Raw genomic sequence first — 103,608 nt, 5'->3', positions numbered from 1 at the left:
GCTCCCTCGCCACAGCCGGTGTTTACAGATTTAGCTGAGTAGCACGCGCGTCGTAAGCCTCAGCCATCGCCCGAATCTGCGGATCATTCGCTGCCGCCAGCGCCTTCTGTGCCGTACGCAAAAACTTCAAATTCCCCCCCGTCAACGCCTTGCGCAACCACTCCAGCGCCGCATCGACCTGGCCGCTGTCCGCCAACACCGCCGCATAGCTGAACTGCCCGCGAAAATCCCCGGCTTCGGCGGAGCGTCGATACCACGCTACGGCGGCGTCCAAATCTCTCGGGCAGCATTGGCCGTCTTCCAGATAACGCCCCAGCAGGTTCATCGACTTGGCATGGCCTTGTTCCGCTGCCTGGCGGTATAGGCTCAGCGCCTGTTGCTGGTCTTCGGCCACACCGCGCCCGGTCGCCAACAGGTTGGCGTAGTTGTATTGCGCCCAATCCAAACCGGCTTCGGCGGCCAAACGGTACTCTCGCGCCGCTGCCGTTTCATCCGCCGCACCACCCCAGCCATGTTCCAAACAGCGCCCGGCCATATTGCGCGCCATTAAGTGCCCGCCCTTTGCCGCAATCTGGAACCAGCGCAACGCCAGCGCTTCATCGCGGGCAATGCCACGCCCTTCCAGCAGGATCTGCCCGAGCAGCGCCTGGGCATCGACCACGCCCTCCTTTGCCGCTATCAGGATCGCCTGGGCTGCGCGCACGGGGGAATCGTCGAGCATGCTTTGCAACTGCTCGACGTTGAGCACTTCTTCACGGCGCAACAAGAAGCCCATGTCAGACCTCGACCCAGCGGCGCAACAGGTTGTGGTAGGTGCCGGTGAGCTGGATCAGTGCCGGGTGGTCTGGCACATCGGCGCTCAGTTGCTGGATCGCACCGTCCATTTCGAACAGCAGGGTACGCTGGCTGTCTTCGCGCACCAGGCTTTGGGTCCAGAAGAACGAGGCGTAGCGCGCGCCACGGGTCACGGCGTTGACTTTGTGCAGGCTGGAACCGGGGTACAGCACCATGTCGCCGGCGGGCAACTTCACACGCTGCAGGCCAAAGGTGTCCTGGATCTCCAGCTCGCCACCGTCGTACTCCTCGGGGTCGCTGAAAAACAAGGTGGATGACAAATCGGTGCGCACGCGTTCGTGGCTGCCTTTGGGCTGGCGCACGGCGTTGTCGATGTGAAAATCGAAACTGCCGCCGGCGGTGTAGCAGTTGAGCAACGGCGGGAAGACCTTGTGCGGTAACGCCGCCGACATAAACAGCGGGTTCTGCCACAAACGTTCCAACATCGCCGCGCCGATTTCCTTGGCCAATGGGTGGCCTTCGGGTAATTGCAGGTTGTGCTTGGCCTTGGCGGACTGGTGCCCGGCAGTGATTTTACCGTCGGCCCAATCGGCGGCTTCCAGGGCTTTGCGGATGCGCTGCACTTCCTCACGAGAGAACAGGCCGGGGATGTGCAGCAGCATGGGCAATACCTGAATTCAGAGAGACGCCAATGGTATTGATTCTTATCCGCCCTGTAAAACGCCGCGACGGATGAGTTCGTAGAAACCGTAAGCAAAAAGTGTAAAGAATGTAAATTCAGTGCAATTAGCAATGTATCGCAATTGATAGAAATACTTGTTAACACTATATTCCGCGGCCTCACATCCTTGGGGAAAGGACACGTCATGTCGCGCACCACTACAAAAATACCTGCCAGTTCACCACGCATGCTGGCTTCGGCCATCGGCGTTGCCCTCAGCGCCAGCTCAGTCGCCCACCTGGCGCAGGCTGCCGAAGACACTGAACAAAAAGGCCAGCGCAACAGCATCTCCCTCGGCGCCACCAGCATTACTGGCGAAGAACAGGACAACACCTCCTACCAGGTCGAAAAAGCCTCGTCGCAGAAATACACCGCACCGCTGGTGGATACGCCGCGTTCCGTCACCGTGGTGCCGCAACAAGTGCTCAAGGACACCGCCGCCACCTCGTTGCAGGACGCCTTGCGCACCGTACCGGGCATCACGTTCGGCGCAGGTGAAGGCGGCAACCCCCAGGGCGACCGCCCGTTCATCCGTGGTTTTGACGCTCAGGGCGACACCTACCTGGATGGCGTGCGCGACACCGGCGGCCAGAGCCGTGAGATCTTCGACATCGAGTCGATCGAAGTCAGCAAGGGCCCGAATTCGTCGTTCGGCGGCCGGGGCTCGGCCGGTGGCAGCCTCAACCTGGTGAGCAAGACCCCACAAGCGCGGGACTTCACCAACGGCGGCTTCACCTACGGTTCCGACCAGACCCGCCGCTATGTGCTCGACGTGAACCGTCAGTTCCTCGACGACAGCGCCGCGTTCCGCCTGAACCTGATGAGCCACGAACAGAACGTCGCCGGTCGCGACGCGATCAATTACGACCGCTGGGGCGTCGCTCCGTCGCTGACGTTTGGCCTGGGCACCCCGACCCGCGTCAACCTCAGCTACTACCACCTGGAAAGCAACGACCTGCCGGATTCGGGGATTCCCTACGGCTACGGCTCGTCGACCGCGACGGCCCACGTGCATGACAAACCCAATGACGGCGGCGACAGCGATAACTTCTACGGTCTCAAGGATCGCGACTTCCGCAAGACCCGCGCCGACATCAGCACGTTCTCCATTGAGCACGACCTGAACGACAACATGACGTTGAAGAATACCCTGCGCCACGGCAGCACCGGGCAGGACTACATCCTGACGCAACCGGACGACAGCAAGCTCAACGTCAACAAATTCGGCACCGTATGGCGTCGCGCCAACAGCCGGGTCTCGACCACAACCACCACCACCAACCAGACCGACCTGTTCGGCAGCTTCCAGGCCCTGGGCTTCAAGCACAGCTACTCCACCGGCCTGGAATTCACCGGCGAAGAAACCCGCGTCAGCAGCTACACCATCAGCCCCAATGCCAACCCGATCTGCACCGTGGCCAAAGGCAGCCTGGGCGGCCAGTGCACCTCCCTGAGCAACCCGAACCCGGATGACGCCTGGACCGGCAGCATCGCGCGCAACTATTACGGCACCAGCACCAAGGCCACCAGCCGTGGCGCCTACGTGTTCGACACCATTGAGCTGGACCCGAAATGGTTGCTGAACGTCGGCCTGCGCTACGACACCTTCGACACCGTTGCCAACACCGACTCCGCAACCGGCCGCAGCAAAATCAAAGAAGACAGCCAATTCTTCAACTGGCAGGCCGGGCTGGTCTGGAAGCCGGTGGAAAACGCCAGCATCTATGCCTCCTACGCCACGTCGGCAACACCTGCCGGTGGCCTGGTGGGTGAAGGGTCGGACGGCAACCCATTGTCTGCCGGTGCCGCCAGCAGCGACTTGCAGCCGGAAGAAACCGTCAACTACGAGTTGGGCACCAAGTGGGACCTGTTCCACGATCGCCTGTCGCTGACCGCTGCGGTGTTCCGTACCGAGAAGAAAAACACGCGCATCCTGGTCGACGCCCTGACCTATCAGAACGCCGGTGAGTCCCAGGTCGACGGCCTGGAACTGTCCGCCAGCGGCAAAATCACCGATCAATGGCAGGTGTTCGCCGGCTACAGCTACCTCGACAGCGAACTGGTCAAGTCCGGCTTGAACGGTCGCAACGGTGTGGTCAGCTCGGGGTCGAGCAAAGGCAACCAAATGCCCAACACGCCGAAGAACACCTTCAGCCTGTGGACCACCTACGACGTCACGTCCAAGCTCACCATCGGTGGCGGCGCGTTCTACGTCGACCAGGTTTATGGCGATGCGGGCAACACCGTTTATGTACCGTCCTACACCCGCTACGACGCCATGGCCAGCTACAAGCTGACCAAGAACGTGGACCTGCAATTGAACGTGCAAAACCTGACGGACAAGCTGTATTACGACAAAGCCTTCTCGACGCACTTCGCCAACCAGGCGGCCGGTCGCACGGCGTTGTTGACCACCAGCTTCCACTTCTAAACAGCCGCACCACGCAGCAAAAAGCCCCACGCATCGGATGCGCGGGGCTTTTGCGTGTAAAACAGAATGTTTCTCGACAAGCCACGGCATAATGCGCGCCGTGCCCTACATATCCGGATAGACGAGGCGGTCAGACGTGTTGAAGAAAACCCTGTTCCAGTTGCACTGGTTCTTCGGCATTACCGCCGGGCTGGTGCTGGCCTTGATGGGGATCACCGGGGCTGCGGTCTCGTTTCAGGATGAAATCCTACGGGCGCTCAACCCGAGCGTACTGACCGTGGAAAAACGCGAAGCCGGTGTATTGCCGCCCGCCGAGCTGGTGCGCAAGCTGGAAGCCACCGAAGGCCAGACCGTGGCCATGCTGTTCGTGGAAAGCGAAAGCGGCAACGCCGCCCGTGTGTTCTTCACCCCGCCGCCCGGTGAACGCCGTGGACAGTTGCGCTATTTCGATCCCTACACCGGTGACTACATGGGCGACGTGGTGGGTCAGGAGGTCTTTGGCTTCCTGCTGCAGTTCCACCGCTTCCTGGTGATGGGTGATACCGGACGCAACATCACCGGCGCCTGTACGCTGATCCTGGTGTTCTTCTGCCTCTCCGGGTTGTACCTGCGCTGGCCGCGCCAAGTGGCAAGCTGGCGTGCCTGGCTGACCTTGGACTGGCGTAAAAAAGGCCGTGCCTTCAACTGGGACCTGCACTCGGTGTTCGGCACCTGGTGCCTGTTGGCCTATCTGCTGTCGGCACTGACCGGGCTGTATTGGTCCTACGACTGGTACAGCCAGGGCCTGACCAAGCTGTTGTCCGACGCCCCACAGAATGAACGGGTGCGCAAACGCGGCCCAGCCCCTGAAGGTCCGGCGCCCGTAGCCAATTACGATGCGATCTGGAGCAGCATCTACAGCAACGCCGGCCCCGGCTTGAGTGCCTACAACATCCGCATGCCAGCTGTCGCCGGGCAACCGGCCACCGTGTACTACCTGCTAAACAATTCGCCCCATGACCGCGCGCTGAACCAGATCAACCTGGACCCGGCGACCGGCGAGGTGAAATCCCACGACCGCTACGCCAGCAAGACCCTCGGTTCACAACTGCTGACCAGCGTCTACGCGCTGCACACCGGCAGTTACTTCGGCCTGGCAGGAAGGATCACTCTCACAGTCAGCTCGGTGCTGATGCCGCTGTTCTTCATCACCGGCTGGCTGTTGTACCTGGACCGTCGTCGCAAAAAACGCCAGGTGCGTGACGCGCGTAAAGGCCTCACGACCAACGCCAGCGATGCCCCGGCCTGGCTGATCGGCTTTGCCAGCCAGAGCGGTTTTGCCGAGCAGCTTGCGTGGCAAACGGCTGGCCAATTGCAGGCGGCTGGTTTGCCGGTGAAGGTGCAGTCCCTGGGCAGCGTCAGCCAGGATGACCTGCGCCAGTCGGAAAATGCGCTGTTCGTGGTCAGCACCTTCGGCGACGGCGAAGCGCCCGACAGTGCTCGCGGTTTCGATCGCAGCGTGCTCGGCCAAGACCTGCCCCTAAAGGGCTTGAACTACTCGGTACTGGCCCTGGGCGACCGTCAATACGAACACTTCTGCGGCTTCGCGCGGCGCCTGCATTTCTGGCTGACCCACCAGGGCGGCAACGCGCTGTTCGCCCCGGTGGAAGTCGACAGCGGTGACACCGCCGCCCTGCTGCACTGGCAACAACAACTCGGCCAGCTCACCGGCCACGCCCCGGCGGCCGCTTGGCCGACCGCCCAATACGAAAACTGGACGCTGAGCCAACGCACCCTGCTCAACCGCGACAGCGCAGGCGCCGATGTCTACTTGCTGGGCCTCACCTCCTCGTCACCACAACGCTGGCAAGCCGGCGACCTGGTGGAAGTGCTGCCGCGCAACTGCCCTTGGGCCATCGAGCACTTCCTGGGGGGCCTGGGCCTGGCCAACAGCGACGGTGTGTTGATCGACGGCATGGCGCATACCCTCGACCAGGCCCTGGCCACTCGCCAACTGCCGACGCATCGCGCTCACCTGGTCGGCCTGCACGCCCAGGCGCTGGTGGACGCGCTGGTGCCGCTGGGCATGCGCGAATACTCCATCGCCTCGATTGCCAGCGATGGCGTACTCGAATTGATCGTACGCCAGGAACGCCACCCCGACGGCAGCCTGGGCCTGGGATCAGGCTGGCTCACCGAACATGCGGCCCTCGGCTCCAGCATCAGCCTGCGCCTGCGCCGCAACAGTGGTTTTCATCTCCCGGACATCCCCGTGCCACTGATTTTGCTGGGCAACGGCACCGGCCTGGCCGGCCTGCGCAGTTTGCTCAAGGCACGCATTGCCGACGGCCAGCAGCGTAACTGGTTGCTGTTCGGTGAACGCAATATCAAGCATGACTTCCTCTGCCAGGACGAGCTGCAAGGCTGGCTGGCCAGTGGCGATCTGGCGCTGCTGGACCTGGCGTTTTCCCGCGACCAAGAGGAAAAAATCTACGTACAGGATCGTCTACGGGAGTCAGCCGAGGTACTGCGTAAGTGGCTGAGCGACGGCGCGGCGATTTATGTGTGCGGGAGCCTGCAGGGGATGGCGACTGGGGTGGATCAGGCGTTGGTGGACATCCTTGGCAGTGAAGCCGTGGAGCGGTTGATCGAACAAGGTCGCTATCGCCGCGACGTCTACTGAGATCTTACAGACGTTAAGGAACCCATGTGGGAGCGGGCTTGCTCGCGAATGCGGTGGATCAGTCAGCTAATGTGCGACTGGCACACCGTATTCGCGAGCAAGCCCGCTCCCACAGTTGATTGCGTTCCAAGTCAGGCGGGTTGGAGTTTTTGTTCGAAGACCGACACGCCATCCAGATCCCGCAAAATCACGGTCAACTCCGCCGTCTGCCCATCAATGTTCACCTCGCCAAAAAACTGAAAACCGGCGAATGGCGAGGTGTTCTGTGCCGGCGGCGCCTTCTCGAACACCACCTCTGGCCCAAAGGTCTTATCCAACGGATTAGGCCCGAAACTCCCCGCATTCAACGGCCCGGCGACAAACTCCCAAAACGGCTCGAAATCCTGGAACGCCGCACGATCCGGGTGATAGTGGTGTGCCGCGCAGTAATGCACATCCGCCGTCAGCCACACGTGGTTGCGTACCTTCTGCGCCCTTAAAAAGCCCAGCAGCTCGGCAATTTCCAGCTCACGCCCTTGCGGTGCGCCTGGGTCGTTATTGGCAATCGCTTCCCAGCGCGGCACGCCGGGGCTCACTTCGCCATCAGGCACACCCAGGCCAATCGGCATGTCAGCGGCGACGACTTTCCACTGCGCCTGCGAGCCCTTGAGTTCGCGCTTAAGCCAATCCAACTGCTCGCGGCCGAGGAAGGGTTTTTCAGCGCCCAGGTTGTCATCGTTCGGCCCGCGATAGCTGCGCATGTCCAGCACGAACACATCCAGCAACGGCCCATAGCTGAGCTTGCGATAAATGCGCCCGCCGCCATCGGCGCTCTGCCGACGCATCGGTGAATATTCCAGCCAGGCCTGGCGCGCACGGCCGACCAAGGTGTTGATGTCCTTGACCTGATAACGCTCATCCAACTGCTTGCTTGGCGACCAGTTGTTCACCACTTCATGGTCGTCCCACTGCCAGATCTGCGGCACTTCGGCGTTGAAGCGACGGACGTTTTCATCCATCAGGTTGTAGCGGTAATTGCCGCGATACTCATCCAGGGTTTCGGCCACCTTGCTCTTGGCGTCGGTGGTGAGGTTGCGCCAGATGCGCCCGTCTTCGACCTTGAGCTGCGCCGGCACTGGGCCGTCGGCGTAGATGGTGTCGCCGCTATGGATAAAAAAGTCCGGCAGGCGCAGGCGCATCGCTTCATAGATGCGCATGCCGCCGATATCCGGGTTGATGCCGAAGCCTTGGCCGACGGTGTCGCCACTCCACACAAAACGGATGTCGCGGCGCTGTTGCGGCACGCTGCGCAGGTGCCCGAACCAAGGCTCGCTGGCGACGCCGGTCTGGGCATCTTCGAAGTGCACGCGGTAGAAAATCGCTTGGTCGGCGGGCAGCCCGGTGAGTTCGACGCGGGCGGTAAAGTCGGTGCGGTTGTCGGCCAGGGGCGAAACAAATCGACGGGGGTTGCTGAAGACGCTGCGGGTGTCCCACTCCACCACCATGCGGGCCGGGCGGTCGCTGCGGCTCCAGATCATGGCGCGATCACCGAGCAGGTCGCCGGACTGCACGCCGTCGGTGAGTTGCGGCCGGTCCTTGACCGAGGCGATCACCGCCGGGGCCAGGCCCGGCAGTAACAGGCCGGCGCCGACAGCTTGCATCACGCGGCGGCGGCCGAGATCGAAATGGCTCATGCAGGTGCCCTCTTGGTTATCAAAAGGGCCACTTAAGCATGGGGTTATGACACCGGTGCGACAGTCAGCTCGACCGCTTCCGGACGCTTGATCAGCGCATACACCAGGCCGGTCAGCACGCTACCGGCGACAATCGCCAGCAGGTACAGCAGCGCGTGGTTCATCGCATTCGGGATGACCAGCACCGCGAGGCCGCCGTGGGGCGCCGCGAGCTTGCAACCAAAATACATCGACAGCGCACCCGCCAACGCGCCACCGGCGATGCTGGCCGGGATTACGCGCAGCGGGTCTTTGGCTGCAAAGGGAATCGCGCCTTCGGAGATAAACACCATGCCGAGAATGATCGCTGCCTTGCCGGCCTCACGCTCCGTCTGGGCAAACTTGCGGCGTGCCAGGAAGGTGGCGATGCCCATGCCGATGGGCGGCACCATGCCCGCCGCCATCACTGCGGCTATCGGCGCGCCACTGTGCTCGGCAAGCATGCCGACGGAAAACGCATAAGCTGCCTTGTTGATCGGCCCACCGAGGTCGACGCACATCATGCCGCCCAACAGCACACCCAGCAGCACGGCGTTGGTAGTGCCCATAGTGTTGAGGAATCCCGTCAGGCTCACCAGCATGCGCGCCACCGGCGGCCCGACCAGGTAGATCATCGCCAGGCCGGTGAACAGGCTCGCCAGCAACGGAATGATCAGGATCGGTTTCAGCGCATCCAGGCTTTGCGGCAGCTTGACCGCGCGGGTGATCAGCTTGACGCAGTAACCGGCCAGGAAACCGGCGAATATCCCGCCGATGAAGCCTGCACCCAATGTCGTCGCCAGCAACCCGCCGATCATGCCGGGGGCCAGGGCCGGACGATCAGCAATGGAGTAGGCGATGTAGCCTGCCAGCAGCGGCACCATCAACATGAAGGCCTGGCTTCCCACCGACTTCAACGCGGCAGCCAGGGTGCCTTGCTCTTCAAACGCCGTGATGCCGAACATATAGGACAAGGCAATCAACAACCCACCCGCCACCACCATCGGCAACATGAACGACACACCGGTCAACAGGTGTTTATACACGCCGGTCTTTTCTTGCTTGGCCACCGCACCGCTGGCCGCGCTTTCCACCGCACCTTCGGCCAGCGCCTTGTTGAGGGTGGCCTCGGATTGCTTGAGGGCAATGCCGGTGCCGCAACGGTAGATCTTCTTGCCGGCGAAACGCTCGGTGGCGACTTCGATATCCGCCGCCAGCAACACCACATCGGCGTCGGCGATGGCCTGCGGGCTCAAGGGCGTGCGCGCGCCGACCGAGCCTTGGGTCTCGACCTGCAAGTCGTAGCCCAGCCGCTTGGCCGTCTGTTGCAAGGCCTCTGCAGCCATGAAGGTATGGGCAACCCCGGTTGGGCAGGCCGTAATGGCGACGATACGCGGTGCATTTTTGGCCGCCTGTTGCGTAGCCACATACACCTGCGCCTCTTCAGCACCACGGCGCAACACCGCGTCGACATCCGCCAGCGCCTGGGCCGGCGTGCTCTGGAATACGCGCTTGCCGACAAACCGTTGCATATCCACCGGGGTGCTGGTGACCAACAACACCCATTCGGCGTCGTTGATCGTGGCCTGGGACAACTGGCGCTCCGGGCGCTGCACATCCACCACTTCAACGCTGGTGCTCCAGCCCTGGCGTTGCGCGGCGGCGTCCAACAAGCGGGCGCACAGCACACTGGTGACCATGCCGTTCGGGCAGGCGGTAACAATGGCTAACTTCATCACAAACCCTCTTATTGTTCTGTCAGCGCGCGCACATGGACGCCGCTCTCGAGGCGCGCCAACTGCGCGTGATCACTGATGCCGAAACCGATCTGCGTCACCGCCATCGCGGCAATCGCCGTGGCGCGGCGCAGGGTTTGCTCCGGCGTATCACCCGTGAGCAGACCGTGGAGCATGCCGGCCAGCAATGAGTCGCCAGCGCCGACGGTGCTGGCGACCGCGACCTTGGGCGGCGTGGCGTGCAGCGACACGCCTGGGCTGTGCCAGCTCACGCCCGCAGCGCCGTCGGAAACCACCACGTGTTCCACACCCTGTTGATGCAATTGGCTGATGGCATCCGGGGCATTACCCAGTGCGTCGGCCAGTTCTTCGGTATTGGGTTTGACCAGCCACGGGCCAGCCTGCAAGCCGGCGCGCAACGCTTCGCCGCTGGTGTCCAGGGCGACTTTCAAGCCAAGGTTTTTCAGTTGTTCGAGCATTTTTTGAAACCACTGCGGGCTGACGCCGCGCGGCAAGCTACCTGCCACGACCACCGCATCGAATTCCGGGCCGACGATGGCGATGAGCTTGAGCAGTTCTGCTTGCGCCTCGTCACTGACCAGCGGCCCAGGCGCATTGATATCGGTGACCCGGCCATCCTGCTCGGCAATCTTGATGTTGCTGCGTGTCTCGCCCGGTACACGAATGAACGCATTGCCAAATCGACGGCGGGCGATCAGCGCGTCGAACGCCTGGGGGTTTTCTTCACCGAGAAACCCACCCACGCTCACCTGATGGCCCAGGTCGGCCAGCACCTGCGCCACGTTCACGCCCTTGCCGGCAGCATGGGTCAGCAGGGTTTCGCTACGGTTGACTTCACCCGGTTCCAGGCGCGCCAAGCGTACCGTCAGGTCCAACGCCGGGTTCAGCGTCAGGGTCAGAATCCTTGCCATCTACACGGCCTCCACTAGGGCTCGCACTTCGGCGGGCGAGCCCACCGCCAGTGCTTGTTGCGCCAGGCCCTGGGCCTCGCTCAGACTGAATTCGCGCACGCGCGCCTTCACTTCGGGGATGCTGCGGGCCGACACACTCAGCTCATCGACACCCAGGCCGATCAACACCGGCACGGCCAACGGATCAGCCGCCAGCTCGCCGCACACGCCGACCCACTTGCCATGGGCATGGGCGGCGCGCACGGTGATGTCGATCAGTTGCAACACCGCCGGGTGCAGGCCATCGGCCTGGGCCGACAGGGTCGGGTGGCCACGGTCAATGGCCAGGGTGTACTGGGTCAGGTCATTGGTGCCGACGCTGAAGAAGTCCACTTCCTTGGCCAAGACCGGCGCGAGCAACGCGGCCGACGGCACTTCGATCATGATGCCCAGTTGCAGGTCTGCCACCGGTATTTCCAGGCGCAGGCGCTCGGTCATGTCGCGCGCCGCGCGCCATTCGTCAACACTGCCGACCATGGGGAACATGATGCGCAGCGGGCGGTTGTCCGCCGAACGCAGCAGCGCCCGCAGTTGCGCTTCCATGATCTGTGGGCGCTGCAAGGTCAGACGAATGCCGCGCACGCCGAGGAAGGGGTTTTCCTCTTGGGCGATCGGCCAGTAAGGCAGCGGTTTGTCGCCCCCCACATCCAAAGTGCGCACCACCAGCGGGCGACCAGCGAGGCCATCGAGGACGCGACGGTATTCGGCTTCCTGGGTGGCTTCGTCCGGTGCTTGCGGGTGGGCCATGAAAATCAATTCGGTGCGCAGCAAGCCAATGCCTTCGGCGCCCTGCTCCACCGCGCTGGCAACGCCGGCGCTTTCGCCGATGTTGGCAAACACTTCCACGGCATGACCGTCGCGGGTCAGGGCCGGTTCATGGCGCTGCGCCGAGGCGGCTTGCAGGCGTTGTTCGCGGGTATCGCGCTCGACCGTAGCGCGTTGCAGGGTCGCGGCGTCGGCGTCCACATGCAGGCGGCCGCGCTGGCCATCCAACAATAAGGGTGTGCCCGAGGCCAGCAGTAACACCGACGCGCCGGCACCGACCAACGCCGGAATCCCCAGCGCGCGGGCGACGATGGCGCTGTGGGCCGTCGCGCCGCCACGGGCGGTGAGGATCCCGGCGACGCGCGCCGGGTCCAGACGCGCCACATCGGACGGACCGACTTCGTCCATCACCAGAATGTAAGGTTCGCTCGGCTCCTGGGCGCTTTCGACGCCACACAATTGCGCCAGCACACGACGGCCGACGTCACGCAGGTCGGCGGCGCGCTCGGCGAGCAGCGCGTCCTGCAACGACTCCTGCTGCTTGGCGGCCGCTTCGATCACACTCATCCACGCCGCTTCAGCGCTTTCGCCTTGCTTGAGGCGGGTGTCGACTTCGTCGGTGAGTTCCGGGTCGTCGAGCATTTCCTGGTGGGTGATGAAAATCTCGCGGATCGCCTTGGATTGACTGCGCTCTATCAGCCCTTGGATATCACGGCGCACATCGGCCAAGGCGCCGTGCAGGCGCTGGCGCTCGATGGCGGAAGATTCGCCACGCAAGGGGTAGTCGAAGACCTGCTGCACCTGGATATGCGCAGGGCCGATGGCAATGCCCGGCGCGGCGGCGATGGCCTGGATCTGGCTGCCGGCCAAGGGTGCGCTGAGCACTGGCTCGATATCGACGACTTCAGGCGGGGCGCTTTGGGTTGGCAGCGGCTCGACCTCTTCACCCAGGCCCTCTTGCACCGCCGCCAACAGCGCGGGCAGCGCGTCGCCGGCAATGGCTGGCTCGGCGACAAACTCCAGCACCTGGCCGCGACGCGCGCCGAGGCTCAGCAGTTTGCTCAGGCTTTTTACCGACACGGCGCCCACGGGGCCATCGACGATGCGCACACGCAGGTCGCCTTCAAAACTTTTCGCCAACTGCGCCAGGATCTTCGCCGGGCGCGCATGCAGGCCGTGGGCGTTGGCCAGGGTGATGCGCGCAGTGGGCCAGTCGGGCGGCAATTCACCGCCCAGCACTTCAAGCACGGCGCGGCTGCTGGTGGCGCGGCCGAGTTCCTGGCCGCGCCCTTCGATGAGCAAGGCGCACAAGCGTTCGAGCAACGTCTGGTGGGCTTCGCCCAGGCTGGCCAGGCAGAACAGGCCGTTGAGCGGCTGACCGAGGTAGCGCATGGGTTTGTCCGGGGTGACAAACGCCAGCCCTGGGCGCTTGACGGTCTGCTCGCTGTGCAACCACCACAGGCCATCGCCCAGGGGCAACGCATCCACTTGCTGCAACACGGCGGCGAAACCATTGCTTACACAATCTGCCTGACGCAACAGCCGCGCACCGCGCCAAACCAGTTCTTCGAAGTCGTCGGCGGACACGCCCAGGCTGATCATCTGCGCATCCAGCGCCAGTTCCTGCGGCGCACCTTGCAACAGTTTCAACAGCGCTTCGGCACTGCCGGCACGGCGCAGGGCCTGGCCCAGGTCGGTTTCACCGAGGGCGCGGGTGAGCAGTTGCAACAGGCGCAGGTGTTCGTCGGATTTGGCGGCAATGCCGATGGCCAGGTACACGATCTGGCCGTCGCCCCAGTCCACCCCTTCGGGGAACTGCAGCAGGCGCACACCGGTGGAGAACACCTGGTCACGGGTTTCGGGGGTGCCGTGGGGGATGGCGATACCTTGGCCGAGGAAGGTCGAGCCTTGGGCTTCACGGGCTTGCAAACCGCTGAGGTAACCCTCGGCGACCAGGCCGTCGGCCACCAGTTTTTCAGCGAGCAGGTGCAAGGCAGCAGATTTGTCCACGGCCACCTGGCCCATGGAAATCTGCTCTACAGTGAGCTCAAGCATGCCGTTCTCCTAGTTAGTGCAGTGGCGCACTAGGTATTGTTTTAAACAAACAGTGTAAAGGGTGTTCAGGTTTTACTGACTGAGCAGTCAATTGGCAGTAGCCACTCAGTCGCGAACGTCGTAAAAATACGCTGGCTGAAACGTTTAATCTATAGTTTATGGAAGACTACGCGTTAATTGCGCATCCTTGAAGAACCACTCGGCGCTTGAGCCAGGACATTGGTCGTGTACAGGAATCGGTTACGATTGGAGAAAATGTCGGGGCAAGCTCCAGAAAACAAGGAAATCCCGGTTTGAAACTCAGTGATATCGCCCGTCTCGCCGGTGTGTCCGTGACCACCGCCAGCTACGTCATCAATGGCAAGGCTGAACAGCAACGCATCAGCAGCGCCACCGTCGAACGGGTGCGTGCCGTGGTCCAAGCCCATGGCTTTACCCCCAACCCCCAGGCCGCCGGGCTGCGCAGTCGGCACACGCGCACCTTGGGCTTTATCCTGCCCGACCTGGAAAACCCCAGTTATGCACGCATCGCCAAGCTCCTGGAGCAAGGGGCGCGGGCGCGCGGCTATCAACTGCTGATCGCCAGTTCCGACGATGACGCCGACAGCGAGCGCCAACTGCTGCAACTGTTCCGCGCCCGACGCTGTGATGCGCTATTTGTCGCCAGCTGCCTGCCGGCCAGTGATGACAGTTACCGTGAGTTGCAGGCCAAGGGGTTGCCGGTGATTGCCATCGACCGGGTGATGGGCGCGGATCAATTCTGCTCGGTGGTCAGCGACGACCGCCAGGCGTGCCAGCAACTGACCAGCAGCCTGTTGCAGCCATTGCCCAAGCAGATCGTATTGATCGGCGCACGGCCCGAGCTGAGTATCAGCCAGGAACGTGCCGCCGGTTTCCGTGAGGCCCTCGACGGGTTCACCGGTGAAGTGATCGTCGAACACGGTGAAGCCTTCAGCCGCGACTGTGGCCGACAGCTGATGGAGCAACTTCTGCAGCAACTGGGGCATTTGCCTGACGCGCTGGTGACCACGTCCTACGTACTGCTGCAAGGCGTGTTCGACGCGCTGCATGACTTTCCGCTCAAATCACGGCCGCTGCGCCTGGGCACCTTTGGTGATACCCAGTTGCTGGACTTCCTGCCGCTGCCGGTCAACGCCATGGCCCAGCAACATCAACTGATCGCCGAGACCGCCCTACGCCTGGCCCTGGCCGCAATTGAAGAAGAACAGTACCAACCGGGCGTACATGCCATCGGCCGGACGTTCAAGCAGCGTATTCACGAGGCGTGAGCGTGGAGCTGATCGACACCCACACCCATTTGGACTTCCCCGATTTCGACAGCGATCGCCGGGAAGTCCTCGTTCACAGCCGAGCACTGGGCGTGCGGCGTATGGTGGTATTGGGGGTGTATCAGCAGAATTGGCAGCGGTTGTGGGACCTGGTGCAAGCGGACGAAGGCTTGTTCGCTGCCTTTGGCCTGCACCCGGTGTACCTCGATGACCATCGCCCCGCCGACCTGACGGAGTTGGGCGACTGGCTGACTCGCCTGCACGGCCACCGGCAGCTGTGCGCCGTGGGCGAAATCGGCTTGGACTACTTTCTCGAACAACTGGACCGCGAACGCCAGCAAAGCCTGTTTGAAGCGCAGCTAAAATTGGCGGTGGACTTCCAACTGCCGGCGCTGCTGCACGTGCGTCGCAGCCACGCCGCCGTGATTGCAACCCTCAAGCGCATTCGCCTGCCCCGTGGCGGCATCATCCACGCCTTTGCCGGTAGCCGCGAAGAAGCCCGCGAATACATCAAGCTCGGCTTCAAACTGGGCTTGGGCGGCGCGGCGACCTGGCCTCAAGCCCTGCGCATGCACAAGGTGCTGGCCCACCTGCCGCTGGACGCGGTGGTACTGGAAACCGACTCACCGGATATGGCGCCCGCGATGCACCCCGGCCAACGCAACAGCCCCGAACACCTGCCGGACATCTGCACCGCGCTCGCCGAGCGCATGAATACCAGCCCTCTATTGCTGGCCGAGGCGAGCACACGCAATGCGTGCGAGCTGTTCAATTGGTAGAGAAGGCGAGACCACTTGCAGCTCCAGCGTTATCCGCTGACGGTAGCGGGCATATCGCAGCACCAGGAAATGCACCAGCAGCACGATCAGCGAAATGTTGAATTGGCCGATCACACTGATCAACCCTACCCACTCTGTCACCAGTGCCACGATCAGTGCCGTGCAGGTCAACACCACCATGCTCGGTCGCACCAGTGCCCATTGGTCCAGGGACCTGAACTGACGCAACTGCCGAGGGCAGTTCAACTGCAAGATCCACTGGCAGTACGGGCAATCGAACGGTTCTTCGATGGCGATGGCATTCAGTTGCCAAGGCTTGAGATTAAAGGTGATGTCGCAATGGGCGCAGTGCCCCTTGATGCCGATTACAGCGTTCATCGCTGTGCCTCCCCAGGACTTGAAATCGAGTGAAACAATTTTCACCCATTCAAGGCCCCGGAAAAGAGACGCCGAGAAATCAGGACAAGCACCACGCCAGCAAACGACAAATCCTACATTCGAGTCTCACACCCGGAACGCGCCGATCAATTGCTTCAACTCGATCACCTGCACGGACAGTAGCCGGCTCGCCGCTTCGGTCTGGTGCGCGCCCTGCGCGGCATGTTCGCCAGCCCGATTGATTTCAACGATGTTCTGGTCGATATCGTGGGCGACGGCGGTTTGCTGCTCCACGGCGGCGGCAATCTGCTGGTTCTGATCGACGATCATTCCTACAGCACCGAGGATGTTTTCCAAGGCTTGCTGGACCTTTTCCGACTGGCCCACGGTGCCACTGGCCATTTCATGGCTGCTGCCCATGGCCTTCACGGCCGCCGCCACGCCGCTGTGCAGGCGACTGATCATCTGCTCGATTTCCTCGGTGGAGTGCTGGGTGCGCCGAGCCAGAGTACGCACCTCGTCCGCCACCACCGCAAACCCACGCCCTTGCTCGCCGGCCCGTGCGGCTTCGATGGCGGCGTTCAGGGCCAGCAGGTTGGTTTGTTCGGCGATGCTCTTGATCACTTCCAACACGCTGCTGATGGACTGGCTGTCAGTGGCCAACTGGTTAATGACCTTCACCGACTGATCGATTTCCGTGGCGAGCCGCGCAATGCTGCCCTGCTGCGACTGCACCAGGCCACGGCCGCTGACCGTTTCGTCGTTGACGCTTTGGGCACTGCTGACCGCCGCCGCGGCACTACGCGCGACTTCCTGCGCGGTGGACGACATCTGATTCATGGCCGTCGCCACCTGCTCGATCTGCGTGCGTTGCCCGGAAACGGCCTGATTGCTCTGGGCCGAGACCGTCTCCACCTGCCCGGCCTGTAACTCGACCTGGCCGACGGTGTGTCCGACGCGCTCGATCAAGTCGTGGATCTTCGCCACGGTGCCGTTGAATACCTGGCCCAGGTCACCCAGCTCATCGCGGCTATGGGCAACAAAGGTGACGGTCATATCACCGGCCGCCACCTTATCCATCATCGCGCCCAGGCGCCGCAGCGTGGTACGTGTGGACGCGTAGAAGCCCGCATACAAGTAGAAAATCAACAGGAACACCGCGCTCAGGGCCGAGACCAGCAGCACCATGTGCGTGCGGTTCTGTGCCAGGCGCTGTTCCAACTGTTGCCCGAGAAAGGTCAGCGTGGCGTCATCCAATTGGTAGGTCTGGGCCATCAACCGGCTGACATTGTCGTAGAAGTCCTGCCAGGGCGCGTCGAGGGTTTCGGCCATCACGACCTGTTCTTCAAACAACTCGCTGGCTTGCTTGAGGCTGGCGTTGCTGGCCTTGGCCAGGCTGTCGAGGGCCGCGTGCGCGGCTTTGCTGGAGCCCAGGGCATCCTGCAACTTCAAGCCATACTCGGCCTGGAGTTTTTCCAATTGCTGCAACAGCTCGTCAAAACGTGTGCTGGACGACGAGTTGAGAAAACCCTGGCCCAGGGAATACGCGCCCATTGCCCGGCCTTCGCCCAGGGTCTGGGTGACTTGCGGGGTCACACTGGTGATCAGTTCACTGAGTTGGCGCAGATCGCTTTGAGAATCGCGGCTCAAGCCGGATTGGCTGGCGATGATCTGGCTGAGCATCTGGGCCTTGTTGAGCAATTTGCCGATCAGGGCACTTTTACTCAGCAGCGAGGTTTCCTGCTGTTGGGCCTTGAAGGCAGCGATCAACTCGTCGCGCTTGGCGTCAAAAGCGGCGATTTGCTCGGGCTCGGTCGTCATGGCGTTGAGGCTTTGCAGGCGGTTCAGCACGCTTTGTTCCAAAGCGCTGATCTTGCCCTCAAGGTCGCCCGCCTTACCGGACTGGCCCAACGTGGCGTTGATCTGCACCTGGTTGTTGAGGGTTTCCAGGTCGCGGCGCAGGGCCAGGCTGCTGCCGAGCAGGTCGAGGCTTTGCAGCTCGACGCGTGTGCCCTGGAATTCACGCCACGAATCACGCACCAGATAATAGTTGGTCGCCAGCATCGGCAGCAGGAACTACACGCTGATCAGGCTGAACTTCATGCCGAAGCTCAGGCGATTCATCAGCGCGACGGCGGGATAGAGCAAGCTCTTCACAGGTGAACTCCCTTTCTTTTATTTTTATTGAGGCGCAGGGCGGCAGTTAGCCAGCATCTGTATAGCTCAATTTGAAAGGGAGTTTTGTAACTTAAGGTTAATGAGATCAGCCGTCAGGGCAGCACCGTCCAGATGGCAAACCCGGCATACCACAGCACCGCCGCGCGCAGCAGCAGTTCCCACAGTCGGTCCAGGCTGTTGATGCCATCGGGGCCGACCGCTGGAGGCGGGATTTCAGCGGCGACCAGGCCAACTTTTTCCACCAGTTGGGCAGCGCTGATGTCCCAGCTCAGCAGTTCGTGGAGCATCACACGGCCGACCGCGACGAAGTTACCCACCAGGGCAAAACTGGCCGCCAGCAGGCGCACCGGCAGCCAGTCAAATGCGTGGCGCAGTTGCCCGGCCCGCTCGGCCACCAGAGGGTTCTTGCTGTGTTCACTGGCCAGTGCGAGCAGGCGATAAGCCAACGCAGCCACCGGGCCCAACAGGAAGTACCAGAAAATCACCGCAAAAAAGCTCTGGTAGGCCTGCCACAACAGATGGCCCTGGACGCGCTCGAGCAATTGTTCGCCACTGTCGGCGCTCAGGTTCAAGTCACGCTCAGCCACGTGCTCGGCGGCTTGCAGGTCGCCACGTCGCCAGGCATCGCGAAAAGGGCCAAGCCCGGCGAGCAGGTCACCACGGCCCAGGCTGTAGATCACCACCAACAGGTGCACCGGCAGTGCCAAGAGCCCGTAAGCCACCGGCTCCAACACCAGCAGCAACAACGCCAGCAACGCGACCGGCAACAACACCAGCAATGCCAGGATCAGCCAGGGCTGCTTGCCCATGCGCGGGCTCGATTCCAGCTTGGCCAATTCACGCAGCCAACCGCCATCACGCTGCAACCGCAGGCGCAAGGCCGAGAATTTCTCGATCCAGACCGCCAGCACCAACACCAGGAAACTCATCGTGCGTGTCCTCCATCCTGCAGGGCGCTGCGAAAGCGCGTCCAATCAAAAGCCGGGCCGGGATCGGTCTTGCGACCCGGAGCGATATCGCTGTGACCACAAATGCGCTGGGGCGTGATGCCGGGGTAAGCCGCCAGCAACTGGCGGGTCAGGTCGATCAATGACGCATATTGAGCGTCAGTGAACGGCTGGTCATCCGTGCCTTCGAGTTCCACCCCCAGGGAAAAGTCATTGCAGGTGTCCCGCCCCTCGAACTGCGAGATCCCGGCATGCCAGGCCCGGTCGAGACAGGACACAAACTGCGTCACCGCACCGTCACGCTCAATCAGAAAATGCGCAGACACCCGTAGGTCGGCAATCCCTTCAAAGTAGGGATGTTCCGTGACATCCAGGCGGTTCTGGAAAAACTCCTGCACTTTACCGGTGGCGAACTGCGCCGGTGGCAGGCTGATGTTATGCACCACCAACAGTGAGATCTCGCCGGCGGGGCGCTCGTTGAAGTTGGGCGAAGGGCAATGACGGATGCCCTGGCACCAACCGCTGGTGGGGTCCAACTGCATACAGGTTCCTTGAACGAGACAAAGTGTGTCCAGTATGCCGCGTTCGACCCTCAGGTTGCGATCACTTGCCGTGATTGAGTTGACGCAGCTTGCCCACGACGGCGGTCAAGGCACGCTCGAACAAGGGGCCGTCGTCCAAGGTGTGCAGCGCGCCGCTTTTGAACGCCAATGCCAACTGGCCCGCGCTTTTCTCCAACACCTTGAGCCCCGTGCGACTAGTGAAGATATAGGTGTCGGACGGTGCCATGATCGCCGTCAGACGGCAGCGCAACGTAGTGGCGTCGTCTTCCTCAAACACCACCCAACCACCGATCTTGAGCTGGTGAGCCTTGATCCGGTGGGGGTCGTTGTCCGGCAGATCGCGGACCGGGTCGGGTGACGCCGAGCTCAGCACAAAGGGTTCACACACTTCGATCCACTCGTCGACACCTTCAGGTGCCTGGACATGCAAGGCCTGCAAACGCACAAAAAACTCGCGGGTACTGAAGGGGTCGAACGCGGCACTGGTCAATCCGTCTCGCAAGGCCTTGAGCAAGCCCGGCAGTTGTTCCAGCAAAGGGTGCCCGGCTTCTGTGTCTTGCTGCAGGCCGACGCTCCAGATCAATTCATCCATGGTGCGCAGCCCCGCCTGCCATTGCACCGATTGCTCGCCATGCTTGAGGCTGGCCAGCAACAGTACCTGGCTCCAGGCCTGCTGCAGGAACTGCACGACCGGACGCGGCAGGGTCTTGCCCAACAACCGTTTGTTCAACACATCGGCTACGCGCTGGCGGGCCGCTTCGGTGCGCACGCGACCGGCTTCGGCATCGCGGGTATGCTGCTCAAGCAAGTCGCTGCGCCGCCGTTCATCCGCGCTAAACGCGCTGAACTCGGCGAGCAGCTGGGAAAAAATGGTCGCATCTTCGACAAATTCATTGAGCAAGCGCTGCACGACCTGCTCGATGCGCAGGTACAGATGGTCGCGCTGAGTGCCGCCCATGGCAGCGGTCGCGATTTCATTGAGCAGGCGCCGCGCCGGGTGGCTGGTGCGACTGAAGAGGCTCTTGTCCAGCACCGCGACTTTCAGCATGGGGATCTGCAGACGACCGATCAAGGCCTTGAAGGCATCGGGCACGGCGCGGTCGTTGAGGATGAATTCGAACAGCAGCGCGATCAGGTTGATCACATCTTCGTCCGCATCCTCCACCACCCGCGACTTGCCACTCTTGACGCTGACGCGCGTGAGCAACTGCTCAAGCTGGTTGCGCAGGTCGAAATCATCCTCGACCTCAGGCTCCGGCACGTACTGCTGCAAATGGGAGAGCAGACGCAGCAAGTCACGGGTGGCGATGGGCAACGGTTCGGCGCTGGCTTCAAGCGTCGGCGCCACGCTACCGCGTACCGCGGTGAGTAATGGCTGGAGCGCGGCGAAGGCTTCCTGGCCATTTTCGTCGACCGGCGGCAAGGTTTCTTCGCGCGCAAGCTCACGGACCGCACGCGCCTCAAGCCGACGGGACGGTACGGCCTTGAGCTCAGGCAAAACGCCGGTTGCGACCAACAACTGATTGGCTTCGCCGTACAGTTGGTCAGCATCGCTGAGCACGTATTTTTCAAACAGCTTGAGCATGATCAGCTTGACGCGGATCTCCACGCCCAGGCTGCGCCCCGCCCGCAGGAAAAACTCACACAAGAGCGCAGGCCCCAGAGGGTTTTCGCGATCATCCAGGCGGTTGCCGAGCAATGCACTCAAGCGCGCCGTGAGTTGCTCCAAGGCCAAGCCATCACGATGCCGCACCCGGCCCAGCATGGCTTCAAGCGCCACGGCTTTTTCCAGGTCATCCTTGGAAGAACCCGGGGCCGCGTCGTAGGAAACCACCGGCACCAACTGCAATTCCCCGCCCCCTGCCTGACCCAGACTGGCGAAGGCTTCAAACAGGCGCTCCATGAATACACGCTCGAAATTCTTGCGCTTGAGGCGCAAGTCGCGCATGGCTTCAAAGAAAATATGGTGATCGAGGTTGTTCCGCGCCTTGTCGGCCATTTCGAACAAGGTGTCATCAGCGTTATCGAACAGATCCTGCAGGCCCTGCTGCAACTGTTGCGCCGCCTTGTCGCGCACCTGCAGCAACACCACCGGCAGTCGGGCGAGCGGCGATGGCGTGGCGGACGCCTTGTTGAAGGGCACCACCTTTCCGTCATTGTGCATCCTGGCCTCCTGAAACGGGGTATGGGTCTGAACGTCAAAGCTATGACGCCAATTGCAAGGCGCGAGATTATCTTGCAAATGAGGGCGGTTGCGCCAGCAAACTCTGCCTTTGCGCGGTAAATGAGTAGCGAGCCTGGGTTCGAACGCGCACTGCCCCTATAATCGGGGCACTTTGTCTGTGGAGCCTGTTATGCCGAATCTCCGTCTTGCCGACCTCACCGCCGAAATCGAAGCCAACGTGCGCCGCGCACTGCTGGAAGATATCGGCAGCGGCGACATCACTGCGCAGTTGATCCCGGCCGAACGGCTGGCCACGGCGACCATCATTACCCGTGACGAAGCGGTCATCGCCGGTACGGCTTGGGTAGATGCGGTGTTCCGCCAGTTGGACCCTCGGGTCGCGGTGCATTGGCAGGTGGCCGACGGTGAACGCGTGAGCCCCAACCAGGTGCTGTTCCACCTTGAAGGCCCGGCACGTTCGCTGCTCAGCGGCGAACGCTGCGCACTGAATTTCCTGCAGTTGCTCTCCGGTGTCGCCACCCGTGCGCAATTCCTGGCGGATTTTGTCGCCAGCACCCAGGTCAAGCTGCTGGACACCCGCAAAACCCTGCCGGGGCTGCGCTTGGCGCAGAAATACGCGGTGACCTGCGGCGGCTGCCACAATCACCGGATCGGTTTGTATGACGCGTTCCTGATCAAGGAAAACCATATTGCGGCCTGTGGCGGCATTGCCCAGGCGATCACGGCCGCCCATAAGATCGCCCCCGGCAAACCGGTGGAGATCGAAGTGGAAAGCCTGGATGAACTTCGCGAAGCCCTGGTGGCGGGCGCGGATATCATCATGCTCGATGAGCTGAGCCTGGAGGATATGCGCGAAGCCGTGCGCCTGAACGGCGGCAAGGCGAAGCTGGAGGCCAGCGGCGGGATCAATGAAAGCACCCTGCTGCCCATTGCGCAGACCGGGGTGGATTACATCTCGATTGGCGCGATGACCAAGGATGTGAAGGCGGTGGATTTGTCGATGCGGCTGAGTATCTAAGTAGGAGCAAGCCCACTGTGGCGAGGGAGCTTGCTCCCGCTGGACCGGGCTGGCGCTCCAGTGCGAAGCACTCCCTATTCCGATACCGTGGATGTATCTGATTATCGGGGCTGCTTCGCAGCCCAGCGGGAGCAAGCTCCCTCGCCACAACAAGCCCGCCCATTCAAAGCGTTTAGACCACCAAGTCATTCATCTCGCAATACTCTTCCCATTCGACACCCAGCACCTCGGCCGCCTCTTTGTGCAAGGCCAGCCGTGCCGCTTCAAACGCTTCCGGGGTCGATGTGTACTTGAGGGTCAGCTCCCAAGGCTGGTAGCCCTGGCTCTCGGCCTCGTCCTCGAATGCCCACTGAATCTGGTCGCGCTGATCATCGGCGCTCAGGTCCTTGATCTCTTCTTTGAGCTGCGGCGTGTCCTCAAGGTACTTCTTGAGTGCTTCTTCGTGCCGAACTTCCTGGGTCATTTCAGTCGTGGTCATGTTGTTCTCTTAGATCGAGGAATGGGGATGCATCTGGGTCATCAAGGTTGCACAGATATAAAAGAACTGGCGCAAATGCCGGCTCGTCTGGCCTTCAGAACCATTCTGGGATCAACTGAAAACAGTGCTGCCTTTGTTGCCTTTTTGCCCGAGACAGGAATCGCATTTGACGATCATTAACCAGCATTTACTGGCCGCCTCCGGATACCGCATAAACCGCTGTACTAGCCAGTGTACTTTTTAGGTTTCGCTGGGCCCTTTCGAGCCCTGGTCGCCAAACGATAATAGGCACTCTGATCAAAGAGCGCCACCTTGCAGCTACGCCCAGGCCAGCAGCTCAACCTGAACGGTGCACTGGGCAAGCGTGACGGCAACCTGCGCACCGGTCGTGGTGTTGATCAGGATGCCCGATGACGCGCAGTTGGCCGAGAACGAACTCGCATCCAAGTTACACACTTGAATGCCGTAACTGTTTGGCGGGCCAATGTCTGTGCCCTGAGGGCTCATGCGGAACGCAACCCCAATAGGCCACCCGCCGACGGAAACCGTCAGAGTTACATGGACGTTAATCACATCAGGCACAAACCCTAACGCATGTGTGTATCCGGCGGCCGTGACCGCCAGTGATAGATTGGCGGACCTCCAACGTCTAAAGCGCGGCAATGTCTCGACAGCCATAAGTCGAGTTGCCAGGCTGGCATATGCCGTGGCCAGGGATGCAGCCTCAGCGGAGCCAAGCGGGGTTATGACTCCAAATAGGCGAGTCATCCAGGCCCCGGTGGCGTGAGTCGGGTAGGTCTCGGATCCGTGTCGAGCGCCACCACCCGTTGGAACATCGCCAACGTTAGGTCCAGTGTATGGAAGGCCCGACAAAGAACGGTTGCTCGTGCTCGCTCCGGCCGGAGAGGTCGAGCTTATTGCACCTGCGGTTGTATCCACCCCGTCAACGGTGTTTGCCGCATCATCGCCACGACTTACCGTCCGGTGCTTGTGGGACTGCATCTGGTCACGTTTGATGAGCGTCGGACCAGACCCGCCACGCTCAAATACCGCACCATACGATCCAGACGACATCCCGTTGCGATCCCGCATCCGGAACTTGCCCGCGCTTGAGTTGGCAACGAAGCACGCTCTGTTTCCAGGGTCCGCGTTCCATTGCGCCTGCGTTACAGTCGGCAGCAGGCCTGCGTCTAGTGCGGCCGCGAAGCTAGGGTACACAGCGCGGTCAAGTTCCTGGCCGTCATCCAGAGCAAAACCAGCGAAGGGCTGAGGGCGATAACCCCAGGTCGACATGCCCATTTGTAGCCCGGCATTAGATGCAGCGATAGCCGATGCAGCCGCGGCGGCAGCAGAGCCGCCCGCGGCTCCTGCAGAGCCGGCTGCTGCACTTGCTGAATCGCCCGCTGCGCTCTTATACGAGAGCGCGTCCGCTGCCGATTGCTGCGCCTGTGCTACAGCTTCCAAGGCCAGCGCAGGTTGCTGCTCGATCTGTTCAAGGGACAGGTTTGAAGTGATCGGGTTGCCGTTAGCGTCGAACGCGAGCACCCTCAATCCGCGAACCGCTTTGGTTGGCAGCGGTGGAATCCCTTCCGGCTCTAAAAGGCTTACCGTCAGCGCCCGACTGCTGTCACGACTCAATTGTTTGACGGCCAGCCAAAGACGGTCAAAATCGCGGTTCACCGTCTCCGCTAGAAAATCCCCATTGATCTGATAGTCAGCCAAGCGCTGAAACGGAACGACCTGCTGAAACAACAAATCACCGGTCGGGGCGGCTGTAAAAGTACAGGTGCTTTGCGGGTTGCCGATGCCAGACAGGATAAACCCGGTAGTCACCGGAACACCGTTCAAGGTGATCTGCAGGTCGGCCGCGTCCAGCAGCAGGAATGGGATGGCGTACGCGGTGGCCACGCCATTGGCTGCGTAGCGTTTGAACGTTGGTCCGGGTTGAACTGACATGATTGGCCCCTGGTGGTGGCGGGCTAGTAGTCGACCTGCACTTCGTGCGTGCCCGCATCTGGACGCCAATTGTCACGACGGGTCTCTGTCGGTTTCCCGACTATTCGGCCAATGCGGACCGGGGTCTGGGCGATGCCGCCGGCGCCGGAATCGATGTAGTCGTCTTCCTGGTTGGTCAGCGCTGGATTGAAGTCGCGCATTTGATCCCAGATGATTTTTAGAACATCGACGTGGGCCCAAAGGAAACGAGCCGACAGCGGCGATTCGAAGGCGTCGAGGATGCGCTTTTGCTTGTTGGTGCTGGAATGTTCTTCCCCTACCCCGCAGCCCGTGCCTTTTAGCGCCTGCTTGAGGATCGCGGGGGCAAACCCGCCGGGCCCATTGGTCTCGATGATCACGCGCGGGATTTGGTACCGAACCACCAGTTCGCGGATCTGATGGACCTGCCCCCCATTGATCCTGCCCTTTTCATCGAACTCGGCAATTTCCCCAGTGAGCCCCACAGCCAGGTGCCAATAGAGCTGCCCGCGCGCGTCCGTCAGGATCAACGAAAACGCGGAGGCGTCTGACTTGATCTTACCCAGTGAGCAGTCCCAATAAGCGATGGCGCCAACGATCTGAGTGGCGCCAAGGTACATGGCCGCCGCATTGTTGGCGTAGCGCATAACCGGCTGAACGTCGTACGGGATGATGCGTGCAGGGTCTAGGCGTACCTCTGTGACGGGTTTCGAGTGGAGCTGATACTGCGAGTCCCATTCATTGATGGTGCGGGTCTCGCGGCGCCGAGTCTCCAGCGTCGCCATGTCGAAGCGTTCAGGCCAGGCGCTGCCGGCGTAGCAGTCAACCAATGTGCCGGGCGGCGTGAAGAAGGCGATACCAGTTTTCGTCTGCTGGTAATCCTTGCCCAGCACCAGTACGCGGGCGTGCTTGCCGATACCGGAGAACACCACTTCGGGCACAAAAGGCACGTCGTAGGCGTTCTGCTTGGCGTCCTCTATCCGGTGTTCCTGGGCGAACATGCGGATGGTGAGGCAGTCTGCCCCCATGCTTTCGAGTTCGTCGTACAGGCTATCGTGGGTATGCGGCGTGCCGATATAGAGCTTGCTACCACCGGGCACCAGGATGTGCGTCTGTTCGCCCAGGCGGTAGCGCAGCTTCTCTCTGGCCTCCGGTGTCTGGATGTTGCGCGGCACTTCAACGTCATCGTTCTGGCACTCGTCCGCACGGGCTGACGTGACGTTCGACAGGATGCCCTTGGCAAACATGCTGGCGTTACGGAAGTCGGAAGCACCTTCAACCCACCACTGCTCAACCGTGCCCTGGTTGGGTGGTAGTAGGTGTCGGGTCAGCGGGTGATTACGGATAACGTTTTGCGTGTCGCGGCTGGTCTTGTAAGCCGTGGGGTCCGACTCGGACTGGTGCAGGATTCGATAGGTCGGGTCCTTGTAGTAAAGCCAGGCGTTGTAGATCGCCAGCAGCGTCGACTTACCGAAGCCACGGAAACAACGCAAAACGGCCAGAGACCCTTTAGCCTCCAGCCATATAAGCGCCTGCACGTGGATAAACGGCACATCCCATCGCATGCGCCGCGCCCACAGCATGAAGAAAACCAGTAGGCTGACTTTCTTCTCTGGGTCAGTGGACATTCCCGGCCTTCTGCATCCGATCGATGATGGCCTGGGCCTCACGCTCGGCGGCAGCAAGTTCGCCGTCCAGTTCGTCAACAGCATGACCAGCATCCGGGGCTGGCTTCTGTCGGTTCATGATGCCGGCGATGTTCACGACCTTGAGCAGTAGGGTCATGGTGGCGGCGGCGTTCTTTTTGCACCAATAACGGTCCCCGCGTTCCTGCTGGGTAAGTTCGGTCGGAACCTTCTCGGCGCCCGGCCAGTTGTGCGGGTCGACCTCAGTGATGACAACTTCGCCAAGGCGTTCGCTCAAGGCTTGCAGGCGGGTGATCTGATCGTCGCGCATTATTTCGCTCCCACAGCTGCGCCCAGGTTCGGCGCCCGTGACGGTGTTGATTCGCCCGGCTCCCACCAGAATTCTTGATCAAAATCGCGCAGAGCTCTCTTTTGCATGCGCCCCAAATATCCTGGAGATAGGACCTCTTGCAGATCCTGAATAAGCGCATGCTCGATTGCGGCTTTCGTATACCAACTACGAACCAAGGGTGTGTTCTGATAACCAATCCTGAGTAGGTTAGCGCCAATGTCGGACGGGTCTGTCTCTTTTCCATTGGCTGCATTGAAGAAAGGTTTTCCAGCCGTTCCCATGACATCAAGTGCAGTACCAATTACCGGCCCCGCAAGCCCGACAAGGTTCGGCTGTCCGCCACGGTTGTCACCGCCCAGGCCAGTATTGAGAAGATCACCAAGAATACCGATGCCGCCGCCGCGCATTAGAGCCTGCCCCCAGAATCGAACATCATCCATATCCCTGGGGTCGCGCCCATTCATGATGTCCATAAGCTGATTGGTAACGGCACCAGATAACAGCATCCCGGAGAAAAGTGCCGCCGAGTAAGCAAGCTTTCCGCTACCTGACTCAATTTGCATAGCTCGCTTCCAGTGCCGCTCAAACATGGCGACACCGAAGGATTTGAACAGCGTCAGGTGCCGAAGGCCCTCGCTGCCCCATGTACCAGCACGCATGCCATGACGAAGCGTGGACCGCGTCATAAGTCCAGGGTTGATCGAAGTGAATTCTGACTCTTCTTGAATGTACCCAAGCAACTTGCCGATAGCGTCGTTCTTCTGCTTGCTACTGTATCCAGCCAGTCCCGCAACCGATTCAGGTGTCAGCATCTGCTGGCCGCGCCAATCCTCTGGCTTGGCTGCCTGCCATACCTCCCAGTCATCTTTCGTTATGCCGTAGCGCTCAAGTCGCGCCTGTAACGTTGGATCCTCTCCCCACCCTTTACGCGTGTCGGCTGCCATGCGGGACATCAGCTCAACCGAGAAAGAACGCCGAACCGCGGTGGTCCATCCCTGGAGAAGGGTTAGTTTCATCGTTGCGTTGGCGAGTTTCCCGGTCCACCCATTCGCCAGCATATCGCCGTGCAGGGAAACCAGATCATTGGTAATGCTGTCCATCGCCAAGGCCAGTTTGGCTGCGTCTGCACGGTACTCAGGAGACACGCTCTTAAGCGTGTTCAAAAGCGTCTTGCCCACTGGAATGCCATGATGGGCCGCCGTGATGGCCAGCGAGCTGAGATCGCCCACAATGGAAGAAACAAGCGTAGCCTGTAGCTTGGCCGCTACCATGAAGTTGCGTAGCCCCTGGTTGAACTCTGCAACCCGAGTGTTAACCGGTACGCCAAGATTTCCATTCAGAACGCTCCATACCATGTCAGGGGTGGCACCGAACTCAGTACCGGCGAACCAACCATCGTGACCTGCGTCCTTGATCTCGGCGGAATCAAGAAGCAACCGGTAAGTTTGGCCGGCGCTTGGTCCAAACTGCTCAATCAAGACCGTATCCTTGATCTGAGAGCGAACGGAGTTTTGCATCGCCTCAAACACAGAGGTCGGGCCGTAGCTGGTCATGTACTCCAGATAGGAATCCGCATCCTTGAAGTGGATTTGCCGATGCGCTTCATCAAACTTTGCGCCCCGGCTCGATCCGCCAGATGCCCCTGGGGTCATCTTGTTTAGGCCGCCGGTTTTTAGCGTTTCATGGGCCGCTGAAAGAAACTGCATGACACCGGCATCGTCCATTTGAGTGCCGTCTTCATTGAGATAACGGCGCCTGTCGAGACGCGCCAACACGAAATTCGCCCATAGTTCCTGCCCGGCTTTGCGGACCTTTGCCATATCGTGCGGTTGCGGGAGCCAGCCGTAGTCCAGCTTTCCAATCATGGCGCCGGCAGCATTCATCCTTGCGCTTATAGAATCCATTTGTTCCCGCCAGACCTTTGCGGCCTTGGCTGCGATCTGGTTTCCCGTGGACTGACCGAACACCTCGCGCACAAAATCACGCTCTGCGGCCTTGTTTGTGATGAAGCCCAAGAACTTTGGAGAGGCTGCGTCGATAACGTCCATTATCGAACTGAATGCGCGGTTGAATTCACCCTTCATGCGGGTATCGATCTGGCGCATGCGCTCGAACAGCGCCGAGTGATATGGCTGCTTTCCGCCCAGGGTTGCCGCGCGGGACTCTTGATTTGCAAGCTCGCGGGTCTGGGCAAGAATGTTGAGCCCCTTCCGCTGCGCCTGTTTCTCAACGGATGCGAGGTGATCAGCCATTGCAGCCTGTGCGGCTTGCAGCTGACGCTGAGCCTCTGTCATGGAGTTGAAAGCGGTAGGGTCAGTTCGTGCGAGATCGCGAACGTGATAGCTGATTTTGTCTTCGATGGCCTTGGCTTCGCCGGCCTTGAGGGGGCGGCCAATAGCCTGCTCGACTTCGGTGATGCACTCGGGGCGCATGGGCTTGCCTCCAATGGGGATGGAGGCAAGCCTATTAGCGAGGGATAGACGGTTTCCCGACTATTTATTATCTGTCGCTGATGTTGTGACCCATGCGACAAGCCTGCGAACTGCGAAAGGAATTGCAAATACTGCGAACCATGCGGCAGCAACGGGCGCCATAAGGATCAGAATAACTTCAAAAATCTGCATCGAGTATTTCTTGGCTGCAAACACAGTATTATCAAATGCAGTTGGAAATTCAGTTAAATATGAGCCTCCGCGAATGCATAAATCGTACCCCTGAGATGCCGCCTCCTGAGGGTTTGAAAGCCAGTCGACCTCTGCCTTCCCAGCTTTTACATCACTGATATATAAATCCATTTCTCGCCTGCAGTCGGCCTCTAGCTTGAGCCTCCAAGCATCCATACTCATGCCAGTGCTTGCCACATGCCTTTCGAGTGCAAGCTTTGTTAGAAGCGCAGTATTTTCTTTTTTTGCACTTTCAAGAATCGCCATAGTTCTTTCAGCGGCAATCCACAGGGATGGGGCCATTAGAATAAGTAGCACGACTACAAAAAGCCTGCGTTTATTAATTTTCGCCATCTCACCCTCGCAACATGCATGTAATTGCCGCCATGAATGAGCGCGACTCCTTTACTCCCAACTGATACTCGGCCTCTACCTCTGCCAGGGCATCCGCCGCACGGACCTTTGCAGGGTTGCCGTCAGCGTCGAAGCCGGAATTTATCACGGCGTCAGGCCGACGAGCGACAGAATCACGCAGCATATCCAGCTCAGCAGATGATTCAGGGGAAAGCCTCGGCTCTCCACCGGGCTGCCCCTCGGTTTCACTTTTAGATGAGGGCGATTCGATTTTCTTTTGTTCTGCTCCTGCCGCTGTGGGTTTCGCCACATCTTTCGCAATCGCTCGCGATGACGGCGGTGCGCTCGCCTCAACACCATCAGGTGACAGGTCTTTGGCTCGCACAGTGTGACCCAGCCCCTCAAGAATGCTGTCGATATCCGAATCCATGGTCTGCGCTGGCGTTCTCGCTCGCTCGACCTGTGAGGCCAGCTTGGTGCGCTCAAACCCCTGAATAATTTGGTTCGCCCTCGCGCTGAGTCGGCCTTCAAGGCGGGGAGGCGCTTCCCCGCGATCCATGGCGCTCAGGTCGGCACGCGCTTGCTCGGCGCTGCGGTTGCCGCCAAGGGCTTCATTAAGCGATGTTTGACGGTCGCTCAGGTCCAGGCGCTCGGCCTCGATGGCTTTCCGGGCTGACTGCTCTGCCTGCTTGCGGGTCTGCCCCTGCTGCTGGAAGTCCTTGGCCCGCGCCTTGAACGAATCGTCCAGTGCATCAAGCGACTGCTTGATAGTGCCGAGTTCGGTTTTCACGTCCTTGACGTTTGGCAGGATGCCGGCGGCTTCTTGCTCCAGCTCGATACGCAGCTTCGGTTCCAGTTCTTGGCGAGCGACTGCGATAGCCTCCGCATGCGTTGGCGCAACAGGCTCTGCTGCCGCTTCTCTGCGAAGAAAATCACCTTTAAACCCATCAATGACCGTGACCGGCTCGCCGCGCCCAAGCTGGCTAATAGCCTGAGCGAGCTGAGTGCGATGCATGTTTGCACTCTGCGGATCTACCGGGGATCCTGGGGCCGCGCCGTCTTCAAAGTGGGCAACCTCTTTCTGTACCATCGCCGCATCAACCTGCTCTTGGGTTGGCCGAGGACGGCCAGTCATGGCGCCCTTAATATCGCCAGCGCGCCCAGCCCCAAAGAAAAAAGCCCCCATAACGGCATCTGCAACCATCGACTTTCCGTCCAGTGCTCGATACTGAGCCGCCTGGGCGTGGTAACCATTGCGGTCTAATAGCTCAGCAGACGCGGCGCGCTGAGCGACTCCTATCCCAACGTTCGCGCCCACGGCGATCGCAGCGTCTCCTGCCAAATTACTTACGAATCGAGCACCAGGCAGACCCGCACCGATCGTGGTTGCAACACCTTCGATAAGGCCGTGAGCAGTCGCCGTGGCGTCATCAACACCATCCGCCTTGGCGATCTGAGTAGCGGTATATCCAGATGGAGCGCCAGCGGCCAGAGGGCCAGCAACAATGCCGGCAGGACCGGTAAGCACTGTTGCAGCAACCGTCCGCGGTAGAATTTCCGCTGCGCTGTTGAGTATCTGGCCGGCAACACCAACTGCTCGCGGATCTGGCCTCAGCCTCTTGGCCGCCTCAGCAGTGTCTTGGCTTAGCTCCGACTGAACATCCTGTTGCGCCTGAATCTGTTCGTCTGCCCCATCAGGGAAATACAGGTTGCTAACGCTAAGGTCCTGCCCAATCGAGCTTGAGCCGGCCGCCTGCATAAAATTGCTGAGCGAGATTCCGCCAAGTAACAACGAGTCCCCAGAACCCTTGCCAAACCCTTGCCATACCCCCGGCTCCGGCAACTTGTCGGTGCGCTGGATACGGTTGTCCAAGTTGATAGCGTTTGCATCATCAAATCCGTCGAGCCAGCTCATTAGGGTTTCACCATAAGTTCTTGACCGGTTTGAGGATCGCGCTGTACTTCACTGCCGTTCATGAGGTAGTAAAACCCTGGTACACGTGGCGCCGCCATCAGCGGCATTCCTTTTAGGAGGTCCGTTGGAAGCTTCGTGCGTTCAGCCATTGCGTCGATCTGCGCGCCGACTGATTTGGAAAAATCCTGGTCAGCCATGCCATATGGCTTTATCACCTTGCTTCCAGCCCAGGTCGTGATACCTCCAGTAGCGGCCTGAATGGCTTGCTTGGAGATTTCAGAATCCAAGGTGACGCCATTGAACTTCGTAGCCTTGCGCTCAGACAGCGCAGCGTACGACGCCCGGTAAGCCTGGAACGCCCTGTCGCGCTGGTCTGACCCTGCAGGCATGGAAAATCCAACGTCCTTGTCGAATCCGGCAAGCAACAGATCATCACCAGGCATTGGTTTTGACTTGTCGCCGAGAATTTTCCGGCCTTCCATGATTGTCTGGGCCAGGCTCGACCCGTCCGGCAGCTTGTAGCCTTGAAACGCGGCACGGCCGGCGGTATCGGCGAGCTTGTCATCACCAACGAATGGCTGAATCGCCGCCGAATACTCGGCCTTGTCCTGGGTGGCCGCACCGATTACGCCGAATATCTGGATCTTGGTTTTATCGTCGATTGACTTGGCGGCGGCTTGAATCATGCCCCGCTCAGCCTCGGTCCACGGACTTGGCATGACAGTCGGACCATCCTTTCGGCGAACGGAGCCGGCGAGCAGGAAGCGCTCACCCAGTTGCGCTAGCAGTTGTTGCTGGCCTTCTGGGGTGGCGATACCTGCCATGTTGATGGGTTCGATTTGTGCGCCACTTGTGATCGCGCTATAGGTGACCGGATCTGAGTCGCGTAGCTTTTTACGTTCAGTTCTTGCTGATTCCAGTCGATTTAAATTTTCAACGTCTGCTGCGCTTGCCCCATTTTGCTGCATGCTGGCTTTCAGCTGCGTGAGGTACTGCTCCTGCTGGGCGTCCGGTAACAGAAGAAGCTGCTGAGATTTATTCATCTGCTGAATTCTGGTGTCGTACTCGCCCTGCATGGATGTGCCGTGAAGTGCGGTCCTCCATCGCTGCTGGTCGGCGGGTGTCGGCGGCACGCCCAGCGACGCTTGTTTGTCCATCTGCGCCAGAGCGCGCTCCCCCTTCATTTCGCGCATCATGGATTGCTGCTGCTGATGCTGCTCAACTTGGAAGATTCGGCCGGTGACGGTGTTGAGCAGTTGGTTGCGCTTGTCCGGATCCAACTTGCGGGCGTAGAACCCGTCTTCAGCGGTGAGGTCGTGTTCAAGTTTCTTCAAACTGTTTATGCTTTCCCGCGACTCGATAACCCGCTGAGTGGCGTGCGTAGTCCAGTTGTTGTCCTTGAACTGCTGCTTCTTGCTGGCCCATGCCTCACCAAATGCCAGGTGGCCGGCGGTGTCCACGTCTTCGGCGTCCATGCGCTTGTTGATCAACTCGACATCAGCACCAGGCATTGCAGCATCTTTGCCCAGCATATCCATGCGGGACGATAGGTCGCTCTGGGCGGAAAGGATCCTGCCCTTGGCCGCTGACGCCTCGATGTTGGCCAGGCCGCCCAGCTGGATGCGCTTAAGCGAATTGCCAATCTCGCCCTGTTGGGCAGCATCAAGCCCGGGCGTGTCGATGGGATCGAGCTTGGCCACAGCAGCGTTGTAGGCTTCGGGGGCTTTGTCGTAGGAAAGTTTCCCCACACGAATCTGCTCGTCCAGGTCCGTGGCAATGGTCTTGATCTGCGATTCACGATCGATAAGTGAGTTGCTGGCCTTCACCCGGGCTAGCGCCTGATCCTCCCTGTTGCGCTGATCAATGATGCCGAAACCGACGTTTTGCAGCGTTCCGGCAATCTGCTGGTTGGCTCGATCTTGGGCGCGAGTATCCGGAGCGATAACCCGATTCTGCGCAACCTCAGTCTGTACGCGGGTGCCTGGGCCAAGTGGTATCTGAGCCATTAGGAGTTCCTCACCCATGCCGCGTTGGTATTAAGCCCCTGATCTTGGCCCTGCATATTTCGCCCAGCGGCCGATGCCTTCCACCCCGAATAGATTTGGGCACCACCCTGCATCACCGAGCTTACCGACTGAGCATTTGCGGTGGACCTGGCCTGTGTGCCAGCGAGTCGCATGTTGCTGGAGTCCGCATAGCCGCGAGCCTTCTGGTTTTGCCCGTTGAAGATGGTCAACACCGCGTCTTCCTCGGCATTACCGATGATTTCCTCGTTGATGTTGATCGCGGAACCTTCACCGGTCTCAACGCCAGATCCTGCCAGTGCAGCGTTGGCCTCACTGGCCTGGTTGCGGGCAAGGCGACGGATGCGGTCGGCCTGCACCGTGGCGGCGCTTGCTGCTGCGTCTGCGTCCTTCTGGGACTGTTCGGCCTGGGAGTCGGCCGTGAGCTGGGCTTGCTTGCCAGCCTGTTGCGATGAATAAACAGAATACGCCGTACCCGCGACAGCAGCGCCGGCAGCGATGTATCCACCATATGCAGCCATAAACGCAGCGCCGGCGGCCATTATTTGAACTCCATTTGAAAGAGGGGCGCGAACACTTCGAACCCCAGTGATTGATACAGCTTCGACGTGCCTTCGACGTTGAGCTTCGTGCCAATGCCAAGCTGCACATGGCGGGCGCCACGGATGCGGGCCCACTCGACAAACGCCAGGATCAAACGGCGCGCGGTGAACCCGCTACGGCGTGAAGGTTCGATGAATACTGAGTAGTCATAGGCGATGGTTTCTTCGCTGAACCATTGGTCAACGATGCCGCCAGCCATGCCGCCAACTATCTCCCCATTGATTTCAGCTACGAACACGACGCCGTTGTGCCCGTTGATCAACTCATGCAGGAAGGCCGCCGACTTTTCGGGCGAGAACGCCAGGGCGGAATAGCTGCTGATGTCGTGCAGCATGGTGCCCAGCTCGATCAGCCGGGGTACATCGGAGTGTTTCGCGGCTCTGATCATGGTGGGCCTCAGTCGTTGAAAGACATTTTTTTAATGACGCACAGCAGGTGGAATGGCAGCGGCTGGTTTTGCTCGATGACCAGGGAAGCCTGGCCGCGATCCCATCCAAGGTTTTCCATGCGGTGATCGCCGGTGAACAGAACGGGCGGCTTGTCCAGGGCCTGCGAGCCCAGGTTGCGGAATGCCACAGGCTGGCCGTTGATCTCGCAGCCAGTTGTCTGAAGAAAGCGCAGCGTGATCTCGGCGATACGCATGCTGTTACCCTGGGCGCTGCCGGTGTTGCCCTGAACTTCTGGGGTGAGGGTCTTGATCTGGGTTTTGAATGGCAGGCCGATCTGCACGGCGAAGGCATTGCGCGGAATGGTGACTTGTCCGCCGGTGACAATCTGCTGCTGCATCACCACGCCATCGGCGACGATATCCACCGCCTTCCCTTCCAGATGGGCAAGGCCGCTCCAGGTGGCAGCGCCTGGGCCGCTGACGGCGGATATCCCGCAATCAACCCGTATGCCCGACGTGAAGCGCTCGACGTACCTGGTTTGAACACCGTTGACGGTGCGGCTCACGATGACCCACATCTGCTCACCGGTTGCCGTAGGGATCGAGGCGACCGACTCAAACTGACCGTCGGTGATCTGGCGAGCCCAACCAACCACGTCCTGGTCACGGTCGACGGTGAGGGTCGCGATCACCCCATCAGCACGCACCAGGAACAGGACTGATTCCGGCTCTTGCTGGTAGGCCATATCAATAATGCCGGTCTCTGTGGCGTGCTCAGACAGCACCGACATATCAGGCGCACCGTAGGCGTCCGAATCGTACTTGTAGGCCATGGCGCGCAGCTTGCGGCCTGAGCGCTGCATGAAATACAGCTCGTTACCGATCCGCACAGGCTTGACGTTGTTGCAGCCGTACACCGATTGGTTCTTCACCTGGATATTGGTTGGGGTTATTGGCTTTTCGACGCCGCCGGTGAGGCTGAACTCGCCGCCGTAGGTCAACGCAATAAGGGCCTTGATCTGGGCCATGTGGGTGATCGGGTTGATTTGGTCACTCGATACGGTGAATGACATGGCGTCGTCATCCTTGGTGCCAAGCTCAAAATTCAGGTACTCGCCGGTGCGTGACTCCCATATGGTCTGCGGGTAGTTTGGGGATCCGGCAGTGGCCAAGCGCTGTTCGTGCAGGGTGCCGGTAGATGGGTAGCCGTCGATGTCGTTCCATACGGATGATTCAAGCGACCACGCATTGGCAGGCGATGCCACGGCAGAGCTAAGCGCGCTGCGGACGATGCCGGTTATCACCGTGTTACTGGTGTAAATGGTTATCTCAACTAGCCCGCCGTTGATCTTTACAAACTTACCCACCTCGTCGCCGCGCCATCCGGCGGCACCAAGCGTAAGGCTAATGGTCGCCCCCACTGCGCCTGCCGCACTTGGGGTGAGGTTCGCTTGTGGTGACCCTTTGATCGACCATGAAGCCATGGGCGTTATTGGAAACTGGGTGATTACCTGAACGTTCACCACTGAAGGGCTTACCGCCGAGGTAATCTTTGCAATACCGCCCCCCGACCAGATCTCCCTGCCAATGTCTGCGGGCAAGAAAGAAGCAACTGATGATGTGAAAACGCGCCCAACCCCCACCGTTACATCGCTGATGGTTGCTGATGTAGTGACGCTTACGCCCTTTTCGTCGAATGGCTTTGTCACGAAAGGAGCAGCAGCCAGACTCCACTGCGAATCTGTAATTCGACGTAGCCGAAAAATCGGCACTGCCGTATTGAAGATGAACATGGTGTCGGCGCCCTGCACGTAGTCAATCGTGCTGAGCATTGCCTCGGTGTACGGGCTTACAAGCTCGATACCGGTGTACGCGCCGTTCGGGTAGAAGATCCGCACGTAAAGATCGCCGAACTCGCACATGTAAGACTGGGACTTGTTGAACACGTACGGGATCAGGCGTGAACGCTTTGCGGGAAACTTGGTGGTTGCGGCGTACAGGGTGCCGTCGCGTCGAGTACAGCCACCGTGCACCAGGGGCCAGGCGTTCTGGATAATCTCGGCGCCGTTCTGGTAACGGGCGATATCGACACGGCCAAGCATGCGCGGCGAAAGCTCGCCGGCGGTGAAGTTGGTTTGATTGATCGTCAGGCGAGCCATTATCCGTGCGCCCCAAAGCGAGCCGCGAATAGGCGTTCATCGCCCAGGGTCTGCGGGGGATCTTCTTGGCCATCAACGGCGCGGGCGATCTTCTTGGCCATGGCCAGTTTCTGCTCGAAAGCAGCCTGTAGGGCGGATGACTGGGTGATCGGGTAAGCCATCGCACAAGCCATGGCTACGGTGAGTAGTCCCACCAGGCTAGCGTCCCAGGTGTTCTCTACCTCGTTCAGGTACACATAGCGCAACTCGACAGACATGGCATCGGCAAGGATGCTGCGGCCCTCAACCAGGTAATCGATCTGGATTCCAGCCTGCCCAACCTCCAGCACGCGCAGGAAGTCGGCCGGCAGTTCGAACTGGTTGGTGTAGCCGAATGCTGGCGGTGTCGCGTCAGGCGCCAACAGCACGCGCTTGATAGTGCAGTTCCACGGATGGGTGCGCAGCAGGTCGTCGCGGATCGTCGGGTACAGGTTGGCCGCCAGCTTCGCCCGGTCTACCGACTGGTTGAAATCGTTGATGGTCTGGGCTCCCAGCATCAACAGGGCGTTGGAGCAGATTGAAACGCCGGTTGCCATGCTCATTCAAAACCTCCAGATAAAAAGACCGGGGCACAGGGCCCCGGTAAGTTGTTTGCCTTCCTTGGCGGCCCGTGAATCAGTTCTGGCCGGCGTACTGCGCTACCAGGGTGATGACTTGACCGGCTTGCAGCGCTGCACCAGCCACGGTGGAGAGCAGTTCGCTTTGATCGGTCGCCAGGCCTTGCTGAGCTACGGTCACTTCGAACAGCGCGCCGGCAGCGAACTGGGCTTCGGCTACTGCGTTACCAGCAGCAGCAACCGAAGTTGCAGCCAGGTAGCGAGCCTGGGACACAACATCGCCCAGGTTGAGGGTGGAGGACGCAGCACCGGCGCCGAAATACAGCTTGGTGCCGGGCATCAGGCGAGAGCCGAACGGCAACAGGCCCCAGCTGATCTTGTCGCCGATGGCAGTACCGCCAGCGGGAACGGTGAAGGTACTGACCAGTATCTGAATGTCAGCGCCTTGCAGGTTGGGCTTAACCAACTGCTGCGGGAGGGCCGCGCGGGCGGCCGAGACGGAAGCGTTTACGATTGCCATGGTTTGAAACTCCTAAGCCGGAAAAGGGGGTGAAGCCGAAGCCGCTTACGCGGCCTCAGTTACTGCGATCTCAACCACCTTTTCTTCCTCGACCCGGACAGAACCGATGGACATCTTGGCGTACACGCGGACGTTGAAGCCCTTGCCTGGATCCTCACCAACCTTGGTGGTGATGTCGGCACCCTTGCCGAGAGTGACGCCCGACTTAGCCCAGGCGTACAGGCGGCGGGTGCTGCCGTCGTACGGGGTGCGCTCGGATGGAATCCAGGTGAAGCCCATCCATTTGCCTTCTACGTCGCCTTCCTGAAGGAACTTACCGGCCATGTAGTCGGCGCTGGTAAGCGTGGAATCGGCCAGGATGTCGGCCGCAGCTGCAGCGGTGTAGGTGATGAAAAGTTCTTCACCGTTGTGGTTGTCCGCTTCGTTGCGACGGAACAGCTTGCGGGCCTGGATGATCTTGGCCTTGGTCAAGCCAGTACCACCAACAACGATCTTCTGCGTATTCGGCAGGATGATGTTGCCGGTGGTAGCGCGGGAGTTGCCGCCCATGGATGCAATAACCACGTCATCCTTGGCGCGGTTCAACGAACTGACCATTGCCTTGACGTAATCCGAGGTTGGATCAACCAACATACGGATCTTGTCTTGATCGTCGATCATGTCGCCGTCGTCCCAGTCGAACAGGTCCACAAAGCGCGTGCTGTGTGGTTGATCGTTGATCGGGGTGTCAGCGTGGCGCTGGGTGCGGCGCTGGGCAGTACGTTGGCCCAGGCGGTTGATCGACTTCGACATACCAACGATGTTTGGCTCGATGGTTACGTGCGGCTCGAAACGAGACTGCATTTGCTGGGCAACGTGGCGGAAGTTATCCGCGAACTGCTGAACAAACGCTTCGGTGATTTGCTGAGACATGCGGTGCACTCCAATGCAGATAAGGGATTGCCTGCCGGGTATCCGCATCGCGGGCCGGTATTACCTGGCGTGCATCGGCTTTGCTGCGCCTCGGGGCTTTCCGGGTGTCTGCGTGCCATCGCAGGCCGGCCCATTGCTGGGATGCCTGCGATGTTTGTGCATGAGGGGTGTCGGTTTCCCGACTATTTGACGCGGGGATCAGCCAAGCCGGGATTGTTGCTTGCTGTACTTGCTGTTGTAGAGGTCGTCCAGCTGCGCCTGAATGCCTTTGCGCTTCGGATCGTGCGCGGGCAGCGTCTGCAACTGCTGGCGCAACTCGGCTGTCTTGACTGCAAAGTCTGCCTCGCTGACCTGGGCGCCGCCGTTGATGGCGCTGTCTTCCTTGAGTTCCTTGCCGATGTTGGCGGCGAATGCAATGAAGTCAGGGTCCTTCCCATACTTATTCATGAGAACTTCCAGGTTCCCCGGCTTGCCTGGCTCGCTGGCAAAAGCCTCGGCGGCCCGGTAAGAAGATCGAAGGTTGCCAGCCATGGCCTGCTCACCACCCCAGGCGTCCTTGAGGGTTGCAATGCATTCGTCACGGTCAAGCACGGCAGCACCGCCAACGAGATTTGGGGCCGCTTTCATGTACTCGCCAATGACGTACTCGACCTGATCATTGGTCAGGCCCTTGGCGTGCGCCCCCTTCAAGAACGACTGCGTATCAGGGTCGGCCTTGAACTCGTTCCAGTCGAAACCCTCGACGCCTTCCAGCTTGACCGTGTATTCATCGGCAGTCTTGGGCGGAACGTCACCGGAACCCAGGCGGGTTTCGAGGTGCTTGTAGGACTCGGCCAGCTTGCGGCTGGATTGGTCCAGGTCAAGCGAGCCGTCTTCCTTGTTGACGCGGTACTTCTCAGGGATGTAGTCGGTGGTATCGGCGCCGGCGGCCAGTACAGATCCGGCTGGCGGCGCTGCTGGAGCAGTTACCGGTGGAGTGGCAACCGATCCCGGCTCACCCTCGGTGGTCTCGGCCATGTAGAAGTGGCCCATACGGCCATGGATAAACCAGTTCATTGTGGATCCTCTTGATCGTTGGGGTCTTCTTGCACGCCATTGGCGCGGTTGATGCGGAGTGCAACGTGGTCCAGGACCTCACGGGCCCCGGCTTGCTTGTACGTGGTGAGGATGGCGTCGATACCGCCGATGGTGCAGGCGTTCTTGGCGAAGCGCTGAACCAACAGCTCAAAGCACATGGCGCCTTCGTGGTGTTCCTCGAATACGCGCTTGAACATCGCGTCGATCTGTTCGGGTGTCATGGTCACGCTGCGGCCCCCTGTTGTTTCATTGCGGCTTCACCAGCCTGTTGCTGCATGAGCTGCTGTTGCGCCTGCTCCTGGGCTTGCTGCTGCGCTTCGGCGCGGTCCTGGCGCAGCTTGTCGCGGTCGGCCTTACTGCGGATGACTGCCGACGGAACGCCCAAGGCTTCACCCTTGAAGCGCTGGGCCTCGTCCAGGTCAATGTTGTCCATGATCGTCGGGTCAACCTGAGCGAGGGCGGCAGCACCGGCCACGAACTGGTCAATGGCGGTGACCTCTTCCAGCTTCTGCGAGCGAGCCAGTGGCGACAGGTAACGCACGGTGAAGTTGCGGCCCGCCAACGATTCCGGGGCCTGGCCCAAGATGCCGGCGCGGTAGGCGATACCGAAGCACCGCTCAATCATGGGTTGCAGGTACTCGGTTTGCAGCCGGCCATACACGGGGCCCAGCAGCTGACGAATCAGGTTCACGCGCACATGAACCTCGGTGGCAGTCATCGCCGGGCCGTCCTGGGCCTGGAGCTGGTCGGCCATCAGGATCTTGCGGATAGAGCCCTGCAGGCGCGCGATCTTGGTTTCGGCGTACTGGAAGTTCGAGCCGCTTTGCAGGGGCTTCATGCTGTCCACTGAGTTGGCCACGATGATCTTGCGCGGGCCGACCTTGACGGTGCGCGGGTTCAGCACACCGTCGTCCTCGGCAATCCACATACCAGCGATGGCCAGGTCACCGGCTGCCAGGTCCATGCGGCACAGTTCGTTCAGGGTGCGGGAGTCCGGCAGCGCGTCGAACACCGGGCCCACGGCGTAAACGCTGTCGGGGATCATCATCCAGCGCGGAACAACCACCGGCATTTCGTGGTAGCCCGACTCGCTGACCAGGCGTTGCGCCTCCACCTCGACCTTACACGACGCGATGGGCATGTTCTTGGCCAGGCGCGCGCCGACCATGTGCGTGGTGCGCGGGTAGATGGCGTGAACGAACCGAACCATTTCCTGTGGTTTGTCCTTGGCCAGCTTGCGAGTGTTGTCGCTGAGGTTCTCTTCGCCGAATTCGTTTACGGCCTGCTCGGCGGTGAGCTTGTACTCCCTGTACACGGTGTCGATCTTGCCGCCGGCCTTGGATGCGGACGCGTACACGCTCGCAATGGGCCAAAGATCGAAGGTGAAGCCGCCCTTCTCCATGTCCTGATCGATGTACAGGGCAAACCACCCAGCGCAAACAACGTCGATAAGCCCCTCAAATGCGGCCGCGTCGAAGTTGGATGCGTGGATGTTCTGCCAGAGGATGTCCGCTGAATCATCCAGCCAACGGCGTTCGTCCTCGCTTTCCTGGCCCACGTCCATGCCGAACCACAGCGAGTTGGCCGGGGTGAGGCCCGACATGATGCCGGACGACAGAATCCGTGCAGCGTCCGTGGTGGTGCCGTCGATCATCCTGGCCTTGCGCATCTGCGCTTCCATGGCCGTGATCTGCTCAGTGCAAAAGCCGCTACCCCGAATCGGGTAGCTGTGGTCGAAGCAATCGCGCCAGACCGACTCATGCGGCGAGCGCAGCGACTTCAAGGTGCTCAACGTTTTGGCGATCTGGGATGCGTTCATTGTCCGAGGGTGCTCTTACCTTGAGATAGGACGCTGCCCTGGGCGCCGGATGAAAGCAGGCTGCTTTCCGCCTTGCGCTTCTTGCGGGTGGCGGTTTCTTCGTTGGCCTTGACGGCTGCGGCGTCCGCTGCCTTTTGGGCCTCGATGGCTGGATCTGGCGGCTCAACCACCTTTGGCGCCTTAGGTTTGCTTCCCATGTCGTTACCCCTTGGCTACTGGCTCAGGGCACAACCAACCCTCAGGCGTCATGACCGCCTGTTTGAGCGTGGTTGCGTCGATGGTGTCGGTGCTGGCAGTGGCGGTGACGGCTGGCTTCGACTCGTTCTCGCGTTTGGGGTCCAGCACCAGAGGCTCGCCGCCTTCGCTCAAGCGCACGGCTTCGGCCAGCGCTTCGTCCTTGGTGCCGGTGAAGTCACCGATCTTCACGTCTTTGCCGTCCACCTGTGGGGCGTTGGCATCGATCACGACCCAGCGACCACCGCCGTTGTGCTTGGCGGTGAAGTCTGGAACGGCTGGTGCCTGGGCGTTGGCGGTGGCCTGCTCGTTGGCACTCGGGTTGCCGGTGCTGGCAGTGGCGGTGCTGATGGCGTTGGCGAGCGGATCGCCTGGGGTCTGCGGGGTAAGGTCTGGGGCTGGCATGACTTTCTCCTGATGTGCAAAGCCCGGCGCGAGGCCGGGCGATGGGGTTACTCGGACGTGGTCGGAAGTTCGGTTTTGATCAGTTCCTTGGCGTAAGCCGCCATGTCCACCAGCAGACTGTTGACGCCTGCCTGCACCTCGGCACTGTTCGAACCTGGCAGCGCGGTGATCAGGCGCGCCATGGCGTCAGTGAGTTGGGTTGCTTGGTTGAAGTCGTCAGTACTGACATTGCGCAGGCTTGCTACTGGCATGGGTGTTGCCCTCTTGCTGATGGGGAATCAACTGAATGAGGGCCAAGGATCAGATGGGCAGGCTGTCGGGTTCCCGACTATTTGCGAGGGAGGCAGGCGGTGTTGACCCAATCAATCAGGCCGTTCAGGGCAATGATGGCTTCGTCACCGTCGTTGGCGATGGCGACAATTCGTTGACCAGCCGCTGGGTCAAGTTCGGCTCGCGTTTCTGCATCATCCACGCGGCCGGGGCCTGTGCTGGCTCGCACGACGGGGCAACGGGCTGGGACTGACAGCCGCTGAGTGCCAGTGCCAACGCGAGCAAGTAGGGCCTTGTTCTGGGCTTGTGCATCGGTGAGTACCTTCGTGTTGTCGGTGTCGAGCTGGGTCAACAGCTTCTGTGTGGCCTTGCGTGATGCGTTGGCAGCCTCCAGCACGCCTACACGCTCCGTTGCGGTGTCCAGGCGTGTGCTGATGTGATCCAGGCGCCAGAGCGCCAGCACCAGCGCCATGGCAAGCCCTGCAACGAGATAGCGAGCCACGGCGCCCATGGTCACTCCACCAACTGCCAGTCATCGGCAAGCATGTCGGACTGGGAGGCCAGCCAGCCAGGCAGCATGGCGCGTCGACCTTCGGCATTGATCGTCCACATGTCGATGTGTGGCAGGATTTCGCACTCAGACAAGCCCAGCGCGGCGTGGTACGGCGAACCCTCGCGCAACTGTGCAGCCGGCGTACCAGGCACCAGCACCAGCCACATGCCTTTGCCATTCCAGCCGGAACGCGAGACGCGCTTGCCCAACTTCAGCGCCTCAATGGCAAGGCCGAAGCTCATGCCGCTAGTCGAGCGATAGGCGTTGTCGAGCTGCGCCTTGGGCGACCAACTGATGTAACCGGCGTGGTCCGGGTGGTTCGGCGAACCACCATCGGTGTACTCGACCAGGTAGCCGTCATCGGCGCCGTTCTCGTCGGCGGGCAGAGACCAGCCGCGATACTCGTTGTAGGCAAGTCGAGTCATGGCCAGGGCCAAGATGATTTTGGTGCCGATGAAGCGCTTCGCTGTGCTGCCAGTCATGGGTATTGCCTCTGGTGTGGGGGAATTCATCGTGCGTACCAAGTAAGCGTGAAGCACCGCGCATCGCCCGGAATATCAGCGAGTGGCCAGCGCAGGCACTGCATGTGCTTGCGCTCTGGCTTGGTACGACTCACGCGGAGCGTCTGCACCAGGTACGCAGATCCTGCGGCGGTGGTGATGTAGTCGCCGACCTGGATGCCATCGGCGCCGTCGACGTAAAGCTTGCATGGGGTGTAAGGCTGCTTGCGGCTCACAACCCCGCCTCGCACAACTCACGCTCAGCAGCGCGGCGATTGACCAGGCCTTGCAGCTTCTGGCCCTTGGCGTAGACCCAGCGGCTCAGCTCGGCACAGGCGCCAGGCGCGTCACCGGCATTGAGCTTGCGCAATAGTGTGGATGCCTTGAACTGGGGTTCACCGACGTTGTAAACGAACGATGCCAGGGCGGCGCGGCGGGTCTCGGGCTGAGGCTTGGTGACATTGCGGTCAACGCCAGCCATTGCGATGGTGAGTTCTTGCTGCAACAGCGCGTCACACTGTGCTGGCGTCTTGGTCTGACCCAGGCGCACACCACGGGTCACGCCTTCGCAGATCGTGGGAATCCCAACAGGATCAAGGTAAGCGACCAGGTTGCGGCCTTCGAAGTGGGTCACCAGCACACCGGCCATGCCCGCGGCGCCGGTGAGTGATGCGGCGAGGATTCGCTGCTTGAGCGGGCTCATAACCGGCACTGCTCGCGCAGGGCCTTGATGCGTTCGATGCTCTCGGCGTGCTCACGTCGATCCTTGCGGATCTGGAAATAGGTGCTGATCACCAGGCCCAGCACGGCAACTGCCACACCAGCCATGCCTATCCAGTTCACCTGGGACAACCAACCAACGAAGCCAACGGCCCCGCCGGTGATCATGCCCTTGCTGGCAACTGATGCGCCGACTACCTCAACGATGCTCTCCGGCGCAGGGTTGGCCATGCTGTTACTCCTGACTGGATGCTTCATGTCGCCTCCAGGGTCAAAAAAAAGCCCAGCACGGTGGCTGGGCATCGATGACCGTAAGAGTCGTCGGGGTCAGGTGTCGGAATCCCGACTATTTGGCGTGGTGGCCCGTACCAGGTCATCGGCGAGCGCGGTCTTGGTCTCTTCCTGCCTCGTAGCCTCAGAAACTTCACGGACGCAGTGTGGGCACATGGGGCCAAGCATCTGCCACGCTCTGTATGCGTTGTGGCAGCGGTGACAGATGAAACGGACGCTCACGACCGCGCCGCCTGCCAGCACTCCCAGAAACCCTGGGTGATCTTGCTGACGTAGTGACCGTTGAACGTCTCGGTGTTCAGGTGCTGAGCGGTCGCCCAGGCTTCAAATTCAAGTTTCATGGTTCAGCCCTCAAGCCTTGGAGTGATAAGCCCACCAGTCACCAACGGCGACCATGGGCAGTGATTTACGGTCCCGGCCTGTGACCTGGGACCAGAACAACACAAGGCGCTCCCCCTCGGTGTAGCGAGGTTCGGCGCCCTGTTTCCAGCCCAGCAGCGTGCTGCGCGGCACAGCAATGGCATCAGCCACCGACTGCGGTGAGTAGCCCGCACGCGAAAGCCCGGTGATCACCGTGAACCAATCCACGCGCTGTTCGACCAGGGCGAGCATGATTAGGCCCCAAACGCGCACGCGCGCGAGGCAGAGTGAGTTGTCGCACCCACCCCGCACCCTTTCCGTATCTGGTTATCCATTTCGGTTATAACCGCCGTGAATTCCATAACCGGACTATCGGCCTCATCGAACTGAAACGGATGCACCGCCCTACGAAGCCACAACAGGCTCTCAGGCTCGTCAGGCCCTGACAGATCCACATCCACGCCGATCATTACCCAACCGTCGTTCAGCTCGCGGCAGGACCACTTGAGCAACGGTTTCACAGGCATACCAACCCCCCGGTGCGCAGGTAAAGATTCACCCCCAGCATGACCAGGGTTCCAAGTGCAGCAGCAGCGACGATCAACAGGCCGTTCATGAGCAGTCCCCCACCAGTGGCACAACTCGCACGGTTACGCCTGGCGTTGCGCTGAAACGCTTGCTCAGCGACACGTTGACCACCTGGACGTCATCCTTGAACACGATGCCGTTGATGCCGTCACAGATCGCCTTGAGCACGTTGTCGGCGTCGGGCTTCTTGGTTGGCATGACATCGCCGGCGAGCGCGGCGGCGGATTTCTTCTTGGACCAGGACGCGGCTACGGCTACGCGAATGGCCAATTCCATCATCACGGGGCCGGCGATCAGCTCGCGGCCGTCCATGGCCTGCTGTGCTGCCATGGCGATTAGGGTTTCGTAGTTGGCGGTTTTCTTGGGCGTGAACATGCGTGCATGCCCACCGATGGTGGATACGCGTGGCCGGCCTTTGCCGATGGCCTCGCCGGGCACGAAGAACGACACGGGCTTGAGGTCAGACATGGTCGTCTCTCCGAATCTTGAGCTGTGCCAGCAGCATGGCGCGGCAAGCCTTGGGGTCTTTGGGTATTTCGAGGGTGTCGACGATGCGGTCGGCTTCCTGGCGGGAGTGCTCCAGTTGCACCTGCTCACGCGGTCGCATGCTGTCGTGGCTCAGGCCCTTGGCGATTCGCCCTTCCAGCGGCTGGCCGGTCTGTGCGCGGCGCATGACGATGGCGTAGTTGCGTTCAAAGCGCTGGAACAGGGGCTTGTCGCTGTGGTTGGCCGAACGCAGATCGAACGTGCAGGTTGCCTCGGCGGCGACCTTGACGGCCTTGTGCGTGTAGATACCGCGCAGAGCTTCGTCCCATGCCTGCTGGATGCACGGCAGGTCATCAACGCGCTTGCACAGTTCCATGAAATCGCTTGGCGATGGTGGGAACTTGCACTCCAGCACCATGCGCTGCAGGCCACGGTCTACGGCGTCGTCTCCCAGTTCCTGGATGGCCAGCATCCACACGCGGCGGGCCAGGGTTTCTGCGCGCTTGTCGCCGTAGTGCTTTTCGTACCAGGCCGGGAACGAGATTTTCAGCGTGGTGAACACCCGGCGTACTGCACTGCGTGCGCCCTGATCCAGCTGGGTTACGTTCTCGGCTGCCAGCTCACCAGTCGGGGTCTGTGAGGATGTCGTGAGCGTTGCGCGTGCGGCTTGGAGCAGTTCGTCTACCGGTTTCATTGGGTATTCCCCCGTTGGCTTGCTGGGTGTGGGCTTGGCGTTTCAGTTGCTGGGCGAGCGCGTGCTCCCACTGGGCCTGGGTTTTCAGGTCGTCGGGCCTGCTGATCCAGTACGAGCGGAATTCAAGAAGCTGGTCGGCTTCGAAGGTTTGGTTTGCCATGCCGTTGCGGAACAGGACGGCGGTGAACGTGATTGGGTCGGGTTCCCAGGCGTCGTGAAGCGAGAATTTCGTGTGCGCGGTATGTGTGTGTTCTTGATCTTTAATCCCTGTCCCTGTCCCTGTCCCTGTCCCTGTCTTAGCCGTGTCAGGTGCGTGACCTGTCACCGTGACAGGTGCGTGACTTGTCACATCGCCAACTGCTGGTGGTATGGCCTGGTGCTGTGACCGGAGTTCGGAGGTTGGGACATTCCAAGGAAGGACGATTCCGGCCAGGCGCAAGTCTTCGAACATGCGCTTGCGGTCGTCTCTTTCCCTTTGTTTACGGGCCTTTTCGTTGTCCTTGACCTCTCGGTACTCCACTCGCTCAGCCCATGCATCCATCGCCTTTTCGGTCACTACTGAGTGGTACAAGCGATCATCAGAGCACTCGATAAAGCCACGAAGGGCGCCGGCCTTTACCTTCTTCCACCCCTTAAGATCACGACCAAATCCAGCATAAGCAGCAAGAGCTGAGTCAGAATTTGGTAGGGAGCCGGCTGGAATTTGGTTCCAAGACGCACACCAAAGCATCACGGCGGCGCGAAACTCTTCTCCAGTTGCCTCAATTGCGAGGTCACTGTCACGCAACCTGTTGACGTCCAGGGGCATAAACGGCATGCCGCGTAGATCAACATCGGCGGAAATAGGAGGTTCTGGCCTGGTAGTCACGGCTATTCCTCCTGCAACTGGTCGACGTTCTGGATCAGATCCATGTACCGCTTGGCCTGGTGCAGAAGAGTCTCAATGTCGCGCTTGTCGAAGCACTGCATAGCCTTGGGCACAACTTTCAGATCGAGCACCGCCAGGATTTGGCAGAACTGCTCGAACTTCTCAGGCTTCATGCGGCTGATCGTTGCTTCGTCGCAACCAACTGCAAGCGCGACGGGCGCGTTGCCGACAGATGCAAGCGCCTGCATGAGCACCACATAGTTCCTGCGGGCCCTTGCGATCTGCTCTTGGTTCAATGGGCTCGTCGACATGGTCAAGCCGCCGACTGATTGCGCGGCCGGGCAGGAACGGGGCGAATTTCATTCGCTTCGATTTTGCCGTCATCGTGGACGGTAATTTCGATGTTCCGGCCGGACCTAAACATCTGAGAAATGGCGCTTTGCTGGACGCCAAGAGCATCTGCAAGGGACTTCTGCGTCCCTTGCGTTTCGAGATATTCAGTCAAGGAATAACGGTTCATGAGAAGTGAGCTCCTATCGGTTCGCTCAAATAGTAGCTTTGCTACTAAATCAACGCAAGATAAAACCACTCCTGCTGTTTGCTCGGGATCCGGCTCCGGACCTACAGTCTCGCGCATGAAAAATAGGCGTGAATTGACACAAGAAGAGCTGGCGGACGCTGCCAGGCTCAAATCCATCTATGAGCGGCGCAAAGCGCTGCTTAAGGGTGTGGGCGAAAAGCTGACTCAAGAAGATGTTGCCTCACTGTGCGGCTGGTCCGGCCAAAGCGCTTTCAGCCAATACGCGAGCGGCCGAGTACCGCTGAACGTTACGGCGCTACTTAAGCTCTCCCGCGTGCTTGGTTTTGAACTGGAAGAAGTAAGCCCGCGGATCGCTGCCCAGGTTAAGTCGGTTGAGTCTGACCCGACTCATGTTGCCTGGGTTCTTGGTCACGATGACTCTAGCGATAATGCAGAGCCAGGCCCGCAAATGCTGGCAATGTTCAGGCCAGTTAAGATCATAGGGACTGCGCAATTGGGACCAGACGGATATTGGAGCGCGATTGACGAAGGAGACGGCTACATTGATGTGCCCTGCCGCGACCCGGATGCCTACGCAATGCGCCTCAAGGGCGATTCGATGGCCCCAGCGATCAGAAACGGCTGGATTGCTTTGTGCGAACCAAACCATCAGCTGATTCCCGGCGAATACGTGATGCTACGTCTCGTATCTGGTGAGTCCATGGTCAAGGAATTGCTTTACGAAAACTCCAGGGAGGTAAGCGTTATGTCTGTGAACACGGCATACGGGGATCGCCGAACCATTCCAATTGAAGAGGTTGAGCAGATTCACTATGTTGGCGGAATCTTCCCGCCTGGGAAGGTTCGCTCTTGACTCGTACGCACACCCTTAACAGTCCGATCAAGCGCATTGGCTTCTTGGTTGTGGTGGTCGGCGTGCTCGTTTCAGCCTACGGAATGTTTTCAGTAGCGTCCGGCTACTCACCTTCATTCAATACTTGGGCTGGCGCGCTAACTCTCGGGTACGGGTCGCGTCGATATCCGGCTGTTCCCTGGGGATTCGCAATTACTCTTGTCGGCCTGCTCTTTTCATTTGCTTACGACTACACCATAAAGCGCATATCTGACTGGGTTCGCATGACCCGCTGACCAATATTCGATAATTAAAAAGCCCACCGATTGGTGGGTTTTTTTTCGCCTGCGCTATTTTTTAGTAGCAGTGCTATTTACACAATTTATAAGCAGTGCTATTTTTAATCCATCAAAGCAACACGGCGAAAGCCAACGCTCTTTAGTCACACCGCAAGACCACAGGCAGCAATGGTCCGGCCTGAACAGACCAGATGGGGGGCCTCCACCCAAGGCGCGAAGCGTAAAGCGCCAAGACTGGAGAGGTTGCAGTCCTGCATGGGCGTGGCGACCTGTTGAGCTCTCAGAGCTCCCGAACAAGTAATCGCCCAGTCCGCAGGTGGCGTGTAACAGCGGCCAGCAACACCGGAACCTTTCACTGATGCACCTGGCGACGGGTGCATTGGGAAAACAACCGGGAGCAAGACCATGAATAAAGAACAGATCTACGACAACCAAATCAGCCCGCTCATGCAACAGATCATCGCTGTATGCCGCGAACACGGCATTGCCATGGTGGCGAGCTTTGCCATTGATCATGACGGCGAAGGGCCAGAAGGTCAGGACTGCTCGGCATTGGTGTGCAGCACGATTCTTCCGGACGGCAACGACAAGCCAAACCCTCGCTTTGCACAGGCGTTTGAACTCATTCGCCGCAGTGGCCGGCCAGCACCAATGATGATCACCACCGAGCATGGCGACGGCTCCAAGACACTGACAGCAATTATCTGACCGCATCACCTCTGCCCATTCCACCGAGTGGGCAGACGGATGTAATCAACCCCAGACACTGGAGGTCACCATGCGAACCGTAGAAGAAGTCGAAAAGGAGGTTGGCTGGACTGAGGAAGAGGCATCCCAGTGCGGATGTTATGCCCATCCAGAGCCATGCGAGCGCTGCTGGTCATTGGGCTGGGCCCTTGGTGGTGACGACATCATCAAGCCTGAACGTAACCCCGAATAACGCCACTCTGGAGGCGACCATGGAACACGAAATAGTTGTTGAGGGGGTTGTCCTCCAGGTGGAGGTGACCCATTGCTTGAATGAACCACCCTGCCCTGGCAGTTGGAACAGCGACTGGGATGCCCAGGGCGAACGGGAGCTGGAATTCAAGATTGTGTCTGCCGTCACCTATGACGATGACGGCGTGCGCATGAGTTGCAGCCGGGAATGGTCTTTTGCGTCCCTGGCGCATTACTACCGCAAGCAGATTGAACAGGCGCTGTGGCATGAGATCGACGCCTTCAAGCGCCGGCAACGGTGGGCAGCATGAGCAGCCAACACGAACTAGCCGTCGGCATGCTTGAAGGGTTTATCGCTCGCGTGATCGATCCCGAATGCAGCGCCGTCGCGGTCAAGGCCTCGGCCAACACCGCTTTGCTCATCTTCCGCACCCTTGGCGTGATCGACGCCACCGAGGATGCCTACTACACCGAACGCCTGCACCGTGTTTACGAGCGCCGGCAAGGACGGGATGCATGACGATCATTTGCCGAACAGTGAACGAACTCAGAGACGCCCTGCACCTGCAGGGCTTTTTTCTGGTCACCGATCTACCCCGCCCACTGCGCATTGAAGTTCGCCGGGGCATGTTGGTTGCGAGGTTTGCATGAGCTATGTACATGACCCGGCACCCAGCGAGCGTGCCCGACAGTTCATACGCTGGTGCGCTGAGCACATTCAAGTTTGGCCTGACCAGTACCCTAGCTGCGCCCGTTTCGTCGGCACCAAAAACAAATGGTGGCGCAAAAACGTTTCCTGGCGCGAGCACCACAAGTCGCTTTCACATTCCTGGGTGGTATGCACCAAGCGTCAATGGCTCGAAGCGAGAACCCAGCCATGACCACCCGCCAGCGTGACCGGCGGCGCGCCATCCGCTGGACCTCGGCCATCGTTGGCCTGACCTTCCTCACCATCGTTCTCTTGGGCCCCGCAATCGGCGGCCTGATCACTCAATAGGTGTTCATCATGAATAAGCACACGCCTGGGCCCTGGGTCGTCGACCCCGATTCACCTACTGATATCTCGCCAGCCGATGATCTGTGCCTGGTTATCGCATGTATCAGTCACGTCGACGAGGCCGGCGGACGATGGCTTTTCGGAGAACAATCCAAGGCCAACGCCAATCTGATCGCCGCATCGCCGGATCTTCTGGCGGCACTGCTAAACCTCGAAAACGATGACGGCAAGATCCCAGAACACGCCTGGGCCCTGATCCAGTCGGCCATCGCCAAAGCAACCGCTTAACCCGCCTCCCCCTAAAACCCCTCAATGCTGCGCACGTCGCGGCAAGGAAACTCTTGTGTCCGAATTAACCATCAAGCCCACGTTCAGCCTGGCGCCGCAAAACCTCGATGATGCGTTGAGGTTCGCCGACTTCCTCGCAGCCTCCGACATTGTCCCGAAAGACTTTCAGAAAAAGCCCGCCAACATCCTGGTTGCCGTGCAATGGGGCATGGAGCTAGGCCTGCAGCCCATGCAAGCCATGCAAAGCATCGCGGTCATCAACGGGCGCCCATCGCTCTGGGGGGACGCGGTCATCGCCCTGGTGCGCAGCTCACCGCTGTGTGAATACGTGTACGAGACCGACGACGGCGAGACGGCTTCCTGCCGGGTGAAGCGTGTCGGCGAAGAAGAACAGACCCGCACGTTCAGCATGACCGACGCCCAGCAGGCCGGGCTCAAGGGCAAACAAGGCCCCTGGGCCCAGTACCCGAAGCGTATGCGCCAGATGCGCGCCCGCTCGTTTGCCCTGCGTGACGTGTTTCCCGACGTGTTGCGCGGCATGCCGATGGCCGAAGAGGTCCAGGACATCCCAACCGAGCGCGAACTCAACCAGTCCCTGCCCCGCAAGGCCGAAGAGCCCAAGGTGCTGCCGGCTTACCCCGACAGCAAGCTCGACGAGAACGCGGACAAGTGGCGCGCAATGATCGCTGCCAACCGCACCAGCCCCGAGCACCTGCTGACCAACCTGGTCAGCAAGTACACCGTCACCCCTGAGCAAGAAGAGCGCATCCGCGCCCTGGCCCCAATCGAAGGAGAAGCCACCAATGCGAATCAAACCGACAAGGGATCAGGTGGCGGAGATTCTTGAATACGATCCGGTAACGGGGGTTTTGACTTGGAGGGTGCCCCCGCGCACCCATCCGAGACTGCTCAATCAGCCAGCTGGGTCCATCGCCAGAGGCTATTTGACAGTGAAGATAGATGGTCGCCGGTACAGGGGGCATCACATCGCATGGCTGCTTACGCACGGGGAATGGCCCAGCCAAGAAGTAGATCACCGAAACCTTCAGCGACTGGATAACCGCATCGTCAATCTGCGGCTTGCCAGCCCAGCACAAAACCAAGCCAACAAAGTCAGGCGCTTAGGCAAGAAGACTGCCAAGGGCGTTCGACCACTCATCAGCGGCAACTTCAGTGCGCGGATCAGGGTGAAAGGAGTCCTCCTAAGCCTGGGTGTTTTTCCATCCGAACAAGAAGCATCGGATGCCTACATGATCGCGGCACTCCATCACTACGGTGAATTTGCGAGGCAAGACAAATGAAAGTTCACAACGTTATCCAAGGTTCTGCGGAATGGCTGGCCCTTCGCGCATCCCACTTCACCGCCTCGGAGGCGCCCGCGATGATGGGCGCTTCGAAGTTCCAGACCCGCAACGATCTGCTGGCCATGAAAAAGACCGGCATTGTTCCGGACGTCACCCCGCAGCAACAGGCCGCGTTCGACCGTGGCCACGCCACTGAGGAAATGGCGCGTCCCCTGGCTGAGGAAGATATCGGCGAAGAGCTGTACCCAATCGTCGGCACCAGCGGCAACCTGCTGGCCTCGATGGACGGCGCCACCATGCTGGGCGACGTCCTGTTCGAACACAAGCTGTGGAACGAGAAGGTGGCGACGCAAATCCGCGCCGGCGAGCTGGACCCGCACTATTACTGGCAGCTTGAGCAGCAGCTGCTGGTCAGCGGTGCTGAACGCGTGCTGTTCGTCTGTTCCGATGGTACACGCGACAAGTACGTCAGCATGTACTACAGCCCGGTGCCTGGGCGCCGCGAAGAACTGATCGCCGGTTGGGCTCAGTTCGAACAGGACCTGGGCGAATTCGTCCCGCAGGAAACCAAGGTCGAGGCAATCGGTGCAGCCCCTGATCAGCTGCCCGCGCTGCGCATCGATGTTACGGGCATGGTCACCGCCAGCAACCTGGACGCCTTCAAGTCGCATGCCCTGACCGTTATCAGCAACATCAGCACCGAGCTAAAGACCGACCAGGACTTCGCTGATGCTGACGCCACGGTCAAGTGGTGCAGCGAGGTTGAGGACAAACTCAAGGCCGCGAAAGAACACGCCCTGAGCCAGACCGAAAGCATCGACGTGCTGTTCAAGGCGATTGATGACATCACGGCCGAGACCCGGCGCAAGCGCCTAGAACTGGAAAAGCTGGTCAAGGCGCGCAAGGAAATGATCCGCAGCGATATCGTCATGGATGCGGCCAAGGCCTTGCAGGACCATATCGACCAGATCAACGGGACGCTGGGCGGTCGCATCCGCATGCCGCGTGTGGCCTCCGACTTTGCCGGAGCCATCAAGGGCAAGAAGTCGGTATCCAGCCTGCAGGAAGCCGCCGACAGCGAGTTGGCCCGCGCGAAGATCGAAGCCAGCCGGATCGCCGACGGAATCCGAGTCAATCAGTCCAGCCTGAACGAGCTGGCAGCTGACCACAAGTTCCTGTTCCACGACTTCCAGGAACTGGCGCTCAAGGCCAACGATGACCTGGTGGCGCTGATCAAGGTCCGGATCAACGAACATGAACAGCAGCAGGCCGAGCTCAAACGCCTGGAGGATGAAAAGGCGCAGCAGCTCGCAGCCCAGCAGCAACAGCAGGTTGTTGAAGCTGTTGTTGAGCAGCCAGTGAAGGCAACGGAACAGCCGGCAGCGGTCACCGCCACGCCGATCAAGACGGCTGCCGCAGTTCAACAGCCCGTCGACGATGGCCGGCACTTCAAGCTGGGTGACCTAAGCGACCGCCTCGGCTTCGTGGTGTCTGCCAGCTTCATGGGCTCGCTTGGGTTTGATCCTGCCGCCCGTGAGCGCGGCGCAACGCTGTACCGCGAATGCGACTTCTCGCGCATCTGTACCGCCCTGGTCAACCACATCCAGGCAGTACAGGCCCAACTGGCCGCAGCCTGATCATGGCTGCTCAATCCATCCTCGACACCTACGACAGTGTCGAGGAATTTGCCGGGATCCTGGCCTCCGCTGAGCTACACGCCAGCGGGGAATGGGAACTGGAATTCGTCGGGAACATCCGCGCCAGCTTCAAGCGTTACGGCGCCCATACCAACCTGAGCCCGGCTCAACAATCGAAGCTTGAGCGCATCGCCAAGCACTGAGGAATGCCCATGAAGACTGAACACCGCGACATTATCGAGCGCGCCAAGCTGGCGGGCTTTGAACCATCCATGCTCGCGCATGAATTGCTGGTGCACGACCTGGTGAACATGGTCCTGTTCGAAGTGAAGAACATCCACTCGCCATGGAGCAAGCTGAACGAAGGCTGCCAGCAGGAAGTGATTGACCGCGCCGTCAAGAGCGCCACCGAAGCGGCTCACACCGCGATCAACATCATCAGTTCGCGCAACGTTGAAGTGGTCGAAGTGAAGGTGATCGACGCCAAGTTTAAAGAAAAGGCGATCACTATCACCGCGAATATTGATGCGAACGACCCCAACGGCGGTGCCTTGGCGAAGGTGCCCGGCAAGATGTGTCTTCTGGTGCTGGCGCCGACCGATTACGACGACGGACTCGACTTCATCCGCCCTGACCGCGACCAGCCGGACTTGCCGCTGCACGTCAGCGACTTTACCGGCAGCCTGTTTGCTGGCAACGGACCTGATGAGCCGGACGGTGAAGAAGTGTTCGTGGGACATGACCAAGACCCGCTGTATGCCGAGGCGGTTCAGTTTGTAACCGAGACCCGGCGGGCCAGCATCAGCGCCGTACAACGCCACCTCAAGGTTGGCTATAACCGCGCTGCTCGCATGATCGAGTGGATGGAAACGCAAGGCATTGTCACGGAATTGGATTCGAATGGCGGTCGCGAGGTGCTGCAGCAGAGCGCCCCACCAGCGCTGACCGATGACGACGTTGTCGATACTGAACAGCCTGTCGACTTTGAAAAGGAGTTCGGCGAGTTCACCTACGACGACGCCAAGCAGCTGATCGTGCTCAAGTCCAACAGCAAGGCGTTCAAGGGCCACTGGGTGCAAAGCCGGCTGGCCATCGATAGCGACAAGACAGCCACCCTGCTGCTGCGCTTGCTCGACGACAAAGTGCTCGAGATCGAAACCGAGGGTGAATCAGCGTTTGACCACAGCTTCAAGGTCATTGCCACGCTGGCAGACGTGACCTAACCCCATCCCCCGCAACACCACCAGGCGCCTATGGGCGCCTTTCTTGTGCCTGGAGAAAAACCATCATGCTGATATTGCCCCTGGATACCGAGACAACCGGCATCCCTCTTTGGCGCGAGCCAAGCGACGATCCTCGCCAGCCACACCTAGTGGACATCTGCGCCCTGCTGTACGGCGAAGATGGCGTGCTGATCGATTCTTTTGAAGCAATGATCCGCCCCAATGGCTGGGTGATCCCTGCCGACGTCACCGCGATTCATGGCATTACCCAAGAAATGGCTATGGACATGGGCATCTCTGAGGCCGAAGCGCTGGACGGCTTCATGGCACTGCATGAACTGGCAGGCCTTCGAGTTGCCCACAGTGCCAGCTTCGACGACAGGATCCTGCGTATCGCTCTTTCTCGGTACCGGGGCAAGGAAGCGGCGGACGCATTCAAGGCCATCCCCAGCTACTGCACGGCAACCAAGTGCCGCCCGATCCTAAATTTGCCGCCGAGTCCTGAGCAAGCAGCAAAAACCAGCTTCAAAACTCGGGTGCCGACAGTCGCCGAAGCGCTGCTGCACTTCACTGGCGAAGAGTTAGTGAACGCCCACCGCGCGCGGCCCGACACCGAAGCATGCGCCCGCATCTACTTCGCCATGAACCCGCCAGCTCAGGTGGCTTAGGAGTCGGAATGATCCACTACCACGGCACGCCAGTCGGCGGCACCCGCCAGGACGGCGCCCGGTTCCTTGCCGGCCGGCATGCCCTGGTGCCATTTCCGCGACAGGACGATATGGGCATCGTTGCCGATGTCTGCCAGTCGTTCGTGTTCGACAACGGTGCGTTTTCGGTCTGGAAGAAAGGCGGCAAGCTGGATGTCGACGGCTATACCGCCTGGGTCGAGCAATGGCATCGGCACCCAGGCTTCGACTGGGCACTCATCCCGGATGTAATTGACGGAGACGAGGCGGCCAACGATGCGCTGCTTTCGGCTTGGCCCAGGGAGTTGCGCGGCGTACCCGTCTGGCACCTGCATGAATCCATTGAGCGGCTTGAGCGCTTGGCCAACGAATGGCCGACGGTTGCCTTTGGCAGTTCTGGCCAATGGGCAAGCCCCGGTACAGATTCCTGGTGGAAACGAATGGGCACCGCTATGGCAGCTGTATGCGATGAACAGGGCCGGCCGGTGTGCCGCCTGCACGGCCTTCGCATGCTAGACCCCGCGATATTCCAACACCTGCCCTTCGCCTCTGCCGACTCCACGAACGCGGCAGTAAATGGCGGCAGCATCAGCCGCTTTGGAATGTATGCCCCGCCAACCGCCGGACAGCGCGCCAACGTGATCGCTGACCGGATTGAAGCCAACAACAGCAGCGCTGTGTGGCTTCCACCTCAAATTGAACTGATCGTCTGAGGCATCCCCCATGAACTCACTTGCACAGCAGGCGCTTGACCGCGCCCGCCAGGCGCCTGCGCGCGCTTCCAAACTTCTCCCGCCAGTCCTGGCCAACGAGCCGTTACCCGACCTGGTCATCACCGGCCCTATCAACCGCGTCATGGAACTGGAGGGCAAGCGGTACGCCGTGGGCTTCGTCCAAGCGCTGGGGCCATCCATCCGGCGCGAGCCGACGCGGACAAAGGCCATTGCCGATCTGACCCGGTACGCCGTGCAGCAGCCGGCCAGCGTGGACAGCGGCGTGAAGATCGTTATCGACTTGTTGAAGGAGGCGGGATGATCCTTGACCCCTGCTGCGGCTCCCGAATGTTCTGGTTCGACAAGGACAGCCAGCACGTGCTGTTCGGTGATATCCGCGACGAACAACACATCCTCTGTGATGGCCGGATCCTGAACGTTGAGCCCAACGTCATCATGGACTTTCGGAAACTGCCATTCCCTGACAGCACCTTCAACATGGTGGTGTTCGATCCACCTCACCTGACACGCGCCGGCCGTGACAGCTGGATGCGCCTCAAGTACGGGATGCTCACCGAGGACTGGCAAGAAGATATTCGCCAGGGCTTCGCTGAGTGCTTCCGGGTGTTGAAGCCCGGCCAGTTCCTTGTGTTCAAGTGGAACGAAACCCAGGTGCGCGTCAGCCAAATACTGGCCCTCACCAATGAAATTCCGCTGTTCGGGCACAAGACCGGCAAGCGGGAGAAAACCCACTGGATCATGTTCATGAAGCGGGTTGCGCCATGACCAGCACCGGCAAGCTGTCCGCCGGGGTGCTGGAGTTCCTGGCCAAGTGCGACAAGTGCAACAGGCCCCGCAACAGCGGGAACCACGACAAATGCAGCCGGGCGCGCCATCAAGAGCACGCCAAGCCGCCACGGGAGAACGACCAATGAACAGCAACTACCCATCACGCACCGCCGATAAATTCGTGGTGCGCCTACCGGACGGTCTGCGCGACAGCATCCCGGGCGCCGCCGACTATCTCGACACAAGCATGAACACGGTGTTTGTCCAGGCCGTGCGCCAGTACTTGGACAGTCAGAAGCGCCAGCAGCTGTTGCTGGATGCACTGGCCCACTACCGGCCCGCCTCACCAGTCGTTGAGGGGTTGCAACGAGACCTTACGCAGCGCGATGAACGCATCGATCAGCTTGAAGTACTGCTGCACAGATGGGCGGACTTGCTGGGAGTGAGCGCCCCAGACCTGCGCGATGAAACGTTGGCAGCGCTCAAACCTACAGAGTCCGGCACTGGTGAGCATATCTGCCCTGGCTGCGGCACGAAGGGCTGGACCGCGAATTGCGACCAGTGCGTGCCGTACTAATCCCGATAAGAGTACATCCGTACTCCACGCTGTAAACTTCCAACCAACACCATGAATCCAGCCGGCGACGGCGTGGCGAGGTATTCGTATGTCCGAACAAGTTGAAGTGCTGTATGCAGTCCACGCCAAAGGCCCAGGCGTTATGTACGCGGCCGCCAGCAAGGAGGAAGCAGAAACGCTGGCCGCCCAGCAAAACGAACTGGTGCCGATGGCGAAGTGCATTGTGATTGTCAGCCCATGGCCACCGATCGATCACTGGAAAACTCTGGCCGAACAGAATGCGGAAGACGCTAAGTACCTGCGCAACGGCTGGCAAGCAGACCTGAGCCGGCTCAACGCTGCGAAAGCTGAGATCACTGCGTTGAGCAAGAACGTCGTCGAGTTCACCCGCGAGGACTTCGACGCCACGCTCAACAATCTCCGCCGTATGGGCGCCAGCATCGACGGCGACAACGCCTACAAGCGCGATCTTTTAGACGCAGCCGTTGGCGCCATGGCGATGGGAGTGCAAAACAGAAACCCACCACCGCCTGGTCACTGGGGTCAGCGCTTCTGGGATATCGGCCGGGAGGAGCGCGCAATTCAGGAGGGGCTTCTGGCGGCGCTTTCTCGACTCTTGCGCTGGGGCGAACGGCAGAGGCCAGGAATCGAATTTACCGGAGATCATCCTATCGCGCGGGCGCGGGCTGCAATCGACAAAGCCATCCGATAATCAACTTCTGCAGCCCAGCGCGGCGAGGACACCATATGAACACTGCACGCACCGACACCCCACCAGCAGCCCACATCGAGTACATCAAGTTGCCCGAAGTCAAACGAATCTCAGGGCTCAGCACTACCAGCATTTACCGCATGGCTGTCGCCGGTGACTTCCCGAAACAGAGGAAGCTAGGCGTTAAGGCCGTGGCCTGGATTCGCGCCGAGGTTGAGCAATGGGCAGCATCGCGAGCCGTGGTCGGTCAGACGCCGGCGGCGACAGAATCCAAGTAGTCAGCCCATTCCTGCATCATCACCCGCCGTTGCTCCACGTATTCGGCATGGTTGTAAGACCTGCGTACCTTGCTCCCGCTAGCGTGCGATAGCTGTGCCTCGACCCAATCCCCGTTGTACCCCATCTCATTTAAGGCTGTAGAGATCGACGCACGTATCCCGTGCCCGGTGAGCCTCCCCTCGTACCCCATGCGTTTCAGTGCTGAGTTGACCGTGTTGTTGCTGATCGGCTGCCGTGGGTCATTGCGACCCGCGATCAGCAGACGGTAGCCACCGGTCAACTGATGCACCTTGCGCATTTCCTCCACCGCCTGCCGCGAAAGCGGCACCAAATAGGCCGGTACCTCATCCTCCTTTGATTGTCTTCGAACCCTTTTTTTCAACTGCTTTACCGCGTCGGGCGGGATCGACCACAGCCCGGCATACAGATCGACCTGATCAGTCGTTGCGTTGCGCAGCTCCGTGGTTCTCACGCCGGTCAACCACAAGATCCTGATGGCGCACTTCACATACGCAGCCGCTGTCGACGCCTCCAGCACGGCGAAGAACTCTTTCAGCTCACTGCGCACCAGCATAGGGTTGTGCCGCACGGGCGGCTCTTGCTGCGCCACGATGTCCAGGTCTGACGCCGGGTTGATGTCCAGATATCCCGACACCATGCCGTACCGGAAAATCTCGTTCAGCCAGGAACGGCACTTGCGCGCCGAGTTGAGCGCCCCGCGTTTCTCGATGCGGCGCAGCGCGGCCAGTACATCGGATCGCTTCACATCGGCTATCGGAATCCTGCCCAGGGCCGGGATCAAATCCTTGTCCAGGTAGAACCGGGCTTGAGCAGAACCGCCGCTGTTCGATACCACCATGCGCGGCGCCTTGAAGGCATGCCACTCGTTGGCCACAGCCTCAAACGTGTTCATGGCCAGGGCGCTGGCCTGGTGCTTTTCCTCACGACGCTTGGCGCGCGGATCAATCCCCTTAGCCACAAGCCCCCGTGCCTGGTCGCGCAGCTCGCGGGCGTCCTTGAGGGATATCTCCGGGTACGTGCCCAGCGACATGCGCGGCTGCTTGCCCAGCCATGAGAACCGGAAGTGCCACGACTTCGTGCCGTTGGTGGCGACGAACAGGGATAGGCCGCTGCCGTCTGTGAGGGTGAAGTCCCTATCAGCAGGCTTGGCCTGTCGAACGGCCGTGTCAGTCAGGGGCATTAGTACATCACCAGTCCAGTCGAATTAGAGTGTGCTGTGCAATGTACTAAAAATTTCGGGAAGATGTGGAAAGAGTCGGTGATTAGCGGAAATACTTAATCAGCTCAAAGCGAATATTTTCATAGCTTGGTGGGAAGTGGCGGTATGAGGCGGAGTGTTTAACTATTGCCCGAGACAGGAATCGAACCTGCGACCTTCGCGTTACGAGTGCGCTGCTCTACCGGCTGAGCTACACGGGCGGTGGGCTAAAGCTAGCACCGCATCCCACGTCCGGCAACTTGCCGCCGTCAGCGGGCAATCACACCCTGGGCCCAGAAGCGTGGTTGCAGGTGATGGCCATGGGCGTCCAGGTACTGCCGCTGGGCTTGTTCGATATGAGGAACGTCCCGCACGGCGATCACAACCAACAGACCAACGGCCAATACACCCAATGCTTTCCAGGCGCACCAGGCCAATGGGAGCTCGGTGGTTTGCGGGCTTCGCCACACATGCAGCGCCATCAGCCAGCCTACTACCAGCGCCAGCCAGACTTGGGAATTGGGCATCACGATCACGCCGTCGACCATGGACTGCACCAGCGCACCAACCAGCGCCGCAAACAGGCAGAGCCGCAGCAGGTCTGCACGCTCGGCGCTCGGCGCGCGCTCACGCAATACGCCGACCGTGGCCCAACTTCCTCGCCAAGCCAACACCGCAACGCACAACGCCGATGGCACTCCCCACTCACTGGCCCATTGCAGGATCGCCTGGTGGGGGTGAGCGGCAATACTGTTGGCGATATCGGCGAACTGCATCGGCCCGAACCCCAGCCAAGGTCGCTCGACAAGCATATGCCAGGCCTGCCACCAGATCGGACCACGTCCCGATAACGAGGTCGTCAGGCGATCACTGGCAATGTTGACGATCTCGATCCCCAGGTAATCCGCCAACCCTTTGAACACCAGCCCATACAACAAGAGCCCGCCCAGCATTGCGGCCAGCTGCCAACCCAACCAACGCCGACCCCATGGCCCCAGCACCGCCAACACGCCCCCCGCCACGCCCATGCCAAGCCAGGTGCCACGCGTGCCACCTGCAATTGCGATCAGCCACCAGGTGCACAGCAGCGCAAACACGGCAACCTTGAGTGAGCGAGAAAGCGTGGGGATCAACAAGGGAAGCGCCAGCAGCGGCAAGGTGAAGGTCTGGAACTGGCCGTAGAAACGCTTGTTGGAAAACCCCGACAGCAGCACGTCTGGGTCCAGCGTCGGCCCCGCGTTGATGAACGCCAGCGCACCCGCATACAGGTATTGAATCGACTTCATCAGGCACAGCAGCACTACGATCAGGATCAAGGCGCGGTCCAACGACTCACCGCCCTGATGTCGCAGCAAGGCAAACGCCACGGCAATCGCGCCGCAACTGACAAACACTGCCATTTCAGCCAGCGCCCATAGCGGCTGGTGAGCGCGCAATGACGACACCAGGCCCAGCACCATAATCAGCGCCAAGCCCAGGGCGGTGGGCCGGTCCACCAGCCGCTGAACGCGGGTGATCGATAGCCCATACAGCGCCGCGCACGCCCCGATGGCAATCTGTAGTGTCCGCTGCAAATCATGGCCACTGAACGGCGCGCAAATCCCAACAACCAACAGGCACACCACGGCCACCAGAAAAAAACCGCCACGCTGCTCTACGGATAACGCCATCGACCACCTCGACTTCCCTGTGGAGGGTTTAGCAGTTATGCACCGTCGGCGCCGCAGCCTTTGGCGACATATTTAGCATCAGCGGTGGAGGTGCATTTCCAACCGGTGGTGGCATTGCGCGTTAGATTGATGGTCTTGCCCAACACTGGCGCTGGCGCGTCGAGTATTTCGCATTGGATGGAGCCCGCGCCTGTGGCGACGTCGCCTGTCACGTCAATCTTGCAGTTGGCCGTGGGGCTGGTGCCGCCGATCAATGCCAGGGTCGGTACCGTGCCCTGGTTGAGGGTGTCTTCATAACCCGGCTTCAACGCAGTGATCTCAGCCAGGCCGGCAGTGAACTTGGCCTTGGCCTGGTGGGTGGTGTACATGGGCAGGCCAATGGTGGCCAAAATGCCGATGATTGCCACGACGATCAACAGCTCGATCAGGGTAAAACCTTTTTGACGTATCACATTCACTCTCCAGGATAGAACTCACGACAAGGCGCGTCCTGCGCCCCGTTTTGTGCAGCGGCGCCAGTGTACTCATCCGCAGGCGCTCAATCGCGCACAAGTCGCACATTCTGACATTTTATTCTGCTTCGCCAGCCTGCCCGAATCCGTCACCTGACTAAGCTATAAATCTTCGACGACCTCTGTGCGGAACCGAGACATGGACGACGCTTCAACGCTGTACGCCTGGGAAGGCATCAATCGCAAAGGACGCAGGGTGTGCGGGCAAACCACGGGGAACAATCTGGCCCTGGTCAAGGCTCAGTTGCGCCAACAAGGCATCAGCCCTGGGCATGTGCGCAAGAAATCCCTACTACTGCGGGGACTCGTATCGTCGATCAAATCGACGGATATCACCCTGTTCACTCGCCAACTGGCAACACTGCTGAAGGCCGGGATTCCCCTGCTGCAAGCCTTCGACATCATCGGCGAAGGCTTCGACAACCGCCCCATGCGTGAGCTGGCGCTAGGGCTGAAACAGGCGATTGCCGCCGGCTCCAGCCTGGCCGAAGCCTTGCGCAAACACCCGCGCCAATTCGATGAGCTGTATTGCAACCTGGTGGCCGCCGGCGAACAGGCCGGCGCACTGGAAACCCTGTTGGAGCGCGTGGCGATCCACCGGGAAAAGAGTGAGCAGTTGAGGGCGAGGATCAAAAAAGCCATGACCTATCCCATAGCGGTGTTGGTGGTGGCAGGCCTTGTCACCGGCGTTCTGCTGATCCACGTGGTGCCGCAGTTTCAGACCCTGTTTGCTGGCGTCGACGGCACGCTGCCCGGTTTTACCCTGCAGGTGATCGCCCTGTCCGAGTTCATGCAGAAGGCCTGGTGGATCGTTGCGCTTGGTGTTCTTGCGGGAGGCATGGGGTTGCGCCAGGCCTATCGCTCCCTACCTGCTTTTTGTCTCTGGCTGGACGCGGGTTTGTTGAAAGCCCCACTCGCAGGCAAACTGCTGAAAAAATCGGCCGTGGCCCGCTACGCCCGCACCCTGTCCACGACCTTTGCGGCGGGCGTTCCACTGGTTCAGGCATTGGATTCTGTGGCCGGCGCCGTCGGTTCAGGGCCGCTCAAACAGGCAATCACGCATATGCGACACGACGTCTCCACTGGCATGCCGTTGAATCAATCCATGCGCGCCAGCGGCATGTTCCCTGGAATGGCGGTCCAGATGACCGCCATCGGCGAAGAGTCGGGCACGCTGGACCGCATGCTGGAAAAGGTCGCCAATCATTATGAGGCCGATGTGGACAACCTGGTCGACAACCTCACCAGCCTGATGGAGCCGCTGATCATGGTAGTCCTGGGCAGCATCGTCGGCGCGCTGGTAATCGCCATGTATTTGCCGGTCTTCCAGCTGGGGAGCGCGTTTTGATCCTGTTACTGGTTGAACACCCGTGGGCCTTTGTGGTGATGGCAGGGATACTGGGGCTGATCGTCGGCAGTTTTCTCAACGTGCTGGTGTGGCGCCTGCCGAAAATGCTCGAACGGGAATGGCGCGCCCAGGCCCATGAAGTGCTCGGTCTACCCGCCGACCCAGCCGGGCCGACCTATAACCTGATGCACCCCAATTCCTGCTGCCCACACTGCAACCATCCGATACGCCCATGGGAAAACATCCCACTGCTCAGCTACTTGTTTCTGCGAGGTCGTTGCGCCCATTGCCAAGGGGCAATCAGCCCTCGCTATCCGCTTACTGAACTGGCGTGTGGACTGATCTCGGCCTGGGTGGCCTGGCATTTCGGCTTTGGCTGGCAGGCGGGCGCGGTACTGGTGCTGAGCTGGGGCTTGTTGGCGATGAGCCTGATCGACGCCGACCATCAACTGCTACCGGATGTACTGGTGATGCCGCTGCTGTGGCTGGGGCTGATCATCAACGGATTCGGCTTGCTGACGACATTGGCCGACGCCCTGTGGGGCGCAGTGATCGGGTATATGAGCCTGTGGAGCGTGTTCTGGCTGTTCAAGCTGGTCACTGGCAAGGACGGCATGGGCCACGGCGACTTCAAGTTACTCGCGCTGCTCGGTGCCTGGGGCGGTTGGCAGATTCTGCCGATGACGCTGTTGATGTCGTCGTTGGTCGGTGTATTCGTCGGCTTGATCCTGATGCGCCGGCACAAAGCCCAAGCGTCGGCGCCGATGCCATTTGGTCCGTATCTGGCAATTGCCGGCTGGATTGCATTGCTCTGGGGTGGTCAAATAACCGACTTCTATTTGCAGTCTGTCGGTTTCAGATGACCACTTCTGTTGCAACACCCTGGATTCTCGGCCTCACCGGCGGCATAGGCAGCGGCAAAAGCGCGGCGGCCCAGCACTTCATCGACCTGGGTATCGACCTGGTAGACGCCGACCATGCTGCGCGCTGGGTGGTCGAGCCAGGCCGTCCGGCACTGGCGCGTATCGCTGAGCATTTTGGTACAGGCGTATTACAGCCTGACGGCCAATTGGACCGTGGCGCATTGCGCAAGCTGATCTTTGAAGTCCCCGAAGAGCGCCGCTGGCTCGAAGCCCTGCTGCACCCGTTGATTGGCGAAGAGATCCGCAGCCACCTGGCGCGGGCAACCTCACCTTACGCGATCCTGGTGTCGCCGCTGCTGATCGAGTCGGGCCAGTACAGCATGGCCCAGCGCATCCTGGTGATCGACGTGCCGCAATCGCTGCAGATTCAGCGTACCCTGCAGCGCGACGGCATCAACGAGCAACAGGTACAGGCGATCCTCAAGGCACAATCGAGCCGTGAAGACCGCCTGAAACATGCCGATGACGTACTGGTCAATGACCAGGACCTCGCCTGGCTGCACAGCGAGGTCGAGCGACTGCACCACTTTTACCTTACTTTGCGTGGAGGCCGATCATGAGCCAACCCTTGACCGTCGACTGCCCAACCTGCGGCGCACCCGTGGAATGGAAAGCGACCAACCTCAACCGGCCGTTCTGCTCGGACCGCTGCAAACTCATCGACCTGGGTGCCTGGGCCGCTGAAGAGCACAAGATCCCCGTGGCCCCGGATGCCGAAGACGAACTGTTTTCCGAAGACCTGCCACCGCGCCACTAAGGGCGCATAAAGGCGTATTCCTGCTGGTCGTCGAGGTTTTCTGCAAGGTATTGCAGCTCGTCGGCCAGGTCCTCGAAACTGCGCACCCCCTTGCTCTGCTGCACCACTGCACTGAGCATGGCGCGCAGGGTCAGGCCTGGGTCAAAACCGATTTCCTGTGCCGCGTCCTGGCTTCTGCGCAATTCCTGCCGTGCCCACTCGTACACACTCATGATCCGTGCTCCTGGAAAAATTCTGCAGAGCATGGGCCTGCCAGGGCGCGTGAGATTTGATCTGGATCAACGCTGCGAATCGTCATCCTTCCAGGGCGCCGAGAGGTAGCGCGTGCGGTTGAAAGTCTCCAGCCATTCCGGGCAAAACACCACCAGGGCGCTGACGACCATGCCGTTGATAAAGGCCTCGGGGAAGATGATCAGCCACAGGTAGCCAACGAAATCCTCCAGCCATTCCGGCATCGCGAAGCGGCCGTCGAACCACAGCAGCCCCAGCCCGAACAGCAAGCAGAGCAAGGCCGATAATGCGGCGGCAAAAAAACCGGAACAGAAGATATACACAAAGGGATTACGCGGTTGTGCTCGCTCGACCAGCAGCGCGCAGGCTTCAGTGACCAGCACTGGCAGCACGACCAGCAACAGGCCATTGATACCAAGGGCGGCCAGGTCCTGGCGCCCCAACAACATCAACCCAAGCTGGGCCGCAAAGCCGCCGACAATTGCCAAAGGCCAATCCAGCAAAAGGGTAACGGCGGTCATGCCAATGAAGTGATAGGACACGCCGGTGTCGAAATCCCGCCGCACCAGCCACAGCATGAACAACGCGAACACGGTGCCGAACAGCAAATGCTGGCGGCGCCGGTCAGCAAACAGTTCCACCCACGGCGAACGCAGGATCGCCCACACCAGCACTGGCGCATACAACATCCAGCCGATACCGAGGGTTTGCGGCGCTAGCATCGCGGCGCTGATCATGGCTTTATCTCACCCAAAGGTTGCTATGGGGTGATCAGTCTACACCGCCGCTTTACCACAGGTAGCGATACCCCAGGTTCACACCCCACGGCTGCTCGATGGAATTGCCTTTGGCGTACTCGGCATCCAGGGAGATCTTGCTCTTCTCGCTGACTTGCAACACACCACCAAAACCCAGCTCTACGCGATCGCCCGGCAACTTGGCATCGAGCTTATTGCCATTGACGCTGACCTTGCTGCTCCCGGCGTGCTCAGTGACATAGGAGGCCTTCACATACGGTTGCGCCTTCATGCCGTTGCTCAATGCCAGGCTACGGCCGAACAGTGAACCCACACGGCTCTGCAACGAGTCGAGATCGTCGGACTTGACCCGCAAGCCATTGCTCGCGGTGTAGTCGGCGCCTTGAGTGCGAGTCGCGGTGAGTTCGAGTTGAGGCTCGACGAACCAGCCACCTCCCAACGGAATGTGCTTGCCCACTTCGATATCCGCGCCCACTCCATTGGTTTTATACGACCCCTTCACCCGATCGCCGAGGTTCGTCGGCATCTTGATATCGTTGTCGAAGCGGCTGTACTTCAGCACGCTGTCGACGTAGATGCCGTTGTCGTGCAGGTAAGTGGCGTACACGCCGAACATCTTGCTGTCGGTATTGCCCGAAGCGCCTTCACCGAAATCCTGGTCCGACCGGGCAGTACCCACCATGGCGCCGAGATACACCTTGCCGTTGCTCAGCGCCACAGCCTTGTCGGCGCCGATTTCAAGCCCGGAGATATTCTGGGAATAGGCACGGCTGGAGTGCTCGCCCACATCGAAACGCTTGCTGATGGCCCGAGTCCATACGCCCCCGTTATCCTCGCCCATGCGCAATTCGCCCAGGCGTTTGACCAGCGCGTTCATCTGCGCGCTCCATAGGCTGGCGCTGGCGGTGTGTGCAGCGATGGCGGCGTTGGCCCCCGAAGAGAGGTTCTGCGGCGACGGTCCAGAGGGCCCTTTGCCAGTACTGGCCAATACCCAATCGTCACCGTCTTGCTGCAGGCCGTATCGAAAGGCGCCGGCATCGACATGCCCGCCGTACAGATCGAACTTGGCACTGCCGCCATGGGTATCCACCAACAGCAAACGGCCGTCCGTCGTACCCGGCTCATGGCCCGAATCCGCCACGATCAACGTATGGTTGCCGCTCGCCAATCCGGCGCCCTCCACCACCAACACATCGTTTTGCGCGTTGGCGATGTCGGTATTCATCAGGATACTGCCGCTGCCGGACAACGCATTGACGGTGAAGGTCTTGAAGATGCCGTCGGTACTTGGCGCGAAAGCCAGGCGCCCCCCATTGAGGGTCAGCGAGTCCACGGTTTTCACGCCGTTTTCCATGACATTGACGCTACCGCCCGCGTCCGCCACCAGCCCATTGGCCTGTGCACCGCCGAAGAGGTTGACCTGGCCGCCGTTGCTGACCGTACTGTTATTGGCGGTAGCACTGTCGTAAACGTTCTGCACACCACCGCTGATGTGGGTATCGGTCGCCACGGCACCGCCCAGGATGCCGCGTTCCAGATTTTGGACGCCGCCCGTCAACACAAACGTGTTAAGTGCCGTCCCCTGATTGATCACCGTCTGCACGCCACCGTCGTTAATGACGGTGTCCGCTGCGGCCCCACCAAGTGTGAGGGTTTGCACACCGCCCGCATTAATCACGGTGCCGTTGGCGCGGCTGTTTGGGGTTTGCACTGTCTGTGTGCCGCCATTCAAGACCGTACCGTTGGCGATGCCCCCGGCGCTGACAACTTGAGAACCGCCGACATTGACCACTGTGCGATTGGACGTGCCGCTTTGCACCAGTTGGCGGCCATCGACCGTTGCATCATTGGAGACACCATGCTGGAAAACAGCCTGAGTGCCCGTCACCTCAATCAAAGTGTTGTTGGCCGTGCCGTTGGTGCCAATGCTCTGCTGCCCCCCCGTCACCGTCTCGCCATCGACCACTGCGCCATTGGTGACCGTGGGTGTAAACGCCTGCGCGAGGGTAGGCTGCAGCATGAACATGGCCAGTGCCAGCGGCGAAAGGGTAAGTATCGCCGGGCGTTTCGGGTGAAGGGTGTGCATGGTTCAAAACCTCAGACTAACCGCCAAACCGGCGATAAGGACGCCGGCGGCATCCAGGTCGAGCGCGGCTGACGTTAGATCAGAGGCTCGGTGAGGGAGTGAATTTAGGGTTCGAGAAGGAACAAAAAAGTAGGAAACTTCCCCATGCTTGTAGGAAATTTCCCAGCCGCATATTCAAGAGCGCAACCTCCAAGGTGAAAATGCGCCCGACTTTTGTTTTTTTTCATCACATTTGAGCGCTAAGCTGCTAGCTATGGATGACTCAGATTACTTGCGCCTGCTCACCGTAGCGGCCGAACAAGCCAACGCATTCCTGTCCAATGCCCGCAAGTGGGAGCGTGAGCGTTGGGTCTGCCAGCGCCTGCTGCAAGGCTTGAACGTGCCTTATCGAGCCGAAGAGTTTCACGCCGCAGGGCAAGAGCCCCCGGACGTGCTTTTTCGTGACGCCAGCTTCGAGGTGTTTTTCGTACTGGATGAGGGCCGTCGACTAAACGACGAATGGCGCGACGAGCTACTGCGCCGGCGCAGTGCGTTCTCCCTGAGCCAACTGGTACGACGCGAGACCAAGCCGCGACGCATCCCCGCCCATGAGTTTCTATTGCGCCTGGCACCTACACTGCGCAAGAAAGCCCATAACTATAAAGAGCGCGGGATGGACCTGGGCGAGTTGGATATCGTCGCGTTCACCAGCCTCAAGCGCGAAGTACTCGACCTCAACAGCCATTTTCCGCCACCGACCGAATACCTGCGCCAGGGTTGGCGCTCACTGTCATTGGTGGGACCGACGTTTGCACGGGTGCTGTTCGCGCACCCGGACGCACCGGATTTCTTGCGCAACAACCTGGGCCGCAGCATAGTATTCGACGTGGGCATCAGCCTCTGATCCCCCCGGACTGTAACGTGGCGCCCTTTTGCAACGTCTACCTGACGAGGCCTTTATGACCAGCCGCCTGAACCCCGATGACCAACAGCATGTCGAAGAGTACCTGCAACTCTCCCAAAACCGAGTCGAGCGCAAGCCTTTCCGGCCATGGCTGCTCCTGGGTGTGGTGCTTGTTGTGGTGATCGGCCTGGGCCTGCTGAGCCGACTTTTGAGTTACCTGACGCTATGAGCTGCCTGGCGCTCGCGGGGGTAACTGCTCCGATTTCTTTTAGCCTTGCGAGATATCCCCATGACCCATCGTATTATTATCGTCGGCGGCGGCGCCGGCGGCCTGGAGTTGGCTACCCGCCTGGGTAAGACTCTGGGCAAGCGCGGCACCGCCAGCATTACGCTGGTGGACGCCAACCTGACCCACATCTGGAAGCCCTTGCTGCACGAAGTGGCGGCCGGCTCGCTGAATTCCTCGGAAGACGAACTCAACTATGTCGCCCAGGCCAAATGGAACCACTTCGAGTTCCAGCTGGGGCGCATGAGCGGGCTTGACCGTGAGCAGAAGAAAATCCAGCTGGCCGCCACCCTCGACGAAGAAGGCCGTGAGCTGGTGCCCGCGCGCGTGCTGGGCTATGACAGCCTGGTGATCGCCGTGGGCAGCACCACCAATGATTTCGGCACCGAAGGCGCGGCGCAACACTGCCTGTTCCTCGACACCCGCAAGCAGGCCGAGCGCTTCCACCAGCAATTGCTCAACCACTACCTGCGCGCCCATGCCGGGCAGACAGACGTGGTGGAAAAGATCAGCGTCGCCATCGTCGGCGCGGGTGCAACCGGGGTCGAGCTGGCCGCCGAACTGCATAACGCGGCCCATGAACTGGCCGCCTACGGCCTGGACCGCATCAAGCCGGAAAACATGCACATCACCCTGATCGAAGCCGGCCCACGGGTGCTGCCTGCCCTGCCGGAGCGTATCGGCGGGCCTGTGCATAAAACCCTGGAGAAACTTGGGGTGACCGTGCTGACCAATTCGGCGGTGAGCGAAGTGACCGCCGATGCGTTGATCACCAGCAGCGGCCAGGTAATCCCCGCCAGCCTCAAGGTCTGGGCCGCCGGGATTCGTGCACCAGGCTTCCTCAAGGACATCGATGGCCTGGAAACCAACCGCATCAATCAACTGCAAGTACTGCCGACACTGCAAACCACCCGCGACGAAAACATCTTCGCCTTTGGCGACTGCGCCGCCTGCCCACAACCGGGCACCGACCGCAACGTACCACCACGGGCCCAGGCCGCTCACCAGCAGGCCTCGTTGCTGGCCAAGTCGCTGAAGCTGCGCATCGAAGGCAAGGACTTGCCGAGCTACAAGTACACCGACTATGGCTCGCTGATCTCGCTGTCGCGCTTCTCGGCGGTGGGTAACTTGATGGGCAACCTCACCGGCAGTGTGATGTTGGAAGGCTGGTTGGCGCGGATGTTCTATGTGTCGCTGTACCGCATGCACCAGATGGCGCTGTATGGCTTCTTCCGCACGGCGATGCTGATGCTGGGGAGCAAGATTGGACGTGGCACCGAGCCGCGCCTGAAACTGCATTAACAACACGGTTCCGGAGGGGACTTGGTCAATGTGGGAGCGGGCTTGCTCGCGAAAGCGGTGTATCAGTCAGTACATCTGGCACTGAACCACCGCTTTCGCGAGCAAGCCCGCTCCCACATTCGTTTTGCAGTGAGTCAGATTTGCGTGCACAAAAAAAATCCCCGTATCTTGCGATACGAGGATTTTTAATATGGTCGGGGTAAGGGGATTCGAACTCCTGACATCCTGCTCCCAAAGCAGGCGCGCTACCGGACTGCGCTATACCCCGGTAAAAAAAAGGCGACCTTTCAGTCGCCTTCTTCGATCAGCGCTTTTGGCCTCTGATCTTAAGATTCGATTCCAGCGTTAACTGGTCTCAAAAATGGTGGGTCGTGTGGGATTCGAACCTACGACCAATTGGTTAAAAGCCAACTGCTCTACCAACTGAGCTAACGACCCAAATATGGTCGGGGTAGGGGGATTCGAACTCCCGACATCCTGCTCCCAAAGCAGGCGCGCTACCGGACTGCGCTATACCCCGATATTGAAATTGGCTCCGTGACCAGGACTCGAACCTGGGACCCAATGATTAACAGTCATTTGCTCTACCGACTGAGCTATCACGGAACTACATATTTCAAAGTACTACGTTGTTGCTGACTACTTTGTTGCTTCTCTTCGACTTGTCCGTATCGCTACGTTCATGTCTCTGAGGCGCGCTATTCTACAATCTTAAAAACCCCTGTCAACCCTTTAAATTGCTTTTAAGACAATGATTTGCGCTTGTTTCTGATTTCTTCTTGGGGAGAAGAAACCCGTGGGCTGACGTTGCTGCGGGGCGCACTTTACAAGCCTTTTCCTTACAGTTCAACGCCCTATCGAAAAAAAAAGGCCCCGCGATGCGGGGCCTTCTTTTATTACGCCAGTTACAGGCCTCAGTGGAAGACGATTTCGTCGTTTTCCACGCTCGCCTCGACGCTGGTGCCAGGCATAAAGCTGCCGGACAGGATCAGCTGCGCCAGCGGGTTCTCGATCCAGCGCTGGATCGCACGTTTCAGAGGCCGTGCGCCATACACCGGGTCGTAACCGACTGCGATCAGCTTGTCCAACGCCTCGCTGCTCAACACCAGGTCCAGCTCGCGCTCTGCCAGGCGACTACGCAGGCGGCCCAACTGGATCTCAGTGATGCCCGCGATCTGATCCCGTGCCAGAGGCTCGAAGATCACCACTTCGTCGACCCGGTTGATGAACTCCGGACGGAAGTGGCTGGTCAGCGCATCCATCACGGCAGCACGCTGGCCTTCACGATCCCCCACCAACTCCTGGATCTGTGCCGAGCCCAGGTTGGAGGTCATCACGATCACCGTGTTGCGGAAGTCCACGGTACGCCCGTGGCTGTCCGTCAGGCGTCCATCTTCCAGCACCTGCAGCAGGATGTTGAACACATCCGGGTGGGCCTTCTCGACCTCATCCAGCAAGATCACCGAGTAAGGCTTGCGCCGCACGGCTTCGGTCAGGTAACCGCCCTCTTCGTAGCCCACATAGCCTGGTGGTGCGCCGATCAAGCGAGCCACCGAGTGTTTCTCCATGAATTCGGACATATCGATCCGCACCATGGCCTCTTCGGTATCAAAGAGGAACTCGGCCAAGGCCTTGCACAGCTCGGTCTTACCCACGCCGGTCGGGCCGAGGAACATGAACGAGCCACTCGGACGGTTCGGGTCGGACAAACCGGCCCGCGAACGCCGTACCGCGTTGGACACCGCGACCACAGCCTCTTCCTGGCCGATCACACGTTGGTGCAACAGGCTTTCCATCTTCAGCAGCTTGTCGCGCTCGCCTTCGAGCATTTTCGACACTGGAATGCCGGTCCACTTCGAGACGACTTCGGCGATTTCTTCCTCGGTCACCTTGCTGCGCAGCAACTGGTTCTCAGGCTTGCCGTGCTGGTCGACCATCTGCAGGCTGCGCTCCAGGTCCGGGATCACCCCGTACTGCAACTCGGCCATGCGGTTCAGGTCACCTTTACGGCGCGCGGCTTCCAGTTCCTGCCGGGACTGCTCGATCTTTTGCTGGATCTGCGCAGAACCTTGCACTTCGGCTTTTTCCGAAGTCCAGATTTCTTCCAGGTCCGAATACTCGCGTTCCAGACGGACGATTTCTTCCTGAAGTTTTTCCAGGCGTTTCTTCGCCGCGTCGTCTTCTTCTTTCTTCAGGGCCTGGGACTCAACTTTAAGTTGAATCAGGCGCCGATCCAGACGGTCGAGCACTTCCGGCTTGGAGTCGATCTCCATGCGGATGCGGCTGGCCGCTTCGTCGATCAGGTCGATGGCCTTGTCGGGCAACTGACGGTCAGTGATATAGCGATGGCTCAATTTGGCCGCCGCAATGATCGCGCCGTCGGTGATCGCCACCTTATGGTGGACCTCATAACGCTCTTTCAGGCCACGCAGGATCGCGATGGTGTCCTCTTCGCTCGGTTCTTCCACCAACACTTTCTGGAAGCGACGCTCAAGGGCCGCATCCTTTTCAATGTACTGGCGATATTCGTTGAGCGTCGTGGCACCGACACAATGCAACTCGCCCCGCGCCAAGGCTGGCTTGAGCATGTTGCCCGCATCCATGGAGCCTTCGCCTTTACCGGCGCCGACCATGGTGTGCAGTTCGTCGATAAACAAAATGATCTGCCCTTCCTGCTTCGACAGCTCATTAAGCAGGGATTTCAGGCGCTCTTCGAACTCGCCACGGAACTTGGCACCGGCAATCAGCGACCCCATGTCCAGGGACAGCAGGCGCTTGCCTTTGAGGCCGTCCGGCACTTCACCATTGATGATGCGCTGGGCCAGGCCCTCGGCAATCGCGGTTTTACCCACGCCAGGCTCACCGATCAGCACCGGGTTGTTCTTGGTGCGACGTTGCAGGACCTGGATGGTGCGACGGATTTCATCGTCACGGCCGATCACCGGGTCAAGCTTGCCTTCTTCGGCGCGCTTGGTCAGGTCGACGGTGTATTTATCCAGGGCTTGGCGCGACTCCTCATGGTTGGGGTCGTTCACCGCGTCGCCGCCGCGCAGGTTGTTGATGGCGTTTTCCAGGGCCTTCTTGCTCACGCCCTGGCCCAGCAACAATTTGCCGAGCTTGCTGTTCTCGTCCATGGCGGCGAGCAGCACCAGTTCGCTGGAGATGAACTGGTCACCCTTCTGCTGGGCCAGACGGTCAGCCTGATTAAGCAGGCGCGCCAAGTCCTGGGACATATTCACGTCGCCCGTCGGGTTTTGGATTTTCGGCAGTTGGTCGAGCTCTTTGCTCAACTCCTTGCGCAGGCTGTTGACGTCGAAGCCCACCTGCATCAGCAAGGGCTTGATAGAACCACCTTGCTGTTCCAGGAGCGCCTGCATCAAGTGTGCAGGCTCGATGGCTGGGTGGTCGAGGCCCACCGCCAGGGATTGAGAGTCAGATAACGCCAACTGCAATTTGCTGGTTAAACGATCTATACGCATTAGTCACCTTCCTTTTGAGCAGGCCGGAGCTATAAAACATTCCTGAATGAAGAAACCTGCCAGATACCCTTATAGATGGGGTGGATTCTGGGAGTTTCAAGCGACAGACAGTTGACGCAGATCAGAGGAGTCTAGCGTTCCAGCCAGATAAGGGAGGCAAACCGACCGGTGCGTGGGCTACGGCGGTAAGAAAAGAAGCGCGGGTCGGTCACGGTGCAGAATCCGCCACCATAAACAGCAGTGACACCGCGTGCAGCCAGGCGCAAACGGGCCAGCTGATAGATATCGGCCATGAATTTGCCGGGATTGCGGCTGGGCACAAAGGCTTCGGCGGTGATCGGCAGTTGCTGCATGAAGGCTTCACGCACTTCCGGGCCGACTTCAAAGGCTTGCGGGCCAATCGCCGGGCCGAGCCAGACCAGCACTTCGCCGGGTTCGACATCCAGGCTTTCGAACGCTGCTTCCAGCACGCCCGCCGCCAGGCCACGCCAACCGGCATGGGCTGCGGCGACGCGAGTGCCAGCACGGTTGCAGAACAGTGCCGGCAGGCAATCGGCAGTCATTGAGGTGCAAGCGATGCCAGGGGTGCTGGTCCAACTGCCATCGGCTTCAGCGGTGCGGCCTGGGTCAGCTTCGACCACGGTCACACCATGAACCTGACGCAGCCAGGCCGGCTGGATATCAAAGGCATCACTTAAACGACGGCGATTTTCCAGGACAGCCTCCAGGCTGTCCTCGACATGATCGCCCAGGTTGAGGCTGTCGAACGGCGCCAGGCTGACGCCGCCCGCACGGGTGGTGACGCAGGCTTTTACCCGAGCCGGCGCGGGCCAGTCAGGAATCAGCCAGTCACTCATCCGATAAACGCCTCGCGATCCTGCTTGAGCAGCGACAACAACCAGACCAGATCGTCCGGCAGAGGCGATTCCCAGCTCATCCGCTTACCGCTCGTCGGATGATCCAGTTCCAGGAAGCGCGCATGCAGTGCCTGGCGTGGGAAGGTTTTCAACGATTCAACCATGGTCTGGCTGGCCGCAGGCGGAATACGGAAGCGACCGCCGTAGGCCGGATCGCCGACCAACGGGAAGTTGATGTGCGCCATGTGCACGCGAATCTGGTGCGTACGGCCGGTTTCCAGCTTGACCCGCACGTGAGTGTGGGAACGGAAACGCTCCAGCACACGATAGTGGCTAACGGCCTGCTTGCCGCCTTCCATCACCGCCATACGCTGGCGCTGCTGGCCGTGGCGACCGATCGGGGCGTTGATCTTGCCACCCGCTACCACCACGCCGATCACGATGCACTCGTAGATCCGGCTGACGCTGCGGCTTTGCAATTGTGTGACCAACTGCGTCTGCGCCTGAATGGTCTTGGCCACCACCATCAAGCCGGTGGTGTCCTTGTCCAGACGGTGCACGATGCCGCAGCGCGGGACATTGATGATGTCCGGCACGTGGTGCAGCAGGGCATTGAGCAAGGTGCCATCAGCGTGCCCGGCCGCCGGGTGAACCACCAGGCCTGCGGGTTTGTTGATGACCAGGATGTCGTCGTCTTCATAGACGATATCCAGCTCGATGTCCTGGGCGACCCATTCTCCCTGGGCTTCCTGCTCGGCAGTCAGCTCAAGAATCGCACCGCCATGGACTATGTCTCGCGGGCGGATAACCGCTCCATCCACAGTCAGGCGGCCGTCTTTGATCCAGGCGGAAAGGCGCGAGCGCGAGTGCTCAGCGAATAATTGTGCGGCGACTTGATCGAGGCGTTGGCCGCCCAATTCGGACGGCACCTCTGCGCGAAGTTCAATTTTATCGGACATGCTCAGACTAGGCGTGGCGTAGCCTTTGGTTTCGGCTGCGCGCTTGTGGTTAAATACGGCGTCTTTTGCCCCGAGGCTTTCAACGGGGCGCTCATCATAACAGGACGGCCCCGCCCAAGACAGCGGCCGTCATAGGGACGCAAGCCGCCATGCAAGTGAAACACCTGCTGCTGATCGCCATCCTCGCCATGACTGCTGCTTGCTCGTCAACAAAGGAAGTCGTCGACGAAAACCTGAGCGAAGTCGAGTTGTACCAACTGGCTCAGAAAGACTTGGACAATAATAGCTTCACCAGCGCCACAGCGAAGCTGAAGGCACTGGAGTCGCGCTATCCGTTCGGGCGCTACGCCGACCAGGCCCAGCTCGAGCTGATCTACGCCAACTACAAGAACGCCGAGCCGGAAGCTGCCAAGTCCGCCGCCGAGCGTTTCATCCGCCTGCATCCGCAGCACCCGAACGTCGACTACGCCTACTACATGAAGGGCCTCACCTCGTTCGACCAGGACGTCGGCCTGCTGGCGCGCTTCCTGCCGCTGGACATGACCAAGCGTGACCCGGGCGCTGCCCGCGACTCCTACAACGAGTTCGCCCAGCTGACCAGCCGCTACCCCAACAGCCGCTACGCGCCGGACGCCAAGCAGCGCATGATCTACCTGCGCAACCTGCTGGCTTCCTACGAGATCCACGTGGCCCACTACTACCTGACCCGTCAGGCCTACGTAGCCGCCGCCAACCGTGGCCGTTATGTCGTAGAGAACTTCCAGGAAACCCCTTCCGTGGGTGACGGCCTGGCCGTGATGACCGAGGCTTACCAGCGTCTGCACCTGGACGAGCTGGCCAGCACCAGCCTGGAAACCCTGAAGCTCAACTACCCGGATCACCCAAGCCTGAAAGACGGCCAGTTCGTGCCTCAGGTTGCTGAAGCCGACAACCGTTCGTGGCTGAGCAAGTACACCCTGGGCCTGATCGAGTCCCGTCCACCGCTGCCGCCGGGCGAAACCCGCGCCAACCAGGACGTGATCAAGCAGTACCAGGACGCCAAGGACGCCATTCCTTCGGAGCTCAAGCCGCATGACGAGAACGGCGACGTGATCAAAGAAGAAGAGCCTGAGGCCCTGGGCAACAACCAGGATCGTTCGTGGTTCAGCTACATGACTTTCGGTGTGTTTGACTGATAGCACCCGGTGTCATCAAGAAGGAGCCTTTCGAGGCTCCTTTTTTGTGGGTGATATTTATTGCGCTGTGCGCCTGGCACGTCCTTGGCTAAACTGGCGCATTCCTTGTCGAGAAACTGCCCATCATGCTTCGTCTATTGTTCTGGATTGCCGTCATTGCCGCCGCAGTATGGTTCTGGCGCAAATTCAAAAGCCCGGCCGCCAAGCAGCATCGCGCCAGCGAGCCTGACGCAGCCCTGATGGTGCGCTGCGCCCATTGTGGCGTGCACCTGCCACAGGATCGCGCCTTGAGCTCACGCCAGGAATGGTATTGCACCCAGGCGCATCTGGAACAAGGACCGAAGCCTATCCAGCGTTGATCCGACCTTCGGGCGCATAAGGCGCGGGGTCGATGATCGGCGTACGCGCCAGCAGCAGGTCGGTAAACAACTGGCAGGACGCCGGCGCCAGCACCAGGCCATTGCGGTAATGCCCGCAGTTGAGCCACAAGCCGCTGAAGCCCGGCACTGGGCCGATGTAAGGAATGCCTTCCGGCGAACCGGGGCGCAATCCGGCCCAGTGCCCAACCACCTCGGCGCCCGCCAGGGCGGGAATCAACTCCACCGCGGATGCCTTGAGGCTTTGCAGCGCTGTTTCGGTGGGGGTCTTGTCGAAACCTTCATGCTCCAGGGTACTGCCGATCAAGATGTGCCCGTCACGCCGCGGGATCGCATAGCGCCCCTTGGCCAGGACCATGCTCGACAGGAAATCCGAAGCGCATTTGTACAGGATCATCTGGCCCTTGACCGGCTCGACCGGCAGCGACAGGCCCAACGTACCCAGCAGTTCACCACTCCAGGCGCCAGCCGCCAATACGACCTGATCGCCGAAGATCGGCCCATTGGCGGTGTTCACCCCCACGACATTGCCCGCATCCAGAACAAACCCTGTCACTTCAGATTGCTCGTGAACGGTCACGCCGGGCAACGCCAGCAGCGCCGCCTTGAGGGATTTGACCAGGCGCGGGTTGCGCACATTGGCGACGTCAGCCATGTAGACCGCGCTGGAGTACCCGCCGCCCAGCACTGGAACGGCATCATGGGCAGCCGAGACATCCACTTTGCTCAAGGGACGACCTTCCCGCGCAGCCCAGGCCAGGGCTTCGGCTTCGTCGTCCAGGTCCAGCCAGTAAAGGCCGGTGGTATACACCTCTGGATCAACCCCCGTCTGGGCGAACAGGCGCTGCGCCAGCTGTGGATAAAAGTCCTGGGACCAATGGGCCAGTGCGGTGACGGCCGGGCTGTAGCGCCACGGATACAGCGGCGAGACAATACCGCCGCCCGCCCAGGAGGACTCCTGTCCCAACCCCGCGCGCTCCAGCAGCACCACGGCTTGTCCTTGGGTCGCCAGGTTGAACGCCGTCAACAAACCGATGACCCCGCCACCGACAATCACTACCTGCTGTTGCTCTGCCATCATTTGATCCAGCCGATAAATAGGAACACGCGCACCTGGCGCCCAGTCGTCCAGCACCCTCATCATTGCCCCCAGCACAGCTTGCGCGACATGTCCGGGGCGGCGCCCGGATTGGTCCGCGCACCGGCGCTGGTCAGGCTGAAGTCGCCGCAAAGGTCGCCGGTCATCACCGAGCCGACGCCAGGCGTAGCCACCAACTGGAAATCCTGAGGGTTCAATGCAGCGGTGATTCTATAGCGATCGTTGCCCTCGCTGACGCCGCTTGCATCAATAAAAGTGCCGGCCTTCGTATAAAAACGCTCCAGGTGCTGAGCCTGGTCGGTCAATAACGCGACGATTTCAGCGCGATAGACCTTTTTCATATGGCCGGTGTAGCCGGGGTAAGCAATCCCGGCCAGCACCGCAATGATCACCACGGCGATCAGTAACTCGATCAGGGTAAAGCCCTGGCTGTCCATGCCCATTTCAACGCTCCTTATTGAAGTTGCCGCCAGGCCACCCGCCGAAAACGCGAGCCGCCCTCCTCTTCTACCCGCGCATAGACGCTCTCCAGCACCGTGCGCAATTGGCCGCTTAACCCGACGGCCGTCACACGATATGCGTCGGCCACCGTTTGTGGTGGTACATGCGCCAGCCCCACCGCAGGTCCCAGGGATTGAATGCCGTACAGACCTCCGCTCAGTGCAACCCAAGTGACACCCGAGACAGGGTCCAGCCCAGCCCCAACCACCGAATAGGCGGCGGCCGGCGGTGCACAGGTGACAATCGACCGGCACGGCAGCAGCGTCGCAAATGACCGCTGCACGCTCGACTCTCCGCGTCGCAAGCCACTCTCGGCGCTTTGCAGCGACTGATTGCGGTGCCAGAGGCTAGCGGTGACCTTTTGCTGGGTGACCGCGCCTTGCATGGAGGACAGACCGATCAGCGACAACAGCAGCAACAACACCAGGCTGATCAGCAGCACCATGCCGGCCTGCCGCAGGCGAATAGGCTCTTTAAGCTTCATGGCGGCGCTACCCCAGACGGTTTCGCAGCGCCGCCACGACGCTGTAGGTTTGATCCTTCACGCGTCCGGCGGGGTCTTGCAGTGTCATCAGGATGCGCACGCTGCGTATCAAGCCCAGGTCCGCCGGGCTCGCGTCGTAACGCGCCACCTCCGTCGACGAGGGTTTGGCAGCCACGCCAAAGCTGATATCGAAAGCCTGCACGTTATCCACCAGCACCGCCTTGGCCGGGGCCGCAGGCGTGCTGACTTTCAATTGACCGGCTTCGAAGGTGTAGGTGATCTGGCGCAGCGCAAAGCGGATTTGTCCGAGGGCAGGCACAGGAGAACTACCGCCGTAGGCCTGGGCGGTGCCCGTGCAGTCGGACAATACGGTCCAGTCAGCCTTGCCATTCTCGTTACCAACATCTGCCGTGACTAGCGTCAGCGACTTCGCCCCCGCCTCGATCTTCCAACTGACAGGCTGATCAAAGGCCGGCGGGGCATTGTCGATAAACGGCGTGCCCAAACAGCCAAACATGCCCGCCTGGCGAATATCCTGGGTCATCTTGCCCAGCACGAACCGTGCGTCATCCTGCAGCAACATCGCAGCCTGCTGGCTGGCGTGGGTGGCTCTGGAACCAATCAGCACCTGGGTCCCCCCCAGCACCAATACCAAGCCCATGGCCAACGCCAGCAGCAATTCCACCAGACTGAATCCCCCAACACGACGCCTCATTGCGCCCCCCTCGATTCATCGCTGACGCGACTGGTCAGGGTGAATGTTTCCCGAGCCCCCGGCCTGTTCGTGCCCCGGCTATCATCCCAACTGATGCTGACAGTCACCTCACCCGCACTGACCGACACCGAGCCTTTGGCACTCGCCCCGGCAAAGCCGAGGATATTGGCCTCGAAATCATGCAGGTCCAGATCGCGCACGCTGGCAGACGCGCTGCTGGCCGGTGCACGTTCGCCCCGGCCCCAGGAGTAGTCGACAGCGGAATTGGCGCGGATTCGGTCAAGCATGTCGTAGGCAATGAAACTGGCCTGGCTGGTCATCCTGGAACTGTCTGTGTACTTGAGCGCATTGAGCTGGATCACCGCCGCGCCCAGCAGGCCAATGGCGAGAACCAGCACGGCAACCAGCACCTCGATCAGCGTCATGCCGATTTGGTGTCGAGAAAAAACCTGGGGAAAACCGCTGTTGGGGTAGGCAAGCATTACCGTCGTCATCCGTGTCGAGGTCCGAAAAAAGCAGGGAAAATCTGCTGTGCGGGCCAAGACTAGCGTCGGTTTTTCGCTCGCGCTGCTCCCGGAACAAAGGGAAATACTTTGGACATGAAGGCCATCATTCGGCGTAACGCACGGGGCGCTATACCTAGGACTGCACCTGAATCCAAGGAGGGACGATACATGCGCCAACAAGGTTTCACTCTGATTGAACTGCTGCTCGGGCTGATCGTGAGCGGCATCCTGGCCAGCCTGGCAACCCCCGGCTTCAAGAGTTTGCTGGAATCACAGCAGCGCCAGGGGGCTGCGCAATCCCTGACCGCAGGCCTGCGCTACGCACGCACTGAAGCCATCGCCCGTAACCAACCGGTAGTCATTCATGCGCGAGAAGACGACTGGAGCCAGGGCTGGCGGGTCATTGTGGATGTGAGCGGACGTGGCTACCTGGATGACGACAACCCCGTGCTGCGGGAACATCAGGATAACGGTCGTGTGCCGATAGTCGGCAATGGGCCGGTCAAGAGCCAGGTGCGCTTCAGCGGATTGGGCGAACCGGTGTTTTCAGGGGGAGGTTTTCGCGCGGGTACTGTGCATGTATGCGAGATGGATCAGACGCAGAGCCTGTATCAGGTCGTACTCGCACCCAGCGGGCGCATCAGCCTGCGCAGCGAGCGTGCCGAGCAGGCGTTGTGCCGGGGTGGCTCCGGCACACAGGCACTCAGAGCAGCGAGCGAACCCGCAGTTCCTTGGGCATAGAGAAGGTGATGTTCTCTTCGCGACCCGCCAGTTCCTCGGCACCGGTGGCACCCCAGGCATGCAGCTGCTGGATAACGCCGCGCACCAGCACTTCCGGGGCCGAAGCACCTGCCGTGATACCAATACGCTCGACGCCATCGAACCAGCTGCGCTGCATGTCTTCGGCGCCGTCGATCAGGTACGCCGGAGTTGCCATACGTTCCGCCAACTCACGCAAGCGGTTGGAGTTGGAGCTGTTGGGGCTGCCGACAACCAGGACCACATCGCATTCATCGGCCAGTTGCTTGACCGCGTCCTGTCGGTTTTGAGTGGCGTAGCAGATGTCGTCCTTGCGTGGCCCACCAATGGCCGGGAAGCGGCTGCGCAGCGCGTCGATCACGCGGCTGGTGTCGTCCATCGACAAGGTGGTCTGGGTCACGAATGCCAGGCGCTCGGGGTTCTGCACCTGCAGGTTGGCGACGTCTTTTTCATCTTCCACCAGGTAAATCGCCCCGCCATTGCTGGCGTCGTACTGGCCCATGGTGCCTTCGACTTCCGGGTGGCCGGCATGACCGATCAGGATGCACTCTCGACCGTCACGGCTGTAGCGCGCGACTTCGATATGCACCTTGGTCACCAGCGGACAGGTGGCATCAAAGACTTTGAGGCCACGGCCTGCCGCTTCGGTACGCACAGCCTGGGAAACACCGTGGGCGCTGAAGATGACAATGACGTCGTCCGGCACCTGGTCCAGCTCTTCGACAAAGATGGCGCCACGCGCGCGCAGGTCTTCGACCACGAATTTGTTGTGGACGACTTCGTGGCGCACGTAAATCGGCGGCCCGAAGACTTCCAGGGCGCGGTTGACGATTTCGATCGCCCGGTCCACGCCGGCGCAGAAGCCACGGGGGTTGGCGAGTTTGATTTGCATGCTGTGCCTCGTGTCTTGCAGCCACTTGGGTTCAAGCTAGACGCTAACCCACCTGACAATAGAGATCAAAGGTAGGAGCGGGCTTGCTCGCGAATGCGGTGGGTCAGTAAATAAATCTGTTGACTGACCCACCGCATTCGCGAGCAAGCCCGCTCCCACATTTTTAACCGCGTCGTTGATCAGATCGCTTTAACATCGATGATTTCAACATCAAAGGTCAAGGTTTTACCGGCCAACGGGTGGTTGAAGTCGATGGTCACTTGCGCGTCATCGAAGGTTTTCACCACGCCAGGCAGTTCGGTATTCGCCGCATCGTTGAAGATCACCAACAGGCCTTCCGACAGGTCCATGTCCTGGAACTGCGAGCGCGGGATGATCTGCACATTTTGCGGGTTGGGCTGGCCAAAGGCGTTTTCCGGCAGGATCTGCAGGGTGCGCTTGTCGCCGGCCTTGAAGCCGAACAGGGCCGCTTCAAAACCCGGCAGCAGGTTGCCATCGCCGACCTTGAAGGTGGCCGGGGCTTTGTCGAACGTGCTGTCGACCGTGTCGCCATTCTCCAGGCGCAGTGCGAAATGCAAAGTGACTTCCGTGTTCTGGCCGATGCGTTGCTCAGCCAATACCTGATCAGTCATTGACGGTCTCTCCGGTTTTCTTGCTTTTGAACATGTCCAACGCCAGCATGATTGCGCCGACGGTGATGGCGCTGTCGGCAAAGTTGAACGCCGGGAAGTACCAGCGGTTCTGCCAATGCACCAGGATAAAGTCGATCACATGGCCAAGGGCGATGCGGTCGTACAGGTTGCCCAACGCGCCGCCCAACACCAGGGCCAAGGCGACAGCCAGCCAGGTGTCATCGCGACCAAGACGCTTGAGCCACACCACCAGCACCGCACTGACCACCACGGCGATCAGGGCGAACAGCCAGCGCTGCCAGCCACCGCCATCAGCCAAAAAGCTGAAAGCGGCGCCGGTGTTGTAGGCCAGGGTCCAGCTGAAGTAATCCGGGATCACCACGATCTGCTGGAACATCTGCAGGGAGCCTTCGAAATGAGCCTTGCTGACCTGGTCAATGACCAGGACCAGCAGACTCAGTACGAGCCAGCCCAGACGTCCGAAACGGCTGGCATCAGGCATAGTGGCGAACCTCACCGGCACCCGAGATGTTGTCGACGCAGCGACCACAGATTTCCGGATGCTCAGGGTTCACGCCGACGTCTTCACGGCAGTGCCAGCAACGGGCGCACTTAGGGAAGGCCGACTTGACCACTTTGAGCTTGAGGCCCGGCACTTCGGTGGCGACCGCGTCCGCCGGGGCCTGGGCGAATGGCGCCAGGCTCGCGGTAGAGGTGATCAGCACGAAGCGCAGTTCGTTGCTCAGCTTGGCCAGGTCAGCGGTCAGGCCTTCCTCGGCGAACAGGGTGACTTCGGCTTGCAGGTTGCCACCGACGGCCTTGGCCGCACGCTGCACTTCCAGCTCCTTGTTCACCGCAACCTTCACGGCCATCACGCCTTCCCAGTACTCGCGACCCAGTTCGAAGTCGGCCGGCAATTCGGTCAGGCCTTCGTACCAGGTGTTGAGCATCACGGACTCGTTACGCTCGCCCGGCAGGTATTCCCACAGTTCGTCGGCGGTAAAGGCCAGGATCGGTGCGATCCAGCGCACCAGCGCCTCACTGATGTGGTACAGCGCGGTCTGCGCCGAGCGGCGCGCCTTGCTGTTGGCGCCGGTGGTGTACTGGCGGTCCTTGATGATGTCGAGGTAGAAACCACCCAGCTCCTGCACGCAGAAGTTGTGGATCTTCGAGTACACGTTCCAGAAGCGGTATTCGCCGTAGTTTTCCTGCAACTCGCGTTGCAGCAACAGGGTACGGTCCACGGCCCAACGGTCCAGGGCGAGCATGTCCTCGGCCGGCAGGATGTCGGTGGCCGGGTTGAAACCGGTCAGGTTCGACAGCAGGAAGCGTGCGGTATTACGGATGCGGCGGTAGGCATCGGCGCTGCGGGCCAGGATCTGGTCCGACACGGCGATTTCGCCCGAATAGTCGGTCGACGCAACCCACAGGCGCATGATGTCGGCGCCCAGGGTGTCGTTGATCTTTTTCGGCTCGATCACGTTCTTCAGCGACTTGGACATCTTGCGGCCCGTCTCGTCGACGGTGAAGCCGTGGGTCAGCAGTTCGCGGTACGGCGCGTGGTTGTCGATGGCGCAACCGGTCAGCAACGACGAGTGGAACCAGCCACGGTGTTGGTCGGAGCCTTCCAGGTACAGGTCGGCACGCGGGCCGGTCTCGTGACCCATCGGGTGCGAACCACGCAGCACGTGCCAGTGGGTAGTACCCGAGTCGAACCACACGTCGAGGGTGTCGCTGATCTTGTCGTACTGCGGCGCTTCATCGCCCAGCAGTTCGGCGGCGTCCAGCTTGAACCAGGCTTCGATGCCTTCCTGTTCAACGCGCTGGGCCACTTCTTCCATCAGTTCGACGGTACGTGGGTGCAGCTCGCCGCTTTCCTTGTTCAGGAAGAACGGGATCGGCACGCCCCAGTTACGCTGACGGGAGATGCACCAGTCCGGACGGTTGGCGATCATCGAGTGCAGGCGCGCCTGGCCCCAGGCCGGGACGAACTGGGTGTCCTCGATGGCTTTGAGCGAGCGGACACGCAGGGTGTCGCCGCTGGTGGGCTCTTTGTCCATGCCGATGAACCACTGCGCGGTGGCGCGGTAGATCAGCGGGGTCTTGTGGCGCCAGCAGTGCATGTAGCTGTGCTGGATGGCGGCGGTTTGCATCAGCGCACCGACTTCACGCAGTTTTTCGATGATCGGCTGATCGGCCTTGAAGATGAACTGGCCGCCGAAGAACTCCAGCGACGGCACGTACACGCCGTTGCTTTGCACCGGGTTGATGATGTCGTCGTTGACCAGGCCGTACTTCTTGCAGATCACAAAGTCGTCTACGCCATAGGCAGGCGAGCAGTGAACGATACCGGTGCCCGAACCCAGCTCAACGTAGTCAGCCAGGTACACCGGCGACAGGCGGTCATAGAACGGGTGACGGAAGTTGATCAGCTCCAGCGCGCTGCCGGTGGTGGTGGCGATGACCGAACCTTGCAGCTCGTAGCGGGCCAGGCAGGACTCGACCATTTCTTCAGCGAGTACCAGCAGGCGGTCACCAACGTCCACCAGGGCGTAGGTGAATTCCGGGTGCACGTTCAGCGCCTGGTTGGCCGGGATGGTCCACGGGGTGGTGGTCCAGATCACGATAGCAGCCGGCTTGCCCAGGTTTGCCAGGCCAAAGGCCTCGGCCAGCTTGGCGTCGTCGGCGATCGGGAAGGCCACGTCGATGGTCGAGGACTTCTTGTCTTCGTACTCGACTTCGGCTTCAGCCAAGGCCGAACCGCAATCGAAGCACCAGTTCACGGGCTTGAGGCCCTTGAACACGAAACCGCCCTTGACGATCTCGGCCAAGGCACGGATTTCCCCGGCCTCGTTCTTGAAGTTCATGGTCTTGTAGGGGTTGTCCCACTCGCCCAGCACGCCCAGGCGGATGAATTCGGACTTCTGCCCTTCGATCTGCTCGGTGGCGTAGGCACGGCAAAGTTCGCGGGTTTTATCCGCGCCCAGGTTCTTGCCGTAGGTCACTTCGACTTTGTGTTCGATCGGCAGGCCGTGGCAGTCCCAACCCGGCACGTACGGCGCGTCAAAGCCCGAAAGGGTTTTCGAGCGCAGGATCATGTCCTTGAGAATCTTGTTCAGCGCATGACCGATGTGAATCGTGCCGTTGGCATAAGGAGGGCCGTCGTGCAGGACGAATTTCGGACGATCCTTGCCAATTTCGCGCAACTTTCCGTACAGGCCAATACTGTCCCAGCGCTGCAGGATCTGCGGTTCGCGCTGTGGCAGGCCGGCCTTCATTGGGAAGGCGGTGTCCGGAAGGTTTAGCGTGGCTTTATAGTCGGTCATTTAAGGCTCTTCGGTTAGCGATGGGCGCTAGGTGCGGCTAGTGCACGGGCGGCGGCGACATCCGCATTGATCGCCGTTTTCAACGCCTCAAGGGAGGCGAAACGCTGCTCTTCACGCAGCTTCTGGTGGAAAACCACCGTTAAACGCCGGTCATACAGATCACCGGCAAAATCCAGCAGGTGTACTTCCAGGTGGGCCTTGCCATCACCTGCAACCGTGGGCCTGACGCCTATGTTGGCGACTCCGGGCCACGATTGGCCATCGATGTCGACGCTCACCAGGTAGACCCCGGTCAGCGGCACACGACGGCGCTTGAGTTGCACGTTGGCGGTTGGCGTGCCCAATTGGCGCGCCAGCTTCTGGCCGTGCAAGACCCGCCCGGCAATGCGGAACGGGCGACCGAGCAAACGCTCGGCCAAGGCGAAGTCGGCAGCGGCCAGGGCATTACGCACCTGGGTACTGCTCACGCGCAGGCCGTCCAGTTCGACGGTTTGCGCGGCTTCGACGGTAAAACCCTGGTTGACGCCGGCGTGCTGCAGGAAATCGAAATCCCCGACACGGTCGCAACCAAAGCGGAAGTCGTCACCGACCTCCAAATGCTGCACGCCCAGGCCATCGACCAGGATACGATCGACGAACTCGGCGGCGCTCAGGCTTTGCAAACGCTGGTTGAAGGCCAGGCAGAGGACACGGTCCACGCCCTCTTCAGCCAGCAATTGCAGCTTGTCCCGCAGCCGGGCCAGGCGGGCTGGCGCGGTTTCGGGGGTGAAGTATTCCCGCGGCTGTGGCTCGAAAATCACCACGCAGCTGGGCACGCCCAACTCGACCGCGCGTTCGCGCAGCCGAGCCAGGATAGCCTGGTGGCCACGGTGAACACCGTCAAAGTTGCCAATAGTGGCGACGCAGCCCCGATGCTCGGGGCGCAGGTTGTGGAGACCTCGAACCAGCTGCATAACGCGCTTCTTGCTCATAAAGTGGTCGATTATAACCACACCCGGCCCCGGACGACAGGCAACAGCACAGGCCAAATGGATCGAATCGATAAAACAACGGTTTTATCGCGGCAAACTCTCTAACCCAGGGACTTGCGATTGAAATCCCGCAGGCGGAAGCCCTGCAGCAGCAACATCCCGAAGTACACCACCACGCCCGCGACGACCAACACGCCAAGACGCATGAAGCGCTCCAGCATATGGCCTTCATCCCACGCTGGCATGAAGTGCATCAGCCCCAGCAGCACAGCCGACATCATGGCCACCGCCACCAGCAACTTGAGGGCAAACAGGCCCCAGCCTGGCTGCGGCTGGAACATCTGCTGTTTGCGTAATTGGTAAAACAACAGCCCGGCGTTGATGCACGCACCGGCACTGATCGCCAGGGCCAGGCCGGCGTGGGCCAGCGGGCCGATAAACACCAGGTTGAGCAGTTGTGTGACGATCAGCGTGAATATCGCGATTTTCACCGGCGTACGGATGTTCTGCTGGGCATAGAAGCCGGGAGCCAGCACTTTGATCACGATAATGCCAAGCAGGCCGACGGAATAGGCGACCAGCGCGTGCTGGGTCATCAAGGCGTCATGGGCATCGAACTGGCCGTATTGAAACAGCGACACGGTCAACGGTTCGGCCAGGATCCCCAGCGCCAGGGCACATGGCAGCACCAGCACAAAGCACAGGCGCAGCCCCCAATCGAGGATGCGCGAATATTCCTGACGATCCTTGCTGGCATAGGTGCGCGCCAGGGTCGGCAGCAGGATCGTGCCCAACGCCACGCCCAGCACACCGGACGGTAACTCCATCAGACGATCGGCGTAGTACATCCACGACACCGAGCCGGACACCAGCAATGAGGCGAACGCCGTGTTAATGATCAGAGAGATCTGGCTGACCGACACGCCGAGGATCGCCGGCAGCATATTGCGCATCACGCGCCATACGCCGGTGTCCTTGAGGTTCAGGCGCGGCAACACAAGCATGCCGATCTTTTTCAGGTGCGGCAGCTGGTAGAGCAATTGCGCCAGGCCGCCGGCCAGTACGGCCCAGCCCAGGGCCATCACCGGTGGATCGAAATACGGCGTGAGGAACAGCGCGAAGATGATCATGCTGACGTTCAGCAGGGTCGGCACGAAGGCCGGCACCGAGAAACGGTTCCAGGTATTGAGGATCGCACCGGCCAGGGATGACAGGGAGATCAGCAATATATAAGGAAAGGTCACCCGCAGCAGGTCGGTGGTCAGCGCAAATTTTTCCGGCGTATTGGCAAAACCGGGCGCCGTCGCCCAGATCACCCAGGGGGCGGCGAGCATGCCGAGGACGGTCACCAGCATCAAAACAAGGGTCAACAGGCCTGAGACGTAGGCAATAAAGGTGCGGGTGGCTTCTTCGCCCTGCTGGGTCTTGTATTCGGCCAGGATCGGCACGAAGGCCTGGGAAAACGCGCCTTCGGCAAAGATCCGCCGTAGCAGGTTGGGCAGTTTAAAGGCAATAAAGAAGGCATCCGTGGCCATGCTGGCGCCGAAAATACGCGCCAGCAGCGTGTCGCGTACAAACCCCAGAACCCGGGAGATCATCGTGATAGAGCTGACGGCGGCCAACGATTTGAGCAGATTCATTGAAAGAGTTTGCGCCTTTAGATAAAGAGCAGGCGAACAAAGCGCCTACTTATGCGATACTGCGCGCCTGCAACAGCACAGAGCCAAAGCTCGCGAGTTTACAGGTCAAGCGCCGGAAATAAATCACCCGCCTCTTCAGATCGACCACTCAGCAGTTCGCATCAGCCGCCCTTGACAACACATCAAGTCATCGGCATGATTCGCGGCCTATTTTGTTTGCTATTTCCTAAAAAGTCTTTCGAGGAGCTCGACGGTGGCCAACACACCTTCCGCCAAAAAACGTGCAAAACAGGCTGAGAAGCGTCGCAGCCACAACGCCAGCCTGCGTTCCATGGTTCGTACCTACATCAAGAATGTAGTTAAAGCCATCGACACCAAAGACGCTGAAAAAGCTCAAGCAGCTTACGTTCTGGCTGTGCCTGTTATCGACCGTATGGCCGATAAAGGCATCATCCACAAGAACAAGGCCGCTCGTCATAAGAGCCGCCTGAATGGCCACATCAAGGCTTTGAGCGTTCCTGCTGCTGCCTAAGTGGTAACAACTGCAACGCGACCCAGGTTGCGAAACAGTTAAGAAATGCCCCGTACCGAAAGGTCCGGGGCATTTTTGTTTGTGCCTCATATTCAGGAACACAGATCAAAATGTGTGGGCTTGCTCGCGAATGCGGTGTATCAGTTGATGCATGTGCTGACTGACCCGCCGCATTCGCGAGCAAGCCCGCTCCCACATTTGAAACCCGTACATTCTTTGGGCACAAAAAAACGCCCCGAACCAGTCGGGGCGTTTTTGTTAGCAACTGATTACTACATCAATCAGTGCTGGTGACCGCCTTCACCGTGGACGTGGCCGTGGGCCACTTCTTCCTGGGAAGCGTCGCGGATGGCAACGATCTTCACTTGGAAGTTCAGGCGCTGGCCAGCCAGGGGGTGGTTGCCGTCGACGGTCACGTCGTCGCCGTCCAGATCACGGATGGTCACGATCTGCATTTGGCCGTCTGGCGCGGAAGCGTGGAACTGCATACCCACTTCCAGCTCGTCAACGCCTTCGAACATGCTGCGGCTCAGGGTGCTGACCAATTCGGCCGAGTACTCACCGTAGGCATCTTCAGGTTCTACGGCAACGGTCAGCTCATCACCGACGTTCTTGCCTTCCAGAGCCTTTTCCAGGCCTGGGATGATGTTACCTGCGCCTTGCAGGTAGACCAGCGGCGCGCCGCCGGCGGAGCTGTCGATGACCTCACCAGCGTCGTTGGTCAGGGTATAGTCGATGGAGACAGCCTTGTTAGCGGCGATCGTCATGGGGCGAGACCTTTTGCATAAGAATGAAGAACGGACAAGTCTAAACAAGGATTTGCCCGAAAGCGAACAGAACCCGGACAGACGGGGTCGCACAAGCGACTCGACGGTCACCGGTTTTCATCTGGACGACGACCAGCACTGGGTCGCCGAGCTGTCCTGCGGCCACACCCAGCACCTGCGCCACCAGCCACCCTGGCAGTCCCGCGCCTGGGTACTCGACCCCGCGCAACGCCTTGAAAAAATAGGCCAGCCCTTTGCCTGCGGGTGGTGTGCGCAAGCACACGAATAACGATAACCTTGGCGCCTGATTCCCGGTAGACGTTCAACCATAGAACCTCACCGAAGCCATGCACCTTCAGAGAATTCGCATGCAGACTTTTTTTATCGCGCCCACCGATTTTGGTGTGGGTCTGACCTCCATCAGCCTTGGGCTGGTGCGCACCCTTGAGCGGGCCGGGCTGAAAGTCGGGTTCTTCAAGCCGATTGCCCAACCACACCCCGGCGATACTGGCCCTGAACGCTCCACCGAGCTGGTGGCGCGCACCCATGGCCTCAAGCCGCCACAGCCCCTGGGCCTGGCCCATGTAGAGCGCATGCTCGGCGACGGCCAGCTCGACGAACTGCTCGAAGAAATCATCACGCTGTACCAGCAAGCCGCCGTGGGCAAGGACGTGCTGATCGTCGAAGGTATGGTGCCGACCCGCAGCGCCAGCTATGCGGCGCGGGTCAACCTGCACCTGGCCAAGAGCCTGGATGCGGAGGTGATCCTGGTCTCGGCCCCGGAAAACGAAGTGCTCACCGAACTCTCCGGCCGCGTGGAATTGCAGGCCCAACTGTTCGGCGGCCCAAAAGACCCGAAAGTCCTCGGCGTGATCCTCAACAAAGTGCGCACCGACGAAAGCATGGAAGCCTTCGCGGCGCGCCTCAAAGAGCATTCGCCCCTGTTGCGCAGCGGTGATTTCCGCCTGCTCGGCTGCATTCCCTACCAGCCCGAACTCAACGCCCCGCGCACCCGTGACGTGGCCGACCTGATGGGCGCGCAGATTCTCAACGCCGGCGACTACGAAACCCGGCGCATGACCAAGATCATCATCTGCGCCCGTACCATGCGTAACACCGTGGAGCTGCTCAAGCCTGGCGTACTGGTGGTAACCCCCGGCGACCGCGACGACATCATCCTCGCCGTCAGCCTCGCCGCGATCAACGGCGTGCCCCTGGCCGGCCTGTTGCTGACCAGCGACACCCTGCCCGACCCGCGCATCATGGAGTTGTGCCGTGGCGCGTTCCAGGCCGGGCTGCCGGTGTTGTCGGTGAGCACCGGTTCCTACGACACCGCCAACCAGCTCAACAGCCTCAACAAGGAAATCCCGATTGATGACCGCGAACGCGCGGAGATCATCACCGATTTCGTCGCCAGCCATCTGGATGCGCGCTGGCTGCATCAGCGTTGCGGCACGCCACGGGAAATGCGCCTGTCGCCGGCGGTGTTCCGCTACCAGCTGATCCAGCGCGCCCAGGCCGCCAACAAACGCATTGTATTGCCCGAAGGCAGCGAGCCGCTGACCGTGCAAGCCGCCGCGATCTGTCAGGCGCGGGGCATTGCGCGCTGCGTGCTGCTGGCCAAACCGGCAGACGTGGAAGCGGTCGCCCGCGCCCAGGGCATCGAATTGCCCGAAGGCCTGGAGATTCTCGACCCGGACCTGATCCGCCAACGCTACGTCGAGCCGATGGTCGCGCTGCGCAAGAGCAAGAGCCTCAACGCGCCGATGGCCGAGCAGCAGCTGGAAGACACTGTGGTGATCGCCACCATGATGCTTGCGCTGGACGAAGTGGACGGCCTGGTTTCCGGCGTCATCCACTCCACCGCCAACACCATCCGCCCTGCCCTGCAGTTGATCAAGACCGCTCCCGGCTGCACGCTGGTGTCGTCGGTGTTCTTCATGCTGTTCCCCGAGCAGGTGCTGGTATACGGCGACTGCGTGATGAACCCACACCCAAGCGCCGCCGAATTGGCGGAGATCGCGTTGCAAAGTGCCGACTCGGCGGCGGCATTCGGCATCACGCCACGCGTGGCGATGATCAGCTATTCCAGCGGCGACTCGGCCAGCGGCGAGGAAGTGGAGAAAGTCCGCGAAGCCACCCTGCTCGCCCACGAACAGCAAAGCTCGTTGCTGATCGACGGGCCGCTGCAATACGACGCCGCCGCCAACGAAAACGTCGCGCGGCAACTGGCACCCAACAGCCAGGTCGCCGGCAAGGCCACCGTATTCGTGTTCCCCGACCTCAACACCGGCAACACCACGCACAAAGCCGTGCAGCGCAGCGCCGATTGCGTGAGCCTGGGGCCGATGCTCCAGGGCCTGCGCAAACCGGTCAACGACCTACCGCGCGGCGCCCAGGTAGACGATATCGTGTACACCATCGCGCTCACTGCGATCCAAGCCGCCAACCGACCTATGGATATCTAAATGCTGGATTTTCTACCTGCCGCCGTGCGCGGGGTGATCGCTTCGTTGTTGTTGGCACTGAACACGATCCTGCTGTGTTCATTCCTGTTCATCGTGGCGCTGTTCAAGGCATTGCCGTTTGCCAAGCGCTTCAGTGAATGGCTGATGAACCACACCCATGAGGCCTGGGTGACCAACAACAAAGGCTGGATGAACCTGGTGCGGCGCACGCGCTGGCACCTCACCGGCCTTGAGGGGCTGGACTATCAGCACTCGTACCTGGTGACCAGCAACCACCAGAGCTGGGTCGACATCATGGTGCTGCAATACGTGCTGAACCGGCGGATTCGTCCGCTGAAGTTCTTCCTGAAACAGGAGCTGATCTGGGTGCCGGTGATTGGCCTGGCATGGTGGGCGCTGGGCTTTCCGTTCATGAAGCGCTACACCAAGGCCTACCTGGAAAAACACCCGGAAAAGAAAGGCAAGGACCTGGAAACCACCCGCAAGACCTGTGCGAAGTTTCGCGACAACCCAGTGGGCATTTTCAACTTCGCCGAAGGCACACGGTTTACCCCGGGCAAGCATGCGCAGCAAAAGTCGCCGTTCCGTTATCTGCTCAAGCCTAAAGCCGGTGGCATTGCGTTTGTGCTGGATGCCATGGGTGAGCAGTTGAAGTCACTGGTCAATGTGACCATTCACTACCCCGCCGGTCGCCCTGGGTATTGGGACTTGCTATGCGGGAATGTGCAGGATGTGGTGGTGCAGTTCGAAGAAGTGCAGATCCCGGCCGCGTTCATTGGCAAGAATTATGAGCAGGATGGGGAGTACCGGACGGCGTTCCAGGGTTGGATCAACCGGTTGTGGGAAGACAAGGATGCATTACTGGAAAAGCTGCATACCCAGTACCCCCGATAAGAGATGAAAAAGCCCGCCATCGATCACTCGATGGCGGGCTTTTTTGTGGCTGCGATCCTTAGATCGCGCCGCGCTGACGCAGCAGCTCCAGCACTTGCTTGACGCTTTCTTCCAACGACAAGGCCTGGGTGTCGATCACCAGGTCGGCGTTCAACGGCACGTCGTACGGGAAGGACTCGCCAGGGATGTTATCCCCACCGGCCGCGTACAAACCTTGCGGATCACGCTCGGCGCACACCAACGGCGACGCTTGCACGTAGACGGTCAGCAAACGATCGCTGCCGATCAGCGCCTTGGCCTGTTCACGGCCTTCGGCATCTGGCGCCACAAACGCGGCGAGGGTCAGCAGGCCCGCTTCGTTGAACTGACGCGCCACGTGGGCGGCACGACGCCAGTTCTCGGTACGGCCGGCACGGTCCTGCGGCAAGCCTTTGTTCAGGTCGTGACGCAGGTTCTGGCCATCCAGCACGAACACCGCACGGCCCATGTCGAAGAGTTTGCGCTCAACCGCGTAGGCCAAGGTGCTCTTGCCCGCGCCCGACAGGCCACTGAACAACACGGTGGCCGGTTGTTGGCCAAAGCGCAGCGCGCGTTCTTCGGTGGCCACGTGGGCCAGCTTGCCGTGTTGCGCCGAGCTGCCGTGGGTGACCGGCGGCGCAATGATCATGCCTGCCGCCACGGTGCCGTTGGTCAACCGGTCGATAACAATGAACGCGCCAGTGGTGCGGTTGCTGTCGTAACCGTCCAGGGCGATGGCGGCGTCGAGGCTGACCTTGACCCGGCCAATTTCGTTCAGTTGCAGCGAACTCGCCGGACCTTCGGCCAGGGTGTTCACATCCACGCGGTGCACGATGCTGGTGATGGAACCCGGCACGTAGCTGGTGGCGCGCTTGATGTCGTATTTCTTGCCCGGCAGCATCGGCTCTTCGGCCATCCACACCAGCATGGCGTCGAAGGCGTCGGTCACTTGCGGCACGTTGTCGGCATGCACCAGCAGGTCGCCACGGGAGATGTCGATCTCGTCTTCCATGGTCAGGGTCACGGCCTGGCCCGGGCCGGCGTGTTCCAACTCACCTTCAAAGGTAACGATGGATTTGACGCGGCTGCTCTTGCCCGACGGCAGCACCACGACTTCGTCGCCTTTGTGCACGATGCCGCTGGCCAGGGTGCCAGCGAAACCGCGGAAGTTCAGGTTCGGACGGTTCACGTACTGCACCGGGAAACGCAAGTCGGTGTAGTTGCGGTCGTTGGCGATCTCGACGGTTTCGAGGATCTCCATCAGCGACTGCCCGGTATACCAAGGCGAACGCTCGCTCTTGTTCACCACGTTGTCGCCCTTGAGCGCCGACATCGGCACAAAGGCCAGGGTGCTCGGTTTGAACGCGATACCGTCGGCGAACTTCAGGTAATCGGCCTTGATCTGCTCGAATACGCTCTGGTCGAAGCCGTTGATGTCCATCTTGTTGACGGCCACCACGATGTGCTTGATGCCCAGCAACGAGGCGATGAAGCTGTGGCGACGGGTCTGGGTCTGCACGCCATAACGTGCGTCAATCAGGATGATCGCCAGGTCACAGGTGGAGGCACCGGTGGCCATGTTGCGGGTGTACTGCTCATGGCCGGGGGTGTCGGCGATGATGAATTTGCGTTTTGCGGTGGAGAAGTAGCGGTAGGCCACATCGATGGTGATGCCTTGCTCACGCTCGGCCTGCAGGCCGTCGACCAGCAACGCCAGGTCGATATCATCGCCGGTGGTGCCGGACTTCTTCGAATCGCGGGTGATGGCTTCCAGGTGATCTTCGTAGATCATCTTGGAGTCGTGCAGCAGGCGCCCGATCAGGGTGCTCTTGCCGTCGTCGACGTTGCCGCAGGTCAGGAAGCGCAACATTTCCTTGCGCTCGTGCTGGCCCAGGTAGGCGAGGATGTCCTCGCTGATCAAATCAGATTGATGCGACATGACAGCCCCTTAGAAATAGCCTTGACGTTTTTTATCTTCCATCGAGCCTGCACCATCGTGGTCGATGACACGGCCCTGGCGCTCGGAAGTTCGCGTCAGGAGCATTTCCTGAATGATGTCCGTCAGCGTCTCGGCTTCGGACTCCACCGCGCCCGTCAACGGGTAGCAGCCAAGGGTACGGAAACGTACTTTCTTTTTGACGATTCGGGCTTTGTCTTCGTCGGACAGGTGCTCGAGGATGCGGTCGTCGTCGATCATGATCAACGTGCCGTTCTTCTCGATCACTTCACGCTCGGCGGCGAAGTACAGCGGCACGATCGGGATGCCTTCCAGGTAGATGTACTGCCAGATGTCCAGCTCGGTCCAGTTGGACAGCGGGAACACACGGATCGACTCGCCCTTGTTGACGTTGCCGTTATAAACGTTCCACAGCTCGGGACGCTGGTTTTTCGGGTCCCAGCGGTGCTTGCTGTCGCGGAATGAGTACACGCGCTCTTTGGCGCGGGACTTCTCTTCATCGCGACGGGCACCGCCGAAAGCGGCGTCGAAACCATGTTTGTCCAACGCCTGCTTGAGGCCTTCGGTCTTCATGATGTCGGTGTGCTTGGCGCTGCCGTGGGTGAAGGGGTTGATGCCCTGCGCCACGCCGTCCGGGTTCACGTGGGTGATCAAGTCCAGGCCCAGCTCCTCGACCATCTTGTCGCGGAACTTGTACATCTCCTGGAACTTCCAGCGGGTGTCGACGTGCATCACCGGGAACGGCAGCTTGCCCGGGAAGAAGGCCTTGCGTGCCAGGTGCAGCATCACGGCGGAGTCTTTACCGATCGAGTAGAGCATCACCGGGTTGTCGAACTCGGCGGCGACCTCGCGGATGATGTGGATGCTTTCCGCCTCCAGCTGTTTCAGATGCGTCAGTTTGTCGACCATGGTTACTCACGGAAAAACGATCTTATGGACGGCCAGCGGGCCGTGTTCGAGCGGGGCATGCTAGCACAGCACCTGCTTCTATTCAGGGAGCCATCTAGATCGAAACGGTATATGAATATGCCCCCAGGTTTGGCCCTCAAATTGGGTTGGGACAATCGATGAACAGATGCTCCAGGGCAAAGCGCCGCGCCAGGTAATCGCCCAGGGCCTGTACGCCGTAGCGTTCGGTGGCGTGGTGGCCGGCGGCGATGAAGCTGATGTCGTTTTCGCGGGCGCTGTGAAAAGTTTGCTCGGAGGCTTCGCCGCTCAGGTACAGGTCGACGCCGGCGGCGATCGCCTGATCGATGTAGCCCTGCCCACCGCCGGTGCACCAGCCGACACGGCGGATCATGTCGCTGCCTTCGATCAGCAGCGGTTCGCGGCCCATGACTTCCTGCACACGGCGCGCGAAATCACGGGGCGACAAGGGCTCGGCGAGGGAGCCGACCAGGCCGACGATCTTGGGGTTGCTCGGGTCCAGCGGGCCTTCGACGGTGATGTCGAGTTGACGGGCGAGTTGCACGTTGTTGCCGACGTCGGGGTGCAGGTCCAACGGCAGGTGGTAGGCCAACAGGCTGATGTCGTGCTTGAGCAGGGTCTTGAGGCGACGCTGCTTCATGCCGGTGATGCAGGGGTTTTCGCCTTTCCAGAAGTAGCCGTGGTGCACCAGGATCAAATCGGCCTGGGCTTCGACGGCCGCGTCCAGCAGGGCTTGGCTTGCGGTCACGCCACTGACGATGCGCATCACTTGCGGGCGGCCTTCGACCTGCAGGCCATTGGGGCAATAATCGGCAATTTTGGCACTGCCGAGGTAGCGGTCCGCTTCCTCGACGAGGGTGGTAAGGGGGACGGCCATAAAAGACTCCTAAATATCCCGTTCGCAGGCGTCACAGCCTCGTATAATGCGCGACATTATGGGCGCTCTCTCGCCCCCTGCAACCTGTCAGGACTTACTTGATGCTCAAGGCGCTGCGTTTTTTTGGATGGCCATTGTTGGCTGGCGTGCTGATCGCGATGCTGATTATTCAGCGTTACCCCGAGCTGGTGGGCCTGCCCAGCCTGGATGTGAACCTGCAACAGGCGCCACAGACCAGCGCGGTGGTGCAAGGCCCGGTGACCTATGCCGACGCGGTCACCATCGCCGCCCCGGCGGTGGTCAACCTGTACACGACCAAGGTCATCAACAAACCGGCGCACCCGCTGTTTGAAGACCCGCAGTTTCGCCGCTATTTCGGTGACAACGGGCCCAAGCAGCGGCGCATGGAGTCCAGCCTGGGTTCCGGGGTGATCATGAGCCCCGAAGGCTACATCCTCACCAACAACCACGTGACCACCGGCGCCGACCAGATTGTAGTGGCCCTGCGCGACGGTCGCGAAACCCTGGCCCGCGTGGTGGGCAGCGACCCGGAAACCGACCTCGCAGTCCTGAAGATCGACCTCAAGAGCCTGCCTTCGATCACCCTCGGTCGTTCCGACGGTTTGCGCGTCGGTGATGTGGCACTGGCCATCGGCAACCCGTTCGGCGTGGGCCAGACTGTGACCATGGGCATCATCAGCGCCACCGGGCGTAACCAGCTGGGCCTTAACAGCTACGAAGATTTCATCCAGACCGACGCCGCGATCAACCCGGGCAACTCCGGCGGTGCGCTGGTGGATGCCAATGGCAACCTGACCGGTATCAACACGGCGATTTTCTCCAAGTCCGGCGGCTCCCAGGGCATCGGCTTTGCGATCCCGGTGAAGCTGGCGATGGAAGTGATGAAGTCGATCATCGAGCACGGCCAGGTAATCCGCGGCTGGTTGGGGATTGAAGTGCAACCGTTGACCAAGGAGCTGGCCGAGTCGTTTGGCTTGACCGGACGCCCAGGCATCGTGGTCGCTGGGATCTTCCGCGACGGCCCGGCGCAGAAAGCCGGCCTGCAACTGGGGGATGTGATCCTCAGCATCAATGGCGAACCGGCGGGTGATGGCCGTAAGTCGATGAACCAGGTAGCGCGGATCAAGCCGACCGACAAGGTGGCGATCCAGGTGATGCGCAATGGTAAGGAGATCAAGTTGCTGGCGGAAATCGGTTTGCGTCCGCCGCCGGCGCCGGTCAAAGAAGAGGAGTAAAACGCCTCGTCCTGGTGCCCGTTCGTGGGCACCTGTAAGTTGATGTTTCAAAGCAATCCATTCTCATTGGTCATGTTATATTGTTTCAATATCGCTATTGGAACGCTCTATCATGCCGTCTCGAAGAATCGCCCCCTTGGCTGGACTGGCCTTGGGTTTGCTGCTCGACCCCGCCTACGCCGAAGACAACACCCTGGAACTCGACACCATCAGCGTCACCACCGGCGCCTATGAGTCCGCCACCGGCCCCGTCAAAGGCTATCGCGCCACCCGCTCGGCCAGCGCGACAAAGACCGACACCGCGATTCGTGACATCCCGCAATCTATCAGCGTAATTCCCGCCACGGTGCTCAAAGACCTGGGCAGCACCAACGTGGAACGCGCCCTGGAATTTGCCGGTGGCGTGTCCAAGCAGAACAACTTCGGTGGCCTGACCCTCTACGAATACAGCGTGCGCGGCTTCACCACGTCGGAGTTCTATCAGGACGGCTTCAGCGCCAACCGTGGCTACCCGAGCACACCGGACGCGGCGAACATCGAACGCATCGAAGTGCTCAAGGGCCCCGCCGCCAGCCTGTACGGGCGTGGCGATCCGGGCGGCACGGTGAACATCGTCACCAAGAAGCCCCAGCCTGAAGCGTTCACCACTCTGCAAACCAGCGCCGGCAGTTGGGACCGTTATCGCACCGCCGTGGACGTCAACACCCCGTTGGACAGCGAAGGCAAGGTGCTGACCCGAGTCAACCTGGCGGTGGAAGACAACCACAGCTTCCGCGACCACGTGCAGAGCAAGCGGGTATTCGTCGCGCCTTCGTTCAGTTGGCAACTGGACCCGGACACCAGCCTGCTGGTGGAAAGCGAATTCGTGCGCCACAGCTCCACTTTCGACCGTGGCATCGTCGACGCTCCCGACGTATCCCGCTCCACCTTCCTCGGCGAGCCCAACGATGGCGATATCGACAACCACAACAACCGCCTTCAGGCGACCCTCGAACACCACCTCAACGACGCCTGGAAACTGCGCCTGGCCAGCCACTACAAGCAAGGCAGCCTCTGGGGTGACGCCTCGGAAAACCGCGCACTGAACGCCGACGGCCATACGATCAACCGCCGCTACCGCGAACGCTCAATGGGCTGGCACGACAGCATTACCCAGCTGGAGCTGCGCGGCCTGTTCGACATCGGCAGCTGGCAACACGAACTGCTGGTCGGCACCGAATACGAGGACTACCGCAAGAAGGAGCGCGTGACCGCTATCGCCGGCAGCCCGTACGCCATCGATATCTACCGCCCGGTCTACGGCCAGCCCAAACCCAGCGGCGCGCGCTCCGGCACCGACTTCTTCGAACAGACCAAAAGCCACGCGCTGAACCTGCAGGACCAGATCATCTTCACCGACCGCCTGCGCGGTATGGTCGGTGCGCGCTTCGAGCATTTCGAGCAGAGCATCGACGACTTCACCCGCAACCACGCCAAGAGCAAGCAGACCCACGACGCCTTTACCCAACGCGCCGGCCTGCTCTATCAGCTCACACCGCAGGTTGGGCTGTTCGCCAACGCCTCCACATCGTTCAAGCCCAACAGCGGCCTGGACGCCAACAACAAGTCCTTCAAGCCAGAAGAAGGCGTGGGCTATGAAGTGGGGATCAAGAGCGAGCTGTTCGACGATCGCCTCAGCGCCACCCTCGCCGCGTTCCATATCGAAAAGGAAAATGTGCTGACCCTGGACCCGGCCACCAACCTCAACCGCGCCGTGGGCAAGGCGCGCAGCCAGGGTTTTGACCTGCAACTGACCGGGCAAGTGAGCGATGCCGTACGGGTGATTGGCGCGTTTGCCTATATTGATGCTGAAGTGACCAAAGGCGAGAAAGCGATTCCGGCCGGCAGCCGCATCCTTGGCGTGGCCAAGCGCAGCGGCAGTCTTTTGGGCGTGTATGAGTTTCAGGATGGCGCGTTGCGCGGCTCGGACCTGGGCGCGGCGTTCACGTATGTGGGCGATCGTTCCGGTGAGGCCGGCACGCAGTTTGAGCTGCCGGCCTATCACACGGTCGATCTGCTGGCGCATTACAAGGCCACGGAGAACGTCACCGTGGGCCTGAACCTCAACAACCTGTTTGATGAGAAGTACTACGAGCGGTCCTACAGCAACTATTGGATCAACCCCGGTGAGCCGCGCAATCTCACGGTCAGCCTGACCCTCAACCTGTAATGCGGTAAAAACTGTGGGAGCGGGCTTGCTCGCGAATGCGGTGCTTCAGTCACTGATTACTTGACTGATCCACCGCATTCGCGAGCAAGCCCGCTCCCACAGTTTGATCTTCACTGGGTTCGGCTACAGCGTTGTCGGCGCCCGCTCGCACAAGGTATTGAGCGCCTTCGCCCACCGCGGATCATCATTCAGACACGGCACCAGCACCAATTCCTCGCCCCCGGCTTCGCGGAACTGCTCCAACCCGCGATCGCCGATTTCCTCCAGCGTTTCGATGCAGTCGGCAACGAACGCCGGGCACATCACCAGCAGCTTTTTCACGCCTTGCTGGGCCAGGGTTTCCAGGCGCGCTTCGGTGTAGGGTTCGATCCATTTGGCCCGGCCCAGGCGCGATTGGAAGGCCACTGACCATTTATCCTCCGGCAGGCCCATGCGCGCGGCGAAATCCCGCGCGACGCTGAAGCACTGCCCGCGATAACAGGTGGCGCGCACTTCGGGGGGCGCGTTCACGCAGCAATCGGTGGCGCCATCAAAGGTATGCCCAGGGTTGAGTTTTTGCAGATGGCGTTCCGGCAGGCCATGGAAGCTGAACATCAGATGATCGTAGTCCTGCTGCAAATGCGGCTTGGCACTGGCCACCAGGGCGTCGAGGTATTCGGGTTGATCGTAGAACGGTTGCAGGGTGGCGAATTGCAGGTCGAGTTTTTTCTCTCGCACCACACGCCGTGCTTCTTCCACCACCGTGGTCACGGTGCTGTCAGCAAACTGCGGGTAAAGCGGCGCCAGGGTGACCTTGCGGATGCCTTGGGCAGCAAGGCGCGTCAGCACGCTTTCAATGGACGGCTCGCCGTAGCGCATCGCCAACTCCACCGGGCCTTGGGTCCACTGCGAAGTCATCTGCTGCTGCAAACGGCGGCTGAGTACCACCAACGGCGAACCTTCATCCCA

108 protein-coding genes and 5 tRNA genes (1 of these 113 only partly in view) are annotated in these 103,608 nt (G+C 60.4%); 40 read left to right on the top strand and 73 right to left on the bottom strand.

From position 1 onward, the window contains the following. Positions 1-22: 22 nt before the first annotated feature. On the bottom strand, positions 23-775 hold the full coding sequence (locus HX823_RS09535; RefSeq protein ID WP_038844741.1) for a tetratricopeptide repeat protein: 753 nt from the start codon (positions 773-775) through the stop codon (positions 23-25). A 1-nt stretch (position 776) separates the two neighbouring features. Further along, positions 777-1,457 (bottom strand): Fe2+-dependent dioxygenase, encoded by a 681-nt coding sequence (locus tag HX823_RS09530; protein ID WP_038844739.1) that lies wholly within the window; start codon positions 1,455-1,457, stop codon positions 777-779. Positions 1,458-1,661: 204 nt separating this feature from the next. On the opposite strand from HX823_RS09530, the gene HX823_RS09525 reads away from it, so the two are divergent. Together HX823_RS09525 and HX823_RS09520 are read left to right on the top strand one after the other, a co-directional pair. Then, entirely contained in the window at positions 1,662-3,947 is a 2,286-nt protein-coding gene (locus tag HX823_RS09525; protein WP_177074756.1) for a TonB-dependent siderophore receptor, read from the top strand. A gap of 136 nt (positions 3,948-4,083) precedes the next feature. After that, a complete protein-coding gene (locus tag HX823_RS09520; RefSeq protein ID WP_177074755.1) occupies positions 4,084-6,609 on the top strand; it encodes a sulfite reductase flavoprotein subunit alpha in 2,526 nt (841 codons plus the stop codon). A 131-nt stretch (positions 6,610-6,740) separates the two neighbouring features. On the opposite strand, the gene HX823_RS09515 is transcribed toward HX823_RS09520, so the two are convergent. From HX823_RS09515 to ptsP, 4 genes are read right to left on the bottom strand one after another with little or no spacing between them, the layout of a single operon-like run. Next, on the bottom strand, positions 6,741-8,282 hold the full coding sequence (locus HX823_RS09515; RefSeq protein ID WP_177074754.1) for an alkaline phosphatase: 1,542 nt from the start codon (positions 8,280-8,282) through the stop codon (positions 6,741-6,743). Between the two features lie 44 nt (positions 8,283-8,326). Further along, positions 8,327-10,036: a PTS fructose-like transporter subunit IIB gene (locus HX823_RS09510; protein WP_177074753.1), complete on the bottom strand. Its 1,710-nt coding sequence runs from the start codon at positions 10,034-10,036 to the stop codon at positions 8,327-8,329. Between the two features lie 11 nt (positions 10,037-10,047). After that, a complete protein-coding gene (gene pfkB / locus HX823_RS09505) occupies positions 10,048-10,968 on the bottom strand; it encodes a 1-phosphofructokinase (protein WP_177074752.1) in 921 nt (306 codons plus the stop codon). Next, a complete protein-coding gene (ptsP, locus tag HX823_RS09500; RefSeq protein WP_177074751.1) occupies positions 10,969-13,827 on the bottom strand; it encodes a phosphoenolpyruvate--protein phosphotransferase in 2,859 nt (952 codons plus the stop codon). 293 nt (positions 13,828-14,120) lie between these two features. Here ptsP and cra point away from each other — a divergent pair, with 293 nt between their 5' ends. Both cra and HX823_RS09490 read left to right on the top strand, forming a co-directional pair. Then, complete coding sequence (gene cra, locus HX823_RS09495) at positions 14,121-15,116, top strand: catabolite repressor/activator (RefSeq protein WP_177074750.1); 996 nt, start codon at positions 14,121-14,123, stop codon at positions 15,114-15,116. A gap of 2 nt (positions 15,117-15,118) precedes the next feature. Continuing rightward, a complete protein-coding gene (locus HX823_RS09490) occupies positions 15,119-15,895 on the top strand; it encodes a TatD family hydrolase (RefSeq protein ID WP_177074749.1) in 777 nt (258 codons plus the stop codon). On the opposite strand, the gene HX823_RS09485 is transcribed toward HX823_RS09490, so the two are convergent. The 5 genes from HX823_RS09485 to HX823_RS09465 all read right to left on the bottom strand — a co-directional run bounded on the left by HX823_RS09485 (position 15,842) and on the right by HX823_RS09465 (position 22,125). Next, positions 15,842-16,273, bottom strand: coding sequence for a hypothetical protein (locus HX823_RS09485; RefSeq protein WP_038846824.1), 432 nt, complete (start codon positions 16,271-16,273; stop codon positions 15,842-15,844). The two genes, HX823_RS09490 and HX823_RS09485, sit on opposite strands and share 54 nt — an antisense overlap. 126 nt (positions 16,274-16,399) lie before the next feature. Further along, entirely contained in the window at positions 16,400-17,104 is a 705-nt protein-coding gene (locus tag HX823_RS32280; protein WP_371317950.1) for a methyl-accepting chemotaxis protein, read from the bottom strand. 1,439 nt (positions 17,105-18,543) lie between these two features. Further along, positions 18,544-19,380, bottom strand: coding sequence for a regulatory signaling modulator protein AmpE (ampE, locus tag HX823_RS09475; protein ID WP_177074748.1), 837 nt, complete (start codon positions 19,378-19,380; stop codon positions 18,544-18,546). Then, entirely contained in the window at positions 19,377-19,940 is a 564-nt protein-coding gene (ampD, locus tag HX823_RS09470) for a 1,6-anhydro-N-acetylmuramyl-L-alanine amidase AmpD (protein ID WP_177074747.1), read from the bottom strand. Before ampD ends, ampE begins: the two co-directional genes overlap by 4 nt. Before the next feature lie 61 nt (positions 19,941-20,001). After that, a complete protein-coding gene (locus HX823_RS09465) occupies positions 20,002-22,125 on the bottom strand; it encodes a DUF1631 domain-containing protein (RefSeq protein ID WP_177074746.1) in 2,124 nt (707 codons plus the stop codon). Positions 22,126-22,315: 190 nt separating this feature from the next. Here HX823_RS09465 and nadC point away from each other — a divergent pair, with 190 nt between their 5' ends. Next, positions 22,316-23,164: a carboxylating nicotinate-nucleotide diphosphorylase gene (nadC, locus tag HX823_RS09460; protein ID WP_177074745.1), complete on the top strand. Its 849-nt coding sequence runs from the start codon at positions 22,316-22,318 to the stop codon at positions 23,162-23,164. 172 nt (positions 23,165-23,336) lie between these two features. Here the strand turns inward: nadC and HX823_RS09455 are convergent, their stop codons facing one another. From HX823_RS09455 to HX823_RS09305, 32 genes are all read right to left on the bottom strand, one after another. After that, on the bottom strand, positions 23,337-23,642 hold the full coding sequence (locus HX823_RS09455) for a DUF6388 family protein (RefSeq protein ID WP_010213230.1): 306 nt from the start codon (positions 23,640-23,642) through the stop codon (positions 23,337-23,339). A 318-nt stretch (positions 23,643-23,960) separates the two neighbouring features. Continuing rightward, positions 23,961-25,598: a hypothetical protein gene (locus tag HX823_RS09450; RefSeq protein ID WP_177074744.1), complete on the bottom strand. Its 1,638-nt coding sequence runs from the start codon at positions 25,596-25,598 to the stop codon at positions 23,961-23,963. 23 nt (positions 25,599-25,621) lie between these two features. Then, on the bottom strand, positions 25,622-27,244 hold the full coding sequence (gene terL, locus HX823_RS09445; protein WP_177074743.1) for a phage terminase large subunit: 1,623 nt from the start codon (positions 27,242-27,244) through the stop codon (positions 25,622-25,624). Then, positions 27,234-27,572, bottom strand: a complete 339-nt coding sequence (locus HX823_RS09440; RefSeq protein WP_177074742.1) for a hypothetical protein — start codon at positions 27,570-27,572, stop codon at positions 27,234-27,236. Before HX823_RS09440 ends, terL begins: the two co-directional genes overlap by 11 nt. Further along, the gene (locus HX823_RS09435; RefSeq protein WP_177074741.1) at positions 27,572-30,025 is read right to left on the bottom strand and encodes a hypothetical protein; all 2,454 of its coding nucleotides are present in this window, start codon (positions 30,023-30,025) and stop codon (positions 27,572-27,574) included. The genes HX823_RS09440 and HX823_RS09435 overlap by 1 nt, the downstream gene beginning before the upstream one ends. A 60-nt stretch (positions 30,026-30,085) precedes the next feature. Further along, on the bottom strand, positions 30,086-30,610 hold the full coding sequence (locus tag HX823_RS09430) for a hypothetical protein (protein WP_177074740.1): 525 nt from the start codon (positions 30,608-30,610) through the stop codon (positions 30,086-30,088). Position 30,611: 1 nt separating this feature from the next. After that, positions 30,612-32,525 (bottom strand): hypothetical protein, encoded by a 1,914-nt coding sequence (locus HX823_RS09425; protein ID WP_177074739.1) that lies wholly within the window; start codon positions 32,523-32,525, stop codon positions 30,612-30,614. Continuing rightward, positions 32,525-34,531: a hypothetical protein gene (locus HX823_RS09420; RefSeq protein WP_177074738.1), complete on the bottom strand. Its 2,007-nt coding sequence runs from the start codon at positions 34,529-34,531 to the stop codon at positions 32,525-32,527. Before HX823_RS09420 ends, HX823_RS09425 begins: the two co-directional genes overlap by 1 nt. Beyond that, a complete protein-coding gene (locus HX823_RS09415) occupies positions 34,531-35,091 on the bottom strand; it encodes a hypothetical protein (RefSeq protein WP_256350066.1) in 561 nt (186 codons plus the stop codon). The genes HX823_RS09420 and HX823_RS09415 overlap by 1 nt, the downstream gene beginning before the upstream one ends. After that, on the bottom strand, positions 35,091-35,540 hold the full coding sequence (locus HX823_RS09410) for a GNAT family N-acetyltransferase (RefSeq protein WP_177074737.1): 450 nt from the start codon (positions 35,538-35,540) through the stop codon (positions 35,091-35,093). The genes HX823_RS09415 and HX823_RS09410 overlap by 1 nt, the downstream gene beginning before the upstream one ends. A gap of 8 nt (positions 35,541-35,548) precedes the next feature. Further along, the gene (locus HX823_RS09405) at positions 35,549-37,699 is read right to left on the bottom strand and encodes a hypothetical protein (protein WP_177074736.1); all 2,151 of its coding nucleotides are present in this window, start codon (positions 37,697-37,699) and stop codon (positions 35,549-35,551) included. Next, positions 37,699-38,280 carry a hypothetical protein gene (locus HX823_RS09400; protein WP_218169686.1) on the bottom strand — a complete coding sequence of 194 codons (582 nt, stop codon included), beginning with the start codon at positions 38,278-38,280 and terminating at the stop codon, positions 37,699-37,701. The genes HX823_RS09405 and HX823_RS09400 overlap by 1 nt, the downstream gene beginning before the upstream one ends. Positions 38,281-38,353: 73 nt before the next feature. Next, entirely contained in the window at positions 38,354-38,815 is a 462-nt protein-coding gene (locus HX823_RS09395; protein WP_177074735.1) for a hypothetical protein, read from the bottom strand. A gap of 45 nt (positions 38,816-38,860) precedes the next feature. Continuing rightward, positions 38,861-39,727: a phage capsid protein gene (locus HX823_RS09390; RefSeq protein WP_177074734.1), complete on the bottom strand. Its 867-nt coding sequence runs from the start codon at positions 39,725-39,727 to the stop codon at positions 38,861-38,863. Between the two features lie 198 nt (positions 39,728-39,925). After that, entirely contained in the window at positions 39,926-40,783 is an 858-nt protein-coding gene (locus tag HX823_RS09385; RefSeq protein ID WP_177074733.1) for a hypothetical protein, read from the bottom strand. After that, entirely contained in the window at positions 40,780-41,031 is a 252-nt protein-coding gene (locus HX823_RS09380; protein ID WP_218169684.1) for a hypothetical protein, read from the bottom strand. Before HX823_RS09380 ends, HX823_RS09385 begins: the two co-directional genes overlap by 4 nt. Continuing rightward, positions 41,028-42,623 (bottom strand): portal protein, encoded by a 1,596-nt coding sequence (locus tag HX823_RS09375; RefSeq protein WP_177074732.1) that lies wholly within the window; start codon positions 42,621-42,623, stop codon positions 41,028-41,030. The genes HX823_RS09380 and HX823_RS09375 overlap by 4 nt, the downstream gene beginning before the upstream one ends. Beyond that, positions 42,620-42,820, bottom strand: coding sequence for a hypothetical protein (locus HX823_RS09370; protein ID WP_177074731.1), 201 nt, complete (start codon positions 42,818-42,820; stop codon positions 42,620-42,622). Before HX823_RS09370 ends, HX823_RS09375 begins: the two co-directional genes overlap by 4 nt. A gap of 4 nt (positions 42,821-42,824) precedes the next feature. Continuing rightward, entirely contained in the window at positions 42,825-43,262 is a 438-nt protein-coding gene (locus tag HX823_RS09365; protein WP_177074730.1) for a hypothetical protein, read from the bottom strand. Positions 43,263-43,309: 47 nt separating this feature from the next. After that, the gene (locus HX823_RS09360; protein WP_177074729.1) at positions 43,310-43,513 is read right to left on the bottom strand and encodes a hypothetical protein; all 204 of its coding nucleotides are present in this window, start codon (positions 43,511-43,513) and stop codon (positions 43,310-43,312) included. Positions 43,514-43,590: 77 nt separating this feature from the next. Beyond that, the gene (locus HX823_RS09355; RefSeq protein WP_177074728.1) at positions 43,591-44,043 is read right to left on the bottom strand and encodes a lysis system i-spanin subunit Rz; all 453 of its coding nucleotides are present in this window, start codon (positions 44,041-44,043) and stop codon (positions 43,591-43,593) included. 2 nt (positions 44,044-44,045) lie between these two features. Then, positions 44,046-44,567: a DUF2829 domain-containing protein gene (locus HX823_RS09350; protein ID WP_218169683.1), complete on the bottom strand. Its 522-nt coding sequence runs from the start codon at positions 44,565-44,567 to the stop codon at positions 44,046-44,048. A gap of 26 nt (positions 44,568-44,593) precedes the next feature. Further along, positions 44,594-44,836, bottom strand: a complete 243-nt coding sequence (locus HX823_RS09345; RefSeq protein ID WP_371317948.1) for a hypothetical protein — start codon at positions 44,834-44,836, stop codon at positions 44,594-44,596. After that, positions 44,818-45,288, bottom strand: coding sequence for a lysozyme (locus HX823_RS09340; RefSeq protein WP_177074727.1), 471 nt, complete (start codon positions 45,286-45,288; stop codon positions 44,818-44,820). The genes HX823_RS09345 and HX823_RS09340 overlap by 19 nt, the downstream gene beginning before the upstream one ends. Next, positions 45,285-45,536, bottom strand: a complete 252-nt coding sequence (locus HX823_RS09335; protein ID WP_177074726.1) for a holin — start codon at positions 45,534-45,536, stop codon at positions 45,285-45,287. Before HX823_RS09335 ends, HX823_RS09340 begins: the two co-directional genes overlap by 4 nt. Positions 45,537-45,814: 278 nt before the next feature. Next, a complete protein-coding gene (locus HX823_RS31945) occupies positions 45,815-45,937 on the bottom strand; it encodes a hypothetical protein (RefSeq protein ID WP_256350064.1) in 123 nt (40 codons plus the stop codon). Between the two features lie 10 nt (positions 45,938-45,947). After that, the gene (locus HX823_RS09330; RefSeq protein ID WP_177074725.1) at positions 45,948-46,208 is read right to left on the bottom strand and encodes a hypothetical protein; all 261 of its coding nucleotides are present in this window, start codon (positions 46,206-46,208) and stop codon (positions 45,948-45,950) included. A 360-nt stretch (positions 46,209-46,568) separates the two neighbouring features. Then, complete coding sequence (locus HX823_RS09325; RefSeq protein ID WP_177074724.1) at positions 46,569-47,012, bottom strand: RusA family crossover junction endodeoxyribonuclease; 444 nt, start codon at positions 47,010-47,012, stop codon at positions 46,569-46,571. Then, the gene (locus tag HX823_RS09320) at positions 47,005-47,724 is read right to left on the bottom strand and encodes a replication protein P (protein ID WP_177074723.1); all 720 of its coding nucleotides are present in this window, start codon (positions 47,722-47,724) and stop codon (positions 47,005-47,007) included. Before HX823_RS09320 ends, HX823_RS09325 begins: the two co-directional genes overlap by 8 nt. Then, a complete protein-coding gene (locus HX823_RS09315) occupies positions 47,651-48,592 on the bottom strand; it encodes a DnaT-like ssDNA-binding domain-containing protein (RefSeq protein ID WP_177074722.1) in 942 nt (313 codons plus the stop codon). The genes HX823_RS09320 and HX823_RS09315 overlap by 74 nt, the downstream gene beginning before the upstream one ends. 2 nt (positions 48,593-48,594) lie before the next feature. Continuing rightward, the gene (locus HX823_RS09310; RefSeq protein ID WP_177074721.1) at positions 48,595-48,903 is read right to left on the bottom strand and encodes a CII family transcriptional regulator; all 309 of its coding nucleotides are present in this window, start codon (positions 48,901-48,903) and stop codon (positions 48,595-48,597) included. A 2-nt stretch (positions 48,904-48,905) separates the two neighbouring features. Then, positions 48,906-49,112, bottom strand: a complete 207-nt coding sequence (locus tag HX823_RS09305) for a Cro/CI family transcriptional regulator (protein ID WP_177074720.1) — start codon at positions 49,110-49,112, stop codon at positions 48,906-48,908. A gap of 115 nt (positions 49,113-49,227) precedes the next feature. Between HX823_RS09305 and HX823_RS09300 the strand changes: the two genes are divergently transcribed. The 19 genes from HX823_RS09300 to HX823_RS09210 all read left to right on the top strand — a co-directional run bounded on the left by HX823_RS09300 (position 49,228) and on the right by HX823_RS09210 (position 60,407). After that, positions 49,228-49,986 (top strand): LexA family transcriptional regulator, encoded by a 759-nt coding sequence (locus HX823_RS09300; RefSeq protein ID WP_177074719.1) that lies wholly within the window; start codon positions 49,228-49,230, stop codon positions 49,984-49,986. Positions 49,987-50,669: 683 nt separating this feature from the next. Beyond that, positions 50,670-50,972, top strand: coding sequence for a hypothetical protein (locus tag HX823_RS09295; protein WP_177074718.1), 303 nt, complete (start codon positions 50,670-50,672; stop codon positions 50,970-50,972). A 308-nt stretch (positions 50,973-51,280) separates the two neighbouring features. Continuing rightward, positions 51,281-51,514 (top strand): hypothetical protein, encoded by a 234-nt coding sequence (locus tag HX823_RS09290; protein WP_256350063.1) that lies wholly within the window; start codon positions 51,281-51,283, stop codon positions 51,512-51,514. Further along, the gene (locus tag HX823_RS09285) at positions 51,511-51,723 is read left to right on the top strand and encodes a hypothetical protein (protein ID WP_150292418.1); all 213 of its coding nucleotides are present in this window, start codon (positions 51,511-51,513) and stop codon (positions 51,721-51,723) included. The genes HX823_RS09290 and HX823_RS09285 overlap by 4 nt, the downstream gene beginning before the upstream one ends. 333 nt (positions 51,724-52,056) lie before the next feature. Next, positions 52,057-52,200: a hypothetical protein gene (locus HX823_RS09280; RefSeq protein ID WP_177074656.1), complete on the top strand. Its 144-nt coding sequence runs from the start codon at positions 52,057-52,059 to the stop codon at positions 52,198-52,200. A 9-nt stretch (positions 52,201-52,209) separates the two neighbouring features. Next, the gene (locus tag HX823_RS09275; RefSeq protein ID WP_177074716.1) at positions 52,210-52,488 is read left to right on the top strand and encodes a hypothetical protein; all 279 of its coding nucleotides are present in this window, start codon (positions 52,210-52,212) and stop codon (positions 52,486-52,488) included. Between the two features lie 55 nt (positions 52,489-52,543). After that, entirely contained in the window at positions 52,544-53,335 is a 792-nt protein-coding gene (locus HX823_RS09270) for a recombinase RecT (protein ID WP_177074715.1), read from the top strand. Next, the gene (locus HX823_RS09265) at positions 53,292-53,789 is read left to right on the top strand and encodes an HNH endonuclease (protein WP_177074714.1); all 498 of its coding nucleotides are present in this window, start codon (positions 53,292-53,294) and stop codon (positions 53,787-53,789) included. The genes HX823_RS09270 and HX823_RS09265 overlap by 44 nt, the downstream gene beginning before the upstream one ends. Then, complete coding sequence (locus tag HX823_RS09260; RefSeq protein ID WP_177074713.1) at positions 53,786-55,429, top strand: YqaJ viral recombinase family protein; 1,644 nt, start codon at positions 53,786-53,788, stop codon at positions 55,427-55,429. The genes HX823_RS09265 and HX823_RS09260 overlap by 4 nt, the downstream gene beginning before the upstream one ends. Before the next feature lie 2 nt (positions 55,430-55,431). Continuing rightward, on the top strand, positions 55,432-55,632 hold the full coding sequence (locus tag HX823_RS09255; RefSeq protein WP_177074712.1) for a hypothetical protein: 201 nt from the start codon (positions 55,432-55,434) through the stop codon (positions 55,630-55,632). 9 nt (positions 55,633-55,641) lie between these two features. Beyond that, positions 55,642-56,652 carry a DNA translocase FtsK gene (locus HX823_RS32155; RefSeq protein WP_177074711.1) on the top strand — a complete coding sequence of 337 codons (1,011 nt, stop codon included), beginning with the start codon at positions 55,642-55,644 and terminating at the stop codon, positions 56,650-56,652. A gap of 65 nt (positions 56,653-56,717) precedes the next feature. After that, on the top strand, positions 56,718-57,320 hold the full coding sequence (locus HX823_RS09245; RefSeq protein WP_177074710.1) for a 3'-5' exonuclease: 603 nt from the start codon (positions 56,718-56,720) through the stop codon (positions 57,318-57,320). 8 nt (positions 57,321-57,328) lie between these two features. Continuing rightward, the gene (locus HX823_RS09240; RefSeq protein WP_177074709.1) at positions 57,329-58,051 is read left to right on the top strand and encodes a hypothetical protein; all 723 of its coding nucleotides are present in this window, start codon (positions 57,329-57,331) and stop codon (positions 58,049-58,051) included. Positions 58,052-58,061: 10 nt separating this feature from the next. Continuing rightward, positions 58,062-58,373, top strand: a complete 312-nt coding sequence (locus HX823_RS09235; RefSeq protein ID WP_256350062.1) for a hypothetical protein — start codon at positions 58,062-58,064, stop codon at positions 58,371-58,373. Then, positions 58,370-58,837: a class I SAM-dependent methyltransferase gene (locus HX823_RS09230; protein ID WP_177074708.1), complete on the top strand. Its 468-nt coding sequence runs from the start codon at positions 58,370-58,372 to the stop codon at positions 58,835-58,837. Before HX823_RS09235 ends, HX823_RS09230 begins: the two co-directional genes overlap by 4 nt. After that, on the top strand, positions 58,834-58,986 hold the full coding sequence (locus tag HX823_RS09225; RefSeq protein WP_177074707.1) for a hypothetical protein: 153 nt from the start codon (positions 58,834-58,836) through the stop codon (positions 58,984-58,986). The genes HX823_RS09230 and HX823_RS09225 overlap by 4 nt, the downstream gene beginning before the upstream one ends. Continuing rightward, positions 58,983-59,417, top strand: a complete 435-nt coding sequence (locus tag HX823_RS09220; RefSeq protein ID WP_177074706.1) for an Arc family DNA-binding protein — start codon at positions 58,983-58,985, stop codon at positions 59,415-59,417. Before HX823_RS09225 ends, HX823_RS09220 begins: the two co-directional genes overlap by 4 nt. A gap of 88 nt (positions 59,418-59,505) precedes the next feature. Next, positions 59,506-60,129, top strand: coding sequence for a hypothetical protein (locus HX823_RS31935; RefSeq protein ID WP_256350060.1), 624 nt, complete (start codon positions 59,506-59,508; stop codon positions 60,127-60,129). Between the two features lie 35 nt (positions 60,130-60,164). Continuing rightward, complete coding sequence (locus tag HX823_RS09210) at positions 60,165-60,407, top strand: AlpA family transcriptional regulator (protein ID WP_177074705.1); 243 nt, start codon at positions 60,165-60,167, stop codon at positions 60,405-60,407. Here HX823_RS09210 and HX823_RS09205 read toward each other — a convergent pair. The 4 genes from HX823_RS09205 to HX823_RS09190 form a co-directional block, all read right to left on the bottom strand. Then, positions 60,377-61,609 carry an integrase arm-type DNA-binding domain-containing protein gene (locus tag HX823_RS09205; RefSeq protein ID WP_177074704.1) on the bottom strand — a complete coding sequence of 411 codons (1,233 nt, stop codon included), beginning with the start codon at positions 61,607-61,609 and terminating at the stop codon, positions 60,377-60,379. The two genes, HX823_RS09210 and HX823_RS09205, sit on opposite strands and share 31 nt — an antisense overlap. Positions 61,610-61,775: 166 nt before the next feature. After that, positions 61,776-61,848, bottom strand: a tRNA-Thr gene (locus HX823_RS09200). A gap of 48 nt (positions 61,849-61,896) precedes the next feature. Further along, positions 61,897-63,297: an O-antigen ligase gene (locus HX823_RS09195; RefSeq protein ID WP_177074703.1), complete on the bottom strand. Its 1,401-nt coding sequence runs from the start codon at positions 63,295-63,297 to the stop codon at positions 61,897-61,899. 35 nt (positions 63,298-63,332) lie between these two features. After that, complete coding sequence (locus HX823_RS09190; RefSeq protein WP_038846868.1) at positions 63,333-63,746, bottom strand: pilin; 414 nt, start codon at positions 63,744-63,746, stop codon at positions 63,333-63,335. Positions 63,747-63,948: 202 nt separating this feature from the next. Between HX823_RS09190 and HX823_RS09185 the strand changes: the two genes are divergently transcribed. From HX823_RS09185 to yacG, 4 genes are read left to right on the top strand one after another with little or no spacing between them, the layout of a single operon-like run. Then, the gene (locus tag HX823_RS09185; RefSeq protein ID WP_038846838.1) at positions 63,949-65,157 is read left to right on the top strand and encodes a type II secretion system F family protein; all 1,209 of its coding nucleotides are present in this window, start codon (positions 63,949-63,951) and stop codon (positions 65,155-65,157) included. After that, positions 65,154-66,020 carry an A24 family peptidase gene (locus HX823_RS09180; protein WP_038846840.1) on the top strand — a complete coding sequence of 289 codons (867 nt, stop codon included), beginning with the start codon at positions 65,154-65,156 and terminating at the stop codon, positions 66,018-66,020. The genes HX823_RS09185 and HX823_RS09180 overlap by 4 nt, the downstream gene beginning before the upstream one ends. Further along, entirely contained in the window at positions 66,017-66,640 is a 624-nt protein-coding gene (gene coaE / locus HX823_RS09175) for a dephospho-CoA kinase (RefSeq protein WP_177074702.1), read from the top strand. The genes HX823_RS09180 and coaE overlap by 4 nt, the downstream gene beginning before the upstream one ends. Beyond that, positions 66,637-66,837, top strand: a complete 201-nt coding sequence (gene yacG, locus HX823_RS09170; RefSeq protein ID WP_003188437.1) for a DNA gyrase inhibitor YacG — start codon at positions 66,637-66,639, stop codon at positions 66,835-66,837. The genes coaE and yacG overlap by 4 nt, the downstream gene beginning before the upstream one ends. Here yacG and HX823_RS09165 read toward each other — a convergent pair. From HX823_RS09165 to HX823_RS09155, 3 genes are all read right to left on the bottom strand, one after another. Beyond that, positions 66,834-67,049, bottom strand: coding sequence for a hypothetical protein (locus HX823_RS09165; protein WP_003171680.1), 216 nt, complete (start codon positions 67,047-67,049; stop codon positions 66,834-66,836). The two genes, yacG and HX823_RS09165, sit on opposite strands and share 4 nt — an antisense overlap. Positions 67,050-67,115: 66 nt before the next feature. Continuing rightward, positions 67,116-67,805, bottom strand: coding sequence for an energy-coupling factor ABC transporter permease (locus HX823_RS09160; protein ID WP_038846845.1), 690 nt, complete (start codon positions 67,803-67,805; stop codon positions 67,116-67,118). 52 nt (positions 67,806-67,857) lie between these two features. Beyond that, positions 67,858-69,912, bottom strand: a complete 2,055-nt coding sequence (locus HX823_RS09155; protein ID WP_177074701.1) for an autotransporter outer membrane beta-barrel domain-containing protein — start codon at positions 69,910-69,912, stop codon at positions 67,858-67,860. A 253-nt stretch (positions 69,913-70,165) separates the two neighbouring features. Here HX823_RS09155 and HX823_RS09150 point away from each other — a divergent pair, with 253 nt between their 5' ends. Genes HX823_RS09150 through HX823_RS09140 form a run of 3 tightly spaced genes read left to right on the top strand, consistent with a single transcriptional unit; the run spans position 70,166 to position 72,383 of the window. Next, positions 70,166-70,795, top strand: a complete 630-nt coding sequence (locus HX823_RS09150) for a DUF1780 domain-containing protein (protein ID WP_033903339.1) — start codon at positions 70,166-70,168, stop codon at positions 70,793-70,795. Positions 70,796-70,850: 55 nt separating this feature from the next. After that, on the top strand, positions 70,851-71,024 hold the full coding sequence (locus tag HX823_RS09145) for a DUF3094 family protein (RefSeq protein WP_016976295.1): 174 nt from the start codon (positions 70,851-70,853) through the stop codon (positions 71,022-71,024). A 60-nt stretch (positions 71,025-71,084) separates the two neighbouring features. Beyond that, a complete protein-coding gene (locus tag HX823_RS09140; protein ID WP_016976296.1) occupies positions 71,085-72,383 on the top strand; it encodes an NAD(P)/FAD-dependent oxidoreductase in 1,299 nt (432 codons plus the stop codon). Positions 72,384-72,574: 191 nt separating this feature from the next. Here HX823_RS09140 and HX823_RS09135 read toward each other — a convergent pair. From HX823_RS09135 to rluD, 7 genes are all read right to left on the bottom strand, one after another. Beyond that, a tRNA-Pro gene (locus HX823_RS09135) sits at positions 72,575-72,651 on the bottom strand. Between the two features lie 94 nt (positions 72,652-72,745). Further along, a tRNA-Lys gene (locus HX823_RS09130) sits at positions 72,746-72,821 on the bottom strand. A 5-nt stretch (positions 72,822-72,826) separates the two neighbouring features. After that, a tRNA-Pro gene (locus HX823_RS09125) sits at positions 72,827-72,903 on the bottom strand. Between the two features lie 10 nt (positions 72,904-72,913). After that, positions 72,914-72,989, bottom strand: a tRNA-Asn gene (locus HX823_RS09120). A gap of 308 nt (positions 72,990-73,297) precedes the next feature. Then, positions 73,298-75,862, bottom strand: a complete 2,565-nt coding sequence (gene clpB, locus HX823_RS09115; protein WP_177074700.1) for an ATP-dependent chaperone ClpB — start codon at positions 75,860-75,862, stop codon at positions 73,298-73,300. 131 nt (positions 75,863-75,993) lie between these two features. Further along, positions 75,994-76,719 carry a peptidoglycan editing factor PgeF gene (pgeF, locus tag HX823_RS09110; RefSeq protein WP_177074699.1) on the bottom strand — a complete coding sequence of 242 codons (726 nt, stop codon included), beginning with the start codon at positions 76,717-76,719 and terminating at the stop codon, positions 75,994-75,996. Then, a complete protein-coding gene (rluD, locus tag HX823_RS09105) occupies positions 76,716-77,678 on the bottom strand; it encodes a 23S rRNA pseudouridine(1911/1915/1917) synthase RluD (RefSeq protein ID WP_016976299.1) in 963 nt (320 codons plus the stop codon). Before rluD ends, pgeF begins: the two co-directional genes overlap by 4 nt. Positions 77,679-77,827: 149 nt before the next feature. On the opposite strand from rluD, the gene HX823_RS09100 reads away from it, so the two are divergent. Continuing rightward, positions 77,828-78,853, top strand: a complete 1,026-nt coding sequence (locus HX823_RS09100) for an outer membrane protein assembly factor BamD (protein WP_061435280.1) — start codon at positions 77,828-77,830, stop codon at positions 78,851-78,853. Positions 78,854-78,978: 125 nt separating this feature from the next. Beyond that, complete coding sequence (locus HX823_RS09095) at positions 78,979-79,212, top strand: PP0621 family protein (RefSeq protein ID WP_177074698.1); 234 nt, start codon at positions 78,979-78,981, stop codon at positions 79,210-79,212. Here the strand turns inward: HX823_RS09095 and thiO are convergent. The 5 genes from thiO to pilV all read right to left on the bottom strand — a co-directional run bounded on the left by thiO (position 79,199) and on the right by pilV (position 82,511). Next, positions 79,199-80,308, bottom strand: a complete 1,110-nt coding sequence (gene thiO, locus HX823_RS09090) for a glycine oxidase ThiO (protein ID WP_177074697.1) — start codon at positions 80,306-80,308, stop codon at positions 79,199-79,201. The genes HX823_RS09095 and thiO overlap by 14 nt on opposite strands. Positions 80,309-80,370: 62 nt before the next feature. Beyond that, on the bottom strand, positions 80,371-80,772 hold the full coding sequence (locus HX823_RS09085; protein WP_033896998.1) for a type IV pilin protein: 402 nt from the start codon (positions 80,770-80,772) through the stop codon (positions 80,371-80,373). A gap of 11 nt (positions 80,773-80,783) precedes the next feature. Next, entirely contained in the window at positions 80,784-81,314 is a 531-nt protein-coding gene (locus HX823_RS09080) for a PilX N-terminal domain-containing pilus assembly protein (RefSeq protein WP_177074696.1), read from the bottom strand. 7 nt (positions 81,315-81,321) lie between these two features. Then, the gene (locus HX823_RS09075; protein WP_177074695.1) at positions 81,322-82,029 is read right to left on the bottom strand and encodes a PilW family protein; all 708 of its coding nucleotides are present in this window, start codon (positions 82,027-82,029) and stop codon (positions 81,322-81,324) included. Further along, positions 82,026-82,511 (bottom strand): type IV pilus modification protein PilV, encoded by a 486-nt coding sequence (gene pilV, locus HX823_RS09070; RefSeq protein WP_177074694.1) that lies wholly within the window; start codon positions 82,509-82,511, stop codon positions 82,026-82,028. The genes HX823_RS09075 and pilV overlap by 4 nt, the downstream gene beginning before the upstream one ends. 192 nt (positions 82,512-82,703) lie before the next feature. On the opposite strand from pilV, the gene HX823_RS09065 reads away from it, so the two are divergent. After that, positions 82,704-83,276, top strand: a complete 573-nt coding sequence (locus HX823_RS09065) for a GspH/FimT family pseudopilin (RefSeq protein ID WP_038846864.1) — start codon at positions 82,704-82,706, stop codon at positions 83,274-83,276. Here HX823_RS09065 and ispH read toward each other — a convergent pair. The 6 genes from ispH to murJ form a co-directional block, all read right to left on the bottom strand. After that, positions 83,239-84,186, bottom strand: coding sequence for a 4-hydroxy-3-methylbut-2-enyl diphosphate reductase (ispH, locus tag HX823_RS09060; RefSeq protein WP_038846865.1), 948 nt, complete (start codon positions 84,184-84,186; stop codon positions 83,239-83,241). The genes HX823_RS09065 and ispH overlap by 38 nt on opposite strands. Positions 84,187-84,365: 179 nt before the next feature. After that, entirely contained in the window at positions 84,366-84,803 is a 438-nt protein-coding gene (gene fkpB / locus HX823_RS09055; RefSeq protein ID WP_173390393.1) for an FKBP-type peptidyl-prolyl cis-trans isomerase, read from the bottom strand. 7 nt (positions 84,804-84,810) lie between these two features. Beyond that, on the bottom strand, positions 84,811-85,320 hold the full coding sequence (gene lspA, locus HX823_RS09050) for a signal peptidase II (RefSeq protein ID WP_016976310.1): 510 nt from the start codon (positions 85,318-85,320) through the stop codon (positions 84,811-84,813). Beyond that, on the bottom strand, positions 85,313-88,144 hold the full coding sequence (ileS, locus tag HX823_RS09045; protein ID WP_177074693.1) for an isoleucine--tRNA ligase: 2,832 nt from the start codon (positions 88,142-88,144) through the stop codon (positions 85,313-85,315). The genes lspA and ileS overlap by 8 nt, the downstream gene beginning before the upstream one ends. A 14-nt stretch (positions 88,145-88,158) precedes the next feature. Continuing rightward, the gene (gene ribF, locus HX823_RS09040; RefSeq protein ID WP_010213269.1) at positions 88,159-89,097 is read right to left on the bottom strand and encodes a bifunctional riboflavin kinase/FAD synthetase; all 939 of its coding nucleotides are present in this window, start codon (positions 89,095-89,097) and stop codon (positions 88,159-88,161) included. Positions 89,098-89,216: 119 nt separating this feature from the next. Further along, positions 89,217-90,755, bottom strand: coding sequence for a murein biosynthesis integral membrane protein MurJ (murJ, locus tag HX823_RS09035; protein ID WP_038844672.1), 1,539 nt, complete (start codon positions 90,753-90,755; stop codon positions 89,217-89,219). Between the two features lie 253 nt (positions 90,756-91,008). On the opposite strand from murJ, the gene rpsT reads away from it, so the two are divergent. Then, a complete protein-coding gene (gene rpsT, locus HX823_RS09030) occupies positions 91,009-91,287 on the top strand; it encodes a 30S ribosomal protein S20 (RefSeq protein ID WP_003188401.1) in 279 nt (92 codons plus the stop codon). A gap of 281 nt (positions 91,288-91,568) precedes the next feature. Here rpsT and HX823_RS09025 read toward each other — a convergent pair whose 3' ends face one another. Next, positions 91,569-92,054, bottom strand: coding sequence for a peptidylprolyl isomerase (locus tag HX823_RS09025; RefSeq protein ID WP_016976314.1), 486 nt, complete (start codon positions 92,052-92,054; stop codon positions 91,569-91,571). Here HX823_RS09025 and HX823_RS09020 point away from each other — a divergent pair. The 3 genes from HX823_RS09020 to HX823_RS09010 all read left to right on the top strand — a co-directional run bounded on the left by HX823_RS09020 (position 92,053) and on the right by HX823_RS09010 (position 95,416). After that, positions 92,053-92,343, top strand: coding sequence for a DUF3565 domain-containing protein (locus tag HX823_RS09020; RefSeq protein ID WP_080642382.1), 291 nt, complete (start codon positions 92,053-92,055; stop codon positions 92,341-92,343). The two genes, HX823_RS09025 and HX823_RS09020, sit on opposite strands and share 2 nt — an antisense overlap. Positions 92,344-92,422: 79 nt before the next feature. Next, on the top strand, positions 92,423-94,522 hold the full coding sequence (gene pta / locus HX823_RS09015) for a phosphate acetyltransferase (protein ID WP_033896986.1): 2,100 nt from the start codon (positions 92,423-92,425) through the stop codon (positions 94,520-94,522). Then, positions 94,523-95,416, top strand: a complete 894-nt coding sequence (locus HX823_RS09010) for an acyltransferase (RefSeq protein ID WP_177074692.1) — start codon at positions 94,523-94,525, stop codon at positions 95,414-95,416. Positions 95,417-95,474: 58 nt separating this feature from the next. On the opposite strand, the gene cysN is transcribed toward HX823_RS09010, so the two are convergent. From cysN to HX823_RS08995, 3 genes are all read right to left on the bottom strand, one after another. Then, on the bottom strand, positions 95,475-97,373 hold the full coding sequence (cysN, locus tag HX823_RS09005) for a sulfate adenylyltransferase subunit CysN (protein ID WP_133074797.1): 1,899 nt from the start codon (positions 97,371-97,373) through the stop codon (positions 95,475-95,477). 9 nt (positions 97,374-97,382) lie between these two features. Beyond that, positions 97,383-98,300: a sulfate adenylyltransferase subunit CysD gene (gene cysD / locus HX823_RS09000; RefSeq protein ID WP_005784641.1), complete on the bottom strand. Its 918-nt coding sequence runs from the start codon at positions 98,298-98,300 to the stop codon at positions 97,383-97,385. A gap of 136 nt (positions 98,301-98,436) precedes the next feature. Continuing rightward, positions 98,437-99,195 carry a Nif3-like dinuclear metal center hexameric protein gene (locus HX823_RS08995; protein WP_033896983.1) on the bottom strand — a complete coding sequence of 253 codons (759 nt, stop codon included), beginning with the start codon at positions 99,193-99,195 and terminating at the stop codon, positions 98,437-98,439. Positions 99,196-99,296: 101 nt separating this feature from the next. On the opposite strand from HX823_RS08995, the gene algW reads away from it, so the two are divergent. Together algW and HX823_RS08985 are read left to right on the top strand one after the other, a co-directional pair. Further along, entirely contained in the window at positions 99,297-100,451 is a 1,155-nt protein-coding gene (algW, locus tag HX823_RS08990) for a Do family serine endopeptidase AlgW (RefSeq protein WP_028618771.1), read from the top strand. A 112-nt stretch (positions 100,452-100,563) separates the two neighbouring features. Beyond that, the gene (locus HX823_RS08985; protein WP_177074691.1) at positions 100,564-102,660 is read left to right on the top strand and encodes a TonB-dependent siderophore receptor; all 2,097 of its coding nucleotides are present in this window, start codon (positions 100,564-100,566) and stop codon (positions 102,658-102,660) included. Positions 102,661-102,783: 123 nt separating this feature from the next. Here HX823_RS08985 and hemH read toward each other — a convergent pair whose 3' ends face one another. Further along, positions 102,784-103,608, bottom strand: partial view of a ferrochelatase gene (hemH, locus tag HX823_RS08980; protein ID WP_177074690.1) — the 3' portion only. Its footprint extends 198 nt past the window's final position; 825 of the gene's 1,023 nt are visible here — the last part of the coding sequence; the start codon falls outside the window, past its right edge; the stop codon is at positions 102,784-102,786.

Origin of the sequence: Pseudomonas sp. P7759 (assembly GCF_013386445.1) — a bacterium.
GTDB lineage: Bacteria > Pseudomonadota > Gammaproteobacteria > Pseudomonadales > Pseudomonadaceae > Aquipseudomonas > Aquipseudomonas azotoformans_A.
The sequence above is the reverse complement of the archived record's forward strand: the minus strand, read 5'-3'. Positions and strand labels throughout refer to the sequence as shown.

Excerpts from the sequence above, each read along its gene's own strand:
- HX823_RS09535 (WP_038844741.1), bottom strand. The coding sequence starts at position 775 with ATGGGCTTCTTGTTGCGCCGTGAAGAAGTGCTCAACGTCGAGCAGTTG.
- HX823_RS09530 (WP_038844739.1), bottom strand. The coding sequence starts at position 1,457 with ATGCTGCTGCACATCCCCGGCCTGTTCTCTCGTGAGGAAGTGCAGCGC.
- HX823_RS09525 (WP_177074756.1), top strand. The coding sequence starts at position 1,662 with ATGTCGCGCACCACTACAAAAATACCTGCCAGTTCACCACGCATGCTG.
- HX823_RS09515 (WP_177074754.1), bottom strand. The coding sequence starts at position 8,282 with ATGAGCCATTTCGATCTCGGCCGCCGCCGCGTGATGCAAGCTGTCGGC.
- HX823_RS09510 (WP_177074753.1), bottom strand. The coding sequence starts at position 10,036 with ATGAAGTTAGCCATTGTTACCGCCTGCCCGAACGGCATGGTCACCAGT.
- pfkB (WP_177074752.1), bottom strand. The coding sequence starts at position 10,968 with ATGGCAAGGATTCTGACCCTGACGCTGAACCCGGCGTTGGACCTGACG.
- ptsP (WP_177074751.1), bottom strand. The coding sequence starts at position 13,827 with ATGCTTGAGCTCACTGTAGAGCAGATTTCCATGGGCCAGGTGGCCGTG.
- HX823_RS09485 (WP_038846824.1), bottom strand. The coding sequence starts at position 16,273 with ATGAACGCTGTAATCGGCATCAAGGGGCACTGCGCCCATTGCGACATC.
- HX823_RS32280 (WP_371317950.1), bottom strand. The coding sequence starts at position 17,104 with ATGTCGTCCACCGCGCAGGAAGTCGCGCGTAGTGCCGCGGCGGCGGTC.
- ampE (WP_177074748.1), bottom strand. The coding sequence starts at position 19,380 with ATGAGTTTCCTGGTGTTGGTGCTGGCGGTCTGGATCGAGAAATTCTCG.
- ampD (WP_177074747.1), bottom strand. The coding sequence starts at position 19,940 with ATGCAGTTGGACCCCACCAGCGGTTGGTGCCAGGGCATCCGTCATTGC.
- HX823_RS09465 (WP_177074746.1), bottom strand. The coding sequence starts at position 22,125 with ATGCACAATGACGGAAAGGTGGTGCCCTTCAACAAGGCGTCCGCCACG.
- nadC (WP_177074745.1), top strand. The coding sequence starts at position 22,316 with ATGCCGAATCTCCGTCTTGCCGACCTCACCGCCGAAATCGAAGCCAAC.
- HX823_RS09455 (WP_010213230.1), bottom strand. The coding sequence starts at position 23,642 with ATGACCACGACTGAAATGACCCAGGAAGTTCGGCACGAAGAAGCACTC.
- HX823_RS09450 (WP_177074744.1), bottom strand. The coding sequence starts at position 25,598 with ATGTCAGTTCAACCCGGACCAACGTTCAAACGCTACGCAGCCAATGGC.
- terL (WP_177074743.1), bottom strand. The coding sequence starts at position 27,244 with ATGTCCACTGACCCAGAGAAGAAAGTCAGCCTACTGGTTTTCTTCATG.
- HX823_RS09440 (WP_177074742.1), bottom strand. The coding sequence starts at position 27,572 with ATGCGCGACGATCAGATCACCCGCCTGCAAGCCTTGAGCGAACGCCTT.
- HX823_RS09435 (WP_177074741.1), bottom strand. The coding sequence starts at position 30,025 with ATGCGCCCCGAGTGCATCACCGAAGTCGAGCAGGCTATTGGCCGCCCC.
- HX823_RS09430 (WP_177074740.1), bottom strand. The coding sequence starts at position 30,610 with ATGGCGAAAATTAATAAACGCAGGCTTTTTGTAGTCGTGCTACTTATT.
- HX823_RS09425 (WP_177074739.1), bottom strand. The coding sequence starts at position 32,525 with ATGAGCTGGCTCGACGGATTTGATGATGCAAACGCTATCAACTTGGAC.
- HX823_RS09420 (WP_177074738.1), bottom strand. The coding sequence starts at position 34,531 with ATGGCTCAGATACCACTTGGCCCAGGCACCCGCGTACAGACTGAGGTT.
- HX823_RS09415 (WP_256350066.1), bottom strand. The coding sequence starts at position 35,091 with ATGGCCGCCGGCGCTGCGTTTATGGCTGCATATGGTGGATACATCGCT.
- HX823_RS09410 (WP_177074737.1), bottom strand. The coding sequence starts at position 35,540 with ATGATCAGAGCCGCGAAACACTCCGATGTACCCCGGCTGATCGAGCTG.
- HX823_RS09405 (WP_177074736.1), bottom strand. The coding sequence starts at position 37,699 with ATGGCTCGCCTGACGATCAATCAAACCAACTTCACCGCCGGCGAGCTT.
- HX823_RS09400 (WP_218169686.1), bottom strand. The coding sequence starts at position 38,280 with ATGAGCATGGCAACCGGCGTTTCAATCTGCTCCAACGCCCTGTTGATG.
- HX823_RS09395 (WP_177074735.1), bottom strand. The coding sequence starts at position 38,815 with ATGGCAATCGTAAACGCTTCCGTCTCGGCCGCCCGCGCGGCCCTCCCG.
- HX823_RS09390 (WP_177074734.1), bottom strand. The coding sequence starts at position 39,727 with ATGTCTCAGCAAATCACCGAAGCGTTTGTTCAGCAGTTCGCGGATAAC.
- HX823_RS09385 (WP_177074733.1), bottom strand. The coding sequence starts at position 40,783 with ATGAACTGGTTTATCCATGGCCGTATGGGCCACTTCTACATGGCCGAG.
- HX823_RS09375 (WP_177074732.1), bottom strand. The coding sequence starts at position 42,623 with ATGAACGCATCCCAGATCGCCAAAACGTTGAGCACCTTGAAGTCGCTG.
- HX823_RS09370 (WP_177074731.1), bottom strand. The coding sequence starts at position 42,820 with ATGGGAAGCAAACCTAAGGCGCCAAAGGTGGTTGAGCCGCCAGATCCA.
- HX823_RS09365 (WP_177074730.1), bottom strand. The coding sequence starts at position 43,262 with ATGCCAGCCCCAGACCTTACCCCGCAGACCCCAGGCGATCCGCTCGCC.
- HX823_RS09360 (WP_177074729.1), bottom strand. The coding sequence starts at position 43,513 with ATGCCAGTAGCAAGCCTGCGCAATGTCAGTACTGACGACTTCAACCAA.
- HX823_RS09355 (WP_177074728.1), bottom strand. The coding sequence starts at position 44,043 with ATGGGCGCCGTGGCTCGCTATCTCGTTGCAGGGCTTGCCATGGCGCTG.
- HX823_RS09350 (WP_218169683.1), bottom strand. The coding sequence starts at position 44,567 with ATGACTGGCAGCACAGCGAAGCGCTTCATCGGCACCAAAATCATCTTG.
- HX823_RS09340 (WP_177074727.1), bottom strand. The coding sequence starts at position 45,288 with ATGAGCCCGCTCAAGCAGCGAATCCTCGCCGCATCACTCACCGGCGCC.
- HX823_RS09335 (WP_177074726.1), bottom strand. The coding sequence starts at position 45,536 with ATGGCCAACCCTGCGCCGGAGAGCATCGTTGAGGTAGTCGGCGCATCA.
- HX823_RS31945 (WP_256350064.1), bottom strand. The coding sequence starts at position 45,937 with ATGAAACTTGAATTTGAAGCCTGGGCGACCGCTCAGCACCTGAACACC.
- HX823_RS09330 (WP_177074725.1), bottom strand. The coding sequence starts at position 46,208 with ATGCTCGCCCTGGTCGAACAGCGCGTGGATTGGTTCACGGTGATCACC.
- HX823_RS09325 (WP_177074724.1), bottom strand. The coding sequence starts at position 47,012 with ATGTCTGACCTCAAGCCCGTGTCGTTCTTCGTGCCCGGCGAGGCCATC.
- HX823_RS09320 (WP_177074723.1), bottom strand. The coding sequence starts at position 47,724 with ATGAAACCGGTAGACGAACTGCTCCAAGCCGCACGCGCAACGCTCACG.
- HX823_RS09310 (WP_177074721.1), bottom strand. The coding sequence starts at position 48,903 with ATGTCGACGAGCCCATTGAACCAAGAGCAGATCGCAAGGGCCCGCAGG.
- HX823_RS09305 (WP_177074720.1), bottom strand. The coding sequence starts at position 49,112 with ATGAACCGTTATTCCTTGACTGAATATCTCGAAACGCAAGGGACGCAG.
- HX823_RS09300 (WP_177074719.1), top strand. The coding sequence starts at position 49,228 with ATGAAAAATAGGCGTGAATTGACACAAGAAGAGCTGGCGGACGCTGCC.
- HX823_RS09295 (WP_177074718.1), top strand. The coding sequence starts at position 50,670 with ATGAATAAAGAACAGATCTACGACAACCAAATCAGCCCGCTCATGCAA.
- HX823_RS09285 (WP_150292418.1), top strand. The coding sequence starts at position 51,511 with ATGAGCAGCCAACACGAACTAGCCGTCGGCATGCTTGAAGGGTTTATC.
- HX823_RS09280 (WP_177074656.1), top strand. The coding sequence starts at position 52,057 with ATGGCTCGAAGCGAGAACCCAGCCATGACCACCCGCCAGCGTGACCGG.
- HX823_RS09275 (WP_177074716.1), top strand. The coding sequence starts at position 52,210 with ATGAATAAGCACACGCCTGGGCCCTGGGTCGTCGACCCCGATTCACCT.
- HX823_RS09265 (WP_177074714.1), top strand. The coding sequence starts at position 53,292 with ATGCGAATCAAACCGACAAGGGATCAGGTGGCGGAGATTCTTGAATAC.
- HX823_RS09260 (WP_177074713.1), top strand. The coding sequence starts at position 53,786 with ATGAAAGTTCACAACGTTATCCAAGGTTCTGCGGAATGGCTGGCCCTT.
- HX823_RS09255 (WP_177074712.1), top strand. The coding sequence starts at position 55,432 with ATGGCTGCTCAATCCATCCTCGACACCTACGACAGTGTCGAGGAATTT.
- HX823_RS32155 (WP_177074711.1), top strand. The coding sequence starts at position 55,642 with ATGAAGACTGAACACCGCGACATTATCGAGCGCGCCAAGCTGGCGGGC.
- HX823_RS09245 (WP_177074710.1), top strand. The coding sequence starts at position 56,718 with ATGCTGATATTGCCCCTGGATACCGAGACAACCGGCATCCCTCTTTGG.
- HX823_RS09240 (WP_177074709.1), top strand. The coding sequence starts at position 57,329 with ATGATCCACTACCACGGCACGCCAGTCGGCGGCACCCGCCAGGACGGC.
- HX823_RS09235 (WP_256350062.1), top strand. The coding sequence starts at position 58,062 with ATGAACTCACTTGCACAGCAGGCGCTTGACCGCGCCCGCCAGGCGCCT.
- HX823_RS09230 (WP_177074708.1), top strand. The coding sequence starts at position 58,370 with ATGATCCTTGACCCCTGCTGCGGCTCCCGAATGTTCTGGTTCGACAAG.
- HX823_RS09225 (WP_177074707.1), top strand. The coding sequence starts at position 58,834 with ATGACCAGCACCGGCAAGCTGTCCGCCGGGGTGCTGGAGTTCCTGGCC.
- HX823_RS09220 (WP_177074706.1), top strand. The coding sequence starts at position 58,983 with ATGAACAGCAACTACCCATCACGCACCGCCGATAAATTCGTGGTGCGC.
- HX823_RS31935 (WP_256350060.1), top strand. The coding sequence starts at position 59,506 with ATGTCCGAACAAGTTGAAGTGCTGTATGCAGTCCACGCCAAAGGCCCA.
- HX823_RS09210 (WP_177074705.1), top strand. The coding sequence starts at position 60,165 with ATGAACACTGCACGCACCGACACCCCACCAGCAGCCCACATCGAGTAC.
- HX823_RS09205 (WP_177074704.1), bottom strand. The coding sequence starts at position 61,609 with ATGCCCCTGACTGACACGGCCGTTCGACAGGCCAAGCCTGCTGATAGG.
- HX823_RS09195 (WP_177074703.1), bottom strand. The coding sequence starts at position 63,297 with ATGGCGTTATCCGTAGAGCAGCGTGGCGGTTTTTTTCTGGTGGCCGTG.
- HX823_RS09185 (WP_038846838.1), top strand. The coding sequence starts at position 63,949 with ATGGACGACGCTTCAACGCTGTACGCCTGGGAAGGCATCAATCGCAAA.
- coaE (WP_177074702.1), top strand. The coding sequence starts at position 66,017 with ATGACCACTTCTGTTGCAACACCCTGGATTCTCGGCCTCACCGGCGGC.
- yacG (WP_003188437.1), top strand. The coding sequence starts at position 66,637 with ATGAGCCAACCCTTGACCGTCGACTGCCCAACCTGCGGCGCACCCGTG.
- HX823_RS09165 (WP_003171680.1), bottom strand. The coding sequence starts at position 67,049 with ATGAGTGTGTACGAGTGGGCACGGCAGGAATTGCGCAGAAGCCAGGAC.
- HX823_RS09160 (WP_038846845.1), bottom strand. The coding sequence starts at position 67,805 with ATGATCAGCGCCGCGATGCTAGCGCCGCAAACCCTCGGTATCGGCTGG.
- HX823_RS09155 (WP_177074701.1), bottom strand. The coding sequence starts at position 69,912 with ATGCACACCCTTCACCCGAAACGCCCGGCGATACTTACCCTTTCGCCG.
- HX823_RS09150 (WP_033903339.1), top strand. The coding sequence starts at position 70,166 with ATGGATGACTCAGATTACTTGCGCCTGCTCACCGTAGCGGCCGAACAA.
- HX823_RS09145 (WP_016976295.1), top strand. The coding sequence starts at position 70,851 with ATGACCAGCCGCCTGAACCCCGATGACCAACAGCATGTCGAAGAGTAC.
- HX823_RS09140 (WP_016976296.1), top strand. The coding sequence starts at position 71,085 with ATGACCCATCGTATTATTATCGTCGGCGGCGGCGCCGGCGGCCTGGAG.
- clpB (WP_177074700.1), bottom strand. The coding sequence starts at position 75,862 with ATGCGTATAGATCGTTTAACCAGCAAATTGCAGTTGGCGTTATCTGAC.
- pgeF (WP_177074699.1), bottom strand. The coding sequence starts at position 76,719 with ATGAGTGACTGGCTGATTCCTGACTGGCCCGCGCCGGCTCGGGTAAAA.
- rluD (WP_016976299.1), bottom strand. The coding sequence starts at position 77,678 with ATGTCCGATAAAATTGAACTTCGCGCAGAGGTGCCGTCCGAATTGGGC.
- HX823_RS09100 (WP_061435280.1), top strand. The coding sequence starts at position 77,828 with ATGCAAGTGAAACACCTGCTGCTGATCGCCATCCTCGCCATGACTGCT.
- HX823_RS09095 (WP_177074698.1), top strand. The coding sequence starts at position 78,979 with ATGCTTCGTCTATTGTTCTGGATTGCCGTCATTGCCGCCGCAGTATGG.
- thiO (WP_177074697.1), bottom strand. The coding sequence starts at position 80,308 with ATGGCAGAGCAACAGCAGGTAGTGATTGTCGGTGGCGGGGTCATCGGT.
- HX823_RS09085 (WP_033896998.1), bottom strand. The coding sequence starts at position 80,772 with ATGGGCATGGACAGCCAGGGCTTTACCCTGATCGAGTTACTGATCGCC.
- HX823_RS09080 (WP_177074696.1), bottom strand. The coding sequence starts at position 81,314 with ATGAAGCTTAAAGAGCCTATTCGCCTGCGGCAGGCCGGCATGGTGCTG.
- HX823_RS09075 (WP_177074695.1), bottom strand. The coding sequence starts at position 82,029 with ATGAGGCGTCGTGTTGGGGGATTCAGTCTGGTGGAATTGCTGCTGGCG.
- pilV (WP_177074694.1), bottom strand. The coding sequence starts at position 82,511 with ATGCTTGCCTACCCCAACAGCGGTTTTCCCCAGGTTTTTTCTCGACAC.
- HX823_RS09065 (WP_038846864.1), top strand. The coding sequence starts at position 82,704 with ATGCGCCAACAAGGTTTCACTCTGATTGAACTGCTGCTCGGGCTGATC.
- ispH (WP_038846865.1), bottom strand. The coding sequence starts at position 84,186 with ATGCAAATCAAACTCGCCAACCCCCGTGGCTTCTGCGCCGGCGTGGAC.
- lspA (WP_016976310.1), bottom strand. The coding sequence starts at position 85,320 with ATGCCTGATGCCAGCCGTTTCGGACGTCTGGGCTGGCTCGTACTGAGT.
- ileS (WP_177074693.1), bottom strand. The coding sequence starts at position 88,144 with ATGACCGACTATAAAGCCACGCTAAACCTTCCGGACACCGCCTTCCCA.
- ribF (WP_010213269.1), bottom strand. The coding sequence starts at position 89,097 with ATGCAGCTGGTTCGAGGTCTCCACAACCTGCGCCCCGAGCATCGGGGC.
- murJ (WP_038844672.1), bottom strand. The coding sequence starts at position 90,755 with ATGAATCTGCTCAAATCGTTGGCCGCCGTCAGCTCTATCACGATGATC.
- HX823_RS09020 (WP_080642382.1), top strand. The coding sequence starts at position 92,053 with ATGGGGCGAGACCTTTTGCATAAGAATGAAGAACGGACAAGTCTAAAC.
- HX823_RS09025 (WP_016976314.1), bottom strand. The coding sequence starts at position 92,054 with ATGACGATCGCCGCTAACAAGGCTGTCTCCATCGACTATACCCTGACC.
- pta (WP_033896986.1), top strand. The coding sequence starts at position 92,423 with ATGCAGACTTTTTTTATCGCGCCCACCGATTTTGGTGTGGGTCTGACC.
- HX823_RS09010 (WP_177074692.1), top strand. The coding sequence starts at position 94,523 with ATGCTGGATTTTCTACCTGCCGCCGTGCGCGGGGTGATCGCTTCGTTG.
- cysN (WP_133074797.1), bottom strand. The coding sequence starts at position 97,373 with ATGTCGCATCAATCTGATTTGATCAGCGAGGACATCCTCGCCTACCTG.
- cysD (WP_005784641.1), bottom strand. The coding sequence starts at position 98,300 with ATGGTCGACAAACTGACGCATCTGAAACAGCTGGAGGCGGAAAGCATC.
- HX823_RS08995 (WP_033896983.1), bottom strand. The coding sequence starts at position 99,195 with ATGGCCGTCCCCCTTACCACCCTCGTCGAGGAAGCGGACCGCTACCTC.
- algW (WP_028618771.1), top strand. The coding sequence starts at position 99,297 with ATGCTCAAGGCGCTGCGTTTTTTTGGATGGCCATTGTTGGCTGGCGTG.
- HX823_RS08985 (WP_177074691.1), top strand. The coding sequence starts at position 100,564 with ATGCCGTCTCGAAGAATCGCCCCCTTGGCTGGACTGGCCTTGGGTTTG.